Origin of the sequence: Nibrella viscosa (assembly GCF_039541875.1) — a bacterium.
GTDB lineage: Bacteria > Bacteroidota > Bacteroidia > Cytophagales > Spirosomataceae > Nibrella > Nibrella viscosa.
Genome location: NZ_BAABHB010000001.1, coordinates 1 through 115343 on the forward strand (window position 1 = coordinate 1; position 115343 = coordinate 115343).

At 54.9% G+C, this 115343-nt stretch carries 100 protein-coding genes (1 of these 100 running past the window's edge); 59 read left to right on the plus strand and 41 right to left on the minus strand.

Annotated features, from left to right (window positions below; translation table 11 throughout):
• Positions 1-103: 103 nt before the first annotated feature.
• From ABD931_RS00005 to ABD931_RS00035, 7 genes are all read right to left on the minus strand, one after another.
• Positions 104-553, minus strand: a complete 450-nt coding sequence (locus ABD931_RS00005; RefSeq protein ID WP_345262634.1) for a restriction endonuclease subunit S domain-containing protein — start codon at positions 551-553, stop codon at positions 104-106.
• Positions 550-2397, minus strand: coding sequence for a type I restriction-modification system subunit M (locus ABD931_RS00010; protein ID WP_345262636.1), 1848 nt, complete (start codon positions 2395-2397; stop codon positions 550-552). Before ABD931_RS00010 ends, ABD931_RS00005 begins: the two co-directional genes overlap by 4 nt.
• Positions 2398-2720: 323 nt before the next feature.
• Complete coding sequence (locus tag ABD931_RS00015; RefSeq protein ID WP_345262639.1) at positions 2721-3830, minus strand: tyrosine-type recombinase/integrase; 1110 nt, start codon at positions 3828-3830, stop codon at positions 2721-2723.
• A complete protein-coding gene (locus ABD931_RS00020) occupies positions 3823-4176 on the minus strand; it encodes a single-stranded DNA-binding protein (RefSeq protein WP_345262641.1) in 354 nt (117 codons plus the stop codon). Before ABD931_RS00020 ends, ABD931_RS00015 begins: the two co-directional genes overlap by 8 nt.
• Positions 4177-4243: 67 nt before the next feature.
• Entirely contained in the window at positions 4244-4537 is a 294-nt protein-coding gene (locus tag ABD931_RS00025) for a 3-keto-disaccharide hydrolase (RefSeq protein ID WP_345262643.1), read from the minus strand.
• Positions 4538-4837 carry a hypothetical protein gene (locus ABD931_RS00030; protein WP_345262645.1) on the minus strand — a complete coding sequence of 100 codons (300 nt, stop codon included), beginning with the start codon at positions 4835-4837 and terminating at the stop codon, positions 4538-4540.
• Between the two features lie 190 nt (positions 4838-5027).
• The gene (locus ABD931_RS00035; protein ID WP_345262647.1) at positions 5028-5210 is read right to left on the minus strand and encodes a hypothetical protein; all 183 of its coding nucleotides are present in this window, start codon (positions 5208-5210) and stop codon (positions 5028-5030) included.
• A 251-nt stretch (positions 5211-5461) separates the two neighbouring features.
• On the opposite strand from ABD931_RS00035, the gene ABD931_RS00040 reads away from it, so the two are divergent.
• Positions 5462-8470, plus strand: a complete 3009-nt coding sequence (locus tag ABD931_RS00040; protein WP_345262650.1) for a PVC-type heme-binding CxxCH protein — start codon at positions 5462-5464, stop codon at positions 8468-8470.
• A gap of 122 nt (positions 8471-8592) precedes the next feature.
• On the plus strand, positions 8593-8817 hold the full coding sequence (locus ABD931_RS00045) for a hypothetical protein (protein ID WP_345262652.1): 225 nt from the start codon (positions 8593-8595) through the stop codon (positions 8815-8817).
• Positions 8818-9311: 494 nt separating this feature from the next.
• Here the strand turns inward: ABD931_RS00045 and ABD931_RS00050 are convergent, their stop codons facing one another.
• The gene (locus ABD931_RS00050; protein WP_345262654.1) at positions 9312-10253 is read right to left on the minus strand and encodes a LysR family transcriptional regulator; all 942 of its coding nucleotides are present in this window, start codon (positions 10251-10253) and stop codon (positions 9312-9314) included.
• 84 nt (positions 10254-10337) lie between these two features.
• On the opposite strand from ABD931_RS00050, the gene ABD931_RS00055 reads away from it, so the two are divergent.
• The 7 genes from ABD931_RS00055 (at position 10338) to ABD931_RS00085 (ending at position 18117) form a co-directional block, all read left to right on the plus strand.
• Positions 10338-10871 (plus strand): DUF3237 domain-containing protein, encoded by a 534-nt coding sequence (locus tag ABD931_RS00055; protein ID WP_345262656.1) that lies wholly within the window; start codon positions 10338-10340, stop codon positions 10869-10871.
• 19 nt (positions 10872-10890) lie between these two features.
• Positions 10891-11664, plus strand: a complete 774-nt coding sequence (locus tag ABD931_RS00060) for a crotonase/enoyl-CoA hydratase family protein (protein WP_345262658.1) — start codon at positions 10891-10893, stop codon at positions 11662-11664.
• A gap of 99 nt (positions 11665-11763) precedes the next feature.
• Entirely contained in the window at positions 11764-13620 is a 1857-nt protein-coding gene (locus ABD931_RS00065) for a feruloyl-CoA synthase (protein ID WP_345262660.1), read from the plus strand.
• Complete coding sequence (locus tag ABD931_RS00070) at positions 13601-14710, plus strand: 5-methyltetrahydropteroyltriglutamate--homocysteine S-methyltransferase (protein ID WP_345262662.1); 1110 nt, start codon at positions 13601-13603, stop codon at positions 14708-14710. The genes ABD931_RS00065 and ABD931_RS00070 overlap by 20 nt, the downstream gene beginning before the upstream one ends.
• Before the next feature lie 83 nt (positions 14711-14793).
• The gene (locus ABD931_RS00075; protein ID WP_345262664.1) at positions 14794-15915 is read left to right on the plus strand and encodes an alpha/beta hydrolase; all 1122 of its coding nucleotides are present in this window, start codon (positions 14794-14796) and stop codon (positions 15913-15915) included.
• Between the two features lie 6 nt (positions 15916-15921).
• Complete coding sequence (locus ABD931_RS00080) at positions 15922-16788, plus strand: amidohydrolase family protein (RefSeq protein ID WP_345262666.1); 867 nt, start codon at positions 15922-15924, stop codon at positions 16786-16788.
• A gap of 30 nt (positions 16789-16818) precedes the next feature.
• The gene (locus ABD931_RS00085; RefSeq protein ID WP_345262668.1) at positions 16819-18117 is read left to right on the plus strand and encodes an MFS transporter; all 1299 of its coding nucleotides are present in this window, start codon (positions 16819-16821) and stop codon (positions 18115-18117) included.
• Positions 18118-18125: 8 nt separating this feature from the next.
• On the opposite strand, the gene ABD931_RS00090 is transcribed toward ABD931_RS00085, so the two are convergent.
• Complete coding sequence (locus tag ABD931_RS00090) at positions 18126-18506, minus strand: type II toxin-antitoxin system VapC family toxin (protein ID WP_345262670.1); 381 nt, start codon at positions 18504-18506, stop codon at positions 18126-18128.
• Complete coding sequence (locus ABD931_RS00095; RefSeq protein ID WP_345262672.1) at positions 18493-18672, minus strand: hypothetical protein; 180 nt, start codon at positions 18670-18672, stop codon at positions 18493-18495. The genes ABD931_RS00090 and ABD931_RS00095 overlap by 14 nt, the downstream gene beginning before the upstream one ends.
• Before the next feature lie 61 nt (positions 18673-18733).
• Here ABD931_RS00095 and ABD931_RS00100 point away from each other — a divergent pair, with 61 nt between their 5' ends.
• From ABD931_RS00100 to ABD931_RS00115, 4 genes are all read left to right on the plus strand, one after another.
• Entirely contained in the window at positions 18734-20236 is a 1503-nt protein-coding gene (locus ABD931_RS00100) for an acyl-CoA synthetase (protein ID WP_345262674.1), read from the plus strand.
• A 169-nt stretch (positions 20237-20405) separates the two neighbouring features.
• Positions 20406-20801 (plus strand): malonate transporter subunit MadL, encoded by a 396-nt coding sequence (gene madL, locus ABD931_RS00105; RefSeq protein ID WP_345262676.1) that lies wholly within the window; start codon positions 20406-20408, stop codon positions 20799-20801.
• On the plus strand, positions 20776-21540 hold the full coding sequence (madM, locus tag ABD931_RS00110) for a malonate transporter subunit MadM (RefSeq protein WP_345262678.1): 765 nt from the start codon (positions 20776-20778) through the stop codon (positions 21538-21540). The genes madL and madM overlap by 26 nt, the downstream gene beginning before the upstream one ends.
• Before the next feature lie 5 nt (positions 21541-21545).
• A complete protein-coding gene (locus tag ABD931_RS00115; RefSeq protein WP_345262680.1) occupies positions 21546-22499 on the plus strand; it encodes a prolyl oligopeptidase family serine peptidase in 954 nt (317 codons plus the stop codon).
• Between the two features lie 9 nt (positions 22500-22508).
• Here ABD931_RS00115 and ABD931_RS00120 read toward each other — a convergent pair whose 3' ends face one another.
• Entirely contained in the window at positions 22509-22931 is a 423-nt protein-coding gene (locus tag ABD931_RS00120) for a Uma2 family endonuclease (RefSeq protein WP_345262682.1), read from the minus strand.
• Entirely contained in the window at positions 22880-23074 is a 195-nt protein-coding gene (locus ABD931_RS00125) for a hypothetical protein (RefSeq protein ID WP_345262684.1), read from the minus strand. Before ABD931_RS00125 ends, ABD931_RS00120 begins: the two co-directional genes overlap by 52 nt.
• A 199-nt stretch (positions 23075-23273) precedes the next feature.
• Here ABD931_RS00125 and ABD931_RS00130 point away from each other — a divergent pair, with 199 nt between their 5' ends.
• From ABD931_RS00130 to ABD931_RS00140, 3 genes are all read left to right on the plus strand, one after another.
• The gene (locus ABD931_RS00130) at positions 23274-25031 is read left to right on the plus strand and encodes a phospho-sugar mutase (protein WP_345262686.1); all 1758 of its coding nucleotides are present in this window, start codon (positions 23274-23276) and stop codon (positions 25029-25031) included.
• A gap of 202 nt (positions 25032-25233) precedes the next feature.
• Entirely contained in the window at positions 25234-28473 is a 3240-nt protein-coding gene (locus tag ABD931_RS00135; protein WP_345262688.1) for a SusC/RagA family TonB-linked outer membrane protein, read from the plus strand.
• Positions 28474-28517: 44 nt separating this feature from the next.
• Positions 28518-30242 (plus strand): RagB/SusD family nutrient uptake outer membrane protein, encoded by a 1725-nt coding sequence (locus tag ABD931_RS00140; protein ID WP_345262690.1) that lies wholly within the window; start codon positions 28518-28520, stop codon positions 30240-30242.
• A 243-nt stretch (positions 30243-30485) separates the two neighbouring features.
• Here ABD931_RS00140 and ABD931_RS00145 read toward each other — a convergent pair whose 3' ends face one another.
• Positions 30486-31538 carry an oxidoreductase gene (locus ABD931_RS00145; RefSeq protein WP_345262692.1) on the minus strand — a complete coding sequence of 351 codons (1053 nt, stop codon included), beginning with the start codon at positions 31536-31538 and terminating at the stop codon, positions 30486-30488.
• A 49-nt stretch (positions 31539-31587) separates the two neighbouring features.
• On the opposite strand from ABD931_RS00145, the gene ABD931_RS00150 reads away from it, so the two are divergent.
• The 10 genes from ABD931_RS00150 (at position 31588) to ABD931_RS00195 (ending at position 45007) form a co-directional block, all read left to right on the plus strand.
• On the plus strand, positions 31588-32889 hold the full coding sequence (locus tag ABD931_RS00150) for a Gfo/Idh/MocA family protein (protein ID WP_345262694.1): 1302 nt from the start codon (positions 31588-31590) through the stop codon (positions 32887-32889).
• A gap of 54 nt (positions 32890-32943) precedes the next feature.
• A complete protein-coding gene (tsaE, locus tag ABD931_RS00155) occupies positions 32944-33369 on the plus strand; it encodes a tRNA (adenosine(37)-N6)-threonylcarbamoyltransferase complex ATPase subunit type 1 TsaE (RefSeq protein WP_370469293.1) in 426 nt (141 codons plus the stop codon).
• Positions 33366-34577 (plus strand): alanine dehydrogenase, encoded by a 1212-nt coding sequence (locus tag ABD931_RS00160; protein WP_345262698.1) that lies wholly within the window; start codon positions 33366-33368, stop codon positions 34575-34577. The genes tsaE and ABD931_RS00160 overlap by 4 nt, the downstream gene beginning before the upstream one ends.
• Positions 34578-34664: 87 nt before the next feature.
• Positions 34665-35069, plus strand: a complete 405-nt coding sequence (locus ABD931_RS00165) for a hypothetical protein (RefSeq protein ID WP_345262700.1) — start codon at positions 34665-34667, stop codon at positions 35067-35069.
• Positions 35070-35212: 143 nt separating this feature from the next.
• Complete coding sequence (locus tag ABD931_RS00170; RefSeq protein WP_345262702.1) at positions 35213-35824, plus strand: RNA polymerase sigma factor; 612 nt, start codon at positions 35213-35215, stop codon at positions 35822-35824.
• A 105-nt stretch (positions 35825-35929) separates the two neighbouring features.
• Complete coding sequence (locus ABD931_RS00175) at positions 35930-37030, plus strand: FecR family protein (RefSeq protein WP_345262704.1); 1101 nt, start codon at positions 35930-35932, stop codon at positions 37028-37030.
• Between the two features lie 189 nt (positions 37031-37219).
• Complete coding sequence (locus ABD931_RS00180; protein ID WP_345262706.1) at positions 37220-40768, plus strand: TonB-dependent receptor; 3549 nt, start codon at positions 37220-37222, stop codon at positions 40766-40768.
• Positions 40769-40806: 38 nt separating this feature from the next.
• The gene (locus tag ABD931_RS00185) at positions 40807-42447 is read left to right on the plus strand and encodes a RagB/SusD family nutrient uptake outer membrane protein (protein ID WP_370469294.1); all 1641 of its coding nucleotides are present in this window, start codon (positions 40807-40809) and stop codon (positions 42445-42447) included.
• A 31-nt stretch (positions 42448-42478) separates the two neighbouring features.
• Positions 42479-43168 carry a hypothetical protein gene (locus tag ABD931_RS00190; RefSeq protein ID WP_345262710.1) on the plus strand — a complete coding sequence of 230 codons (690 nt, stop codon included), beginning with the start codon at positions 42479-42481 and terminating at the stop codon, positions 43166-43168.
• Positions 43169-43249: 81 nt separating this feature from the next.
• Positions 43250-45007, plus strand: a complete 1758-nt coding sequence (locus ABD931_RS00195) for a hypothetical protein (protein ID WP_345262712.1) — start codon at positions 43250-43252, stop codon at positions 45005-45007.
• Between the two features lie 7 nt (positions 45008-45014).
• On the opposite strand, the gene ABD931_RS00200 is transcribed toward ABD931_RS00195, so the two are convergent.
• The 8 genes from ABD931_RS00200 to ABD931_RS00230 all read right to left on the minus strand — a co-directional run bounded on the left by ABD931_RS00200 (position 45015) and on the right by ABD931_RS00230 (position 54284).
• Entirely contained in the window at positions 45015-46499 is a 1485-nt protein-coding gene (locus tag ABD931_RS00200; protein ID WP_345262714.1) for a sulfatase family protein, read from the minus strand.
• Positions 46500-46522: 23 nt separating this feature from the next.
• Positions 46523-48253: an FAD-dependent oxidoreductase gene (locus ABD931_RS00205; RefSeq protein WP_370469305.1), complete on the minus strand. Its 1731-nt coding sequence runs from the start codon at positions 48251-48253 to the stop codon at positions 46523-46525.
• 44 nt (positions 48254-48297) lie between these two features.
• On the minus strand, positions 48298-49908 hold the full coding sequence (locus ABD931_RS00210; protein WP_345262718.1) for a sulfatase family protein: 1611 nt from the start codon (positions 49906-49908) through the stop codon (positions 48298-48300).
• A gap of 12 nt (positions 49909-49920) precedes the next feature.
• A complete protein-coding gene (locus ABD931_RS00215) occupies positions 49921-50100 on the minus strand; it encodes a hypothetical protein (protein WP_345262720.1) in 180 nt (59 codons plus the stop codon).
• 98 nt (positions 50101-50198) lie between these two features.
• Positions 50199-50324: a RagB/SusD family nutrient uptake outer membrane protein gene (locus ABD931_RS29210; RefSeq protein WP_370469295.1), complete on the minus strand. Its 126-nt coding sequence runs from the start codon at positions 50322-50324 to the stop codon at positions 50199-50201.
• Positions 50325-50504: 180 nt separating this feature from the next.
• Positions 50505-50723, minus strand: coding sequence for a hypothetical protein (locus tag ABD931_RS00220; RefSeq protein WP_345262722.1), 219 nt, complete (start codon positions 50721-50723; stop codon positions 50505-50507).
• 174 nt (positions 50724-50897) lie between these two features.
• Complete coding sequence (locus ABD931_RS00225; protein ID WP_345262724.1) at positions 50898-53144, minus strand: hypothetical protein; 2247 nt, start codon at positions 53142-53144, stop codon at positions 50898-50900.
• Between the two features lie 42 nt (positions 53145-53186).
• Positions 53187-54284 carry a sialidase family protein gene (locus ABD931_RS00230; protein WP_345264444.1) on the minus strand — a complete coding sequence of 366 codons (1098 nt, stop codon included), beginning with the start codon at positions 54282-54284 and terminating at the stop codon, positions 53187-53189.
• Positions 54285-54680: 396 nt separating this feature from the next.
• Between ABD931_RS00230 and ABD931_RS00235 the strand changes: the two genes are divergently transcribed.
• The 10 genes from ABD931_RS00235 to ABD931_RS00280 all read left to right on the plus strand — a co-directional run bounded on the left by ABD931_RS00235 (position 54681) and on the right by ABD931_RS00280 (position 62610).
• Entirely contained in the window at positions 54681-56102 is a 1422-nt protein-coding gene (locus tag ABD931_RS00235; protein WP_345262726.1) for a DegT/DnrJ/EryC1/StrS family aminotransferase, read from the plus strand.
• Complete coding sequence (locus ABD931_RS00240) at positions 56099-57490, plus strand: neutral/alkaline non-lysosomal ceramidase N-terminal domain-containing protein (RefSeq protein WP_345262728.1); 1392 nt, start codon at positions 56099-56101, stop codon at positions 57488-57490. Before ABD931_RS00235 ends, ABD931_RS00240 begins: the two co-directional genes overlap by 4 nt.
• Positions 57491-57502: 12 nt before the next feature.
• Positions 57503-58780, plus strand: coding sequence for a hypothetical protein (locus tag ABD931_RS00245; RefSeq protein WP_345262730.1), 1278 nt, complete (start codon positions 57503-57505; stop codon positions 58778-58780).
• Positions 58781-58805: 25 nt separating this feature from the next.
• Complete coding sequence (locus ABD931_RS00250; protein ID WP_345262732.1) at positions 58806-58940, plus strand: hypothetical protein; 135 nt, start codon at positions 58806-58808, stop codon at positions 58938-58940.
• 40 nt (positions 58941-58980) lie between these two features.
• Entirely contained in the window at positions 58981-59712 is a 732-nt protein-coding gene (locus ABD931_RS00255) for a sugar phosphate isomerase/epimerase family protein (RefSeq protein ID WP_345262734.1), read from the plus strand.
• A gap of 37 nt (positions 59713-59749) precedes the next feature.
• On the plus strand, positions 59750-59944 hold the full coding sequence (locus tag ABD931_RS00260) for a hypothetical protein (protein ID WP_345262736.1): 195 nt from the start codon (positions 59750-59752) through the stop codon (positions 59942-59944).
• A complete protein-coding gene (locus ABD931_RS00265; protein ID WP_345264446.1) occupies positions 59941-60012 on the plus strand; it encodes a hypothetical protein in 72 nt (23 codons plus the stop codon). The genes ABD931_RS00260 and ABD931_RS00265 overlap by 4 nt, the downstream gene beginning before the upstream one ends.
• Before the next feature lie 170 nt (positions 60013-60182).
• The gene (locus ABD931_RS00270) at positions 60183-60437 is read left to right on the plus strand and encodes a DUF6364 family protein (protein ID WP_345262738.1); all 255 of its coding nucleotides are present in this window, start codon (positions 60183-60185) and stop codon (positions 60435-60437) included.
• Positions 60434-60856, plus strand: a complete 423-nt coding sequence (locus ABD931_RS00275) for a type II toxin-antitoxin system VapC family toxin (RefSeq protein ID WP_345262740.1) — start codon at positions 60434-60436, stop codon at positions 60854-60856. The genes ABD931_RS00270 and ABD931_RS00275 overlap by 4 nt, the downstream gene beginning before the upstream one ends.
• A 38-nt stretch (positions 60857-60894) precedes the next feature.
• Positions 60895-62610, plus strand: a complete 1716-nt coding sequence (locus tag ABD931_RS00280) for a hypothetical protein (RefSeq protein ID WP_345262742.1) — start codon at positions 60895-60897, stop codon at positions 62608-62610.
• A gap of 78 nt (positions 62611-62688) precedes the next feature.
• Here ABD931_RS00280 and ABD931_RS00285 read toward each other — a convergent pair whose 3' ends face one another.
• The 5 genes from ABD931_RS00285 to ABD931_RS00305 all read right to left on the minus strand — a co-directional run bounded on the left by ABD931_RS00285 (position 62689) and on the right by ABD931_RS00305 (position 67132).
• Entirely contained in the window at positions 62689-63171 is a 483-nt protein-coding gene (locus ABD931_RS00285) for a YybH family protein (RefSeq protein ID WP_345262744.1), read from the minus strand.
• Between the two features lie 21 nt (positions 63172-63192).
• Positions 63193-63915, minus strand: a complete 723-nt coding sequence (locus ABD931_RS00290) for a YMGG-like glycine zipper-containing protein (protein WP_345262746.1) — start codon at positions 63913-63915, stop codon at positions 63193-63195.
• 264 nt (positions 63916-64179) lie between these two features.
• The gene (locus tag ABD931_RS00295) at positions 64180-65139 is read right to left on the minus strand and encodes a YihY/virulence factor BrkB family protein (protein ID WP_345262748.1); all 960 of its coding nucleotides are present in this window, start codon (positions 65137-65139) and stop codon (positions 64180-64182) included.
• Positions 65140-65276: 137 nt separating this feature from the next.
• On the minus strand, positions 65277-66536 hold the full coding sequence (locus tag ABD931_RS00300) for a hypothetical protein (protein WP_345262750.1): 1260 nt from the start codon (positions 66534-66536) through the stop codon (positions 65277-65279).
• Between the two features lie 14 nt (positions 66537-66550).
• Complete coding sequence (locus tag ABD931_RS00305; RefSeq protein WP_345262752.1) at positions 66551-67132, minus strand: hypothetical protein; 582 nt, start codon at positions 67130-67132, stop codon at positions 66551-66553.
• Positions 67133-67374: 242 nt separating this feature from the next.
• On the opposite strand from ABD931_RS00305, the gene ABD931_RS00310 reads away from it, so the two are divergent.
• The gene (locus tag ABD931_RS00310; RefSeq protein ID WP_345262754.1) at positions 67375-67575 is read left to right on the plus strand and encodes a hypothetical protein; all 201 of its coding nucleotides are present in this window, start codon (positions 67375-67377) and stop codon (positions 67573-67575) included.
• 144 nt (positions 67576-67719) lie between these two features.
• On the opposite strand, the gene ABD931_RS00315 is transcribed toward ABD931_RS00310, so the two are convergent.
• Positions 67720-68073: a helix-turn-helix transcriptional regulator gene (locus ABD931_RS00315; RefSeq protein ID WP_345262756.1), complete on the minus strand. Its 354-nt coding sequence runs from the start codon at positions 68071-68073 to the stop codon at positions 67720-67722.
• A gap of 25 nt (positions 68074-68098) precedes the next feature.
• Here ABD931_RS00315 and ABD931_RS00320 point away from each other — a divergent pair, with 25 nt between their 5' ends.
• Positions 68099-68626 (plus strand): AAA family ATPase, encoded by a 528-nt coding sequence (locus tag ABD931_RS00320; protein ID WP_345262758.1) that lies wholly within the window; start codon positions 68099-68101, stop codon positions 68624-68626.
• A gap of 28 nt (positions 68627-68654) precedes the next feature.
• Here ABD931_RS00320 and ABD931_RS00325 read toward each other — a convergent pair whose 3' ends face one another.
• Entirely contained in the window at positions 68655-69287 is a 633-nt protein-coding gene (locus ABD931_RS00325; RefSeq protein WP_345262760.1) for a DUF3267 domain-containing protein, read from the minus strand.
• 345 nt (positions 69288-69632) lie between these two features.
• Here ABD931_RS00325 and ABD931_RS00330 point away from each other — a divergent pair, with 345 nt between their 5' ends.
• A complete protein-coding gene (locus tag ABD931_RS00330; RefSeq protein WP_345262762.1) occupies positions 69633-73505 on the plus strand; it encodes a T9SS type A sorting domain-containing protein in 3873 nt (1290 codons plus the stop codon).
• 73 nt (positions 73506-73578) lie between these two features.
• On the opposite strand, the gene ABD931_RS00335 is transcribed toward ABD931_RS00330, so the two are convergent.
• The 4 genes from ABD931_RS00335 to ABD931_RS00350 form a co-directional block, all read right to left on the minus strand.
• Positions 73579-74628: a sensor histidine kinase gene (locus ABD931_RS00335; RefSeq protein ID WP_345262764.1), complete on the minus strand. Its 1050-nt coding sequence runs from the start codon at positions 74626-74628 to the stop codon at positions 73579-73581.
• Complete coding sequence (locus tag ABD931_RS00340) at positions 74625-75677, minus strand: sensor histidine kinase (protein WP_345262766.1); 1053 nt, start codon at positions 75675-75677, stop codon at positions 74625-74627. Before ABD931_RS00340 ends, ABD931_RS00335 begins: the two co-directional genes overlap by 4 nt.
• Positions 75678-75883: 206 nt before the next feature.
• A complete protein-coding gene (locus tag ABD931_RS00345) occupies positions 75884-76750 on the minus strand; it encodes a sugar phosphate isomerase/epimerase family protein (RefSeq protein WP_345262769.1) in 867 nt (288 codons plus the stop codon).
• A gap of 56 nt (positions 76751-76806) precedes the next feature.
• Positions 76807-77688 (minus strand): CE1 family esterase, encoded by an 882-nt coding sequence (locus tag ABD931_RS00350; protein ID WP_370469296.1) that lies wholly within the window; start codon positions 77686-77688, stop codon positions 76807-76809.
• Between the two features lie 171 nt (positions 77689-77859).
• On the opposite strand from ABD931_RS00350, the gene ABD931_RS00355 reads away from it, so the two are divergent.
• From ABD931_RS00355 to ABD931_RS00400, 10 genes are all read left to right on the plus strand, one after another.
• Complete coding sequence (locus ABD931_RS00355; RefSeq protein ID WP_345262771.1) at positions 77860-80043, plus strand: alpha-amylase family protein; 2184 nt, start codon at positions 77860-77862, stop codon at positions 80041-80043.
• A gap of 91 nt (positions 80044-80134) precedes the next feature.
• Positions 80135-80938 (plus strand): NIPSNAP family protein, encoded by an 804-nt coding sequence (locus tag ABD931_RS00360; RefSeq protein WP_345262773.1) that lies wholly within the window; start codon positions 80135-80137, stop codon positions 80936-80938.
• Between the two features lie 52 nt (positions 80939-80990).
• Positions 80991-81572: a hypothetical protein gene (locus tag ABD931_RS00365; protein WP_345262775.1), complete on the plus strand. Its 582-nt coding sequence runs from the start codon at positions 80991-80993 to the stop codon at positions 81570-81572.
• A 47-nt stretch (positions 81573-81619) separates the two neighbouring features.
• The gene (locus ABD931_RS00370) at positions 81620-83347 is read left to right on the plus strand and encodes an arylsulfatase (RefSeq protein WP_345262777.1); all 1728 of its coding nucleotides are present in this window, start codon (positions 81620-81622) and stop codon (positions 83345-83347) included.
• Positions 83348-83399: 52 nt separating this feature from the next.
• On the plus strand, positions 83400-84206 hold the full coding sequence (locus ABD931_RS00375; RefSeq protein ID WP_345262779.1) for an SAM-dependent methyltransferase: 807 nt from the start codon (positions 83400-83402) through the stop codon (positions 84204-84206).
• A 143-nt stretch (positions 84207-84349) separates the two neighbouring features.
• The gene (locus ABD931_RS00380; protein WP_345262781.1) at positions 84350-85792 is read left to right on the plus strand and encodes a DUF1593 domain-containing protein; all 1443 of its coding nucleotides are present in this window, start codon (positions 84350-84352) and stop codon (positions 85790-85792) included.
• Positions 85793-85883: 91 nt separating this feature from the next.
• On the plus strand, positions 85884-86741 hold the full coding sequence (locus ABD931_RS00385) for a helix-turn-helix domain-containing protein (protein WP_345262783.1): 858 nt from the start codon (positions 85884-85886) through the stop codon (positions 86739-86741).
• A 110-nt stretch (positions 86742-86851) separates the two neighbouring features.
• Complete coding sequence (locus tag ABD931_RS00390; protein ID WP_345262785.1) at positions 86852-87622, plus strand: alpha/beta fold hydrolase; 771 nt, start codon at positions 86852-86854, stop codon at positions 87620-87622.
• A gap of 349 nt (positions 87623-87971) precedes the next feature.
• Positions 87972-90485, plus strand: coding sequence for a M1 family metallopeptidase (locus tag ABD931_RS00395; protein ID WP_345262787.1), 2514 nt, complete (start codon positions 87972-87974; stop codon positions 90483-90485).
• A gap of 94 nt (positions 90486-90579) precedes the next feature.
• The gene (locus ABD931_RS00400) at positions 90580-91047 is read left to right on the plus strand and encodes a Uma2 family endonuclease (RefSeq protein WP_345262789.1); all 468 of its coding nucleotides are present in this window, start codon (positions 90580-90582) and stop codon (positions 91045-91047) included.
• Here ABD931_RS00400 and ABD931_RS00405 read toward each other — a convergent pair.
• From ABD931_RS00405 to ABD931_RS00420, 4 genes are all read right to left on the minus strand, one after another.
• Complete coding sequence (locus tag ABD931_RS00405; protein ID WP_345262791.1) at positions 91040-91966, minus strand: winged helix-turn-helix domain-containing protein; 927 nt, start codon at positions 91964-91966, stop codon at positions 91040-91042. The genes ABD931_RS00400 and ABD931_RS00405 overlap by 8 nt on opposite strands.
• A gap of 99 nt (positions 91967-92065) precedes the next feature.
• On the minus strand, positions 92066-92524 hold the full coding sequence (locus ABD931_RS00410; protein WP_345262793.1) for a hypothetical protein: 459 nt from the start codon (positions 92522-92524) through the stop codon (positions 92066-92068).
• The gene (locus ABD931_RS00415; RefSeq protein ID WP_345262795.1) at positions 92521-92931 is read right to left on the minus strand and encodes a hypothetical protein; all 411 of its coding nucleotides are present in this window, start codon (positions 92929-92931) and stop codon (positions 92521-92523) included. Before ABD931_RS00415 ends, ABD931_RS00410 begins: the two co-directional genes overlap by 4 nt.
• Before the next feature lie 188 nt (positions 92932-93119).
• Positions 93120-94151, minus strand: a complete 1032-nt coding sequence (locus ABD931_RS00420) for a Gfo/Idh/MocA family protein (RefSeq protein WP_345262797.1) — start codon at positions 94149-94151, stop codon at positions 93120-93122.
• 156 nt (positions 94152-94307) lie between these two features.
• On the opposite strand from ABD931_RS00420, the gene ABD931_RS00425 reads away from it, so the two are divergent.
• From ABD931_RS00425 to ABD931_RS00435, 3 genes are all read left to right on the plus strand, one after another.
• Positions 94308-96791, plus strand: coding sequence for a DUF2339 domain-containing protein (locus ABD931_RS00425; RefSeq protein ID WP_345262799.1), 2484 nt, complete (start codon positions 94308-94310; stop codon positions 96789-96791).
• Between the two features lie 3 nt (positions 96792-96794).
• Positions 96795-98042 carry a hypothetical protein gene (locus ABD931_RS00430; protein ID WP_345262801.1) on the plus strand — a complete coding sequence of 416 codons (1248 nt, stop codon included), beginning with the start codon at positions 96795-96797 and terminating at the stop codon, positions 98040-98042.
• A 70-nt stretch (positions 98043-98112) separates the two neighbouring features.
• The gene (locus tag ABD931_RS00435) at positions 98113-99486 is read left to right on the plus strand and encodes a PrsW family glutamic-type intramembrane protease (RefSeq protein ID WP_345262803.1); all 1374 of its coding nucleotides are present in this window, start codon (positions 98113-98115) and stop codon (positions 99484-99486) included.
• A gap of 12 nt (positions 99487-99498) precedes the next feature.
• Here the strand turns inward: ABD931_RS00435 and fbp are convergent, their stop codons facing one another.
• Together fbp and ABD931_RS00445 are read right to left on the minus strand one after the other, a co-directional pair.
• On the minus strand, positions 99499-100524 hold the full coding sequence (gene fbp, locus ABD931_RS00440) for a class 1 fructose-bisphosphatase (RefSeq protein ID WP_345262805.1): 1026 nt from the start codon (positions 100522-100524) through the stop codon (positions 99499-99501).
• 26 nt (positions 100525-100550) lie between these two features.
• Positions 100551-103886 carry a glycosyl hydrolase gene (locus ABD931_RS00445; protein ID WP_345262807.1) on the minus strand — a complete coding sequence of 1112 codons (3336 nt, stop codon included), beginning with the start codon at positions 103884-103886 and terminating at the stop codon, positions 100551-100553.
• 303 nt (positions 103887-104189) lie between these two features.
• On the opposite strand from ABD931_RS00445, the gene ABD931_RS00450 reads away from it, so the two are divergent.
• Positions 104190-104423, plus strand: coding sequence for a DUF433 domain-containing protein (locus ABD931_RS00450; RefSeq protein ID WP_345262809.1), 234 nt, complete (start codon positions 104190-104192; stop codon positions 104421-104423).
• A 500-nt stretch (positions 104424-104923) separates the two neighbouring features.
• Here the strand turns inward: ABD931_RS00450 and ABD931_RS00455 are convergent, their stop codons facing one another.
• The gene (locus ABD931_RS00455; protein WP_345262811.1) at positions 104924-106213 is read right to left on the minus strand and encodes an alpha/beta hydrolase family protein; all 1290 of its coding nucleotides are present in this window, start codon (positions 106211-106213) and stop codon (positions 104924-104926) included.
• Positions 106214-106423: 210 nt separating this feature from the next.
• Between ABD931_RS00455 and ABD931_RS00460 the strand changes: the two genes are divergently transcribed.
• Both ABD931_RS00460 and ABD931_RS00465 read left to right on the plus strand, forming a co-directional pair.
• Positions 106424-106729 (plus strand): hypothetical protein, encoded by a 306-nt coding sequence (locus ABD931_RS00460; RefSeq protein ID WP_345262813.1) that lies wholly within the window; start codon positions 106424-106426, stop codon positions 106727-106729.
• A 153-nt stretch (positions 106730-106882) separates the two neighbouring features.
• Complete coding sequence (locus ABD931_RS00465; protein WP_345262815.1) at positions 106883-108490, plus strand: sensor histidine kinase; 1608 nt, start codon at positions 106883-106885, stop codon at positions 108488-108490.
• Positions 108491-108499: 9 nt separating this feature from the next.
• Here ABD931_RS00465 and ABD931_RS00470 read toward each other — a convergent pair whose 3' ends face one another.
• Both ABD931_RS00470 and ABD931_RS00475 read right to left on the minus strand, forming a co-directional pair.
• Entirely contained in the window at positions 108500-108889 is a 390-nt protein-coding gene (locus ABD931_RS00470) for a type II toxin-antitoxin system VapC family toxin (RefSeq protein ID WP_345262817.1), read from the minus strand.
• Positions 108868-109170, minus strand: coding sequence for a hypothetical protein (locus ABD931_RS00475; protein ID WP_345262819.1), 303 nt, complete (start codon positions 109168-109170; stop codon positions 108868-108870). Before ABD931_RS00475 ends, ABD931_RS00470 begins: the two co-directional genes overlap by 22 nt.
• 115 nt (positions 109171-109285) lie before the next feature.
• On the opposite strand from ABD931_RS00475, the gene ABD931_RS00480 reads away from it, so the two are divergent.
• The 4 genes from ABD931_RS00480 to ABD931_RS00495 form a co-directional block, all read left to right on the plus strand.
• A complete protein-coding gene (locus tag ABD931_RS00480) occupies positions 109286-111358 on the plus strand; it encodes a sensor histidine kinase (protein WP_345262821.1) in 2073 nt (690 codons plus the stop codon).
• 106 nt (positions 111359-111464) lie between these two features.
• Positions 111465-112904: an AAA family ATPase gene (locus tag ABD931_RS00485; protein ID WP_345262823.1), complete on the plus strand. Its 1440-nt coding sequence runs from the start codon at positions 111465-111467 to the stop codon at positions 112902-112904.
• Positions 112905-112937: 33 nt separating this feature from the next.
• Positions 112938-113990, plus strand: a complete 1053-nt coding sequence (locus tag ABD931_RS00490) for a sensor histidine kinase (RefSeq protein WP_370469297.1) — start codon at positions 112938-112940, stop codon at positions 113988-113990.
• An 81-nt stretch (positions 113991-114071) separates the two neighbouring features.
• Positions 114072-115343, plus strand: partial view of a tetratricopeptide repeat protein gene (locus ABD931_RS00495; protein ID WP_345262825.1) — the 5' portion only. It continues 471 nt past the right edge of the window; 1272 of the gene's 1743 nt are visible here — the first part of the coding sequence; its start codon is at positions 114072-114074; its stop codon lies beyond the right edge, outside the window.

Consider the following 115343-nt stretch of genomic DNA (forward strand, 5'->3'; position numbering starts at 1 on the left):
ATCTGCGGAGTTGCTGGATGAGTGGTCGGTGGCCATTGGTCAAAGCCCTTATTGAGCCTGGTAGCTACTCCATGGCCGCATAGTTACACATGAACAAAGCGCACTACGACACTTTGGAATGCACCCAATGTAAGTACAAAGGATTAATATTTGCATTTGCCCTTATTACTGAAAATCCTGTCGAACAAATTTGCCCGTGTAGTTCTTCGGGAACAACGGCTATGGCTTTCCGTGTCGGGCGGCAAGTCGAAATTATTATATCATATGCTTGTACTAATTTTCTTGCTCTCGATGGGGCTTCGGCTCCCGTTAAATCTTGACTTCTTGCGATTTCACCAGTTTCGATGTCAACGCTCGAAATATCTATATATTGAAAAGTTTCGTCAGGGTTTTTTGTTGGGTCTTTCTTCGCCTTTACAACTTCTGCAACGTCAATAACTTTCTTTAAAGAAGATGGGTCAAAAGACTTTATCAACTCTGACGGCTCATGGAAGTCAAAATCCCATCTTTCTTCTTTTATTAGTGATTTTTGATGAACAATTAAATTTTTCATTTCCAGCCGATTTCTTTGTGAAACAATTCAATAATTTGGTCAACCTCTGTACCTGCTTTTTCCCTTCCTGTAGCGTCATACCCTAAGTTTTCGGCTTCCAATAAAAGTGCTTTACTATCAGGATTTGGTGCTTCTTTTTCGTTGAGTTTTCTAAAAATGCAAAGTGATGTTTTTACCATTGCTCCATAAGCATTAAATGCTTCCTCTGGTAAACTGATAATCGCTTTTATTTCTGCAACTTGCTCAACCCACTTCCTTACAAATTTTGCGTTTTTATTTTTTAGTAGCCCATCAGGTAAAACGATTGCCATTCTTCCACCAGGTTTTAGAAACTGAAACGACCTTTCTAAACCTAAAATTTCTAACGGCAATGACTTTTTCTTTGCTCCTAAATTAAAACGACCTACCATTTCTTTCACTTCGCTACGCATGATGCTACCAAATGGCGGATTTGTAACAATCATACTAAAAACTGCTGGGTCAGAATTACCATCGTCTCTAAGAGCTAATATGTCGGGATAGTTTTCAAAACTTAAAAGTGCGTCAAGGTTTCTAATGTTTGTGTGTCCATCATCATGAAGTAACATATCTGTCATTGCAATTCTTACCATCCTTTCGGATTTTTCAATCCCGTGCAGATGGAAAAACTTAAACTCGTACATGTCTGCTTCCTTGATGCTTTCGCCATAATTTTTTACAACATAATCAAGGCAACTTGTTAGAAAGTGTCCTGACCCACAAAATGGGTCTAAAATCATATCCGAGGGTGATGGTTGTAAAATTCCTGTAGCAATTTTTACAATTGGGTCAGGTGTAAAATACTGCCCCATTCCAGCCCGAATAGCTGAACTTAAAACATTCTGAAATGCAATGCCCTTTACATCGGTTGGTGTATCTACTAAAGAATACTTTTGCAGCTTTTCAACTATTGCGTAAACTGCTGCATCACTAAGTCGGATTTGATTTTTGAATACACCTCTCGACCGTTCGTAGTTTGGAATTCGTTTAGAATAAACTTCCAATTCTGCATTTCTCGCTTCTTCATAAAGAACACGAATATTGGATGCAACTTCTGACGGGTTACTTGCACCATAGATTTGAAATTTAAATTCTGCTTTGTCACCTTGTTTTAGGGTCTTCTTTTCGTCGTAGATTTTTACATAAATGATTTTAGAAAGTTCATCTAAAGCTTCGTCCGCATGAAGACCATCTATGTCACGAATAATGCTATGACTATCAAATAAAAGCCTTTCGTAGTCTTTATTAATTGGCGTTAATCCAGTTTTGGTTTTATCTCCTGTAGCTGGAATTTCCCTTACAAGTTTTACTTGATTGGCTTGAGCGCCACCGAAAGAATAAATATCTGGTATATACTCAAAATCGTTTGGGTCAATTTTTTTCCGTAAACTTCTTACTCTGTCACCGTCAGTAACTAAGCCTATTGTTGCTGTATGGGTCGAGGCAAGATATGTTTCGAGTTGCCGTTCTGCTTCGTTGAATTCATCTTCGGAAATTCCTCTTTTTTTAACCTCTACATAGATAAATGTTCTGCGTGTATCGTTTTTAATTGAAATATCAGCTTCTTTCTCTGTTGAACCCATTTTTACAGGTTCTTCAATAACAATTTTCTCACCGAGCCATTCTTTGGGATACTGATATTCTGTCAACAGTTGTCTTAATGCCCATTGTCTAACAAATTCTTCAATTATATACTCTGCACCATCGTAAGTTCCCTTAGCGTCAAAATATTCTTTTGCTCTTCGCTTGCAGTCAAGTACGTCGCCATGTGTGTTGAATAACCAGTTGTTTGGGTCTATGTGATAAAATGAACCGATTTTAGCCATTAATGGTTGTCTTTTTTTGAGTTGGCAATTTAGTCAAAGTAAGCTGTGCGGCAGCGGAATTTTGGCTCTTTTGCAAGGTTGGCTTCTGTGTATCGGCTTTTGTGCCTTGCAAATGTGCCAAAATGTGCGGTGGGCTGTTGAGGTTTACTGTCCACCTACGAACAGCGAGATGTTGCAAATAGGGTTGCAGGTAACTCGTAAATATGCGAAAGTTTTGTCGTACTTTTTGTATTTATTTGTACTTTATAGGGAATGTATAGTACTTTTAATGTCGTACTTATTTCTTGACTCCCTTTCGCGATAGACGTTTTGCTTGGCGGAAGTTACTCGTTTTTCAGGTTCAACGAGTCAAATGGGCTCTTAATTTTTTCAAGTGTTCGGTTGCTTACATGTGTATAGCGTAAGGTCGTTTTGATGTCGTTGTGGCCGAGTAACTCTTGAATAAGTTTAATGTCTGTACCTGCCTCATGTAAGTGTGTTGCATAACTATGTCTCAGACTGTGGAAAGTTACAGGTTGGTGAATTTTAGCAGCATTTTTGGCTCGGTGGAAAATCTGTTGTAAGCTTCTTGTGCTGTACGGCTCACCGGGATATTGACCCTCAAAAAGCCATTCTTGGGGTTTATATACTAGATAGTAGCGCCGAAGCAGCTCCAAGATGCCTTCCGATAAAGCTACCGTGCGGTCTTTTTTTCCCTTGGCACCTTTGATGTTGATAGCCATGCGGGCTGAGTGAATATCTCTGATTTTCAAATTCACTACTTCGCTTACTCGTAGTCCGGCTGAGTATGCTAAAAACAGCATTGTCTGGTGCTTCAAGTTCTCTAATTTTAAAAAGAGCTTTTCTATCTGACTTATCGCCAAGACATTTGGTAATAGCACCTTTTTCTTCGGCCGGGGTATCTCAATAAACATTTGCTGACGGCTCAACACCTGCTCAAAGTAAAACTTCACCGCATTAATCCGGCTATTCAGCGTATTCTCAGATAGTTTCAAGGTATTGACGCAATACAGAAAGTAGCTGCGCAGTCGGTCGGGATTTAGCGAATCAACCGGAGTCGCTTTCAGAACATACAGGAGCTGCGCAAACTCATTGCGGTAGGTCTGGAGGGTACTGGCGCTGTAGGCTTTGAGTTGCAGCGTTTCGATTAGTCTCAGAAGAGCCGGCTGATTGACCGGGTGTATCTGGGCCAGTACCTCTTTCCCAACTAAAACGGGTTCCAGTCCGAATTTCTGTCGGTAGAACGGATTATCGGTTACGTACCAGGCCTTTTTGGACGAACTCCACCGTGCACCAGCCAGTTTCCGGACCCGTTCGTTTAGTTGCTTGTCTGGCTCGAAACAGATGAAAATAACGGATTTGCCGTGGTGCTGGGCCGATTCGTAGCGAACCTGGGGGTGTCTGGGTTTTGGATTATCGGTCGGTTCACTCATCCTCTGTATTACCGACTTTTTTATCCAGCATAATGATTTGGTCGGCAACGATTTCTGTAACATACCGGGTGCGGCCTTCTTTGTCTTCAAATTGCCGGTTTTTTAATTTACCCTCCACGTAAACCATACTTCCTTTCCGTAGGTACTTATGCGTCAGTTCCGCCAGACTTCGCCATAGCACAATAGAATGCCAGTCTGTAGTATGATGTACGTGTCCGTTTTTGTCTTTGTAAGCTTCTGTAGTGGCCAGCGAAAATTTGGCAACTCCTACATTTCCTTCAAGTTGCTGATAGTCCGGGTCGGCACCGAGATTGCCGATGAGGGTTACTTTATTGAGTCCGCGCATAATACTGTCCTTATTGACGATGGTAAAGTCTGTTGTCCACCGTTTAGACGTTCCTGCGAACACAACGTTACCTGCCAATCTCCATCAACTGAATATTCCGCCACCGTACTTCCAGGGGGCGCTCCACTTTGGTGCCGTGGACCTGTAGGGCAATAAAGCCGCTGGCGTCGACGGTATCGCGGATGCTGGCGGTGGGTACGCCGTTGACGGAGACGCTTAGCATAGGACCGTTGGCTTCGATGCGGTATTTGTTCCAGCCGTATTTGTTGAAGGCTTTCTGGCCGGCGGGTTTTTTGGTCAGGTCGGCCAGCCAGCCGCGCCGGGCTTCGTCGTAGATACCCCCGCTCCAGGCTCGGACCAATTATTGGTTTTCCTTACTTTTTCTATTTATGTCGAGTTGTTCAAGGTCGATAATGTCCTTAGATCTGGCGTTTGTCTTTTTGTCCGAGATCAGATCTTCATAGCTTATAAAAGGAATTTCGGTGTCGTTCAGCGTTACTATTTCCTTTTTATTGAAAGATGATCGGAAGTTCAAGGGAGCTTTCACTTCGGGTAAAAAATCAAGTGTAAACGTTTCAAATTCATATCTGAAAAATGACCTTTTGGGATTAGGTGTTTGCTCTTCTTTAAACTTTGATACGTCCTGCCCTAAATCTTCCAATGCGTCCAGAAGTTTAAAGTAGTTGTCATACGTTGGGTTAAACCAAAAATCCAAATCAGGTTTGGCTGCTCTTTCACCCGCTTCATTTTTGGAAGGCCGATAGTAACCATGCAGCGCAACTGCGGTCCCACCAACAATTATGTACTCTACTGAAAACGTATTAAGCGTTCTGCATACCGTTAAGATGTTATCAGTCAGGCTGCCTTCCCTTATCTGTTTTGGTCTGCTTTTTCCTGGAATGTTCTTTTTGCAGCTCTTTTATGAAAGCTTCAAACTCTGAAAAAGGAGCGTCTTTACTCCGGTCATCAGCACTGCCTGACTGCTCATCTAATTTCAAAGCGTCAAAATTTGTGTATTTTTTCAGTTCTGCCATATGGGTAAAGGCTCGTAATCACCTGCAACACCTTCCTGGAGGAGCAGGAGAACTCTGGGGTAATTTAATCCTTTTCCAGGTTTAACGAGTTGAACAGGCTTATAATTTTTTCGAGTGGCCGGTTACTTGTAGGCGTGTAGGGCAACGTAGTTTATTGCCGGTGTCGTTACGGTACCCCCTTGCTTCCGCTTCTTCCCCTTGCCATTTCACCCGCAAATCAATAGGTTTGTTAGTTGACTTTTCCTGACTCTATGCGATACTTTATCATCTTCCTGATTATCCTGATGTACAGCGGGCCGACCCAATCCCCGCGCCCCCTCTCGGCCGAGCACAAAAAGGCGCTGGCGTCTTTTCAACTGATAGAGGGCTTCCGTATTGAGCTGGTGGCCGCCGAGCCGCTGGTGGCCGATCCGGTGGCGATGGAGGTGGACGAACGCGGCCGGATGTACGTCGTGGAGATGCCGGGATACCCGCTCGACCTGGGCAAAAGCGGCAAAGTAAAACTCCTGAAAGATACCAACGGCGATGGCTACCCGGACAAAAGCGTGGTCTTTGCCGACCAGTTTACCCTACCCACGGGCGTGATGCGCTGGCAGAAAGGCATTATCGTCACCGATGCCCCCGATGTCTGGTACCTGGAAGATACTAACGGCGACGATAAAGCCGATGTCCGCAAAAAACTGCTGACCGGCTTTGCACTGTCCAATCCGCAGCATAACCTCAATACCCCCGTTTTCGGGCTCGACAACTGGATTTACCTGGCGCACGAAGGCGAGGTAACGCCCTTTGTGTACAAGAAAGAGTTCGGCGACAAAGGCTCCGAAATCCGCTTCCCCGACAATCCTAACGCGCCGGTGCTGGCCCGCAACGCCCACGGCCGCAACGTCCGGTTCCGGCCGGATACCTACGAACTGGAAGAACTGGCCGGCAAGACGCAGTACGGCCAGACGTTTGACCCCTGGGGGCATCAACTCGGTACGTCCAATGCCGACCACCTGTTTCATGAGGTGCTGGCCGCCCGCTACATCGCCCGCAACCCGAACCTGCTGGTGCCCGATGCCACCCAGCACATACCCGACCACGGCAATGCCGCCGAGGTGTACCCCATCACCGAAAACCCCAACGACCAGTTGCTCACCGACCGGGGGGTGATTACTTCCTCGTGCGGGGTAACCTGGTATAATGGCGGGGCCTTTGGCGAGCGGTTCAACAACGTAACCTTCGTGGGCGAGCCCTCGCACAATCTGGTTCATGCCGATGTCATCACCGATAAGGGAGCCAGTTTTGTGGCCAGCCGGCTGCTGGAGAAGAAGGAATTTCTGGCGTCGAAAGATAGCTGGTTCCGGCCGGTCAGCTTTTACGTCGGGCCGGAGGGCGCCTTGTACGTCATCGACTACTACCGCCAGAGCATCGAGCATCCGGAGTGGATGTCGGAAGAGATGGTTAAGTCGGGCACGATGTACAACGGCAAAGACAAAGGCCGCATTTACCGCATTGTACCCGAAAAAGGCCTGCCCATGAACTGGCTGGGTAAACTCCGGCTCGACCGGATGTCGGGCGACGACCTGGTCGACCTGCTGCAAAGCCCGAACGGCTGGTACCGGCGCACGGCCCAGCGGCTATTGTACCAGCGGCAGGACAAGGCCGTGGTGAAGCCCCTGAAACGACTAACGGAACTCGCTAAGCGACCTGAAGCCAAAGTCCACGCGCTCTGGCTGCTCGACGGGCTGAAAAGTGTCGATACGGATGTTCTTTTACGCTGCCTGCGGGCTAAAGAGCCGGGCGTGCGGGAAAACGCCATACGGGTGGCGGAGCGACAGCCGTCGCTATTGACCGATAAGAGGCTGACTGATGCGTTGCTGGCGATGCAGGCTGACCCGTCGGCGAAGGTGCGGTTTCAGGCGTTGTGTACGTTGGGCGACCTGACCGTCGCGGGTATGGACGAGGCTCGGGTGGCTATTCTGAAACAGGATATTGACGATAAATGGGCGGCACTGGCGGCACTGACCTCGGCGGCCGGGCAGGAATGGGAACTGTACCAAGTGGCCTTGCGGGAGTTTGGCAACGCACCGTCGCCCGAGAAAAAGGAATTCTTTGCCTACCTCGGCGCGACCATGGCCAATAAAAAAACGGACAGCGAAGTGCCCAAACTGCTGGCGAGCCTGACCGAATCGGGGCCAAATAGTCCGGCCTGGGTGCAGTCGGCGGTGTTGTCGGGCGTAGCGCGGCTGTGGCAGTCGAGGGGCGTGACCGTAGCACTAACCGATGCAAACCGGCAGGCGTTACTGCCCGATTTCAGCCGGTCGACGGCTCCGGACCTGCTCTCAGTCAAAATGGACTTGCTGCGGCTGGTGGGGTTGCCCAAGACGGAAGCGGTACGGGTGCAGGCGGAGAAAGCCGCTACGCTGGCGATCGATGCGGGGCAGCCGGAAGGCGTTCGGTCGGCGGCCGTGCGGTTGCTGGCGCTGTATAACCCACAGGCGTACCAGAACCTGCTGGAGCGGCTGGTGATTGACCCGAATCCCGACGGAATCCGGAAAGCCGCTTTTGAGTCCATCAGCCAGGTGTCCGGGCCGCAGGCGTGTGCCCTGGCTCTGCGCGACTGGACCAAACTTAGCCCGGACGTAAAACAAACGGCGGTTGGGGTTTTCCTGCGCAATGCCGGGCAGATTCATAGCCTGCTCGACGCCATCGACCAGCAGAAAGTCGCCCGCACGGACCTTACCTGGCCGCAGATGGTGCGGCTGATGAACTACTACGATGCCGACATCCGCGCCCACGCCCGAAAAGTGCTGGCGGTGGCCGAAGACCGAAAAGCCGTGGTGCAGCGGTACATGACGGCCCTGAACCAGCAAGGCGATGCCGGGCGGGGTAAGCAGGTGTTTCAGCAGGTGTGCAGCGCCTGCCATCAGATGGGCGGTAAAAACGGGCAGGCCTTCGGGCCGGATCTGGCGTCGCTCCGGAACCGCAATCCGCACAGCATCCTGACCGAGATTCTGCACCCCAACAACTCCATCGCCGACGGCTACGATTACTGCACCGTCACGCTCAGGAACGGCAAACAAACGGCCGGTATCATCGCCAACGAAACCGCCACGGCCGTAACGCTCCGCCTGGCCGGTGGCAGCGAAACGGTCATTGCCCGGTCGGACATCGCCGGCATCGACAAGGCGCAGACGTCCGCCATGCCGGTAGGGCTGGAAGCCAGCATCAGCGTCGCCCAAATGGCCGATTTGCTGGCGTATATCCGGCAGCAGTAGGCGGGACTATGATTTCGGATTGGGGATTTCGGATTGCGGCTGGTGCGATGTAGGGTGATTTTGGCCTATAATCGTTTGGCGGTCATGGCGATTGGATCCTCGATAATTTGTGACTTTGGATTATGACAGTAGAAACCATCATACGCGAACTGGATAAACTGCCGCTAACTGAGAAGATTCTGGTGATTGAACGGACCTTGAAGTCTATAAGGACTGAAAAGCAAAAAAGCTTGAAAACAGCCGTTGACACATTGTATGAGGATTATAAAAATGACAAAGACTTAATCGCATTCACCCAACTGGATAACGAGCCGTTCTATGAGACAAGGGCTTTGATGCATGGCTGATTTGATACATCCGGCAGTCGCGTAGCGACCCAATGTTTGTAGCATTCAACAACCACGCAAGTCCCAGCGTGCCGCAGGTACGCTCCTAAATAGCCCTGTTTGTGGCGTAAATTGATTTTAAAGAATTGAGCGAGCCATTTTGGCTTGCCCTTACAGGGCAGCGAGCAGGGCACGAATAGGCTGGGGCTACAAACCGCTGACCCCTCCGGGGTAAGAAGATGCGCTTAGTACCCCAGAGGGGTCAGCGGTTTGTAGTCATGTCACCTATATCAAACGCACTCCCTGCCCTGTAGGGGCAAGCCTATTTTTGCACGGTTATTTGCTTATAATCAATACGCGACAAGAGAACCAGCCAAAAAACTCGCAACAAAACCTGAAAAAGGTGAAATTTGGCTTATTCCCCTCGCCCCAATCTGAACTGAACATTGAATAGCCACAAACAGTCATAAGCGGCTTTGTGTAAAGGACGATGAATAAGAAATTGACAGTAGTGCTTACTTGTTGTTGGCCTGAAAAGCCCCCGCCAAAGCCTGAATCGTTGGGGAATAGTTGGCCGTTTTGTAGCAGATAGCGGCTTGTATCGCTACTTCGGTGAAGGGTGTACCGTCGGGGTTGATCAGCGCTTTGCAGACCACACCTTTGATGTTTGTCGCATCGTAAAAGGTGGGTACCATCGCCACACCGATACCCAGGCTGACCAGTCCGCTGAGCAGTTCAATAGAGGATACCTCCTGAACAATAGCGGCTTCGCGGCTGAATCCGGCCTGTCGGCAAATGCGTTCGATATCGTCGTAGACGGTGTGGATGGAGCGCTTAATGTCCACCCATTTCTCGTTCTTTAACTGCGCTACCTGGAGAGCGTCTTCCTGCGCCAGCGGGTGGTTTTCCGAAAGCATGACTTTCAGATAGCCGGTTTTCAGCGGAACGGCCCGGAGTTGGTCGTATTTCAGGGGTAGCAGGGTTACGCCCAAATCAATAGCATCGTCGAAAACCGCATCCTGCACCGCCATCGGGGTTGGGAGTTCAATCAGCTTAATCTCCAGGTCAGGGAAGAGCCGGGAGCTGATTTCGACCAGTTCCAGAATCCGTTCCCGAATCATCATCCGGTAAACGCCCATGTTGATAACCCGCTGCTGCAAACCGGTTCGGCGGGCGGTCTCGACGGCTTTTTCGGCGAGTTGCAAAATGCGTTTGGCTTCGACCAGCAGACCCGAACCCGCTTCGGTCAGCTCCACCTTGCGGAGTTGTGTCCGCTTGACCCGCACGAATAGCTCCACGCCGATTTCGGCTTCCAGGATTTGAATCTGCTGACTCAGGGCGGGCTGGGATACAAATAGTTTTTCGGCCGCCCGGCCAAAATGCAATTCCTCCGCAACCCCCACAAAATACCGTAACTGCCGTAGCTCCATCTCAAAACCGGAGAGTGCATTCTCCAATAAGTAAAACTTATTACAATATTATAAAACACGATTAGATTTTGCTAACAGGATTTTAGATTTTTGCCGGATACCCGGTACGCTATGAACCCTACTGTTCTATTCGTCGCTATGCTTATGATCATCAGCCAGCAGGCTCTCGCCCAAAAACCGGATAGGAGAGTAGCACCCCAACTGGAATTTGTCTGCGAACTCCGGGTGAAAATAGCCAATCCGTATGTCGTTGGCGAAACCCCGCACGGTCTGCGCCGGATTATCCCGATTATAGGCGGAACGTTTGAAGGCCCGAAACTGAAAGGTGATATCCTGACCGGCGGTGCCGATTGGCAGATTGTCCGGAAAGACGGTGTGGCCGAGCTGGAAGCGCATTATCAGTTGAAAACGGACGATGGCGTCATCATCTACATCAAGAACACCGGCCTGCGCGTCGCCACGCCCGAAGTAGCCGCCCGTATTGGCCGGGGAGAGCCGGTAAGTCCGAGTGAGTATTACTTCCGGGCGGCACCGAAGTTTGAAGCACCGGCCGGTAAATACGAGTGGATGAATAACGCTATTTTCATTTGTACGGCTCTACGTAACCCCGATAGCGTCATTATCAACGTCTGGAAAGTGCTTTAACCTCTTAATCAAACCCCCTATGGCAGATAAATCGACGTTTCTGGAAGTTGACCAGCAGGAGGAAATTCTGTTCGTGAAAATCAATCGTCCGGAAAAGCGGAATGCCATCAGTGATGAACTGATTATGGCGCTGGAGGCTGTTTTTTCGGCTATTCCGGCGGGTGTCAGATGCGCCGTTCTGCACGGCGAAGGACCGCATTTCAGCGCCGGTCTTGACCTGTCTGAACTGCAGGAGCGGACGGTGGTGGAGGGGCTGCACCATTCGCGCATGTGGCATAGGGCGCTGGACCGCATTCAGTTCGGTACCGTGCCGGTGGTGGCGGTTTTGACAGGTGCCTGTGTGGGCGGAGGACTGGAAATTGCCGCTGCCTGCCATATCCGCGTGGCCGAACAGACCACGTTTTACGCCCTGCCGGAAGGCCAGCGAGGCATCTTCGTGGGCGGAGGGGCCTCGGTGCGGTTACCCAAGCTGATTGGCATGGCGCGGATGTCGGATATGATGTTTACCGGCCGGGTCATACAGGCGGAGGAAGGCGTAGCGATGGGTTTTTCTCAGTATCTGGCGGCAGAAGGGGAGGGCCTGACGCAAGGCCTTGAACTGGCCAAACGAATCGCGCAGAACGCCGAAATGACCAATTACGCCCTGATGCACGTCTTGCCGCGCATTGCCGATTCGGCGCAGTCGGAGGGCTTGTTGCTGGAATCTCTGATGGCGGCCATTGCGCAATCCTCGCCCGAAGCCAAGCAGCGGTTAGCTGATTTTCTGGAAGGGAGGGCGAAGAAAATAGTTTAAACTGTTCAAAGTTCCATGTTCCAGGTTCCAGCGGGGCCGCCCGGCGGTTAACTGCGCCAGCAACTTGAAACCTTAAACCTGAAACCCGAAACGTTACAAATGCCTGCCCCTTTCAAACAAATAGCCTTTGGTCCGACCCGCACCCGGAAGGAAGTGAGCCCCGATGGCTCCATTCACCTGCGCCTGGAGCAGCCGCTGGCACCGTTCCCCAAAAAGCTGACGGAGAAGCTGGTGTACTGGGCCGACCGGCAACCCGATAAGCTCTTTCTGGCCCGGCGCAACAAACAGGGAGACTGGGTAACCCTATCTTACCGCCAGACGCTCGACCGGGTTCGCTCCATTGCCCAATATTTGCTGAATCTGGGGCTGACGGCCAATGAAACCATCGTAATCTTATCCGAAAACAGCCTCGAACACGCCCTGCTGGCCCTGGCTGCCGTGCATATCGGTATTCCGTATTCGCCGATCTCACCGCCTTACTCGCTGGTATCCGCCGATTTGGAGCGGTTGAAACACTGCCTGCAACTGATGACGCCCAAAGTCATTTTTGCGCAGAACGGCCGGGTGTACGCCCGAGCCTCGCAGTTGGCCCAATCGCTGTTCCCATCGGTAACCATTATCACGGCTGAAGAAGGCGACGCCGTCGATTTTTCGGACATAATGGCCGTTGAACCCACCCACACCGTTGACGAGGCTTTTGCCGGCGTGAGGCCGGACGGGGTGGCGAAGGTCCTGTTTACATCCGGCTCAACCGGCTTGCCGAAAGGCGTAATCAATACCCACCAGATGTGGTGCGCCAACCTGCAGCAGATTACGCAGGTGTTTCCGTTTATGGCCGATAAGCCCCCTGTATTCATCGACTGGCTGCCCTGGAACCATACCTTCGGCGGAAATCACAACTTCGGACTGGCGCTTTATCATGGCGGCACCCTATACCTGGACGACGGCAAGCCGACCGCGCAGGGCATCGAAACAACGGTGCAGAACTTACGCGAGATTTCCCCGACGGCCTACTTCAACGTACCAAAGGGCTTCGAAATGCTAATTCCGTACTTTGAGCGGGAGCCGGAACTCCGTCGGACATTTTTCAAAAACCTGAGCATGTTATTCTATGCCGGAGCCAGTCTGGCTCAGCCGGTCTGGAACCGCTGGGAGGAGTTGGCCGTCGAAACCATTGGCGAACGAGTTCCCATTATCACCGGCCTGGGCTGCACGGAGTCAGGTCCTTCGGCGATGTTTGCCAACTGGGGCGGCAGCTTTTCGGGCTTGCTGGGCGTACCGGTAGCGGGTATGCAGGTTAAGCTGGTGCCCAATGGCGACAAGCTGGAAGCCCGGTACAAAGCGCCCAACGTGACACCCGGCTACTGGCGTAACGAGGAAGCGACCCGCAGCGCCTTTGATGAAGAAGGCTATTACAAAACCGGCGATGCCGTGAAATTTCTGGACGAAAACAACCCGGATAAGGGCCTGGTCTTCGACGGCCGCATTGCCGAAGACTTCAAACTCTCGACCGGTACCTGGGTGAATGTGGGGGCGATGAAAGCCAAAGTTATCGCGGCCGGCTCACCCGTGGTGCAGGATGTGGTGATTGCCGGCCTGGACCGTGAATACGTAGGAGCTATCCTGTTCCTCAATCCGGATGCCTGCAGGCAACTGTGCCGCCTGTCGTCAGAGGTTCCGGCGAAAGAGGCTTTTCAGCACCCGACAGTAAAAGCGTATATCGATCAGTTTCTGGTAACGATAAACCAGACCGCCACCGGCAGTGCCACGCGGGTAGAGCGGGCCGTGGTGGCCCTCGACCCGCCCTCTATCGACCTGGGTGAAATTACCGATAAAGGCTCGCTGAACCAGCGGGCCATCCTGCGGCACCGGGCCAGTCTGGTAGACGAACTCTACCAGCCCGAGTCAACCAATCAACCATTGAACCAATTAACCAATGAAAACACCCCCGTTTAGAGCCGATCATGTCGGTAGTTTATTGAGAACCCCCGAAGTCAAAGAAAACCGGCTGAAATGGAAGCGGGGGGAAATTTCGGCTGAGGAGTTACGGGCCATTGAAGACCAGGCCATTGCCGAGACGGTCAAAAAGCTGGAGTCGACCGGAATGCGAGCCATTACCGATGGGGAGTTCCGCCGGGATTATTTCCATCTCGACTTCCTAAAGGAACTGGCGGGTGTAACGGTAACGGGCGGCATTGACGCGAACCCCCACGCCAAAGTTGCCGAGGACGGATTTAAGCCGCCGGTCCTGAGCGTTACCGGCAAGCTGAAACACGTGAAGGATATTCAGGTCGACGATTTCAATTACCTCAAATCGGTGGTGACGCAAACGCCGAAGGTGTCGATACCCTCGCCGACCATGATTCACTTCCGGGGTGGGCGCAAATCCATCGATATTCATTCGTACCCGGATATGGATGAGTTCTTTCATGACCTGGCCGTAGCGTATCGCGAAGAAATCGACCACTTGTACCAGGCCGGGCTGCGTTACCTGCAACTGGACGATACCAACCTGGCGTACCTCTGCGACCCCAAAATGCGGGCGGCCGCCGTGGACCGGGGCGAAGACCCGAACGAGCTGCCCCGAACGTACGCGGCCTTAATCAATTCGGTCATCGATGGCCGTCCGGATGACCTGACCGTGGGTATCCACCTGTGCCGGGGTAACTACCGCAGCACCTGGTTTGCCGAGGGTGGTTACGAGCCCGTGGCCGAAGTGCTGTTCAACACCATCAACGTCGATGGCTATTTTCTGGAGTACGACGATGAGCGGTCGGGTGATTTTGCCCCACTGCGCTTTGTGCCGGAGAACAAAATGGTGGTGCTGGGTATCATTTCCTCGAAAGTGCGGGAACTGGAAGACATGGACGATTTGCGCCGGCGCATCGACGAAGCGGCCCAGTACATGCCGCTGGAAAACATGTGTGTGAGTCCGCAGTGCGGCTTTTCGTCTACCCACCACGGCAACGACCTGACCTACGACGACCAGTGGCGAAAGATTGAACTCGTTGTGAATACGGCTACTAAGGTTTGGGGGACCCCCTAAATGGTCATTGAGTGATTGAGTGAAGGTGCTCCGCTCATTGAACCACTCAATCACTCATTCATTCAATCACTCAATCTTGAATTATGCTAAAATCCCTACTCCTCAGCCTCTGCATAACTGGCAGCGCGTTTGCCCAGGGGCCGGTTGCCCGGATTGATTCCGGGAACATCAACGGAGCCCGTTACCGCATTCTCTTTCCCGAAAACTGGAGAGGAAAGCTGGTAATGTATGCTCATGGGTATGAATTTATGGGGGCTAAACCCCGGCAGAGTCAAAACCCCCAATTTCTGAACAGCATGAAACCCTTCCTGGAGAGAGGCTTTGCCGTGGCTGCTTCGGATTACCGGGACCAGGGGTTTGTGCTGCCGCAGGCGGTAGATGATACCGAAGCGTTGCGGCAGTACTTCTTCAAAAAGTATGGTAAACCAGACTCGACCTTTATGGTCGGGCATTCGATGGGCGGGGGCATTACGCTGGCGATTCTGGAGAATTATGGTGGTAATTATCTGGGCGGGTTGCCGCTGTGTCCATTTTCGAGCCGGCCGTATCTGCAATGCCGCAAGGAGTTTGATATGTACGCGACTTTTAACGGACTGTTTCCGGGTATTGCTACGCCATTGAGTGAGATATTCGACCTGTCGAAACCCTACCAGGCTCAGCCTATGCAGTCAATGGTGCCCAAAGCCATGGCTATCCGAAAGGCAATTGTGGCTAAAGATTCGGCTTTGGCGATGGCCTTTGCCCGGCGATTCGACCTGCAACTGGATGATTTGCCGATGTCGCTGTTCTTTAACGAGAATGTCCTGCGAGACATCGCGCAGAAAGCTAAAGGCAATCCGTTCGACAACATGAACACCGTCTACAGTGGTTTTCCGAATGACCTGGAGGTGAACCGGAAAGCAGAGCGACTGGCGGCTACCGTCGACCCGGCGGTGCTGTTCGGGAAGTACGACCGGACGGGCAATATCAATAAACCCGTCGTGCTGATGCATACGCTTTACGATCAGTTGATCCCGCCGGCGTATGGCGTGACTAATTTCGAAAACATGGTGCATCAGCAGGGAAAAGGCCAGTTCTTTACGGTCAGGTACACCAACGGCCGGGGACATTGCAATTTTACCCCCCAGCAAACGGGGAAGGCGTTTGATGAACTGCGTAGCTGGGTGAAAACAGGCGTGAAGGTCAAAGCTGGTTTTATAGACTAATTGGGTATGATTGACATCGAAAAAATCACCGCCATCGACGTACACACGCATGCCGAAGCATCGTGCCGGCAGCCGCACGACGATTTTCGGCCGGAACTGGACGAGGCTTTTTCCAAATACTTTAAATCCGACCATCGCCCAACCATTCAGGAAACGGCGGATTATTACCGGGAGCGGAATATGGCGTTCGTGATGTTCACCGTCGATTCGGAGTTCAATGTGGGCAAGCGCCGGATTCCGAATGAAGAGGTGGCCGAAGGGGCGCAGAAGAACGCCGATGTGATGATTGCCTTTGCCAGTATCGACCCGCACAAGGGGCGGATGGGTGCCCGCGAAGCCCGTAATCTGATTGAGAATTATGGCGTCAAAGGCTTTAAATTTCACCCGACGGTGCAGGGCTTTTACCCCAACGACCGGATGGCGTATCACCTCTACGAAGTCATTGCCGAATACCGCCTGCCGATGCTGTTCCATTCGGGCCATTCCGGGTTCGGGTCGGGCGTGCGCGGGGGCGGGGGCCTGCGGCTGGAATACTCCAACCCGATTCACCTCGACGATGTGGCCATCGACTTCCCGGACAACCCCATCATCATTGCGCACCCAAGCTGGCCGTGGCAGGATGAAGCGTTGTCAGTTGCGATGCACAAACCAAATATCTATATTGACCTCAGCGGCTGGTCGCCGAAGTATTTTCCGAAGCAGTTGGTTCAGTATGCCAACACCATGCTGAAAGACCGGATGCTTTTCGGGACCGATTTCCCCCTGATTACGCCCGACCGCTGGATTAAGGATTTCGCCGACGCCGGTTTTCGGGAGGAGGTAAAACCCTTGATTCTGAAAGAGAATGCCATTCGGATGCTGGGTCTGAAATAGCCGGTGCCTAGTGCCTAAACCCTTTTATGCATGGAAATCAGTTCGAAACCCCTCATGGACCAGCGGCCGATTACGCAGCTTCAATACGCAACGGTCGTCATTTGCTTCCTGATGAACATGCTCGATGGCATGGACGTGATGGTCATCTCGTATGCCGCGCCCGCCATTGCCAAAGCCTGGAGCGTCAGCCCCGAAGCCCTGGGCATTGTATTCAGTTCCGGCCTGTTCGGTATGACCTTTGGTGCCTTGTTCCTGGCCCCTTATGCCGATTCAATCGGCCGAAAAACCATGATTCTGGTAAGTGCAGCCATCATGGGAGTAAGCATATACCTGACCGCTTATTCAACCTCCGTTATTGCGCTGATTGCCTTTCGGTTCATCAGCGGCCTGGGTATCGGCTGTATGCTGGCGAGTACGGCCGCCCTTGCTGCCGAGTACACGCCGGACAAAACCAGGGATTTCTGGGTGAGTTTTGTGGTGTCGGGCTATCCTGTCGGTGCCGTGGCATCGGGTCTGGTAGCCGCCAAGGTCATTCCGCAGTACGGCTGGCAGTCGATGTTCCAACTGGCGGGAGTGGCTACGCTGCTGGCCTTGCCGCTGGTGTATTTTCTGCTGGCGGAGTCGCTGGAGTTTTACCTCAAATCGCAACCCCGGCGGGCGCTGGAGAAAGCCAACGGCATTCTGGTTCGCATGGGATTCGGCCCATTGGAGGCTCTTCCGGCCAAACCGGCAACGCGGCAGGGTATCCCCCTGAATTCACTGATGGACAGCGAGTATAAACTGCCGACCATTCAGTTGTGGATGGCCTTGTTTCTGGCTTTTGCGACCTTGTATTTCCTGACGAGCTGGATTCCCAAACTGGCTTCCAACGCCGGTCTCTCGGTTGAACTGGCCATCTATGCCGGTACGGTTTTCAACGTAGGGGCTTTCTTCGGTATCATTACACAGGGGTATTTCTCCAGCCGGTACGGGCTCAAAAAGACAATTGGCGTTATCCTGATTCTGACGGGTGTACTGATGGCGGCTTTCCAGCTATTCATCGGCTCATCGGTGCTGCTTTTCGTCTTTGCGCTGCTGGGGTTTGGTATTCAGGGAGGCTTTGTGGGCTTGTATGCGGTGGCCGCCCGCATGTACCCAACCGAGTTCCGCACGACCGGCGTGGGCTACTCCATCGGCATCGGCCGGCTCGGCGGTATTATTGGTCCGGCTATTGGGGGAGTTCTGATTGGGATGGGATTATCCATGGTCGCCAACTTCCTGATTTACGCCATTCCAACGGTCTTTGCCGGAATTATGACGATGTATATTTCGTCGAAGAAAATCAATTGAGACAATCGTTACAGTTCCAGCAGAATGAGGTTTAGGCCGTTAATCTTTACGAAGTCCGAATCGAAAGTCAGCAGGGGTATACCCAGAAATAAGGCTGTTGCGGCAATAATAGCGTCGGGGAGCTTAACGCGATGGCGTTTGCGAATACCAATAGTGAGTTCCTTAATGGCCGGACCTAATTCAATAAGGCGACAATTTTCGTCATGAAGGAAGAATCGAATATACCTCTCGCTTGCTTCATCAAGTTGAGAAAAACTTAACAACTCGATTTCGGTAATTACGAAGATATATAGAGTTTGGCCCGCAATGGCATTTATAATTTTCTCATTCCCATTGAAAAAGTAGATGAGTGAGTTCGTATCGACAAGAATTGAATCAGTCCCACTCATCTCTTACTCGTTTCTGGAAGGTAAGGCCGTCAACGGGAAATTTAATCTTACCCGCATATTTCTTCGGGTCGAAGCCTTTGCCGGTGGGTCGGGGCTGGTTGGCAATGGTTTTCAGCGCTTCATCAATGGCCGAAGCCGGAGCATCTTTTTTAATTCGAATTACCATACCTTGTTGCGGTTTTAACAAATATACGTAAAGCAACTCATTTTTGAGTATAACAATTCAAATGCTTCAACTGATTCAAAACGCCACGCATAACGCCGAATTGACAGCCGTTATTTCGGATGGTCAATCGTACTCCTACCAGCAACTACTAGATGCTTCAGCGGATATGGCGGCTCTCTTATTGGATGCGACTACAGACCTCAACGAGGCCCGCGTAGCCTTTATGGTGACACCCGGATTTGATTACGTGCGGGTGCAGTGGGGTATCTGGCGGGCCGGGGGCGTTGCGGTTCCGCTGGCGCTGTCGTATCCGCTGCCTTCCCTGCGCTACGTTATCGAGGATACCGGGGCGCAGGTTGTAGTCGCCGACAAAACATACGCTGACGTATTAGCACCGCTGGTCGACGAAAAAGGTCTCCGGCTGATTGTGCTGGGTGAAGAGGCCCAACCTTCCAGAACCGCACAACTGCCCGAACGGGATGGGAGTCGCCGGGCCATGATTCTGTACACCAGCGGGACCACCAACCTGCCCAAAGGGGTGGTTACCACCCACGCCAACCTGGAAGCGCAGATTTCGACACTGGTGGATGTCTGGCAATGGTCAGCCAGCGACCATATTCTGTGCGTATTGCCTTTGCACCATGTTCACGGCATTGTCAATGTGGTGTCCTGTGCGCTCTGGGCCGGTGCTACGGTTGAGTTCCTGCCCAACTTCTCGGCCGAAACTGTTTTTAATATATTCCGGCAAGGCCAGGTCAACGTGTTCATGGCGGTGCCGACGATTTACTTTAAACTGATTGCTTACTGGGAAGGGCTACCGGCCGATGAACAGCAGCGCGTATCAGAAACCCTTTCCCGCTTCCGGTTGATGGTATCCGGCTCGGCAGCCTTGCCGGCGTCGGTGATGGAACGCTGGAAAGCCATCAGCGGTCATACCCTGCTGGAGCGCTACGGCATGACGGAAATCGGCATGGGTATCAGCAACCCCTATGAAGGTGAGCGCCGGACGGGGTATATCGGTATGCCCCTGCCGGATGTCAGCGTCCGGCTGGTAGATGAAGCCAATACAGAAGTGTCCGACGGGCAGCCCGGCGAGATACAAATCAAAGGTGCCAACGTCTTTCTGGAATACTGGAACCGACCCGAAGCGACCCAGAAGGCGTTTACCGACGACGGCTGGTTCCGCACCGGCGATATTGCCGTAGTCGAAGACGGGTACTACCGCATACTGGGCCGGGACTCCATCGACATCATCAAATCGGGAGGCTACAAAATCTCCGCCCTCGAAATCGAAGAAGTGCTGCGTACCCACCCCGCCATCAGCGATTGCGCCGTGGTAGGCATTCCCAACGATGAATGGGGTGAACTAATATCCGCCGTGCTCATCCTGAAAAACAAGAGTGATGATTCGGTCACCACTGCCGACATTAACACCTGGCTGCGCGAACGACTGCCCGGCTACAAACTGCCCCGGCAGTACCGCCTGGTCGACGAACTCCCCCGCAACGCCATGGGCAAAGTCACCAAGAATGAGTTGAAAACGCTTTTTACAAATGATGAATGATGAACGATAAATGGTCCCCATCACTACAAACTTCCGGTGTATTCATTCATAACCGCCGGAAAGCTACGTCGTCAGTTGAAGACGGGCAAAAGCCCGGTGGTACGTGGTCCCGTCCTAACTCTTAACTCTTAATTCTTGATTCTTAACTCATCACTCATCACTTTTCCCTATGACCATCTACGGCGTTGCTATCCTGGCGTTTTGCTATGTCATCGGCCAACTAACGGGCGAATTGCTGGGTCACCTGATTGGCATTGAGGCCAATGTAGGTGGCGTCGGTTTTGCCATGCTGCTGCTCATTCTGGTCAATGACTGGTTTACGAAAAAGGGTTATATGGACAAGCTGACCGAAAGCGGTATACAGTTCTGGAGTCAGCTATATATCCCGATTGTGGTAGCCATGTCGGCCATTCAGAACGTAAAATTGGCGGTATCCAGCGGGATTATTGCCATACTGGCCGGTACTATACCCGTCCTGCTCTGCGTAGCGACCATCCCATTACTCACCAAATTAGCCAGGCCCAAATCCGCCGACCCATATGAACATCATCACCCGGTTTCCTGAGAAAAACGGCCTGGTTATCGCCTTTCTGATGGTGGGGCTGATTATGTACGGCTCGGCCATCCTGTCCCGGCGACTCACCAATCGGAAAATACCGGGTTCGGCCATCGCCATTTTCGCGGGTCTGGTGCTGGCGTATGTCGGTGGCCTGTATTCGGGTGGCGAAAAGGGGCTGGCTGACCTGAAACTATTCTCTGGTTTCAGTTTGCTGGGCGGTTCCATGTTTCGCGATTTTGCCATTGTCTCCACGGCTATGGGCGCGAGTTTCGTAGTCATGAAGCAGACCGGCTGGGTAGGAGCCTTATCGCTGTTCATCGGTATCGTACTCTCGTTTATCGGCGGGGTGGCGGTTGCCCTGTTTTGGGGCTATACCGACGCGGTCAGCCTGACCACCATCGGGGCCGGGGCCTGTACCTATATTGTCGGGCCGGTAACGGGTGCGGCCATCGGGGCCAGTTCCGATGTGATGGCGCTGAGCATTGCCGCCGGGCTGGTGAAGGCTATTTTTGTAACAATTGCCACCCCTTTTATGGCTCGGTTTATCGGCCTGGATAATCCCCACACCGCCATGATATTCGGAGGCCTGATTGGAACAACAAGTGGTGTTTCGGCGGGTCTGGCCGCTACCGACCCTAAGCTGGTACCTTATGGAGCACTGACGGCTACGTTTTACACCGGGCTTGGCTGCCTGGTCTGCCCCTCGGTGCTGTATTTGCTGATGCGTTTTCTGTTTAACGGATGACGACTATGAAAAAATCGCTGACCTTTGCTTTCATTTTGTTATCGCTGGTATCAATGGCGCAGAACCGGGATCCCGATGTTGACAAGCTGGCGATCCAGTCCTCCAGATACTGGCTGGACATCGACTATGTAGGCGACGGCATAGTAGGGCATCGTTTGGATATTCACTTGCCGAAAAACGGTGCCGGCCCTTTCCCCATTGTCGTTTGTATCTACGGCAGCGCCTGGCGTTCCAACTCGTCAAAGGGGGCCACATTTTCGACCGGCTTAGGGCAGACCCTGCTGGAGAATGGTTTTGCCGTAGCGAGCATCAACCACCGATCAAGCAGCGACGCCACATTTCCGGCGCAGATTCAGGATGTAAAAGCCGCGGTACGCTTTGTGCGGGCCAACGCTGCCCGGTTCGGACTGGATAATTCGTTCATCGGCATCACGGGCTGGTCGTCGGGCGGTCATTTGTCGGCCTTAACCGGCACGACTAACGGAGTAAAAAAAGAGACTATCAACGGCTTGGAGGTCGACATTGAAGGAAGTCTGGGCAAATTTACGCAGACCGGCAGTCAGGTCGACGCGGTGGTGGACTGGTTCGGGCCGACGGATTTTCTCATTATGGATAGCTGTGGCAGTTCCTTTTCGCACAACGAAGCGAAGTCGCCGGAGTCGTTGCTGATGGGTGGGCCTATTCAGGAGAACAAAGATAAAGTGGCGCTGGCCAATCCAATCAGTTATGTTCGCCGAGGGAATCCGCCGTTTTTGCTTTTTCACGGTAACAAAGACCCGCTGGTGCCCCATTGTCAGAGTGAAAAGCTGTTTGAGAAATTACAGGCAACCAGCGTCAAAAGTGAACTGGTCATTGTGCCGGAAGGAGGGCACGGGCCGGGCGTACTGATTGACGCGTATTACAACAAAGCCATTGCTTTCCTGAAAGCCCAGCGGGATGTCGTTGCCGGTAAGCGCTGAAACAGTGGCTCAGACAAACAATGCCTTCAGGTCGAGTGTCAGGCCGGGCAGTACACCGGAGGTGAGCCGACCTTCTTCCGTAGACGCGGCACTCAGCAGTTGGTATTGGCCTTCCTGTAGCGTAAAGATTTCGATAAAGCTGTCGGCGGGATCGACCAGCCAGTATTCCTGTACACCAAAGCGGGCATACAATTCCTTTTTCGTCACCCGGTCGCGGTACACCGACGAGGGTGAAATTACCTCCATCACCAGCGCCGGAACGCCCATGACACCATCTTGGGTGATGATAGATGCATTTGCCAGCGGCACAAACACCAGGTCGGGCTGCGGAGCTGTGTATTCGTCCAGAAAGACAGCAACAGGGGCGAAAAGGACTCTCCCTAACTGAGCTTGTTTGACAAAAGCTTTGACCTGGTCATATAACTCTGCCAAAATAAGTTGGTGTTGCGGGGAGGGGGCTTTCTTTTCACGAGGTCACCGTCAAGTAGTTCGTACTGGTGGGTATCCGCATCGTCGAACGCCATCTGGTGAAATTCGGCCACGGTCAGTTTGCGGGTCTCAGCGTTGGCATTCATGGCAGCGGCTGGTTTTTACAAGTATAACGATTTACAAGCCGAATGGGTGGGCTTTTATCTATAGGCTACGGGTTTTGCAGCCTGGTTTCAGGACTCAGCGCCTGCATCGGTAAAATTAACGCAACGATATTAGCTAAGGAATTTGACACATACACGTAGAACCGTAAATTGGCAGCCAATTCCAATCTTACCTATTTCTATGACAACAGCCATTGACTCGTCTACGCAGCAGAAAATAGACCGCTGGTTATCGGGCAACTACGATGCCGATACCAAAGCCGCCATTCAGAAAATGATGGATAGCGGCAGTTCAACCGACCTGATCGACTCCTTTTATAAAGACCTTGAATTTGGTACCGGTGGCCTCCGGGGCATTATCGGCGTCGGCTCCAACCGCATGAACCGCTACACCGTCGGGGCAGCTACCCAGGGGCTGGCCAATTACCTGAACGCTGCTTTTCCCAATGAGCAAATTAAAGTAGCCATTGCCCACGACAGTCGCCGGATGAGCCCGGAGTTTGCCCGGATTGTGGCTGACATTTTCTCTGCCAACGGCATTGAGGTCTACCTGTTTAAAGAACTCCGCCCAACGCCCGAACTGTCGTTTGCCATCCGGCACCTGGGCTGTCACAGTGGCGTGGTCGTTACGGCCTCGCATAACCCGCCGGAGTACAACGGCTACAAAGCATACTGGACAGACGGGGGGCAGGTGGTAGCGCCCCACGATAAGAACATCATCGCTGAGGTGAATAAGATCCAGTCTATCGATGATATTAAGTTCGACGGGGTGCCCGAGCGAATCCACATGATCGGCGAGGAGGTCGATGATGTGTATGTGAAACACGTAAAGGCAAACTCGATCAACCCGGATGTGATTGCCCGTCAGAGCGGCATGAAAATCGTATATACGCCTATTCATGGCACGGGCATTACGCTGGTGCCCCGCGTGCTGAAAGAACTTGGCTTTACCAGCGTACATATTGTGGAAGAGCAGTCGGTACCCGACGGTAACTTCCCGACCGTATCATACCCCAACCCCGAAGAGCGCGAAGCCATGCGCCTGGCCCTGGAACTGGCCAAATCAATCGATGCCGACCTGGTGATGGCAACCGACCCGGATGCCGACCGTGTAGGCGCGGGTGCCCGCAACCACCACGGTCAGTTTGAGTTGCTGAACGGCAACCAGATGGCCAGCCTCATTATTTATTACCTCCTGAAAGCCTGGAAAGAAGCCGGTAAACTGACAGGCAAAGAATTCGTGGCCAAAACTATCGTGACCACCGACCTCATCGACAAAATGTGCGAGCAGCAGGGCGTGAAGTGCTACAACACGCTGACCGGCTTTAAGTACATTGCCGAGGTTATCCGCGAACTGGAAGGCAACGAGCAGTTTATCGGCGGGGGCGAAGAAAGCTACGGTTACCTGATTGGCGACTTTGTGCGGGATAAAGACGCCGTTGCTTCCTGCGCCATCATTGCCGAGCTGACGGCCTACGCCAAAGACAATGGCAAGAGCCTGTTCGACCTGCTGATGGAAATGTATATGGAGAGCGGCTTCTACTACGAAGCCCTGGTGTCGCTGACCAAGAAAGGCAAAGCAGGTGCCGAGCAGATTCAGCAGATGATGGCCGACTTCCGCGCCAATCCGCCCAAAGAGATTGCCGGCGTACCCGTGGTGCGGATGGACGACTACAAGCAACTGAAGCGCACTAACGTACAGACTGGAGAGACCACCGACATTGAAGCCGGACGCATGGGTATCGAATCGTCCAACGTGCTTCAGTTCTTCACCGCCGATGGGTCTAAAATATCAGCCCGGCCGTCGGGAACCGAGCCGAAGATCAAATTCTACGTCAGCGTAACGGAGCCGCTGAAGAGCAAGGAAGAATTCGATCGTGTTTATGGACAATTAAAAGAAAAGGTAAACCAGATTGTGGATGCGCTTAACCTGAAATAATAATATTAGAAAAGCGCTAATGAAGCGGCCTGCTTATTTAGCAGGCCGCTTTTTCTGTATTAAAGCAAAATTAAAAATTGATTAAACTAGTAAGATTCTTATATATAGTTTGATTAGCTAAAGTTCTAAAGCTATTTTTGATGTAAAACCTGGAGTAGTCTCCAGGAATTCATCTTTTTTCTTTTTCTCTAATCATTCTACCATGAAACACGCTTACCAAAAGCTGAGGGGGGGTTGTGTGCTCTCTCTACTGGCTTTGTGCTGGCTATTGAGTGTAGGGGCTATGGCTCAGGACCGGCGCATTACCGGTCGCATTACCGACAGCAACGAAAATACGCCCCTACCCGGTGTAAACGTAGTTGTCAAAGGCACCCAGACGGGGGTAGCCACCGATGCCGATGGCCGCTTCACCCTGAATGTTCCCACCGGCCGTGATGTACTCACCATCTCTGCTATCGGCTACCTGACCCAGGAAGTCAACATCGGCAACCGCAACACCCTGACTATCTCGCTTCAGTCCGACACCAGAACCCTCTCCGAGGTGATCGTAACCGGTTACGGTACGCAGCGCAAGAAAGACATTACCGGTGCCGTGACGGTGGTAAAAGGAGCCGAACTTACGGCTATTCCGGCCGCCAGCTTAGCGCAACAGTTGCAGGGGCGTGCCGCCGGGGTAACGGTTGGTAACGACAACTCGCCGGGTGGCGGTACGATGGTGCGTATCCGGGGATTTGGCACAATCAACAACAACTCTCCGCTCTACATCGTCGACGGTGTACCGACAACGGGTAACCTCAACAACATTAACCCCAACGATATTGAGAGCCTGCAGGTGCTGAAAGATGCATCGGCCGCTTCCATCTACGGGGCACGTGCCGCCAACGGTGTGGTCATCATCACCACCAAGAAAGGCCGCCCGGGTGAGCCAAAAATCACCTTCGATATGTATACCGGCGTGCAGCAGCCCGGTAAGTTTCTGCCCCTGTTGAACTCGGAGGAGTTAGGTCAGCTGATCTGGGAGTCGGAGAAGAACGTGGGCCGTACGCCTAATCATGGCCAGTACGGGAACGGTGCAACCCCCCGTATACCTGACTACATCTACCCATCGGGTGCGATGGAGGGTGATCCCCGGATTCAGCGTGATGCCAACGGCAATTTCCTTAATTATACCTACGATCTGAATGATCCGGAGCTGGGCAGAACCAAGTTCATGATTACCAAGGCCAACAAGGAAGGAACCAACTGGCAGGATGTAATCTTCGATCCGGCTTCTATTTCCAACTATCAGTTGGGGGCCAGCGGTGGAACCGATAAAGGTTCTTACGCCATCTCGATGAACTACTTCAACCAGAACGGTATTCTGCGCTATACGGGCTACAAGCGATACTCACTGCGGGCTAATACGGAGTTCAAGGTTAGAAACCGGGTACGTATCGGCGAAAACTTTACCGTTTCGTACGACGACCGCATTGGTATCACCAACAACGACGAATCGAACCCGATTGCGTTTGCTGTACGGAGCCACCCACTGATTCCGGTGTATGACGTGATGGGCAACCTGGCCGGTGCCAAAGGGTTGAACCTGGGTAACGCCCGTAACCCTCTATCCGATCCGTTCCGGGCGAGAGACAATGGTACCAAAGGTGTTCACCTGTTTGGTAATGTCTTTGGGGAAGTGGACCTGCTGAAAGGATTGACCTACCGGTCTAGCTTCGGTGTGGAGTATAACCTGTACAATACCAGTGCCTATACTCCGCGTGACCCAGAGTCGCCGGAAGCGCGGAATGCCAACAACCTGACGGTATCCAACAGCTACGATAACTCCTGGACCTGGTACAATACGCTGACGTATAACAAGGCTGTCGGTGTGCATAACTTCAACTTCCTGGCAGGTACCGAGGCCATTGCTACGTACTCGTTTGGTTTCAACGCCACCCGCAGTAACTACGCCTTTGATGATATCGACTATCGCTACCTGAATGCCGGTAGTCCGCTGGGTCTGCAGAACAGCGGTGGTGGTGCCAACCGGACACGCCTGTTCTCGCTTTTCGGTAAGGTAAACTACTCGTTCAAGGACCTGATCCTGGCCGACTTTACCCTGCGTCGTGACGGTTCTTCCCGTTTTGGTCTGGGTAGCCGCTATGCCACCTTCCCGGCTGCCAGCGTGGGTTTCCGGCTGACTGAGCTGGACGCTATGAAGAACATCAGCTTCCTGTCGGATCTGAAGCTGCGTGCCGGCTGGGGTAAAACAGGTAACCAGAACATTCCGAACATCTACAACGGGTACACCCTGTATGAGTCGCAGCCGACCAATAACCATTACGACATCAACGGGGCCAAGACCTCCATTGTCCCCGGTTTTGACCTGGTGCAGTTTGGGAACCCGAACGGTAAGTGGGAAACCACAACCTCAACCAACATTGGTTTCGATGCCAGCCTGTTGAACAACAAACTGGAAGTGGTATTCGACTGGTACATCCGGAAGACAACCGATATGCTGAACCAGGTTGCCATTCCCCTGACCCAGGGTGTCGCTACGGTGCCGTTTACCAACATTGGTGACATGGAGAACAAAGGTATCGATCTGAGCATCAACTACAATGGCAAAGCACTGGGCGGTGAACTCCGCTACTCAATCGGTGGTAACATCTCCGGCTATCGTAACAAAGTCCTGAAGCTCAACGACGATCCGAACTCCCTGAAATTTGGTTTCGGAACCCGTTTGCCGGCTATGAGTGCTACCAAAGTCGGTTATCCGATCGGATCATTCTATGGCCTGTACCAGGACGGTATTTTTCAGACCGACGAAGCGGCTAAAGCAGCTCCGCAGTTTGGTACGTATAACCGGGCCGGCTCGTTTATCTTCCGGGATACTAACGGCGACGGCGTTGTCAATGCCTCCGACCGTGACTTTATCGGTAACCCGCACCCGAACTTCAGCTACGGTCTGAACATAAACCTGGGCTACAAGAATTTCGATCTGACGATGTTCGGGCAGGGTGTGCAGGGCAACGACATCTTCAACTACATGAAGTACTGGACCGATTTCCAGGTGTTCCAGGGCAACCGCAGCAAGCGAATGCTGTATGATTCATGGCGCCCCGGCAAGACGGATGCCATCCTTCCGCAGCTTCGCTCAACGGATGCAACCAGCCAGCAGGTGTCAACGTACTTCGTAGAAAAAGGTTCTTTCTTCCGGATGAAGAACCTGCAGCTAGGCTACAACATTCCGGCCGGCTTACAGCGTCGCTTAGGTATTGGTCAGACCCAGATTTATGTGCAGGCCCAGAACCTGTTCACAATTACCAAGTACAGTGGTCTTGATCCGGATATTAACCTGCGTCGTTCCGGTAACGACAACCAGGATATTCACCTGGGTGTTGATGAGGGCGCTTATCCGGTGGCCAAAATGTTCCTGGCGGGTCTTCGTCTGAGTCTCTAATTCATTTCCTTTCATTCTGATCTCATTTCTTTGCAATAAAGAGTATGAAAAAAACAGTCATTCTCGCTTCCATGCTAACCGTGGGGTTAGTCACCTCCTGTAGCGAGTCCTTCTTAGACGTAAAACCGCAGGGGGTAGCTTCCCTGGATCAGCTTACCAACAAGACCGGGGTGAACGCCCTGCTGATTGGTGCCTACTCCCTGCTGGATGGTATCGGCTCCGGTACTACCGACTGGCACGCAGCCGTCTCCAACTGGGTATATGGCGGGGTTACGTCCGATGATGCCTACAAAGGTACCGACGCCGGTGACCAGCCGGAGATATCGTTCATGGAGCGCTACGAAGGTCAGGCCAACCTGGCTCACATGACCGGTAAGTGGCGCCACACCTTCGATGCTATCTCGCGGTGCAACGAAGTGCTGCAGGCCGTAGAAAAGGCAAAGGATATGACCGATGCCGAAAAGCGGCAGGTGATTGCTGAAGCTCGTTTCCTGCGGGGGCACTACCACTTTGAAGGCAAAAAGATGTGGAACATGATTCCGTACATCGACGAGAAGATCTATAGCGCCGTTGACGCGAACTCGACCAAGATTCCAAACGATAAGAGCATCTGGCCGAACATTGAAGCGGATTTCAAAGCGGCCGCCGATGTGCTGCCGGAAACGCAGTCGCAGAAAGGACGCGCCACCAAATTTGCTGCTATGGCGTATCAGGCTAAGGCCCTTATGTTTCAAAACAAATTTGCAGAAGCTAAACCGCTGCTGGAAGCCATTGTCAACAGTAACCGGTACCGGCTGGTCGATTTCCACGATAACTTTCGGGCGGCAACCAACAACAATGCCGAATCTGTTTTTGAAGTACAGTTTTCGGTAAATGATGGTACTACCGGTGCCAATGGTAACGCTGGCGAGACCCTCAACTGGCCATACTTTTCCGGGGCACCGGGTGGTGGCTGTTGTGGGTTCTACCAGCCGTCGCTGAACCTGGTGAATGCTTATAAAACCAGCGCCAACGGCCTGCCACTGCTGGATACGTTCAATGACAGCGATCTGAAAAATGACCAGGGCGTGGCGGCCAATGCGGCCTATACACCGGATAATACCACACCGCTCGATCCGCGTCTGGACTGGACCGTTGGCCGCCGGGGTATTCCGTTTCTGGACTGGGGGCCGATGCCGGGTGTAACCTGGGTTCGGGACCAGAACTACGGAGGACCTTATATCGGGATGAAGTGGATGTACTACCGGAGCGAAGAAGGGACCAATACGCACTCGACCAACAAGCGCCGGGTAGCCAACAACTACCGCATGATCCGGCTGTCGCACGTGCTGCTCTGGCTGGCAGAATGTGAAGTAGAGGTGGGAAGTCTGGATAAGGCACGTGACCTGGTGAACATGATCCGGAAGCGGGCCAAAGACAGCAAATACGTAACCAACGCCAATGGCACGCCGGCGGCTAATTATGTAGTTGATGTGTATCCGGCCAGCTCTCCGATGTTTGCCAGTAAAGCAACCGCCCGTCAGGCTGTTCAGTTTGAAACGCGTCTGGAGTTTGCCATGGAAGGTCACCGGTTCTTTGATCTGGTACGCTGGGGCATCGCCGATCAGGTACTGAACAAATACATAGAAGCCGAGTCGAAAAAGCGGACGTATCTGGCCGGTGCCAAATTCACCAAAGGCAAAAACGAATACTTCCCGCTGCCGATCGACGAGATCACCAACAGCTCCAAGAACGGTACCCCCACGCTGAAGCAGAATCCGGGGTACTAAGAGGAGTTTGAAGTTTAAGATTTGAGGTTGTTAAAACTAACAACGGCAAAGCATAGAAAAACACTGAGCCGCGTGTTTACATGCGGCTCAGCCTTTTTTATGACCAATAACTACTTGTATTGAGTGAAGCGGTTGTGGTTTGAAACCTGCTCCGTAGGAGCCAGCGGTTTGTAGCATCTAAAACCACAACCTCTTTACTCAATACACCCACTTTCTCTATCAAGCCTGACAGCTCTACAAACCTCAAACCGCCGGGCGGCCCCGTTCAAACTTCAAACCCCTCCCCGTTCGGCTGCTCTCCAGGGCCAGCTCCATAATCCGGATGGTGGTGTAAGCCTGTTCGGCGGTGACCTCCGGCCCGCTTTCGCCGACGATGGCGCGGTAGAGGTTGTCGTAGAAATGGTGGTAATTGCCCCGCCGGCTGGGTATGGTTTGTTTGCCTTCCGGCGTGGTGAGGGTGCCGTACTGGCTTTCGGGTTCCTGACCCCAGTCGGGGGTATTGGGCAGAATGTTTTTGCGCTGTGTTTCTTCCTGAATGTCCAAACCGTGCTTTACAAATGAGCCTTTGGTACCGTGAATAACGTAGCGCAGGCTATTGTCGGCCGCCAGCATGTTCGATTTCAGAATTACGCGCTTGTTGGGGTAGAAGAGCCGGATGTCGAAGTAATCGTCCAGCACCCCGCCGGGCCGTACCGTACGCACCTCGGCAAAGACCGCGTCGGGCACGCCGAACAGCAGCACCGCCTGATCGATCAGGTGGGGGCCGAGGTTCAGCAAATTGCCGCCCCCTTCGGGATCGAGTTCTTTCCACGAGTTCAGCACATCGGGGCGGTAGCGGTCGAAATGGGCTTCGTATTCGACCACATCGCCCAGCTTATGCTGTTCCAGCAGTTGCTGAATGGTCAGAAAATCGGCATCGTAGCGCCGGTTCTGGTAGGGAATAGCTACCAGCCCTTTGGCTGTTGCCAGATCGAGCAGTTCGCGCGCCTGCTCCGAGGTGTTGGCAAACGGCTTTTCGATCAGCACGTGCTTGTCGGCTTCCAGGGCCGCTTTGGCGTAGGGGTAGTGGGTGTCGTTGGGCGAGCCTACAATGACCAGGTCAATGGCAGGGTCGCTCAGCAGGTCTTCGTGGCTGCGGACAGTCTGGATGGCTGGATCAAACGCCTGCGCATCGTTGCGGTGCCGCTCCACCACTTTGGCCAGTTTGAAATAAGGATTCACGGTAAGAAAAGGCGCGTGAAAATAGCGTCCCGAGAGGCCGAAGCCGATTAAACCAACCTGAATGGTACGTGACATACGGTTTTGTCGTAACTTGTAAAGTCTAAACTATGTGTTTCTGTCATTTATGAAAAAAGAGCATCTGAACCCTGCTTCTACCATTGAGCGCCGGCAATTTTTGAAAACAACGGCCGGCATTGCTTCTTTTTTTATCGTTCCCCGCCACGTGCTGGGCGGTCGTGGCTTTACCGCACCCAGCGATATGGTTTCTCTGGGCTTTATCGGAACCGGCAAACAGAGCGGCTCCCTCCGGCGCAACTTCCTGCAAACGGGCGAAGCTCAGATCCTGGCGGCCTGCGATGTACACCGGACAAAGCTCAACACGTTTGTCGATGCCGTAAAAGCATTCTATACCGAAAAGGGGCAACCGTATGTCAACGGTATACAAACCTACAGCGATTTTCGCGAACTGCTCAGCCGCAACGATATTGATGCCGTGGTGATTGCCGCTCCCGATCACTGGCATAGTGCCCTTGCCATCAAAGCAGCCGCAGCCGGCAAAGATGTTTACTGCGAAAAACCTTTAGCGCTGACCGTTGCCGAAGGTCGGGCGATGGTAGATGCCGTTCGTAAGCACAAGCGGGTGCTGCAAACCGGCAGTATGCAGCGGTCGTGGAGCGAGTTCCGGCAGGCGGTCGAACTGGTCCGCAACGGCTATATTGGTGAGCTGAAGACCATACGGGTAAACGTGGGCGGCCCCCCAAAAGATTGGGATCTGGCTGCCGAGCCTACACCAGAAGGACTGGACTGGAACGCCTGGCTTGGCCCCAACACCATCGAACGGCCGTACAACAACCAACTCGCCCCACCGCTGAGCGCTACTTTCTGGCCTAACTGGCGGATGTACAAAGAATTTGGCGGGGGCGGCATGACCGACTGGGGCGCCCATATGTTCGACATTGCGCAGTGGGGAATGGACATGGATGGGTCCGGTCCTACGGAGATCATTCCGACCAGCGAAGGCGGCAAACCCGGTCTGACCTACCGCTACGCCAACGGAGTGACTATGCTCCACGCACCGGTAGACGGCAAACAGTACTGCCACTTTATTGGCACCGAAGGCGAAGTGAAGGTGGCCCGGGGCGAACTGACTACCACGCCTGCAAGCCTGAAAGATAAGCCGATGGGCGAAAGCGACAAGCGTGTATACTTTAGCGATAACCATTACAAAGACTTCTTCAAAGCCATCCGCACCCGGCAGAAGCCGATTTGCGATGTAGAGGTCGGTCACCGCACGGCATCGGTCTGCAACATCGGCAACATTGCCTACCAGCTAAACCGGCCCCTCCGCTGGAATCCGGAGAAAGAGAAGTTCACCGGCGACGCCGAAGCCAACCGGCTCCTGAGCCGCCCCATGCGGAAGGTGTAACGTACGGACAAATCCAGAAAACGCTATCTTTGCGGCTCAAACAACATCGGGTGCATGGGGTTGATAATGCAAAGTATCGATGATTTAGACGACGTAGCCCGCCGTCTGCTCGACGAGGGAAGAGATTGTACGGTGTGGTTGTTTGAGGGCGAAATGGGAGCGGGCAAAACGACCCTGATAAAGGCCCTTTGCCGGGCGTTGGGGGTAGTGAGTATGGTACAAAGTCCTACCTTCTCCATCGTCAACGAATATACCACGCGTACGGGTGAGTCTATCTATCATTTCGATTGCTACCGGCTGCGCAACGAAGCCGAAGCGCTCGACATCGGTATTGAAGAATATTTTGATTCAGGCAACTTTTGTTTTATCGAGTGGCCGGAGCGGATTGCCTCGCTATGGCCACCCTGCTATTACCGCGTACAAGTAACGGCCGACCCGACCGGCCGGCGAAGCGTCGAACGGGAGAAAATACTGGCATGACCGGATTTGAAGAATTAGCGAAACAGACCGTCCTGTATCCGCAGGAAGCACCACTGGCCGTAAAAACCAGCAAACATGGTTTGGCCATTGGCTTACCCAAAGAGGTATCGTTTCAGGAGAACCGCATTGCGCTCACCCCGGAGGCTGTGGCCATTCTGGTGCGCAATGGGCATAGCGTTCTCTACGAAAAAGGAGCCGGTGAGGGGGCCAAATTTACGGATACCGAATACAGTGAAGCCGGCGCACAAGTGGTCTACTCGCCAAAGGAGGTGTATGAGGCCAATCTGATTCTGAAGGTCGAGCCGCTGATCGACGGTGAATTTGAGCTGATTAAACCCGGTAGCACCTTAATTTCGGCTCTGAACCTGCCGGCCCACGAACGCGATTACTTCGAACGGCTCAATAGTCGCAATATTACCGGCATCGGCTATGAATACATCGAAGATGAAGCCGGTGGCATGCCGGTTATCCGGATGATGAGCGAAATAGCCGGCTGTACCGTGCTGCTTATTGCCGGCGAATTCCTCAGCAGCAGCAGCAACGGCCGGGGTATTATCCTGGGCGGTATTACCGGTGTGCCACCGACCAAAGTGGTGGTCCTCGGCGCGGGTACGGTTGCCGAATACGCCGTTCGGTCGGCATTGGGCATGGGGGCCGATATTAAGGTGTTCGACAAACACCTCTTTAAACTCCAGCGGTTCAAATACGCCATCGGACAGAACCTGTACACCTCCATCATCGACTCCGATACCCTGACGGAGGCCATCGAGCGGGCCGATGTGGTGATCGGGGCGATGCGGGCCGAAGACGGGCTAAGCCCTATAGTGGTAACGGAAGAAATGGTATCCCGCATGAAGCCGAACTCCGTAATCATCGATGTGGCCATCGACCAGGGAGGGAATTTTGAAACGTCCCGGATGACATCGCACAAAGACCCGATTTTCCGCAAGCACGATATCATTCATTACTGCGTGCCCAACATTGCCGCCCGGGTAGCCCACACGGCCAGTATGGCGCTGAGTAACATCTTCCTGCCGTTTCTGCTGCAAACGGGTACGATTGGTGGTATCGAAGAAATGATGTATGCGAACCGTTGGTTCATGAAAGGTGTTTATACCCATAAAGGCACCTTAACCAATGCTTATATCGCCAAGAAGTTCAACATGCGCTATAAAGACCTCGAACTTCTGCTGGCAGCAAGATTTTAAACGTAGTCGATAGTGGTTAGTCGTTAGTCGTTAGTGGCTGACGCCGGAGGCACTAACGACTAATGTCTAACCACTATCGACTAACCCATGATTCACCATAGCAACGAAAATACATTACTCGACGATGCGAACTCGCCGGAGATCAACAAGAAGCTGATGGGCGAGATTTCGGGTGATTTCGTGCTCGTGGCCGACCACCTGAAAGAAGCATCGTACCAGATCCGGAAGCGTGGTTTCTCGGAGTACCCCATCTTCATCCTGGCCCGGAACGAAGTGCCTGTCGGGCAATTGCTGATCGGTAAAAACGAACTGGCTAACCAGTGGCACTACAAAGCCTCGCTGCTGGACGAATTTGTGCAGCTAAACTTCATCGGACCGGAATCGGTCGATCTCTTTAAGGAGAACTATAAAAATCCGGACGAATACTGCTGCCTGTTTGTGATTCAGGGCGACTTTGCCGGGTTTGTCTACGTTCCGTATCCGGAAGATTAACCGGTTGCGTAAGTAAGATTTATTAATGCCGGGCCCTAACCCGGCGTTTTAGTTATGGATCGCACTACCAGCACTTAGCGTATACCGGTATTGTACTTTCCAGTTTTTTTTGCCTTATTTTGAGGGCAAAAAGAGCACCCGGCATGACACGGATACCCCTGGAAAAGCGGCTTGTCAACGTGGATGATCAGCAGTGCTGGGCGGAATACCGCGCCGGGAGCGAAGCCGCGTTTACCGAATTGTCCCGCCGGTATTACCGCAAACTGGTGCATTACGGGCTGAAGTTTACCTCCGACGTTCAGGTGGTTGAAGACGCGCTGCAGGACGTACTCGTGCATTTGTGGCTGCACCGGCAGTCGGTCAGTGAGACGCCTTCCGTGAAATTTTACCTGATGAAGGCCTTCCGCCATCAGTTGTTCAAAAGCCTAAAGCGCCTGCCGACGCTGACATCGGAAGAAGACCGCCTGGGGTCGGAACTGCCGGAGTTTTCTGCCGAGGAGGTGCTGATTCAGCAGGAGGAAACCCAGCAGCAACAGTATAAAGTCAGCCAACTGCTTGCTTCGTTGCCCCCCCGGCAGCGCGAGGTCATGTACCTGCGGTATTACCAGGATTTACGTGTCGACGAAATTGCTCAACTGCTGAGCATCAAACCGCAGTCGGTCAGCAACATTCTCCAGCGCTCGCTGGCGAACCTGCGCGAAAACTGGCACCTCATTATTCTTTCTCTGTTCCTGGCCCTGGCCGGCGTCTGCTGAGGGGTTCTGCATTTTTTTGTCAATATTTTTTACTTACCTGAGTATCCGCAGCCCATTTCGGGATAATAGCTATAAAAGGCCGCTTCCTGGCCTGCCGCATTCTCTATGAACAACAGTACCTACCTTGACCAGTTATTGGAAAATGCCCGCTTTCGGGCGTGGGTGTTGGGCGAGCAGCCCGACGATACCGCCTATTGGCTGGCGTGGATGGATAATGATCTGGCCCGGCAGGAAGCCGTACAGCAGGCGCGTCAGCTCCTGACAGGACTCCAGGGAAAACCCGTAGACCTGTCGGATCAGCACATCAATAGCCGGATACAGCAGGCGCTGACGCAGGCCAAAGAACAGGAGAACGAAGCGGTTGCAACTCGTCCTTTATACCCCCAGTGGCGGTATGGGTGGGTGGCGGCTGCTGTGGTCCTGCTGCTGGCCGGCTTCGGGCTGTTCCGCTACCAGACGCGGGAAGCGGCTGCGGTGTATACCCGGCAGGTTTCGGAAGCCGGCGAGGAAACGCTGGTTGAGGAAGTGGTCAACCGAAGCGCACAACCACGCCATATTCGTTTGCCGGACAACAGTTCCGTGGTGCTGCGGCCAAACAGCCGGTTGCGTTTCCCCAAACACTTTGACGCAGCGAAGCGGGAGGTGTACCTGACCGGCGAAGCCTTCTTTGAAGTCACCCGCCACCCCGAACAGCCGTTCTTTGTGTACGCCAATGAACTGGTGACGAAGGTACTCGGGACCAGTTTTAGCGTCCGGGCGTACGAGAAAGATCCCAATGTGGTGGTGGTGGTTAAAACCGGAAAGGTATCAGTATTTGCCCAGGCCGACCAGGTGTCGCAGGAGCTGCGCAACAACCACGAACTCACCGGCATGGTGCTGGCACCCAACCAGCAGGCGGTTTTTCAGCGGGCAGAGGTCCGGCTGATGCGGAGCATTGTCGATAACCCCAAACCGGTGGCGCAGACTATCGAGAGCCAGACGTTCGAATTTGAGTCTACGCCCATTGCCCAGGTGTTTGCCGCACTCGAAAAAGCCTATGGCGTCGATATCGTGTTCGACGAAGACGCCATGGCCAACTGCAGCATTACGGCTAAACTGGGTGATGAGCCGCTATTTGATAAGTTGAAATGGATCTGTACGATTACTGAAGCCTCGTATGAGGTGACCGACGGTCAGATTATTGTATCCGGAAAGCCCTGTCTGTAACCAACCTGCCAATGTACCGCTATGCTTCGCCCGAACACCTCGTAAGCCCGTAAAAAAGGGTGAACAATGTTCCCGCATCGTTCACCCTGTGTTCAATCCCCTTTTTGTCGCGGCTAAACGAACGTCCTATGCAGGATGATGGGGATTTGTTTTGCCAGTTTTTTCCAAACCAGCTAACCAGTCAAATTTATGAAAAAAAGAATACGCTCGCACCGACGCTGGCGAATGATTATGCGAATCAGTCTTCTGCAAGGTATACTGGGGCTCCTGTTGGTGAGTTTCTCGTTTGCGCACGAGGGGCAGGCGCAGGAACTGCTGAACCGGACCCTGACGCTTCAGGTGAAGAACCAACCTGTGGGAATGGTGCTCAACCAAATCGAGAAAGCCGTTGGTGTAAACTTTATGTACAGTCCGGAACTGATCCGGGCTACCCGCCGGGTGTCGATCCGTACGCAGGATAAGCGGCTGTCGGAGGTGCTGACCGAATTGCTGCAACCCCTTAATATCGCCTACGAGGTGGTGGGGCAGCAGATCCTGCTGAAACGCAGCCCGGCCACCAAAGTCGGGCTGGTACCCGAAGCGGTGAAGCCAGAAACCCTGCTCAGCGAAGCGCCGGCCGACCGGACCATAACGGGACTTGTGACCGACGAAAAAGGGGAAGGGCTGCCGGGGGTGAGCATTCTGGTGAAAAACACCAATCGGGGCACCACCAGCGATACCGACGGGCGCTACCGCATCACCGTGCCGGATGGGCCGGCCACGCTGGTGTTTTCGTACGTCGGCTACCTGACCCTGGAACAGGCCATCGGCAGCCGGAGTCAGCTTAATGTGTCGCTCCGGGTGGATGATAAAACGCTGAGCGAGGTGGTTGTGGTGGCGTTCGGCGAGCAGCGCCGGCGCGACCTGACGGGCTCCATTTCGTCGTTGGGTTCGGCGGATATTCGCGCCAATACGGCCGCCAGTCCGGATGTGGCTTTGCAGGGACGTGCCGCCGGTGTTCAGATTACCCAGGCGGGCGGTACACCCGGTGGCGCGGTACGCATTAACGTGCGCGGGGTGGCTTCCATCAACTCAAACTCCCAGCCGCTGATCGTGATTGACGGGCAACCGGTCAACAGCAGCGCCTTTGGGGCCGGTGGCGTGGCCATGAACCCGCTGTCGGAGATCAACCCCGACGATATTGAGTCCATTGAAGTCTTGAAAGATGCGTCGGCCTCCATTCTGTTTGGTTCCCGGGCCGCCAACGGGGTTATCCTGATCACGACCAAAAAAGGGGCAAAGGGCAAGCCAAAATTTGACTTAAGCTACCAGCAAGGCGTAAATACCCCGACCAACCGGGTCGAGATGATCGACAACGGAGCGGATCATTTCAACATCCTGAAACGGGCCGCCCGCAACAACCTACAGGCCGGCCTGAACCCGGCCTCGTCCAACCTGGCAAACCTCTTGCCGACCGGTATCCTGCGCGGCTCCCTGCCGCCCGCCTTCGACAACCGGCTGATCGACTCAACCACGCTGTACAATACCAGCACCAACTGGCTCGACCAGGTGCTGCGGCAGGGTAAATTCCAGCAGGCAACGCTGGGTATCGGGGCCGGTACCAACAAACTGTCGGTGTATGCCAGCGGCTCCTACCGCAACGAAGACGGTATCGTGATCGGGCAGGGCCTGCGCCGGCTGACCGGGCGGATCAATGTGGAGTATAGCCCGATTAAAATGTTGCGGGTGGGGGCCAATGTGGCGCTCAACCGCATCGACAACGAGGCCATTCCGCTGGGGAATTCGTACCAGTACGGGCTTACCTCGGCCCTGCCTGCCTATCCGGTGCAGTTGCCGGACGGCTCGTATTTCAACGGAATTGCCAACGGAACCAATAACACCCAGAGCATCGGCACGAATCCGGTCTTTTACCGCGAGCACTATTCCAACGTAGCCACGACGTATCGCAACATTAACACCTTTTTTGTCCAGCTGGAGCCCATCCGGGGCCTGACACTCCGCACCGAGGTAGGCACCGATCGCCAGCGGACCATCAACGACATTCTGCTCAATGCTACCCTGTACCCGAGAGGCATCCAGGGCGCAGAGCGGAACGGTGAAGGCCGCGCCGAAAACCGCAATGTGCTGAACCGCAACCAGAACTGGAACAACACCAGCAGCTACACCCGGCAGCTCGGCAGAGACCACCGCCTGACGGTATTGCTGGGGAATAACCTCCAGAACCGCATCTCCGATAACGAGACCTACATTACCGAGCGTGTACCAGACGGGGCCAAAACAGGGCTGGATACCACCCGCACGGTCATCTTTAACGATGAAATCTCGTTCCGGTTTGTCTCGTTCTTCGGGCGGGTCAACTACGCCTACAAGGACCGGTATCTGTTCGAGGCCAGCTTGCGGTCGGACGGCTCGTCGCGCTTCGGCCCCGAAAACCGCTGGGCTACGTTTCCCGGTATGTCGGTGGGCTGGGTCATCAGCGAGGAGGAGTTTCTGCGCAACAGTTCGTTTATCAACTTCCTGAAACTGCGGGGTAGTTACGGTCTTACGGGAAATGCCGAGATCGGCAACTTTGCCTGGCAGAAAACCTTTACGTATGTCGGCTACAATGCCGCCATCTACGGTGGTATTCAGGGTGGGCAGTTTACCAACCCCGGCAACTCGGCCCTGACCTGGGAATCGACAAAGCAGTTTGATTTGGGGCTGGAGTTTACGCTGCTCAACAAGCGCATCAGCGGTACGCTGGATTACTACAACAAAGACTCCGACGGCCTACTGCTCAACTATGCGCTGGGAGCCCTGTTCGGTACCATCAATAACTCCATGACCATCAACCTGGGCTCGGTGCGCAACCGGGGGGCAGAACTGAGCCTGACCACCCGCAATGTGGCAAAATCGCATTTCCGTTGGACAACCGATTTCAACATCAGCCACAACCGGAATACCGTGCTGAGTACCTATTCGGCCCCGTTCCTGAACTATCCGTTCCAGGTGGTGGCCGGCCCCAGCATTGCTACACCCGGATACCCGTTGGGCAATTACTACATGGCCCAGTTTGCCGGCTTTGATCCCGTAACGGGCAATGAGCTGTTCTATGAGCGTGACCGCGTGGTGTTTGGGAACACCGGCCAAACCGTAAAAACGGGAGCGCTGTGGGATGGAACCATCAACAACCAGTCGGGCAACAACCAGTTTATCCTCGAAAACCGAACGCCGTATCCGGTCTTCTTTGGTGGCCTGACCAACAGTTTCCAGTTCAGGCATGTGGACATCAGCTTCCTGTTCTACTACCAGTACGGCAACTGGATTTATGACCAGGGTGAGCGGAATCAGAGCTATCCGTCCACCGGTCAGGTCCTGCGGGCCAACAGCGCCGGCATCGGCAGCCTGCGCAACGAACTGAACCGGACCGAAGGCGCGTACCGGCTGCAGTGGAACGCCAACGCCCGCACCATCGAATCATCCCGCTTTCTGCACGACGGCTCGTTTATCCGCCTGAAAAACGTGCAGGTCGGCTACTCGCTGCCGTCGGCGCTGGCCAAGAAGGCATTCCTGCGAACGGCCCGGATTACGCTGACGGGCCAGAACCTGCTCACCTTCACCAAATTCAGAGGCTGGGACCCGGAAGTATTTCGCAACGGCGGGGCCGACGGCGCTACGGCGACTCTGTCGCCCGGTGTGACGAATAACGACCTGCCGCAGGTGCGGACTATTCTGGTGGGTGTCAACTTTGGCTTTTAAGACTATTCCCGACAAGCAAGACTTTTAACAAGATGCGATTGACTCAAATACTCAGTCTGTGCGGGGTGGCTGCCGTGGCAATCAGCGGCCTTTCCTGCAAAAATTATTTAGACGAGGTATCGTCCAAAACCCTGATCCAGGCCGAGAACGTGCGCACCGTGCAGGAACTGGACATCCTGATGACCGGCGCTTACTCGGGCATTGCAAGGGAAGTGGCCTTCGGCGGCAACGCCCCGCTCATTGGTGACCTCTTTGCCGACCTGGTGGCCGTCAACAACATCAACTACCGCAACAGCCCCAGCCGGTCGTCGCTGGTGTATACCTGGACGCAGCGGGAACTCGACTACGGCCTCAACGGGGAGTTTTTACAGTGGTCGACGTTCGGGCTGAACAATGCCAACAACGTGCTGGAGATTCTGCGCAGCGGGCAGGTGCAGACGCCGGGTGAAACTGATCCGAGGCTGGATATTAACCAGCAGCGGGGCCGGATTGAAGGCGATGCCCGGTTTGTGCGGGCATTGTGCATTTTTGAACAGACCCGGCTGCTGGGCTACCCCTGGGGGCATACGCCCGACAACTCGCATCCCGGCCCGGTGGGCAGCTACCGGTCCGTTGCCAGCTTCGGCGATCTGGCCTACCCGCGCCTGAGCGTAAAGGCCGCCTACGACAGTGTGCTGAACGACCTGCGCATGGCGGAGCGCCTGCTGCCGGAACGCTACGACCCGGCCCTGCATCTGCCCGATATGCAGCCTCGGGCTAATAAGTACGCGGCTCTGGCGCTGATGGCGCGGGTGTACTGGCAGCAGGATAATGTAGACAGTTGCCTGGCGGTGTGCAACCGGCTGCTGGGTTCGGGTAATAACAACCGCTTCCCGCTGGTGGCCGGTAATCTGATGCCGGCGCAGCTTTTTCAGCGCACCGGCATTACGCCGACTACCAACTCGGCCAACCGGGATGAGGTAATCTTTGAACTGGTAAACGTGGTTGGGCGTAACTCCCGCACCACCAACGGGGCCCCGCTGCGGACCCATTTTACGCTGCAAAGTCCGTATACGGCCGCGCAACTGGCCAATGTCAACAATCTGACCTCCGGCCCTAACCTGCGGATGAGCCAGCGCTTTAAGACCCTCGCCAACTTTGACCGGACGCGGGACCTGCGGTACCGGACGCTGATTGATACCAGTCAGGCCACCACGGCTGCAGCCGCCTGGAACAGCCCGAACCGGCTTTGGTTTAGCCGGAAATGGGGTTCGCTGGGAACCACCAACCTCGGTCCGGTGCAGGGGGTAAACTCCAACGTGGTGATGTACCGTTCGGCCGAATTCCTGCTGATGCGGGCCGAAATGAACCAGCGTAAAGGCAACACCCCCCTGGCGCTGAACGACCTGAATGCCATTCGCACACGGGCGGGGCTCCCAGCGCTTGCCACGGCTCCGGCCAACCTGCTGGAGGAAATCCGGACGGAGTTTATCCGGGAAACCTTTAGCGAAGGAACGCGCATCCACGACCTGCGCCGGCTGCGGCAGCCGGTGAATCCGGGCGATCGGTCCACATCCCCCTCCGGCGTAGACTGCGCGTCCGCCAATTGCAGCGAATTGCCCTGGAACAGCCGCCTGCTGGTATTCCTGGTGCCGCAGTCGCTGATTGACCGTAACCCGCTGATGGTGCAAAACGATTAAATCTGTCAAACGCCGAAAACCATTATCTGACATGAAACCAACAAGCCTGGGTTCTGCGATATACAGTCTGTTATTGTTTGCCCTGACGTTCTGGGCGTGCGAGAATCCCCCTTTCCCAACCGTCACCAGCGACACCGCCCTCCGCGACCGGCTGAAGGGCATCTGGGTGCCGGTATCGCTCACGATGAAGTACCAGGTAGGCGCTACGCCCAATCCGCGTGATACCCTGGTGACGGTAACGCCCAACACCGCGCCTTTGCTGGTAGCCGGTCGGGCCAATCCGATTATGCCGTTTACCGATACGCTCTATCTGGCAGCCGCCACCGCCCGGTCGGATACGTTCTGGCTGGCCAACCGGGGCATTCGGCAGCAGGGTAATTTCTCGGCGGCTAAGGTGAATGATGCCGGTCAGGAAGCTATTCTGCTCCGGTTTGGTCGCCCGACCTACACCCGTGGGCAGGTCACCCGCTGGAATTATGATTTTGTCTTTCACGGAACGGTAGCGCCCAATGCGGCCAACGCCCCGGTCTACACCCCGGCATCGTACCCCAACTACGCGCCGACGATTGTGTCGCTGACCGATCAGCAGATGGTGCTTATGTTTAGCACCACGGGGACCATTAACGTGCCCGTGGTGCCGCTGACAGCCGCCAACCGGGATGTGAATGCCGCCTGGGCCGGACGCCCGATTGTCTTTACCGCCACCTATGCCAAACGGTAAGTCAACACAATCAAATTCTTTTCGGGTTGGCGGAAGTTCATTAATGCAGACTTCTTCGCCTGAATACGGCTACCGTACGGTATGAGGATACTACTTACGTTGCTTGTTCTCTGGCTGGGTATCAGCGTTGCCCCGGCGCAGGAGTTTGGTTCCTGGGACAAGCCGATACCGGATTTTGCGTCGTGGTGGGCACCCGTTCGGCCATTTACCCCCGTTACCCCTGGTGAGCACCCGCGGCTTCTCTTCCGGAAGCAGGACCTTCCGGCCCTGCGTCGGAAAGCGGAGACGCCCGAAGGCCGGGCGATGCTGAAACGGCTGCGGTACCTGCTCGATGGCGGCAACGGCGATGGCATGCCTAAAGCGTTCAACCCTGCGCCGGAAGCCTATGCCGCCGGGGGCGGGAAGAGCATCGTGGTCGACACGGCCGGGGTGTTTACGGTCGGCCATGTGGCCGGTTACGGGCTGCTGTACCAACTCACCGGCGATAAAACCTACGCGGAGCTGGGCCGCCGGTGCTTTGAACTGGCCCTACAGGGGCAGCGCGACCGCGACGACCGCTACAGTTACGTGAAGCCGGGAGGAGCCCTGCGGGCCGGGCCGGTACTGGGCTGGCTGGCGGTGGGTTACGACCTGTGTTACGACGGCTGGGACAACGCCACCGTCGAGCGGCTGGGGAAAGCGCTGGTTCACTACCAGGCGGGAATTACGCAGAAATACGGCAATAAAGAAGTTGACCTCGACGCCCTCGTAAGCGGGACCATGCCTCCCAAAAGCAACCATTACGGCATGCAGGTGGGTGGGGCCGCGCTGGTTTTGCTGGCGTTGCACCAGGAGCCGTGGGCAGACCGGGAGCGGATCGACCGGCTGCTGGAAATCAGCGGCCGGAGCATGGTGCATACCGTTACGCAGGGTTTCGGCGATGGGGGGTATTTTGCCGAAGGTGACGGAACGGGCTCCATGGCCTCGCATATCGTGTACCTCACGGCCCTACAGGCCTGGCGAAACACGATGGGTATGGACTTTGTCAATACCGGACGACCGAACGTATCTATGACCGCGCTGAAGTGGTTGTATCTGACCGTTATGCGGGATGGCAAACCCGAAGTCTGGCCCATCCGGGGTGGGTACCCCCACAACGTCTGGAGTCGGACGCTGTCGGGGGCCGGCTATGTCAGCGCTGCTTTCGGTATTCTGCCGCAGGCGCAGCAGGCTGCCTTCAAATGGTTTTACAACCACTTCTTGCTAGAACCGGACACCCGGGCCGGCACACCGTATGAGCCAAGTGTTTACCCGCAGTTAACGGTGAGTGCCTTCGTTAACTGGCCGCCGGACCTGCCCGAACGCAACCCCGCCGAGGTACTGCCGCTGTGCTACCGCGACAGCGTCTATGGCTTTTATGCCTGGCGCAACCGCTGGCGGGACGAGAACGACATCGTTGTTACCGCCCTCACTAAATCCGCGAAAGGTTACATGGGGGCCAAAGCCGATACGGCCCTGCATATCCTGGCGTATGGGAGGCAACTTACGTGGGGCCGAATCAGCAGCGAAGCGCAGGACTGGACGCGCTCACCGAAGGGCGAAACCAGCGTTTTGCGCTTCGCCGACGGCACGGCTATTGGAGTCGATTTATCCGGGAAAAGTGGGGCTGACCTGATGCTGGTCAGTTCCGGGGATGCAGAGGGGAAGAAGGTCCGGGTGGGCCGGCATACGCTGACATTTCGCTTTTTAACCCAGACACCACTGCCCAAAATCCGGGTGAAAAACCAGCAGGTATGGGTGAGGAAACAGCGGTTATCAATCGCCGGTGACGGGCGAATTTCCTTCAGGTCAATTCATTGACCGGGGCCTATTCATGCACCCACTTCACCCGCCAGGGGTCGTTGGTCATTTCCTGGAAGTTTTTCAAAGACGCCAGCAGCGTATCGTAAACGGCTTTGTACGCTTTGTTTCGGGCCAGATTGGTACGCTCCTGCGGGTCTTTTTCAAGGTCATACAGCTCATACGTCGGTCGGTGAATGTAGGCGTCTTTGGTGCGCGGCCCATACTGCGTTTTGCCCGACTTCAGAAAACCCTGCCAGGTGGCCGAACTCCATAAATCAGCCGCGAACGGAAAGGGCAGTTCGTGCGCCACATTCCAGATGAGTTTATAGCGTTTGGTTACCACCGACCGCATGGGGTAGTACATGGTCACCTCGTGAAAAGTGTGCGACAGAAATACCGTATCGCTTTTGAACGGCACCGGGTTCGGTCCGCCAATGGCGTCGAAATACCCTTTCCAGGATTTGCCGTGGTAGAAGCTGGTCGGCCCACGCTCGCCGAATTCGCCACCACCCTGCGGCCGGCTGGATTTGGCCATGGTGGGCGGATTCAGCCCGGCATAGTCCAGCAGGGTCGGGGTGACATCCACCCACGAAACCAGTTCGTCGCAGACCTGATTTTTACGATTGGAGAAGGGATTGCGGACGATGAGCGGTAGGCGGACGCCGGGCTCGTAATGGGTGGTCTTGGCACCGGGTACGGGCATGCCGTTGTCGGACAGGTAAATCACAATGGTGTTGTCCCACAGCCCCTGCTGCTTCAGCAGGTCAAACAGCTTTCCGATGCCCTGATCCATCCGCGAGACCGACTGGTAGTACTGCGCGAGCTCGGCTTTCGTTTCGGGCGCGTCGGGCAGAAAGTATGGCACCCGCAGGGAGTCCATGCCGTAGAGGGTTTCGGTCACGCCTTCATGGCCGTTGGGCCGGTTGCCGTGCGGATTGGCGCTGTAGGGTAGGTTTTTATTGCTGCCGGCCCGGTGCGGGTCGGTGGTGCAGAAGTACAGAAAAAAGGGTTTGTTGCGGTTGGCTTCCAGAAAACTGGCGCACTGACCGGCCATCTTTACCGGGTTGGAGCCGTCGTCGCTCAGGGCCTCGTCGAACGTATAGGCGCTCTCCGGCGCTACGTGGTATTTGCCGATGCGGGCGGTGGTGTACCCGGCTCCGTGGAGCAGAGCGGGTAGCGTTTTCAGCTCCTCATGTGAACGGAAATGGTGCGTAGCATGGGCCAGCCCATATTGCCCATTGTTGTGATTATGCCGCCCGGACAATAGCGTCGACCGACTGGGGCTGCACGATGAGGTGGTGGCATAGGCGCGGGTGAACCGGACCCCCTCCTTGGCCAGATAGTCTATATTAGGTGTTTTGGCCTGGGTGCGTCCGTCCAGGGTGGTATAGCAGCCGATGGCACTCAGGTCGTGGTCGTCGCCAACGATCAGGACAAAATTGGGCCGTGTTGGTGGCGTTTGGGCCAGCACGGCGCTGGTGATCAGAATAAGGAAAAAGGGTAGCTTCATAGTATTTCAGGCCGTAAAAGCTATTAGATGTTTTTCTTTTTAAGCTCACCAACGGCATAATCGGCGGCCCGGGCGGTCAGGGCCATAAACGTCAGCGAGGGGTTCTGGCAGGCCGTCGACGCAAAGCAGGCACCGTCGGTGACGAACACGTTCTTTGCCGCCCAAAGCTGATTGTGGGCGTTAAGCATCGACGTTTTCGGGTCGCGGCCCATGCGTACCCCGCCCATTTCGTGAATGGCCAAGCCGGGTGCCGAATTGTTGTCGTAGGTAGTAACGTTTTTCAGGCCGGCGGCTTCCAGCATCTCGGCGGCATCGTTTTCCATGTCCTTCCGCATGCGCTTTTCGTTTTCGCGGAATTTGACGTCGAATACCACCGTCGGCAGTCCCCATTTATCGGTTTGGGTCTGGTCGAGGGTAATCCGGTTATCCTCGTAGGGCAGGCACTCGCCGAAGGCCACCAGCCCCATGCTCCACGGTCCCGGCTGCGACGCCTGCTCCTTCAGCTCTTCGCCAAAGTTGGACGCAACCCCGGCCGTCTCCGCAACCAGCCGCTGCCAGCCCGACCGCGACGCGCCCCCCTGGTAGCCAAAACCGCGCAGATACTCGCGTTTGTCGGTGCCGATGTTTCGGTAGCGGGGGATGTAAATGCCGTTGGCCCGCCGGCCGTAGTAGTATTGGTCGTCAAAGCCTGGTCCTTCGGCCCGGCCGCTGGCGCCAATCTGGAAGTGGTGGTCCATGACGTATTTGCCCAGCGTGCCGCTGTCGTTGCCGAAACCGTTGGGAAAGCGGTCGGAGATGGAGTTGAGCAGGATGACGTTGGTACTCACCGTCGAGGCATTCAGGAAGATCAGGCGGGCGTAAAACTCGATGGGCTGTTTGGTGAGCGCATCGATCACCCGCACGCCGGTAGCCCGCTGCCGGTCTTTATCATACAGCAATTCGGACACAATCGAGTGGGTGCGGACCGTGAGCCGGTTGGTCTGGCGGGCAGCGGGCAGTGTCGCCGACAAGCTGCTGAAATAAGAACCGTACGGACAGCCACGGGCGCACATATTCCGGTACTGGCACGGTGCCCGGCCCACAGCCGTATGCACCGGATTCGCCTGCGACAGGTTTGCCGTGCGGCCGATGGTCATCACCCGGTTCATTTTCTGCTTCAACTGCCGCGTACTGTGCGACTCCACACAGTTCATCTGCATCGGCGGCAGAAAATCACTGTCGGGCAACTGCGGCAGCCCTTCCCTGCTTCCCGATATACCGGCAAACTTCTCGACGTAGCTGTACCACAGTGCCAGATCGGCGTAGCGGATGGGCCAGTCTGTGCCGAAACCGTCGCGGGCGTTGGCTTCAAAATCCATCTCACTCCAGCGGTAGCTTTGCCGGCCCCACATGATGGATTTTCCGCCCAGAATGTCGGGCCGTCGCCAGTCGAACGGCTGGATTTCCCGGTAGGGCGCGTTGCGATCATCGAACCAGAAGTGGGCCGTCTGCTCATTGTAGGTATGGATGCGGTACTGCGGTGGCATTTTGTCGGTGAGCAGTGGGGTCCGGTCCCGGTAGGTGAACTCCCAGGGCGCTTTCAGGGCCGTGTCGTAGCCGGTGACGTGTTCGAGCGGTCGCCCCCGTTCGAGCAGCAGCACGCGCAAGCCTTTCTGGGTTAGCTCTTTAGCGGCCCATCCGCCACTTATGCCGGAGCCAACCACAATGGCGTCGTAGTGAGTAGCATCCGATTCTTTTTTCAGGTACAAGTTCATGGTTTCGTTCATTGACGTTCAGGTCAGGGTATCGTAAGGGAGCGTTAGAGCGCTTTTTTTGCATAGCGGGTAGGGTGGGGGAAGCCCCGTTTCTCCAGGTCGGATACCTCATCGCGGGGTTCGCAGAACCAGGCCAGTGTCTGTTCAATGGTCAGGTTAGCCGGTAGCCGGGCCGCGTCGGGATGGCTGTCTGTAAATACCGCAATCAACTGTTCCTGCATGGCCCGGAGCCGCTTCTGATGGGCCGGCTCACCGGCCAGGTTATGCAGTTCGTCGGGGTCGTGTCGGAGGTTGTAGAGCCGATGGAGGTAACCGGTCGGCCGGCTGGTGCCAATCTCGTAGCCTAAGCCGAGGTCGTACTGGTTGGTCGAAAATATGTATTTCCAGGGTCCACCGTTGCGGTCGTCGGTGCGTAGCATGGCCATGTTATCGACCAGGTATTCCGAAAACACTTGCTGGCGGTGGCTCTTCTTCGGGTTCTTCAGCAGCGGCACCAGGCTCTTGCCCCGCGTGGTCAGGGCCGGTGCTCCGGCGACCTCGACAAACGTGGGCACCAAATCGACCAGCTCAACGAGCTCGGTGCTGACGGTCTCGGGCCGGGTCAGGCCGGGTGCGCGGACCAGCAGCGGACTGCGCACGGCCGGTTCCCACAGGGTATGCTTCTCGAACCGATTGTGGTCGTTGAGCAGGTAGCCGTGGTCTGAGATGTAAACCACCAGGGTATTGTCACGCAGGCCGCTGTCGTCAATGGCCCGCAAAATCTGGCCTACGTTTTTGTCGAGGTACTCCACACAGGTGTAGTAGCCGGCCACAATCTCCCGCTTTTGGGTATCGGTCAGGTTCCGGAAAATGGCGGGCGTCCAGGGTAAATCCTCTGGTCCGAACCGTCCCAACGGCATTTGTTCCGGCCGGTAGTGGTTCGCAAACTCAACCGGAAAGTTCATGGGGGCGTGGGGCGCGTGAAAGCCGACAAACAGCAAAAAAGGGTTAGCCCGTTGCGCCTGAATAAAGGTAATGGCCTCGTTGGTCAGGTAGGTATCGAGTGTATCGGCATCGTACAGTGGTTCGGGACGTACGCCCGGATTCACCCATTGGTCCACCGAAAAGCCTTTGGTTTTGGTCATGTCGCGCACCGGAACATCAGTCGGAACGGGGCGCGGGCCCCCTTTACTTATGAGCCACTTGTTGTACTCGGCGGTGTCTTTGCGCAGATCGAAACCGTGGTTCAGGTTGTTGTTGGTGTGCATCTTGCCGATGGCGGCCGTGCGGTATCCGTGGGTTTTCAGGTGCTCAGCAATGGTGTAATTCTTCTCGTCGGATAGAGGTGTGAACAACAGATTGACGCCGGTCTGGTGCGGGTAGTTGCCCGTCAGGAATGATTGCCGGGACGCGCTGCATACCGGCGACTGGCAGAAGACGTTGGTAAACCGCATGCCTTCCCGCGCCAGTTGGTCCAGGTGGGGCGTTTTGATAGAAGGGTTCCCCGCATCGGCGGACCGGTAGCTGCCTATCACCCGCATGGAGTGGTCGTCGCCGATGAGCAGCACAATGTGTTTGTACCGTCCGGCGGCAGCTTTGCCGCTGAGCAGGGGCCAGCCGATTGCCGTAGCCGCCAGGGTAGTAAGGGTGTGGATCAGAAAATCGCGTCGCTGCATCGGTCGCTCGGGTTAGCGTTTCTGCGAGTATTCCGGGATGGGTGTCTTGCCCAGCACGTCGCGGTAATTAACCAGTTGAACACCCCGTTTCCGGATGGCCCATTTTGCCTGGACAATAGCCATCAAAAGCAACAGGACTGGCAGCAGAAAAGCCACCCGGTTGAGGCCGGTGCAGGAACGATGTACAGCCATACGTTTATGTAAGAAGCGGCTGTAGGGCAACCACTTCCGGTTTAGGAGGAATACTATGCTAAAAGCAGCCTGGTGGTCTATTATAACGATGTTCTTGTTCAGTACCCCGGATTTTGGTTCATCGCCGGGTTGTTGTCGGTTTCGGCCAGCGGAATCGGGAACAACAGATGCCTGGTTACCAATGAACCGGGCCGCCCCGAACAGCAGCGAATTGTTGGGCTCATAAGGCCCCCACCAGCCTGAGGTTGCTCCAACCCCACCCGGCTCAAAAGTCGTCGGGCAAAAACACGTTATCTGTATCAGGGGGCTGGCTGGCCTGAAACTCGTACAGCGATTCGGCATTGTTTTCGCGGTCGGCGGCAAAATTATCGGCAAAATTGGCCACCAGTGTGCAGTTCTTGATTTTACTTGAATGCCGCCAGGGCCGCCATAAAATCGGCCAGGGGTTTGTTGATGGTCCCGCGAAACACCAGACTCTTGCCCAGCATCCCGTAGGCGGCATTGCTCGTGGCGCGTCCGGCGTTGCGGTACACGCCCTCGGCTACCGTGTTGGTTTTGTCCAGGGCGGTGTTGGCCCGGTAAATGATCCGGTAGAGGCTTACGTAGTAGTTGCCCAGCTTCAACGAGGCAAACGTCTCGAACGCGTTGGGACCGGTAGTGGTGATGTCGTCGCCGGGCAGAAGGTGCAGGGTAAAAATCCCTTCGAAAGCTACGAGGAATTTGGGCGTTTCGGATTAGCCAGCAGGAACCTTGCGGGCTTTGATTTGACAGCCCGCAAGGTTCCAAACCGGTTGCTTTTACTTCCGGCTGATCGGCGCACCACCAACCGGAGCGCTGATCACACCCAGGTAGCGACCCATCCAGTAGGGCAGCAGCCAGATGTCGCCGGCGCTGTGTTCCGACAAACCGTTTGCCCCTCGACTATCGAGGTTGAACATATTGGCGTTGTGCCGCTGGATGGGTCGTTCGTCGGGCGGTAGCACCTCTTTAATGGTTTGCCGGCGGAAGTTAGGGGCCATGGGCTCAATGTCCTGGCGGTGGCTGTTGGCAATGCTCCAGTCGATGAGGTCAAGCGGGTGTTCCTGCAAATACCAGATGGCCTCTTTGAGGTCAAAATCCTTGACGCCGGTCAGGGCGGTGAAGATGTTCCAGGCACCTTCTTTTTCGGGGCGCTCGGCTTGCCAGTGGTCCAGGATGGCTTTTTTGTACTTGGCTTTGAGCGTATCGTTGAAGGCGTAGCGGTAAAGGCCCCAGTAGCCGACAAAGTACATCTCATCATCGGAATGGTTCCAGCTATCCGAGAGGGTTTTGGCAAGGTCATCGGTGCTGCCTGCGGCTACCCCAATCTGCTTCATCGGACGCATCAGGTTCTCCAGATAGCCGTGCTGCTGCATCAACTCAAAGGCTTTCTTCCGGTAAATTTCTTTTTTGGTGAAGTGGTAAGCCGTTTGCAACATACCGATAATGTTGGACGAGTTGAGCTTCCGGTCTCCTATCGAAGGGTCAAATCCATTGACGTATTTGGGGTTCCACTTACCCCATTGGGTGGGTTTGCCGTTGTAGTCGATCAGGTACAGGTCGTTTTTGACAATATGCCCCATCAGCGTATCGATCAGGTTGATGGCGCGGGTCTTGAGGTCTTTGTCGGGGATGAGTTCGGCCATGGCCCCGAAGGCGAAGATATGGCCGATGGCTTCGTCGCTGCTGGTGGTCGCTTTCCAGTCCCATTCGGGGTGAGGAGCGTGCTGCCAGCGGTCCGGGTCGGCCAACTGGCTGATAAAGCCCCGCCGTTCGAACGAGCGCGACGGGAAGCCCGGAATGGGATTGATGGTGTACAGCCGCTCCATGGCGTCGAGCGATTCCCGGCAGTTTTGCAGGGCTTCTTCGTCTTTGGTAACGGCGTACCGAAAAATCTCTCCGGCCAGATACATAGAGGTCCATAGACCATCGTTGTCGGAATCTTCCAGGTAACCAGAGGCCACATTACCTTTTCCCAGGCCGCTGAGGGAGGCATTGAAGCCGTTGCGGATGTGCCGGCTGCGTACCTGCTTATCAAAAAACATCGCTTTGTCGTGCAGGGTCATCTGCCTAAAGCAGATCTCGCCCAGCCCGGCATTGGTCAGCACCAGCACGGCCTTGTTTTTCCCTTTGGCAATGTGTGTAACCTGATTACCGGGTAGCCAGCGTTCGCCATAGTAGTAATCGTACTTACCATCCGGACGCAGCGCAAAGGCTCCCTGCGAGGTACCGAACCAGAGCCGGCCGTTGATGTCGGCAACGGCGGTAATGTCTGTAGCCGGCAGTTTCCGGCGAATGTCGCCGATGGGCTTTTGGGTAGTGGCATCCAGTTCGATATAGCCGTTGCGGGTGCCGATGATGACTTTTTGGCCCCCGCTGCTGAGGTCAAACGCGGTGAAGTCCTTGCCGGTAAATATGGGGGTCAGTTTGTTGGTGGTCGGTGAAAACGTTGCCAGTGACTGCCGGCCCAGTATCCAGAACTGATTAGTTTCCTTCTGAAAGTGAAGGCCAATTACCTCATCATTGGGCAGGCTGCCGCTCCAAAGCGTTTTGGCGTCTTTCAGCAGGTGCAGCGCCCGGCCATCGGAAATCAGAAATGTAAAGTCGCGCCCGCCGGCGAAGAGTCTGGCGTTGGGCAAGGTGTGCTCCGAATACAGTTTGCCGGCCCAGGCGTTGCTCAGTATGGCTTTGTTGTCCAGCAGTACATATTGCTGGTCGTACGTGCCGATGGCGTTAATCTTCTTGCCCTGTATCGTGCGGTAGGTCCGGTCGGGTTGTAACGTGCCAGGGTACAGAAACTGACCGCCGTAGGGGTGGAGTACACCTTCGGATGAAAACACTTTGATGCTTCCATTGCGGTCGCAGTACACCCCGGAGAGGGTAATGGTGGGTTTGTCGATGTAGTGTTTGACGCTGTAATCCTGCCAGAAGGGCTTGTCCTGATGCCCCGATTGAGCATTGGTGGGATGTCCGGTAATTAGGGCAGGAAGTATTCCTGAAAATAGCAAACTGCTGAGGGTACGCATAGGGGTAAAGCGGTATAATAAAATGGTCTTCGTGGTTACGCCTTAAAGGGAAATTCGAGTTGGATCAACAACTACATATTTAATCGACTTCCGGTTGTTCTCCGGATGGTAAGAGTACGTCATGTGCAGCAGGCCGTCGGGCGTCTGGATCAGCGACGGGTACGAATAGCCGCCTTTTCCAGGCGGGTGATCTTCCAGCCGGATTTTTCGCTTCCAGGTTTTGCCTTCGTCGTCGGACAGATACAGGCTGAGCCGGTGGCGACCATCATCAATATCATTGCCCAGAAACGCCCATTTGCCGTCGGTCAGCACCAGCATCTCGACACTGGCCGTATTGGGTATGTCGGTTTTGGTAGCCGCTGTCCAGCTCTCGCCTTTGTCTTTGGACTCACTTACCTGCACCCGGCCAGGATTGTCTCCGCTGTCGCGCAGGTAAGCAACCAGCGTACCGTTCCGCTTCCGGGCCAGGGCCGGTTGAATAGGCCCCCGGCCGACCAGCGGCAGGCTGGGTCGCCAGGTAGTGCCATCGTTGTCGGAAATTGCCATCAGGCCCATATTGTAGCCGTCGGAGTACAGCGGGAGTATGATCCGGCCGTTTTCCTGGAGCATGGGTTTAATCCGGGTCATCCAGCCGATGCTGCGTTTGCGCGGGTCTTTGCTGGCTTCGATAATCATGCTGTCGTACGACTGGGCGTATTCCGCCCAACCCGCTGTTGGATGGGGTAATTGTTTAAAGCGGGCGGCTACTTCGGTGGCAAAGCGATCGTCGGGTTTGAGCAGAATGTTGTCCTGCCAGTCCCAGACGGGCGCTCCGCTCTTCAGATAATCGGTGGCCGTTCTGAACCGCAGGAGGGATTGCTCCCACCGGTTAGCCTGTACGGCAATCCAGACCAGAAACAGCTTACCCTGGCTGTTCAGAAACAGAACCGGATTGCAGTCGGGCAGGTTGGGGGTGTCGGCCATCAGGAAGGGTTCGCTCCAGCTTTTTTCGCCCTTCTTCAGTCGAGCCCCCATGATGCGTACATCATCGGCGGTGCGCTCCCCGCTGCCCTGAAACCAGGCTGCCAGAAAATCGCCGTTGGGCAGGCTGACCAGGCTGCTGGCGTGTACATGCTGCGCCTGAATCGGAAAAATCAGCATTTCCCGAACAATGGCAGAGTTTGGAGAGGTCTGGGCAAACCCAATGCCTACTGCGCCAAGCTGCACGAGCAGGCAGAGGTAGTAACAAAGCAGGGTAGGTTTCAGGAGGTCGTGCATACGTGGTTTGTTGTTTAGCGGATCATGCCCAGGTATCGGCCCATCCAGTTGACGGTTAGTTGCCGTTGTTACCCGATAGGCGTGCTTTTTGAATAATACTGCTATTTTTTGAGGAAAAATCGGGAGATAACGGCTAAATTAGGGTTATTTACCGAAAAAAAGCGGACGGACCTGACCCATATTCATCAGTGATTCTCGAACGCCTGGTCTGACAGAGAATTCTGGGCGAAGCGAAACAGGCCGTGTTGTAAGAGCGCAATAGCCAAATCCTAACCCCTCATGTCGAAACGAAGCTATTCCCGGCGGGAGTTTATCCGCCGTAATTCCCTCACCGGCCTGGGCGTTACCCTGACGCCCTCGCTGCTGGCCGATGGCCTGACCCGAATACCGCAGCAACCACTAGATCCCATACCGGCTCCGGCCATCTTCGCGGCTGCCGACACCCCTGCTATCCTGGGCGGCAAACCCATACGGACCAACGAGTGGCCCAACTGGCCCATGTGGCATGCCGAAACCGACGAGAAGCGGGTGCTGGAGGTTCTGCGCAGCGGCATCTGGTCGAGGGCGGGGGTAACCACCGAATTTGAAGCCAAATGGGCGGAGACCGTCGGGGCTAAACGCTGCCTGGCGGTAGTGAACGGAACCAACGCCCTGATAGCCGCCCTGGTGCAACTGGACATCGGCGGGGGCGACGAGGTGCTGATACCACCCTATACGTTTATTGCCACCGTCGCGGCCGTGCTGGCCACCGGGGCCATGCCTGTCTTCGTGGATGTAGACCCGGAAACCTTTCAGATCGACCCGGCCCGCATTGAAGGGAAGATTACCCCGCGCACCCGCGCTATCATGCCTGTTCATATTCTGGGCTTGCCGGCCGATATGACCCGGATCATGCCTATTGCCAGAAAACATAACCTGCTGGTGGTAGAGGATGCGTGTCAGGCCTGGCTGGCGGAGATCGACCATAAGAAAGTAGGCACGTTTGGTAATGCCGGCTGCTTCAGCTTCCAGAACTCCAAGAACATACCGATGGGCGAGGGTGGGGCCATCGTCAGCGACGATGAGGCTTTTATGGACCGCTGCTATTCGTACCATAACTTTGGCAATCCCTACGGCAGCGTGGTTGGCGAGGTCGGTGCCGGCACCCTCATGATGGGTACGAAGCTGCGACTGGCCGAATACCAGGCTGCTATCGGATTAGCCCAGCTACCACGGTTGCAGGAGCAGACGGTTCTCCGGAATAAAAATGCCGAATACCTGAAAGCGCAGATCGGCCAGATCCCCGGCATTGTTCCGTATAAGCTTTACCCTGGAGTAACACAGGCGGCTTTTCACCTGTTTCCGTTCCGCTATCAGAAAGAAGCGTTTAAAGGGCTGCCCCGTGCCGATTTCCTGAAAGCACTCAACGCCGAAGGCATACCCTGCGCCAGCGGATACGCCCCCCTGAACAAAATGCCGTACCTGGCCCATGCGTTTCAGACCAAGAATTTCCGGCGGATGTATGCCCGGGATCAACTCGACATCAACAAATACAACGCCCGGAACGAGTGCCCGCAGAACGACCGCCTGTGCAACGAAGAGGCCGTCTGGTTTACGCAAAATATGCTGCTGGGCAGTCAGGCAGACATGAACGAAATTGCGGGTGCCATTGACAAAATTTACCGGAACGCCGACAAAATTAAAAGCCTGGCTACCAAATGAAATCTATAGGCAGGCTACTTCTTTTGGTAGTTGGGCTTCTGAGCAGTTCGCTATCCGGCTACCCGGTTTGGGCAGATACGGCCGCCGGCTGGAAAGCGGGGGTGGCCCGCGTGGTGATTACCCCAAAGCAGCCCATGTGGCTGGCCGGGTATGCTGCCCGCACGCATCCGTCGGAAGGCAAGCTGCATGATCTGTGGGCGAAAGCGCTGGTGCTGGAAGACGCCGACGGCAAACGGGCGGTTTTGGTTACGACCGACCTGGTAGGTATTCCGCTGGCCGTTTCCAACGCCATCCGGGATCAGTTGCAGGTGGCGTATGGCCTGAGCCGGGCGCAGATTCTGCTTAACAGCTCGCACACCCATTCCGGGCCGGTGCTGCAGCAGGCATTGTCGGATATATACCCCCTGGATCAGGAGCAACTGACGCGCATTAAAACCTATACCGAAACGTTTCAGCGGGAGGTTGTGGCGCTGGTCGGGCGGGCGTTGCGGGCTATGGAGCCGGCAGCGGTGTACGCGCAAAACGGGGTGACGCGTTTTCAGGTCAATCGCCGGAACAATGCCGAGGGAACCCTGGCCCGGCTGACCGAACTGAAAGGGCCCAATGATTACGCTGTTCCCGTTTTGAAGGTGGTGAACGGCAACGGCGCCTTGAAAGCTATTGCGTTCGGCTATGCCTGCCACCCCACCGTGCTCGACCTGTACCAGTGGTCCGGCGATTATCCGGGCTTTGCCCAACTGGAGCTGGAGAAAGCGCATCCCGGCGTTACGGCCCTGTTTTTTCAGGGTGCGGGGGCCGACCAGAATCCGCTGCCCCGCCGGACGATACCCCTGGCGCATCAGTACGGCCGGGAACTGGCTGCGGCCGTAGAACGGGTGCTGGCAGAAGATATGCGGCAACTCGCTCCCCGGCTCCGTATGGCTTACCGGGAAATAGACCTGCCGCTGACTGCGCCACCGGCGCGGGAGGAACTCGTCAGGCTGACGCAGGAAGCGCCGTACGACTATATGAAGCGATGGGCCGGCCGGATGCTGCAACAGCTCGACAACGGCCAGCCATTTCCGACAGCTTACCCGTACCCGCTACAGGTCTGGCAACTCGGCGAGCAAACGGTCATGAGCCTGGGTGGCGAACTGGTGGTGCATTACGCCAATGAGCTAAAGCGGCTGTTTGGCCCCGATTTGTTTGTGCTTGGGTATTCCAACAACGTGATGGCCTATATTCCATCGGCAACCATTCTGCAGGAGGGCGGCTACGAGGGAGCCACTTCGCAGATGGTGTATGGGATGCCCGGCCCCTGGGGGCCCGCCGTCGAAAACCTGATCCTGGGCGAGATGGTAAAACTGGCCGGACAGGTCGGCATTGCTCAACAAAAGGCCGAAAAGTAACCCGATTTCTGTATGCCTGCCTTAACTGCTTACCCGCATTACTCCGGCTTTACGTTTGCCCACGATACCTACAACGCCATCACCTGCGCCGGCGACGGGAAAATCTATTACGTTTTGTCCTCCAACCGGTACGACGTAGCCGGGCAAATGCATGTCTATGATCCGGCAACCAACCAGTCTCAGTTTCTGGCCGACCTGAGCGCCATCTGCGGGGAAGCCGGTCAGCAAAGCATTGCGCAGGGGAAGAGCCACGTCCGCTTTTACGAGCGGGCCGGCAGGCTTTATTTTGCCACCCACGTCGGCTTTTATGAACTCATCGATGGCATGGAGCGCCTGCCGGAGCGCCCACCCGAGGGGTACGGCTTGTACCCTGGCGGGCATTTTCTCTCGTATGATCTGGCGACCGGTGCCTTTGCTGACCTGGCCGTGGCCCCCGATGGCGAAGGCATCCTGTCGATGACCATCGACCGGGAGCGGGGTTACCTCTACGGCATCACCTGGCCAACAGGTTACTTTCTCCAGTATGCCATTGACGATAAGATCCTGAAGAAGCTGGGGCCGGTTTCGGCCAGGGGGGAAGCCGGTACCCCCGGTGCCGATTATCGCACACTTTGCCGGTCGTTGTTTGTAGACCCGGCCGACGGGGCTGTTTATATGTCAACGGCCGATGGGGATATACTGACCTTTCGGCCGGCGGCTGCTGCTATCCGGAAGCTGGACGGTGTTGACCTGCGGCTCGATTACTTCGGGCGCTACGACCCTGCCCATCCCGGTAGTATGGGGTACAACTGGCGAAAGATTTTCTGGTACGCGCCGGAAGGCGTTGCGTATGGTGTACACGGCAATTCCGGCTACCTGTTCCGGTTCGATCCCCGCCGGCCAACGCTGGAACTCGTTGAGCGGATTACCTCCGAGCCATCCCGGCGAAGCGGTATGTTCGACCAGTTCAGCTACGGCTATCTGGGTTTTCAGCCGGGGCCGGATGGGGAAACCATTTACTACCTGACGGGCGGCCCGGTTTACGCGGAGGGCCGACGGGTGAAAGGAGAGGAGCAGATTGCCCGCGGAGCCGCTAAAGGCCTGGAGAATCTGCACCTGGTTACCTACCACCTTCCCAGCCGGAAATACACCGACCATGGCCCTGTCTTCTACCCGGACGGCAGTCGCCCTACCTACGTCAACTCGCTGGCTGTTGGTCCCGACGGTACGGTATACACCCTGGCGCGGTTCATGCACAACGGCCGGGAAATTCAGGACCTGGTGAGAATTCCGGTCGCGTATCCTTTTTAAGTCAATTGCCTAAATCCACCTTGTTATGAACCCTGAAACCAGCCGGCTGGATTTCCTCCGGGCAACCAGTCTGAGCCTGGCCGGTCTGAGTGGGCTGCAGTCGACCGCCAACCAACCTCTTTGCCGGCCCAGCCACCAACAACAAACCAAAACAGGTTGAACTGGTTATTGCTACTATTACCATTGATGGCTTTGGGGATATGAACTTTGAGCCTTTCTTTGCGCTGGCTCCCAGACTGCCCTTCAAAAACGTAGAGTTCAACTGCTGGTACGCCCGAAATCTGACCCCAGCCGGTATCCGTAGCATCAAAGAGCGCTGCCGGCAACATACCCTGACGCCGGTTTGCATCCAGGGCAGTTCATTTGGGGCGGCAGGGAACATCATCAAAGATGTAACGCATAAGCTCTGGAATATGGAAGCCGCCCGGCAGTTGGGCTGTAAGCGTGTGAAGTTCACCGGTGCCGGGCGCGGCTTGCAAGGAGGGCTGGATGCCGTAATCACCGTACTTAAGGAGCTGGCACCGGCCGCCGAAGAAATGGATATGCTGATTCTGGTAGAAAATCACGCCGACTATAACCTGGAAACCATGGAGGATTACGACCGGATTTTCAGCGCCATCGCTTCGCCGAACGTTGGTATGTGCATGGATAATGCGCATTTCGACGGAGCTAATGTAGACCTGATGCAGGTGGTCGACCGGTTTCACTCCCGCATCCTGCACATTGACCTGAAAGATACCGAGCGAAAGGACATTCATAAGGTAGTCCGGTACGGGCAGGGCGTGACTGACAATGCCAGGGTAGTGGAGCAGATGCTGGCTCATGGCTACAAAGGGTACCTGCTGATTGAAATGGCTCCGCCACAAAATAAGGAAACGCTGGAGGAAGACCTCAAGCGGGCGTATCAGTTGTTCCGGCAGTATGAACGGTAGGCACTCCTGCCTTCGCACTATCACTATTACACTCCGTATGATCAGGTCTCTACGCACTCCTTTTATGGGGTTGGCGGCTGCGGCTTTGCTGCTGCTTTACCTTCCTCTTTCGTTCCGCTTCACACCTGACCCGGATGCCAGGCCGCAGGTTCTGGATAGGCGGCTTGAACTCTCTCTGTTTGCCGAAAATCCCGATATTGTCACCCCATCGGTATTGCCGTCGACAGCCTGAACCGCATCTTCGTGCTGGACTCCCACACCCATCTCCGGCCGAAGGATTACCAGGGACCCGATTTGTGACCTTCGCCAAAAAAGACATTCTGGATTACGGCATGACCAAGACGATGGTCTGGAGAAACAATTGACCGTCAGCGACCTCCGCGACCTGCTGGCCTTTTTGCAGGCAAAGAAATAAGCGTTTTAACTGTACGTGTATTTTTTATATATTCGTACGTACAACACTAGCAGCTATGGACTCAAAATTGACGTTAAGGTTGGATGAACAGGTCATTCAAAAGGCTAAACAATATGCTGCTGCCCGAAAGACAAGTCTCTCCGGCTTAGTAGAAAATTATCTGAAGTCTTTAACAAGCAGGGAATTATCGGATGCAGAGGAGGTAGTAATATCCCCTTTCGTGAAAAGTATGACCGCCGGAACACCTATACCGGCAGATATTGATGCCAAGACAGAATACAACGCTTATCTGAGGGAAAAATATTCGTGAGTGATACGCTTTTTCTGGATACCAATATCGTACTTGACCTGCTGGGTCAGCGGTATCCTTACTATGATGCCATCGCCAAAATTGCTTCACTAGCTGATGGAGGAGAGGTACAGTTAACGGCTTCTGCGCTCTCCTTTGCCACGGTACACTATTTATTGGCAAAGATTGACGGTAACAGTATCGCCAAAGAGAAATTGCGGAAGTTTACGATCATCTGCAAAATAATTGCCGTAGATGAAGCTATCGTGAAGAAAGGCCTGAGTGCTGCCTTTACAGATTTTGAAGATTCTCTACAATATTATTGTGCTATTCAGGCCAAGGCCGCCATGGTAATTACGAGAAATGGTAAGGATTTTAAAGAGTCTGTTCTGCCGGTTCTGACGGCGGAGGAATATCTCGTCAGTATTGGTAAGAAGTAACGCGTAGCCAATTTTACAGTTCCTAAACCTACCCCATCATGCACCGAAGAACCGTTGTCCGGATAGGCGCCACCTCGCTGGGCTTGTTGCCACTGCTCCCGGCGACTGCTTTTGGTAATTCCCCGTCCGTACCTGCTGCGGCCAAACCGACCTGGCTGCTCGACCTCATTAAACGTAACGACCAGCACCTGAGTCAGGCCCGAGCCTACCGCATTACAGACCCCGGCAGCCCGGCGTTTGGGGGATTTATCGACGGCGATGATATTCCCAATCCGCATTCTACCGCCGGTTTTGTACGTCAGGCGGCCTGCTCCATGGCTTGTCCGGAATCCGGCTTTTACCGGTCCAGGGAGCTACTCGCCGAAGTAGGGCCGGCGGTTCAGTATCTGCTGAAGATCCAGCATACCGACGGCACCATTGACCTGCTATCGACCAATTTCCATTCAACGCCCGATACCGGTTTTCTGGTGAAACGGCTGGTGCCGGCCTACACGCTGCTGGAACGGTCGGGAACACCCGGCCGGGAGCCGGTGCTGGCTGCGCTGAAAACGTTTCTGCTGCGGGCGGGTGAGGCCTTGTCCGTCGGGGGTATCCACACGCCTAACCATCGCTGGGTAGTGTGCGCGGCCCTGGCCAAACTCCAGGAGCGCTGGCCCAACCCCCGCTATGTCGCCCGGGTTGACGAGTGGCTGGCCGAACACATTGATATGGATGCCGACGGGCAGTACAACGAGCGAAGCACCCTGATATATTCCCCGCTGACCAACCGCCTGCTGATTACCATCGCCAAGGGGCTGAACAAACCGGAACTGCTGGACTACGTTCGGCGGAACCTGGCCATGACGCTATATTATGTTCACCCAAACGGGGAGGTGGTGACCGAGGCCTCCGGGCGGCAGGATAAGGCATTGGTGGGCACCCTGGAGGGCTACTATTATCCGTACCGATACATGGCCCTGCGCGATACCAATGGACAGATGGCGGCCATGTGCCGGCTGATCGAGCAGACGGCCCTGCCTAAACTGGTGGGGTACCTGGACTACCTGCTCGAAGAGCCTGCCCTGTGGAACGAGCTGCCCGCGGCCGGTCCGTTGCCCACCCATTACGGGAAGGAGTTTGGCCGGTCGGGGCTGGTGCGGATACGGAGGGGTGACTGGGACAGCACCATTCTGTCGGCCAATCCGGTCTGGCTCACCTTCTCCAGAGGCAATGCCGTGTTGCAGGGGTTGCGGGTGGCCGCTTCATTTTTTGGCAAAGGGCAGTTCCAGACGGAAAAGATTATCCGGGAAGGAAACCGTTGGGTGCTGACTCAGTCGCTGGAGGGACCTTATTTTCAGCCGTTTTCCAAAGCTGATATAGCCGAAGACGGCGATTGGGAAAAGATGCCCCGCGAGAAGCGCCGGCAAAGCGAAGTGCAGCGGCTCGACTCAAACGTTACAATCACCGAAGCCGACGGTGGACTTACCATACAGATCGATATGAGCGGTACCGATGGCGTTCCGGTCGCGCTGGAACTGATTTTCCGGTCGGGCGGCACGCTGGCGGGCGTTTCATCCCACCCCATGCGGGACAAAGCGTTTTTGTTCAACGAAGCGTCTGGTACGTATACCCTTCAGGGCGATACCATCACGTTTGGACCAGGTCGGGCGGAGCACAAAAACGTACAGTTGCGCGGGGCCTTACCGGCAATGGATGCGCCGACGGTTTACCTTACCGGCTTTACTCCCTTTCGGCACACCCTCCGGCTCTCCTGAGCGGGCAAAAAAAAACTCGCCCGTTCCGCCACAGGGCGATAACGAGCGAGGGTCAGGGTTATATTGGTCTATCGGCTGTTAAAAGTTAGCCGCCGTTGCGCCTGGGTTTTTAACCCGCACCGGATGGTCTTCCAGTTGGGCGTAGCTTAGCTTCCAGGTGTTGTCATCGGCTTTTTTCCAGATCAGGACAAAGTTGCCTTCACCGACACCGCGGGGCTGATCCCGGGTTTCCGGCATAACATCCACCGAAAACGTGCCGGCCTCGTAGGCGAGCTCACTGTCGGTGGCCGAGGTAACTACGCTCGTTTTGAGGTTGTTGATCGTCGGCATAGTTTCCTGCACCCATTTTTGGGAAACCTCCGATTTGCCGGTATAGTGAACCTCCCCTTGCAGGAAGTGTACATCGTCGGCCAGAAAAGCGTTTACTTTGCCGGCATCTTTACTGTTCCAGGCGCTGATGAATTGCTGATTCAGCTCCTGAATATTGGCGGTATCATTACCTGGTTTGGCGCAGGCGCTCAACAGGCCGGCTACCACTATCGCTTGAATGAATGCTTTCATAAATCAGATTGGTTAAAATACTTACCAGCTTTTCCGACGAACCTCCAGCGTGCTGTACGGCTTCGAGGGATCGCCGAGGTAGGGGTTGGGCAGGTAGCCCATGCCAATGATGTAATCAGCCTGACTTTCGGGGGCGTACACACCGACTCCCTGATTGGCGGCTAACCCAGCCGCAGCGGCTGCGGGGGCCGTAGCGGCAATGCCACTGGTTCTCCGCGTGGATGCCGGCGCAGTACGCGTAGCAGTGCGGGTAGCTGTCGACGTTTGGTTGGCCGACCGGTACTCACGGTTCTGAGCTTTCTCCCAGTTGGCAGCGGCTACGCGCTCAGCTTCTTTCGCCTTTTTCTTTTTATCGATGCTCTTACCGATTGCGTATCCGGCGGCTCCGCCGGCGATTCCTCCGACTACACCACCCAATGTCCGGTTCTTCTTGTAGAGTATGGCTCCTGCAGCGGCCCCTGTACCGGCACCGATGGCCACACCGGTAGCCTGCGGATTCATTTTCTTTTTGGGCTGCTTGCCCACGGCATATCCGGTGGCTCCGCCCACCACACCGCCTACTACACCGCCCAGAACGCGGTTGTCTTTATTCATAAGGGCTCCGGCTGCGGCTCCAACGCCTGCGCCGATCATGGTCCCTTTGGCCTGACGGCTCAGATGAGCCGGAGTCTGGGCCTGCACTGAGCTCCCTAAAACCAGAGAGGCCAGTAAAAATAATGCTACTTTATGCCCTGTCTTTTTCATGGTTTTACCTGATTAATTAAACCTCACGATCAACTTTCCTGCCAGAACCCGCCGGCATCTGCACTACACGGTTACGCGGGTTCGGCTTTTTCATTGTTTACCGTGTTTGCGGGTTAGATGCCTGTTGGTCCTGTAGGTTTAATGGATGGTAAGTTTTTATGCGAATCTTTTATTAAGTGTGGCTTTTCACTGAAAATTTGTGGAGACAATACCTCATCAGGCCACTGGTTGGATGGCGGTTCGTTAAAAAGGTATACCGGGCGCTTACTGGCCGGAATTGGTATTCTGGGGAGGCAATACACTGACGTCCCGCTCTATTTCCCGGACCTCAACGTATACAGCGTAGTCGGCGGGTTTAATGCGCAGACCGTGGTGGTTGGCATAGGCACGGGTAAATTCGGCACCCAGGTACAGCAGCACGGCTGAATAGTAAATCCACACCAGGATAACCACGATGGAACCGGCCGCGCCGAAGGCAGAGGCCGTGCCGGTGGTTTCAATGTACAGCGCAATCAGGTAGCGGCCCACCATAAACAGCAGCGCCGTAAAGAAGGCACCCCACTGCACATCTTTCCAGGAAATTTTTACGTCCGGCAGATACTTGAAGATGATAGCAAACAGGAGCATGGTCACTCCGAAGCTGAGAACAACGTTGAGGAGTTGAACAAACAGGATCGTGATTTCCGGAAAATACTGGCTAAGCAGATTGCTCAAGGCCGCAATAAGCCCATTCAGAATCAGTGACACCAGCAGTAAAAAGCCCAGACTGATAATCAGCGAAAAAGAACGCAGCCGGTCTTTGAGCAGTTTCAGCCATCCGCGCTGGGGTTTGGGCTTTACCCGCCAGATCAGGTTGATGGAATCCTGAATCTCGATGAAGACGGAGGTAGCCCCCGCCAGCAGTGCGATACCGCCTGTAACGGCTGCGGTGGTGGTTTGCCCCGACAGTTTCACGTTCCTGATCATTTCCTGGAGCTGCAGGGCAGCCTCATCGCCCATAAATTCGTTGATCTGGTAAAAGATCTGCCCCTCAATAGCCTGGTCGCCGTAGAGCAGGCTGACCATGGAGATAACCAGTACCAGCAATGGAGAAAGAGAGAAAACGGTGTAATACGCCAGCGCAGCGCTGAGTTTCATAACCCGGTCACTGGAAAAGCCGGAAAAGGTGGCCAGCAGAATTGCCCACAGGTTTTTAAACGCATCAGTCAGGGAGCCTTTGTTCATGGACATGCAGTGTTCTGGTCAGCAGATAAACAGGGGTAGTGAAGGTAACACCGAGGGGTTGGTCTGCCTTGCCCCGAGCCTGTTTTCTAATAATAACTGCTTTTTAGCCTTTCCGGACTGAATGTTCTACCGTAGGTTTATCGGTCAGACGCAAGGGTGGTGGTCCATTGCGTGCTTCCGTCGGGGTTGGCACGTAGTAAAACCACGCTGTTGTAGAGTACCTGACCGGCCAGCGCAAAGGAGTTATCCGGCAGGCGCACCACCTCAACCTGGCTGCCCGTAAGCGTTGGGACATTCACGGTACGGCGGCTTTGTTCGGCACCGGCCAGGTCGGTAGTAAGCAGATGGAGACCCGTTGGAATTGCCGTATACACCAGTAGATAGGCGGTAGACGTTGAAATAAGCTGGTAAGGGGTGATCCAGGATTGCCCTTCCGGCAGCGGATGGGCCCTGACCCATTGTATATCGCCGGATTCGCTCATTTTATAAAGGTAGGCACTCCGGAGAGATGGATTCAGCACGCCCAGCAGCACGTAGCCGCCATCAGCGGCCGGACTGATAATCCGGGCGGCAAACAGCGCATACCGCCGGGACCAGACCTGGTTACCAGACGCATCGGTTTTCAGCAAAAACGACTGATCTATGTTTTCCTGGTTGTTCCGGCCAAACCACGACAGCACAAAGCCCCCCTCGGGCGTAGCCGCTACACCGACAGGGTTGTTCAGGAACAGCTCGGTCGGGTAGGTACGGCTCCACTGAAGTAACCCCCGCTCATTGAACCGTATCAGAATCACCGCCGTACCGCTCCCGCTGGTTGTTGATAGGCGACCAGTAACAACAAAGCCATCATCGGCCATAGACAGGAGCTGGTACGGCTGAAACAATCCGGAACCAACGGCTAAGCCGGCAGCTTCGTTCACCTGCCTGTCAACGATTTCTCCCTCGCTGTTAAGCCGGATTACGATCTGAGCAGGCTTCATCGAGGGTTGAGCCCCCCCCAAATTAATCAGATCGGTTGCCACAAACACCAGGTAGCCGCCATCGCGCAGCGGGTGAATCAGGGGGCGGTTCGTGATCCGGTTCGCCAGGGTATAGGCCAGTTTTGTCCATAGCACCTGCCCTTGCATACTTGTCCTGACCACCACCACCTCATACCGCTCCAGGTAGGGCGAGGGAAAGGCGGATGAGCCTGGACTTTTGTTTGAGGCTTGGCGAAGCAGTACTGTAGCCAGTCCCCCGTCGGCTGTCCGGCAGAGGTTTCCCATAGCCTGGTAAGTTTTATAGGGGACATCCTGCTCCTGAACCGGTATTTCCCGTTCATCCAGTTTGATTTCTACGCAGGATAAGCAGCCGGGAAGAAAGCTGGCCAGGGTGAGGATGATCAGTATCTGTTTCATGGCTCGACAGTTATTTAGAACCGTTTTCCGACCGAAAAACCGGGTAGCATCATCAGGTATGTAGTCTTCTTCAGCACTAAATCGCCGGTGGCCGATTGACTGGTGTTGGTTTCTGCATGACTGCTGCCGGCCATGTATAACCGGAAGAGCCAATCGTTCCGGCTGGTATGGTATCGAATCCCCACGGCCGGTGCAGGCATGTACCCATTCAGTTTCCAGATAAAAAACTGGGTATTATAGTAAAAGCCGGTATAGCCGGCCTCGGCCTGCCACCGGCCACGGCCGTAAAGAAGCAGGAGGGCATGATGGGTCGAAAAACTGCCTGGACAACTGGTGAACAGGCAAATACCCGGCACATAACCCAGCCCTGCACTTAGCTCTATCGCCCCCGAGTAGTTTCGGCTCCTGGGCGCAAACCGGATAAATTGCAGGTGGTAGCTGGCTCCGATAAACGGAGTATTGCCGGCCAGATCAAACGAAACGGCCTGCCGGTACCCTTTAGGCTCCGGGGTAACCGATGGTAGCTGCCCCCGGCCGGTGATGGGGAGCAGGGCCGCAGTAACGAGCAATAACAAAGCACAGAGACGCTGAGGCATACCGTTTGGGTTAATGGTTGTACCTAATGGCCGATCTAACCTGCCGACAGGCAGCAGTGTACCGGAACAAAGTCGTGATTTTTGAAAAAAAAGTAACAGTTTAGGGCAAGTATATTTTATTGTAGACTCCGCTTTTTATTTTTGTATAGCTAATCTATATAGTAGCCAACAAAAGATGATGGGTAGTTTATAGAAAAGGCGTTCATTACCGGTAACCGTAACTGAAAACCTGTACTTATTGTATGTTTAAAGTCTTACTATCGCAGGAGGTATACTTGCTTCTGATGCTCATCTCCAAACCTATTTGGTTTTATTTCTCCGGCAAATACACGGCTACGTTTTTCTCCGAGTACACAATGCTCCGGGTCTTTGGCGAACGCATGGATTCTATTACGGCGCTGCTGTGGGCCATCATGTGGGCCTGCTTCTTTGTCGCCTGCTGATGAAGGCCAGAACCTGCGGACTGCCGGAACGCCTGCTATCGACAGTATAGAGAAAGCAGGCGTTCCGGTAATTACCCTGGAAGCTGCGAACAATCAAAGAACCTGGCCGGCTTCTGAAAGCAGTAGCTTGTTTAAAAATGCTTATCAGATCGTAGCCGCGAGTTCTTCGATTTCGACTTCTACGGGGATATTCAGTTTCCGGCGCAGGCGGCTGCGGTGCTGACGGATGGGGAGGATACTTACCCCCAGCCTATGGGCCCTTTCTCTGTTGGAGTAGTTTAGCTTGCAGAGGGCCATAAACCGGCTCTCGGCCAGACTCAGTTTGGGCCGTTTGTTGCGGAGCCGGGTCTGGTCGTTGGTAGCACGCAGGGTAACCACATGGTAGCGGCTGCTACCCTGGATGTCGGCAATAAAGTTGCTGTCGATGTTACCATCATTGCCATTAATATCCCCGCTGAGGATACTACTGTCCGGCAGGCGGTTGGTGATACCGGCCACGCAGCCGCCGTAGACCTTTCAACCCATGAACCACCCAACCATTCACCTTCCTGCATCCGCGCTGATCCTGCTCATCGGTGTGAGCGGAGCGGGGAAGTCGACTTTTGCCCGGCGGCACTTTCTGCCGACGGAGGTCATTTCGTCGGATCACTGCCGGGCGCTGATCTGCGATAACGAAAATGACCAGACCGTCACCGCCGATGCCTTTGAGCTGCTACACGTCCTGGCGGCTAAACGGCTGAAGCGCCGGCGGCTCACCGTCATCGACGCTACCAACGTACAGGCCGGCGCCCGGCAGTCGCTGATGGACCTGGCCCGGCAGTTCGATTGCCCGTTGGTGGCCATTGTGCTGGATATGCCCGAGCAGGTGCTCAACGACCGCCGGAAAACGCGCACCGACCGCTCCTTTGCCGACCCCGTGCTGCACCGGCAGCGCAGAGACCTCTGGCTATGGACCCGTTATCTGGAATACGAAGGTTTCAGCAAGGTGTACCGGCTGAAATCGCCGGAGGAAGTGGATCAGATCAGGATTATCCGCCAACCGGAACAATAGGGGAAAGGATCAGGTAGGTATGTGCCGGTTACACTTTGGCGTAAAAGTAACTCATGCGGTTGAGGGCATCGTCGTAGCTGCGGATGGAGCGGTGGCGATGCTCGTACAGAAAGCTGAGCAGGGCACAATCGCCGGAACAAGCCCCTGTGTGTATCAGCAAAAAGCCCAGGCAGCTAAATTGCAGGCCGGGCGAACCAACAACCAGCCCCAGAACGGCAAGGGTAGTCAGCACCAGAAACGGGGTCAGAATTACCCAGCAGAAAGGCTTCGGGCGAATAACAAAACCGTCGGCAATGGTCAGAAACATCAGCTTACGCCATTCCACCGCGTAGCGAATTCGTTGGGCGCCGGCAATCCGGTACGCCAGGGCATGTAGCAGTTCATGCACCGGAATCAGCAGGAAAGTCAGCCCGATGCCTACGAAAAAAGCCAGGATATGGCTGCTAAGCTCTGCTTTCTGATGAGCCAGACTTACCCCAACCCACGCACCGACCGCCCCCAGAATCAGCACATTCAGCCCTGTGTAGGTAATCGTTACCAGATTCCACCGTCGCAAATAGGCCTGAAAAAACGGCAGCGACTGCTCAAAAGAGACCGATTCCAGAAGCTGATACCCCTGTTCGGGCAGGGTATCCGGGTTGGGGACAGCGGTTTCGGCCATACGACGGTTTTTCAGAAATATAGCAAGGTTTTTAGGATACTCCGAAACGTATATAGCTGTAAATCTGATCCTGATCCGTACCGCCTTATCGCCTGATGGGAGTTGGTTGCGGCTCCCCAACGGTGTGAAACGAAGTTGTAGTGGTACCATTTTACTAAAATGGTACTCCAGGTTTTTGGCATTTATCGGCTGTTTTATTGACTATTGCCCACTTTTTGTGATTAATTGCCCACTTGATTAATATTTTGTAAAGTGGGGCGACTACCCCCATTGGCGGCTTGTACTTTTACAGCAGAAAATTGACTGTTTTAAGTTCACCACCTTTTGTCAAACCCATTTTTACCTATGAGCAAAAAAGTATACATCGTTCTCCTGCTGTTGGTTTCCTGGTTGTTGCCGCTGCTGTCTTATGCGCAGCAGGTTATGTTGCAGGGCTGGTACTGGGACTACCCCAAAACCGGTCAGGGCTACAACTGGTCGGACACCCTGCGGCTAAAAGCTACGGCTTTGAGTCAATCCGGCTTTACGCATGTCTGGTACCCGCCATTTGCCGGCAACGGCAACAAGAGTGGCGGGTATGATCCCAAAGACTTGTTTGTTGGCCCGGCGCAGACCTCCCTGGGCACACTGGGGGAAATCAAAACGATGGTATCTTCCTTTACGGCGGTGGGCATTACGCCCGTGGCCGACATGGTCTACAATCACCGCGATGCCGGGGCACCGGAAAGCAACCCGGCCGTGAAAGATTATATCACCAAGTTTTCGGGAGAGCAGTCGGGCGAATGTGGTTTTAAACGACCGTTTCCGTCGGACCGCTACCGAATGGTGATCCCACTGGGTGGCCTATTGCCGAACGGTGTACCGCTGGGCAAAGGAAAATACTACATCAAGATCCGGTCCCGAAACAATATATTCGATAATTACCGGTATGTCTTTCACGCCACTACCGGCAAGTTGGGCGGCTCACGCTGGAACCCGAATAAATCGGAAGAGGTAGACCTGACCGCCGGGTTTAGTAACCCCAGAGCGGTTGAACTGGGTCGTAATTACCTGAACCGGCTCTGGCAGTTTGCGGCCAACGATGAATTTGAGGTTACCGTAACCGACAGTGATTTTAACGCGGCCGGCGACCAACTGATCCTGGAGGCTATTAACCTGAATGGGAACTACTCCAACCACCTGCCGATACAGATTTATTACTTACCGCAGGGGAGTGGTACGTCGTATAACATCGCCAATATCAACGACCCGTTCAATGAGTGGTATAAACTGGATTTTCAGACCTATACCAACTTCAATAATATGCCCAGCGGACGTGGGGCCCTCGACTGGAAAGGATTCCGTCCGCACTTCACCAGTAGCAGTCGCGCCGGCTGGTCGCAAACGACCTGTCTGGGTCCGGAGTGGAGTATGCAGAGCCTGGACTACTTTTACGATTACGACCACAACATCCCGGCGACTCGTGACCTGCTGATCGACTGGACCAAATGGACGTACGATGAACTGGGCTCGAAGGGGCTGCGTATGGATGCCATCAAACACTTTGAACCGTCGTTTGTGTCCACGATGCTGAACCAGATGGTCGCAAGCAACCGTACGCCCAATATGGTTGTTGGGGAGTGGTATGGCGAAAATCCTGATGAACTGAAGAATTGGGTTGATGCCGTCAGCAACGGACTGGATCAGCAGACCCGGCAGGCTGTGCCGGTTAAGGTGTTCGACTTCTCGCTGCGCCGGGCGCTCAAAGATGCCCTCGACAACGGAGCCAATGCCCGGCAGGTATTTTTCAGCAGCCTGCGCGATGCCAGGGGCATGAGCGGTTTCAATGTGGTAACATTCCTGAACAACCACGATTTCCGGAGTTCCAATACCTCGTTCGGCGATGCGCTGGTGCATAATAACCCAATTCTGGGATACGCTTACCTGCTCACCAACAACCAGTTGGGCGTACCGGCCGTATTCTACCCTGATTACTACGGCTACCCGGCCCGCAACAGCAAATTTGGTACGGATACCTACGGCTTCGACTACCATCCGGTAGGGCTCAAGCCGATGAAAAAAGAGATCGATCAGTTGATGAAAGTCCTTCAGACATACATCATTAATTCGCCGGGTGTCGATTACCTGAACCACTACGGTGGCACGGCCAATGGCCCCCAGGCACCGACCAATTACCTCGAAGGCGATTATAACCGTTGTCTGCTGTACCAGCTTAGAGCGCCCGGCCAGACCGGTAAAGAAGTTATTGTGGCTATCAACTTCGGTAACACCCGGCTGCGTGTCGATCACCTGATTGCTGTCCGCAATGGTATCGCGCCGGGAACGCGGTTGCTGGATGTGCTGGGAAACTCAGCTTACCCCTATGCTGTTGTCGATAACCAGAACCGCATTTATGTCGAACTGCCGCCCAGGAGCTATTCGGTCTGGGTGCAGGATATAGCTCCGCTCTCGGCTACGCTGGCCATTGCACCCAATAGCGGCACCATCTGCCCCGGCCAGTCGGCTACGCTGACCACCACGGCCACCGGTGGTACGGCTCCGTATACCTACGTCTTCTCGGCGGGTGCCACCCCCACCCAGAGCAGTTCGGTCGCCACGGCCACCACCAGCGGACCGTATTCGGTTACCGTTACCGATGCGCTGGGCCTGACGGCCGTAGCCAGTGTAACGCTGGCGGTACAGGCGCCAACGACCATTACGCAGGAACCGGCTTCGGGCAGTGCGGTATGCGTCGGTACACCTGTCAGCGTAAGCGTAGCCGTTACGGGGCCGGGTACACTGGGCTACCAGTGGTACAAAAGCAGCACCCATGCACCGGTAGCCGGTCAGACGACCGCCACGTTCAGTTTATCGTCGGCACAGCCATCCGACGCCGGTGGGTACTACGGCGTAGTCACGAGTGCCTGCACCAGCCTGACTTCCACCGTGTTCAACCTGACGGTGAACAACCCGCCCGTTGCTACACTGTTGGCCGGCAATAATGGCAAACTTACCTGTGCGCAGCCCAGCCTGTTACTGACGGCAGGCGGTGGTGAGCGGTACCTGTTTACCGGGCCGGATCTGAACCAGCAAGGCGTTGCCAATACCACCACTGTAACCAGACCGGGGGGGTACTCCGTTACCGTAACGGATGGCAATGGGTGTGTGGCTACGGCGCAGACGACTGTAGAAGCGATTGACTTGCCGGCACCGGTAATCCAGGCCGTGACGGGGCCGCTGTCGCCCCAGCTGATCGGCACCTCTGTATCGCTGACCGCCACCATTACGGGTGATCTTGCAGGGGCTACCTGGCAATGGCAGTGGGGAAATGGTACTACCTCGGGCGGTATGGTCACCAATAACACACTGGTGACTGCCTACACGTATTCGGCTCAGGGCGTTTATTCTCCCACGCTGGTCATCAGCGGTGCCTGTAACCAGACTGTGATCGCTACCCACCAGTATGTCGTACTGTATAACCCGGATGGTGGTTTTGTCACAGGGGGCGGCTGGATCAACTCACCGAAGGGGGCCTTTAAGGCAAATCCGGAGCTGTTCGGCAAAGCTACCTTTGGCTTCGTGGCTAAATACAGGAAAGGCTCGACCGTGCCCGACGGCAACACGGAATTCCAGTTTAAAGCCGGTGACCTGAACTTCAAGAGTACGGCCTACGACGATATGCGGCTGGTCATTGCCGGCGCACGGGCCAACTACAAAGGCATGGGTACGATCAACGGCACCGGCTCATTCCGGTTCCTGGTTTCGGCCATCGACGGACAGGTAAACGGTGGTGGCGGAGTCGATAAGTTTCGGATAAAGATCTGGAACAGCGCCACCGATCAGGTGGTCTATGACAATAATCTGGCTCCGGGTAGCTTGGGCGACGATGCCGAACCGGAGACGGCCATCGGCGGGGGCTCCATTGTTATTCATTCGGATAAAGGCAAGCGCGAAGCGGCCGAGCCGGCTTTACCGGCTAATGCGATGGTGCTGCGCAACTACCCGAATCCGATAACCGACAGAACGACCATTGAGTTTATGCTGCCGCAGGGGGGCGACTATTCGCTGGAAATTCAGGATCTGAAAGGCTCGCTGGTGCGCCGGCTACAGGCCGGCCGGGCCGAAGCAGGGCAGTCCTACCAGGTGCTCTGGGATGCGGGCAACCTACCTGGTGGGCTGTATTTAACCCGGCTCATGACGCAGCAAGGTGTAAAAGTAATAAAGATGCTGGTCCGGTAGATTGGGTAAAGCGTTAGGGTAAAAAAACAAAGCGGCTCCGTAGTCTGGAGCCGCTTTGTTGTATGTGCCATTCTTACTGATGCAGCCGGCTGGCGGCCAGCAGGGGGAGGACGACACAGAAGTAGTCGTCGGTTTCGCTGACCTGCACCTCACCCTGACCCAGCAGTTTATATTTAGACGTGATATTGCTTAAACCCACACGGTTGGAAGAGACCGGCACCCGCTTTCGCTGCAGATTGTTCTGCACCATCAATTCACCCGCCGGCGTGGTGCGCAATTCGATCACCAGCGGCTGCTCCGGCAGAATCACGTTGTGCTTCACGGCATTTTCCAGCAGCAATTGCAGGGTCAGCGGAGGAATGAGGTAGTCGTAATAAATGGCGTTTACCTTATCCACAAGCTGAATGGCCTGCCCGTGCCGGATGCCCAGCAGGTAAAAATACGAATGGGCAAAGTCGAGTTCGGTCTTGAGGGTGGTCAGGTGCTGCTCGTTGGCGCGGAGCAGGTAGCGGTACACGCTGCTCATTTCGTCGAGATACGCCGACGCCTGCCGGGGCGACTCTTCGACCAGTTGCGACAGCGTATTGAGCGAGTTAAACAGGAAATGGGGGTTTATCTGCTGTTTCAGGCTCTCAAACTGACTTTCCAGGTTGGCTTTCTTGAACTGCTCGGTCTGGGTGAGCGTGCGCTGCCATTGCTCAAACAGGTTAATAGACTCATAAATGGCCGTGACCAGCAGCACCGTAACGAACCCGAACAGCAGGGCCCAGCGCAGATCGGCCGGCTGTGGCTGGTAGCCGTTCAGCCGTAAAAAGCCGTACAGATAATACAACAGCAGCGTTATGGAACTGGTATGTACAGAAATAATACCGACCGCCAGGGATACCCGGATAAGCATGTGCCTGAAGGTTGGATACAACTCATGCAGCCTCCGGGAAATTATGTTGTTCAGGAGCCAGTGTCCGTAGTAAAGCAGAAACGAGAGTAGTGTCGTTACCGTAAACGTTTGCGCGTTCTCCCAATACATTTTGCCGAACAGCAGCCAGTTCAGTACCAGCACAAAGGGCGGCAGCACCGTCCACCGAATCAGAATGTCCTGCTGCGTATACCTCAAACGTTTCACGGCGTAGTTAGTGGGAGGGTGCGGACGTTGCCGGCCATGACCAGCGGCAGGCGGACACTAAACCGGTGGCCGTCGTCTTCAATGACCGGATCGGGCAGGTCGAGCAGGCGGTAACGCGTCACAATGGTTGCCAGGCCGGTCCGGTTAGACAGGGCCCTGGTTATTTTCCGGCAGATGGTGTTGCTCACCACCAGTTCGCCGGTGGGGGTCGACGTAACCCGGATCGTGAGCGGAGAGTCGGGGAGAAGTACGTTGTGCTTCAGGGCATTTTCGATCAGGGACTGGAGCGTTAGCGGGGGCAGTTGAGCGTCCAGCAGAGCCTCATCAACCGAATGAGTTAGCCTGATGCTCTCGCCGTACCGGATTTTGAGCAGGTGAAAAAACGAATTGAGGAAGCAGAGTTCCTGGCGTAATGGAATCAGTTCGCGCACGCTCGTTTGCAGCAGGTAGCGGTACACGGTACTCATTTCGTCGATGAATGCCGATGCCTGCTCCGGGTTCTCCTCAATGAGCATGGAGAGTGAGTTGAGCGAATTAAACAGAAAGTGGGGGTTTACCTGGGCCTTCAGTGTATCGTACTGATGTTGCAGGCTTGTCTTTTTGGCTTTCTCGGCCTCAATCAGGGCGGCTTTCAGCTTGGTCAGGTAGTAGATGATTTCGTACAGAATCCCAACGATCAGAATGACAATGTAACCGCCGAGGAGTTGCTGAACATACACATCAGGGGTAATGGGCACACCGGCAATGCCCAGCAGGCCAAACAGCGAAACAACGGCGATCTGCGCTGCGGTGATAATGGCAAAATACCCTGCAAACGTCAGCAGGATACGCCGGCGGGTCTGCCCAATCTGTGGGAACTTCGCCCGTACCCATTTGAGCCAGCGGGTAAAGGCCTCCCACAAGAGAAAAATATAGAAAACGCCCCAGAAACTGGTGCGGAGGTAAATCCACCAATCGTATTGATATTGTTCCAGATATAGCAGATTAGTCAGCAGTTCCACGGCGGGAATGCCAATCAACCGAAGCCATTTATCGTTTAGTTTTTCCAAGGAATATTCAGTGACTCAAAATAGTCCCTAAAAATACAGATTTCTACAGTTTAGGCAGTTTAGAGGGTTTGAATACTTAGCCAGTTGTTTGTAATCGGTCAACACTGGGCTTGTTCTGAGGCTGAGGCTCGTCCGCCGGCCCGCCGTAGCGGTTTGTAACGCGAGACGAGCGGGGGGCGAGCCTTAACGAGCTTAAATGTCCAGGATTACTCCCGCAGATTCTGCAGATAGGCAATGCTCTGCCGCACCTGCAGGTCTTCCTTGTTGCTTTCGTCTTCGATGAAGTAGTGCCTGATGCCGGCTTTCTTCGCTTCTTTCAGAATGGTGGGCATGTCCAACTGGCCGTCGCCCAGTACCACGTCATTTTCAGGGGGGGTGCCGCCGGTCAGATCGCCTTTCACGCCTTTCTTAAGGTCTTTCAGGTGCATCAGTTTCCAGCGCTTGCCGTACTTCTTCAGGAGCTGAACAGGGTCGGCTCCGCCATGCTGCGCCCACAGAATGTCCATTTCAAACGAGACATAGCGTGGGTCTGTGTTCTGCACCATATAGTCGAACAAAGTACCGTTCTGGTAGGGCTGAAATTCAAAACCATGGTTATGGTAGCAAAACGTTAACCCGTTATCGGCCAGGATCTTTCCTACTCGATTAAAGTCCTCTACTGCTTTTTTTGCGTTTTCGAGCGTGAAATTGCCTTTCTGATGCGGTATCCAGGCGACCATCACGTACGATGCGCCCAGTGCTTTGGCATTTTTGACTACCGCTTCGGGATCTTTCACAATCTGCTCGTAGCCGGCACCGGTGGCGACGAGCTTGATGCCGCGCTGATCAAGCATTTTCCTGAACTCCTCGGGTGCAATGCCCTTTGGGGCTCCGCCTTCGTATTCGGTGAAACCCAGGGCTTTGATGGTGTCCAGCGTAGCTTCCACATTCTTGGGAAACCAGTTGCGGTAGGTATACGACTCGATACCCAGCGGAAAGGTGTATACAGCTTTGCCTTTCTTCTGGGCGAAACCGTCGTGCAGGGTAAGAAGGGTAAGGCTGAGGGCACCCAGCCAGTAAGCAGGTTTATTCATGATATTATTGCAGGTTAGGGATACTAAACGCAAAAGAGAAAATTGCCGGAAATTTACTACTGAAGCTGCCGTTTGAAAAACCGCAGCGCTTCCAGGTGTACATCCAGGTCGTTGGGGTAGTCGTGTTTGCCGCCGATGACTTTGAGCAGCACAATTTCGGGTTTGCCTTTCTGTTTGTACGTGTAGCGTTCGATGGTTTTGCCGTCGTTGGGGTCGGTGTCGGGTACACTCTCCTTATGAGGCTGTCCCTGGTAACCGGCTAAACCGGTCCAATAAGCCAGCGTGCGATCGGTGGAGCGTACCTCGCCCATATTCATGTTGCCTCCCAGAATAACCGGCCCGCCGTTATAGGGGTTGGTGCGGTCCTCGGTGCCGTTGATGATCATCACCGGCACGGGTTTACCGGCGGGCGTACAATCCAGATTGGTGGTGTCGGGCAGGTTGGCAATGATGGCGGTAATGGCCCGGAAGCGGTCGGGCATGGTCAGCGCCAGTTTATACGCCATATGGCCACCGCCGGAGGTTCCTACCGCAAATACCTGCTTCGGATTGACCTGATACCGCTTTTGGAAGTAGGCGATCATGCCGTCGAAAAAGGCCTGCTCGTTGATATTCTCCACATTGGCCTGGGCGGGAGAGAGCTTCCGGCACTCGTTCCAGTAGCGTTTATAGCCGTCCGGATACACCACCAGCGTGTTTTCCGTCCGTGCCTGCTGGTCCATCCGGGCGGCTGCCTGCATCATGCCTTTCCCGTTGCCGCCAGAGCCGTGCATCACAAACACCAGGCTGGGGCGTTGCAGGTTCTGAGGAGGTGTATTGAAGTGAAAGGAGCGATAGTGTCCTTCAACCAGTATCGAATCGCTGATGACCTGGGCGTGTAGTACATTGGTCATCCCGGCAAGCAGGAGAAATCCGGTAAGCTTTGTGGTAAGTCCCATCGTTTGGGTAAAGGTTGGCGGGGCAATATCCCGCTGATCCGCGAAAATGACAAATCCGTTGGGGATAATCTATGAAATAGAAACAAAACGCCTACTTTTAGTCTGGCTCATTCGCGTGAAGCCAATCCTTACCCCTAACTCTTTCCCTGAGCCCACAGCTCATACCCTTTTATGGAACGACGAGCGTTCATCAAAACCAGCAGCCTCCTGAGTAGCACCCTGGCCCTGACAGGCTCAGCCAGCCTGGCCGGCATACCCCATGCAACCAGCCACCAATCAATCAATGAACCCATCTGGCTCGACGGTCCCATGCGGTGGGTGCAACTGGCCTTTGTCGAACGAGACCCCGGCCATTACGATCCGGATTTCTGGCTCAGTTATTTCAAGCGCATTCATGCCCAGGGGGCTTTGCTGAGTGCCGGCGGTATCGTGGCCTTTTACCCCACCCAGATACCGTTGCACCACCGCAGCGACTTTATGGGCAGTTCCGATACACTGGGCTACCTGGTGGAGGGTTGCCGCAAACAGGGCATGAAAATCATGCTCCGCACCGACCCCCATGCCGTCCGGCAGGACATGTACGATGCCCACCCCGACTGGATTGCCGTTACCGCCGACGGCCAGAAACGCCGGCACTGGGCCAACCCGGAGCTGTGGGTCACCTGCGCGCTGGGGCCGTATAACTTCGAGTTCATGCCGCAGGTGAACCAGGAGATCATGCAGCGGTTTCAGCCGGAGGGCATCTTCTCCAACCGCTGGCACGGGCACGGCATCTGCTACTGCGAACATTGTCAGACTAATTTCAAAGCTTATTCTGGACTGGCACTTCCTCAGAAAGCCGATAAGCTGGACCTGACCTATCGCAAATGGGCGGATTGGAACACGAAACGCCTGCGGGAAGTATGGGCACTCTGGGATGCGGGTATTCGCAAAGAGCGGCCCACCTCCCGCTTTATTCCCAACGGCTTCCCCGACAAGATTGTCACCGGCCGGGAAGCGGACTTGTTTTTTGCCGATCAGCAGGCCCGGCGCGGCCTCATTCCGCCCTGGGCCAACGGCAAGGGTGCCAAGGAACTCCGGTCGACGCTGGGCCTGAAACCCCTGATCGGCATTTTCAGCGTGGGCGTAGAGGAGGAGTTCCGCTGGAAAGATTCGGTGCAGAGCGATGCCGAAATCCGGATCTGGGTGGCCGAAGGTACCGCCAACGGTATGCGGCCGTGCTTTGTCAAGTTTGGCGGTGATATTTACGATAAGCGGTGGATGGAGTCCGTGGCTAACCTGTACGAGGGCTACTACAGGAACGAAAAATACCTGCGAAATACGGCCTCGCTGGCCCGCGTGGGGCTGGTGTATTCGGAGCAGACCGACCGCAACTATGGGGGCAAGCCCTGGCAGCAGCGCAGCGGAGATCACCTCGACGGTATGTACCACGCGCTGGTCGAAAACCGCATTCCCTTCGATATGGTCAACGACCGGCTGCTGACGCCTGACGACCTTAGACGCTTCAAACTCCTGATTCTGCCCAACATTGCCGCCCTGTCGGATACTCAGTGCCGGCAACTCCAGGCTTTTGTCGAGAACGGCGGCAGTGTGGTGGCCACCTTTGAAACCTCGCTGTACGATGAAGAAGGCAGGCCACGCCCGGATTTCGGCTTAGCCGGCCTGTTTGGTGTCTCGTACGACCGGCAGGTTGAAGGCCCCATGCGGAACAGCTATCTGCAACTCCGCCATGATGCCGCAAACAACCAGACGCATCAGATTCTGAAAGGGCTGGACGATACGCCCCGCATCATCAACGCCATTTACAAAGTAAACGTAAAGCCAACGGCCACCTTCCCCAGCCCTGTTACGCTGATTCCGACCTACCCCGATCTGCCGATGGAGGATGTTTACCCCCGCGTACCGCAGACCGATACGCGGGAGCTGTACCTGCGGCAGGTGGGCAAGGGGCGCGTGGCCTACCTGCCCGGCGATCTGGACCGCTCGTTCTGGCAACTGCTCAGCCACGACCATAGCCGGCTGCTGGGCAATGTCATCCATTGGGCGCTGGATGAGGAGCCGGTTGTGACGGTAACGGGGCCGGGCGTGATTGACATCAACGTCTGGCGGCAGGCGAATTCCATGACCGTTCACCTGGTCAACCTCACCAATCCGATGATGATGAAAGGGCCGTTCCGGGAACTGATACCGGTGGATGCACAGGTGTCGGTTCAGGTACCCGCCAGCGTAAAAATCACCAGGGTGAAGCTGCTCATGAGCGGCCGGCAACCTAAATTTATGCAGAAAGCAGGCCGGCTGGTGCTTGATGTGCCCCGTATTCTCGACCATGAGATTGTGGCGCTGGATCTGGCCTGACGGCAACTGATTTTTATCTGTTTTTCCGAATGCTTTGATGAGTTTAGGAAAGCCCTTTCCTTTACAGGGTAAACGCCACAAATTTTGTTAAATGAAAAGACGTACATTTGTAAAAAGTTCGCTGCTTACTACCACTGGGGCCGGTTTTGTCAATTCGCTCACGCAGGCTGCCGCCGTTGATCCATCCCAGCAAAATCCAAAGCCGGAGTTTTATGAGCTTCGGACCTATACCCTGAAAAACGGCCGGCAACGGAAAGTCCTGGATACGTACTTTCAGCAGGCGGCCATTCCCGCGCTCAACCGCATGGGCAGCCGGGCGGTTGGGGTATTCACGGAGTACCTGCCCCAGGAGGTTTCCAAACTGTTTGTATTGATACCCTTCCAGTCGGCAGACGATTACCTGGCGATGGCGGATAAACTGGCCAACGATTCGGCCTACCAGCAGGCGGCTTCCGAGTACCTCAATGCCCAGGCTACCACCCCCGCCTACGAGCGCATTGAAAGTTCGCTGCTGAAGGCCTTTACGGGTATGCCCCGAATGGACGTGCCCGAGAAGAAGCCGCGTATCTTTGAACTGCGTCGCTACGAAAGCCCAAGCGAAGCAACCGGTAAAAAGAAGATCGAAATGTTTAACGAGGCCGGCGAAATCGCTATTTTTAAGCGAGTAGGGTTGACCCCGGTCTTTTTCGCAGAAACCCTGATTGGTCCCCACCGCCCGAACCTGACCTACATGCTCACCTTCGATAACATGGAGGAGCACGATCAGAACTGGAAGATATTCGGGGGCGATCCGGAATGGAAAAAGATCAGCGCCCTGCCCGAGTACGCCAACGACCGGATTCTGTCAAATATCCACCGGACCTTCCTGGTACCTACGGCATTTTCGCAGATCTGACAAACGGGTACGGGAGTAGCGTAACACGCTTTAAGGCAACTTTCTATAAGTCATGAAATACCTGATCCTGCTGCTGACGCTGCTCCCGTTTTACGCGCCTGCCCAATCGACACTGACCGGGCTGGGAGACTTTACCCTCGGCCTGACCACGCCCGATTCGCTCCGGCAATTCTCTTTCCAGGAGCATGAACTCGTGGTGCTGAAAGGCACCATTGCCTTTCCGTGTCCGCACATCCGTGTCTTCACTGCCGATTCGCTGTCTGTGGCAGGCCTGCCCGTTACCAACCTGTCGCTGGTTTTTTACGACGATCAGTTGTTCCGGATCACCTGCGATTATACCGAGTCTCTGCAGCAGGTTTTTGAAGCGCAGTACGGACCCGGCATCAACCGGCCGGCAAGCAGCCTGCTATTATGCCAGGATGGAAACCGCCGGCGGATGCAGGTCAACAGCCGGCACTGGCAGAACGAGAATACGATGGCGCTGGTGACGCAGGCCGGCGGCTACAATGCCCAGTGCCTGCGGGAGCAGCGGGTCAGGCTGACCATCGCCAGCCGACCGATGGTGACGCTCACCTCCGAATGTGATCTGGACGAACTCGATCCTTATTTTGACACCAGTTGGCGCATTCGCTAAATCAGCCACCGCTTCATACCCCAGCGAGGCTATAACCTGATTATTTCATGACAAAGCGCCTATTGGTCCTGTCGTTCCCGTTAGTCATCCTGGTCGCTGTCCATTATCTGGGGAGTGCCGGAACAATATCATCAGAGGTATCATCACCGCCGGCCGCCCCTCGCCCCAATATCCTGCTGATCATGGCCGATGATTTGGGTTTTTCGGATATTGGCTGCTATGGGGGCGAAATTCATACGCCGAATCTGGACTACCTGGCCAGTAACGGTATTCGCTACACGCAGTTTTACAATACCTCCCGCTGCTGCCCCACCCGCGCATCCCTGCTCACCGGCCTCTATAACCACCAGGCCGGTATTGGTAAGATGACCGACGCAGAGGACCAGCCCGGCTACCGCGGCCACCTGACCAAAAACACCGTAACCCTGGCCGAAGTGCTCAAAACGGCCGGTTACCAGACCGCCATGACCGGAAAGTGGCATGTGTCCAAGACCCTGGTGCAGAAAAATCCGCAGGATCAACTCGACTGGCTGAACCACAAAAAAGACTTTGGTGATTTTTCGCCCGTGGATCAGTACCCCACCAGCCGGGGTTTTGACCGGTACTTCGGCAATATCTGGGGCGTAGTCGACTTTTTCGATCCGTTCAGCCTGGTCAGCGGAACCCAACCGGTGAAGCAGGTACCTAAAGATTATTATCATACCGATGCCATCCATGATACGGCGGTGGCGTATATCAAATCGTTCGCCAGAACAAAGGCACCCTTTTTCCTCTACGTAGCCGAAACGGCCCCGCACTGGCCCCTGCACGCCCTGCCCGAGGATATTGCCACCTACAAGGATACGTACAAGGTTGGCTGGGATGCCATCCGCCAGGCCCGGTACGCAAAAATGGTTAAACTTGGCCTGATTGATCCCACGAAAACCAGTCTGTCGGAACGCTGGGCCAATGAACTAAGCTGGGAAGCCAACCCCGATAAGGCCTGGGATGCGCAGGCGATGGCCGTTCATGCCGCTATGGTCGACCGGATGGATCAGGGCATCGGCCGGATGATTCAGGCGTTGCGCGAAACCGGGCAACTGGACAATACACTGATCCTCTTTTTGTCGGATAACGGAGCCAGCCCCGAAAACTGTGCCGCCTACGGCCCCGGTTTCGACCGGCCCAACCAAATCCGCGATGGCCGGGATGTTGTATACGACCTGAAAAAGCAGGTGATGCCAGGCCCACAGACCACCTTTGCCTCTATTGGGCCACGCTGGGCCAACGTAGCCAATACGCCTTACGCGTACAATAAGGCCGAATCCTACGAGGGCGGTATTCACACGCCGATGCTGGCATTCTGGCCCAAAGGGATTCAGGCGAAAAAGGGAAGCTTCAGCGTACAGGTCGGTCACGTGATGGATTTCATGCGCACGTTTGTCGAACTAGCAGGGGCTACGTACCCAAATACCCACAAAGGCCAGGCAATCACCCCCACAACGGGTGTCAGTCTGGTGCCGACTTTTGCAGGCCAGGCATTGGCCGGCCGTCAGAACGTGTTCAACGAACATTTTGGGGCACGCTATGCCCGCTCCGGTAACTGGAAACTAGTGTCGACGAGTCGCGACACGACCTGGCGTCTCTACAACCTTGCCACAGACGGCTCGGAAACGCAGGACTTGGCGGCCCGGTATCCCGACAAAGTACGTGAACTGACGAGCCGCTGGCGCACCTGGGCCCATACCCATCAGGTGTTTCCCAGGCCGGGTCAGAAGCCGATTGCAACTCATTAACGCTCATGGCAGGGATTCTTCAGACTACGTGTACCCCAAACGCCTAACAAGTATGGATAATCAGTTCATGGTTTCTCAATTCCCCCGCTCCTCGGCCTACCATCCCGAGTGGATTACCGCCGGTGTCAGCGGTGGGGCTAATCCACTCTGGATGACCGAATGGCTGACCCAGGCAATGGACCTGCGGCCGGGTATGCGGGTGCTCGACCTGGGCTGCGGGCGGGCTGTTTCCTCTGTTTTTCTCCACCGCGAATTTGGCGTGCAGGTCTGGGCCTGTGACCTATGGTTCAGCGTCACCGAAAACTTTCAGCGCATCCGGGATGCCGGCTGTGAGCAGTATGTGTTCCCGCTGCACGCCGAAGCCCACTCGCTGCCCTTTGCGGCCGGTTACTTCGACGCCATTGTGAGCATCGACTCCTTTCCGTACTACGGCACCGATGATCTGTACCTGAACTACCTGGCCCGGCTGCTGAAGCCCGGCGGGCAGATCGGTATTGCCGGGGCCGGCCTGATGCAGGAGTTTAACGGCGTGGTGCCCGAGCATTTGCGCCATTGGTGGACGCCGGATCTGTGGGGCTTACACGCGGCCGATTGGTGGCGGCAACACTGGAGCCGCACCGGCATTGTTGCCGTTGATCTGGCCGATTCCATGCCGGAGGGTTATCAGTTATGGCTGGCCTGGCACCGCGCTATTGCCCCCGATAATCACGTAGAGATTGAGGCTTTGGAGAACGACCGGGGCCGCTACCTGGGGTACGTTCGCGTAGTCGGGCACCGGACAGAACTGGAGTTGGAAGAGCCACTTGTATCCCTGCCGGCGCAATACAGCCCAAAGGCGTTGTTGCGTGATGGCGGATGAAATGCCTTACTCAGCTCGTCCGCGACTGTGTCGCGAGACGGGCGAGGTTCGCATTTGTAATGCGAGTAAATAGGTGTCACATACCACTGTTCGCTATTACAGGAGACGATTTACCCAACCCTTACCGCGCAACAAAACAGCCTATGAAATTCCTGTTCCTGGTACTGGCACTTCTGGGGTACGCCAGCGCCGATGCCCAAACCAGGGGAAAGCAAAATACCAACTACCGGATTGTGATCATGACAGATATGACGCATGATGACGGTAATTCGCTGATCCGGTATCTGTATTACGCCAGTGATTTTGATCTGGAAGCGTTGATCGTGACGCCCCAACTGCCGGATTTTAATCATAATGCTGAACAGCCCTGGCAGAAGGCACAAACCATTCTGAACGGCTACCGGACGATTCTGCCGAATTTGCTGAAACATTCGCCCAATTTCCCGACCTATGAGGCCCTGCAACAGGTGACCCGAAAAGGGCGGGGCGCTTTACCCATAATCTGGCTGACCAACGAAAAGAAGTTTGCCGGTAAGATTGCCGGCCGCTATGTAGAGAGCGCCTGGGGTGACATTCGGTTTGACGACTGGATCGGGGAGGGCAATACGCCCAACGGAGAGCCTAAAGATTCGGAGGGCAGTGAGTTTTTGCAGCAGGTTTTCAGCAAAGACGATGATCGTCCGATTTTTGTGCAGATGTGGGGTGGTCCCATCACCTTCGTGCAGGCGCTGTACCGGTACCGGGAGCGGCAGGGCGAGGAGAAGTACCGCCGGCTGCTGCGAAAGCTCCACGTGTTTGGCATTACGCTACAGGACATAACGTTTGACTACCTGATTGATCTCGACGCCGTAAAGGCGCTGAAATGCACCAATATGGGTACGGTTACCTCTACCTTCTCGGGGAAACGGTCGGAGCCGGGCCGGCTGCTGTTCGACGGCGGTCATTTCTGGCGGTATATCACCGTAATGAAACCCGAGGAGGTGAACCGCAATGATGCTATGGCTGCAACCTACGATCATGGGGGCGAGGGCGATACCCCGGCCTTTCTGTACCTGCTCAGCGGATTTCTGGGCCTGAACGATCCGCTCGACCCAACCCAGGGTAGTTGGGGTACCCGGTTTGTGCCGATGGGAGGGACTTTCCCTCAGGGGTACTACAGCACCTGTGGCGTAGAACGCAGCGAACTGGAACGCTGGATTCCGGATGCAAAAAACAGTTTTCTGGCCCGGATGCAATGGTCTACCCACGGCCCGGCCGAAGTGAATCATGCGCCCACCCCGGCGTTTGGCAAAGACCGGTCTAATGCGGTGGTGTATAAACGCGTGGTTCCGGGTAAAACCTTAACGCTGGATGCCTCGGCCTCGACCGATCGCGACGGCGATAAGCTGTCGTACCGCTGGTATCCTTATCCGGAAGCCGGCTCCTATACCAAGCCAATCAAGTTGGAGACGTCCGATTCGCCGGTGCTGACCTGGACGGTACCGGAGGATATTGGCGACAACGCTATTCATCTGATTCTGGAAGTGCGGGACAACGGTTCTCCCTCGCTCGTTGCCTATCGGCGTGTAGTGGTACGGAAAAAATAGTCGTTTCGCATTACCTACAAGGATGAGCGTGTCATCCAGACAGGTGTTCGCAAAAATCGTAACTTTATGAAAACCGAACCGAGGTCTTGCCATGATCTTACGTGATGTTCTGCCGAGTCCGGCCCTGCGGGAGTTTGTCCGATGCTACCGGATTGTCCATCTCGAATTTACTAAGGCAGACACCATTCCCATTAAAGCCTATCCGCCGAAACCCGAACAGTGCCTGCACTTTTTTTTGCGGGATTTTTACGCTACCCAGGGAGCAGGTGAAGCGATAAAGCAACAGCCCGACATACTGCTGGCGGGGCAGCGGACTGCGCTGGTGAGCCAATTGACCGGACCGGATTTCATCGATGTACAGATCGTGTTTCAACCAACGGCGGTTTACCGGCTCACCGGCATACCAGCCTACGAATTAACCGACCAGCATCTGGATGCTACATTCCTGTTTCCTAAGCGAATCCAGCAAACCCTGGCGCAGCTTCAGGCCGCAGGCACTTATACCGAAGCACTCACCATCGTGGAAAACTTTGCCCTGGAATTAGCCCGTCAGGTTCGTAAAGACAAACAGCGTCTGGATGCTGTTTGCCGGCACATGATTCAGGAGGGGGGTAGGCGTTCGATGGATGAGTATGCGGATGAAGCCTGTTTTTCTCCGAAGCAGTTTACCCGGAAGTTCTTTGAACGTACGGGGGTGAATCCTAAAACATACGCCCGCATCATTCGCTTCAACCGGGCGTTCAATTTAAAGAACCAATATCCCCAAACGGATTGGCTTAGTATCGCTATTGACTGCGGGTATTGCGATTACCAACACCTGGTCAAAGATTATAAGGAGTTTACCGGCCTAGTGCCCAATGAGCTTCATCGGTTAGAGAGCCAATCTCCGGAGCGCATCCTGGGGCTGACCGACACGCTGTATCGGGAACGGGTTGAAGGTATTGTGTAAGTTGAAATGTCCTTTTTTTACCAGTCGCCAGCCCGGCTCTCTGCTACTTTTGTTCGCACAATCTGGTTTATGGCAATCCGAAAATTGCTTTACTTCTAATCATGTTAGTGATGAACACCCCGACTTCTTCTTCAGATAAGACGTATATTCTGGTTCATGGTGCCTGGTACGGTGGTGGCTGGTGCTGGCATAAAGTAGTGCCTCTGTTAGAAAGCAGGGGATATGCAGTTATACCTGTTGATTTACCGGGATATGGGCAGGATACCACACCGGCCGCCAGTGTAACGCTGGATGATTATGTGACAACGGTTCTGGATGTTGCCGGTTCTGTAAAGGGAAAGGTGGTGCTGGTAGGCCATTCATTGGGAGGGGCCGTGATTTCGCAGGCCAGTGAGTTTTTGGGACCAGAGAAAGCAGAAAAACTCGTATACGTGGATGCCTTTTTGTTGAGGAATGGAGAGTCAATTCTGGCCCAGGTTCAACAACTGGCTGAAGCCAGCAAAGCAGCGCCGGAACCTGCTGCGGAACAACTGGCAGCTGATTACCTGATTTTCTCTGATGACCAGAAGACCTGCCTGGTCGATCCGGCGAGGATGCAGGAGGTATTTTGCCACGATGCTCCGGCAGAGGATGTGGCCTTAGCCAAAGCCAATCTGCGTTGGCAACCCGTAGCCGGGCTGGCTACCCCGATCAGCGTAACAGATGAGCGGTATGGGGTTATTCCTAAAGTGTACATTCGTTGTACCAAATCCAGAGACCTGGACCGGCGAAGTATTGTGCAGCATGTGCCTTGCCAACAGGTATTTGAACTACCCAGTAGCCATTCTCCTTTCTTCTCTATGCCGGACAGGTTAGCGGCTATTTTAGAAGAGGTGTATTGAACCCTGCTCGCTGCTCGTCACGCTCGTCCGCGTTTGTAACGCGAGATGGGTAAGGTTAACGTCTGTGACGCGATAATTAACTCGCATTACAAATGCGCACCTCGCCCGTCTCGCTTTACAAACGCGAACGAGCGTGAACGAGCGTGACGAGCAGCGAGCGTCAAAAATGGCAAGGTGCAATAATGAATATCGGTGAAAACAGACCTGATTCGCTAACTTTGGAGGATATTGCCACGGGCAACGCTCCAACTATATGGTCTGTTTCTATACTATTCCAAAAGCAGGTAACTCCCTTTTTCGGTGGCTGCCGCTTCTTTTTTTAGTTCTCACCTCTGCCTGTACCCAAAAAATGACGCCGGTTAAAGGACCCGCCGTAGAGTCCGGCGTGTCGCAGGAACTGGCGAAGTACCGGAAACAGACCCTGAGTCGGCTCGGCTATTCGCTGCAGTTTGGGATTCCTGCCGGAAAAGAGCAACCGATTCCCGCTTCGGAAACTATTACGTTTCACTGGCAGGCGGGCAAGGCTCCGGTACAGATCGACTTTAAAGAGCAACGGGACCACCTGCATAGCGTATCGGTCAACGGCCGTGAGATTCCGGTTGTTTTTGAAAGTGAGCATATCCTGATTGCCCCGGCCTATCTGAAACCGGGTGCAAACCAGGTCAGCATTCGCTTTACGGCGGGCGATCTGTCGCTGAACCGCAACGAGGAGTACCTGTACACCCTGCTGGTGCCCGACCGCGCCCGTACCCTCTTCCCCTGCTTCGACCAGCCCGACCTGAAAGCGTCCTTCACGCTCACCCTCGCTGTGCCTGAAAACTGGCAGGCCATGAGCAACGGGGCCGTGCAGGATTCCAGCCGGCAGGGCAACCAGACCCGTATCCGCTTTGCGCCGTCCGATACTATCAGCACCTACCTGTTCTCGTTTGTGGCCGGCAAGTTCGAGCGGGTCACAAAGACGCTGAACGGCCGGACTATGCACTTCCTCCACCGGGAAACCGATCCGGAGAAGATTCGCCTGAGTATGGAGCCCATCTTCCAGATCCATGCCGATGCGCTAACGTTTCTCGAAGCATATACCCAAATCCCTTACCCATTCCGGAAGTTTGATTTTGTGGCTATTCCGGATTTTCAATACGGCGGCATGGAGCATGTGGGGGCGATCCAGTATAAGGCAGCGAACCTGTTTCTGGACGGTGGTGCCACGCGGGATCAGAAAATCAGTCGGGTCACGCTGCTCGCCCACGAAACGGCACATATGTGGTTTGGCGATCTGGTGACCATGCGGTGGTTCAACGATGTGTGGACCAAAGAAGTGTTTGCCAATTTTATTGCCGATAAGATTTCACAGGTGAGCCTGGCGGATTCCAACTACGACCTGGAGTTCCTGATTGCGCACTTCCCGGCCGCGTACGACGTCGACCGCACCGAAGGCGCTAACCCCATCGGGCAGCCGCTGGCTAATCTGCAGGAGGCCGGCACGCTGTACGGGGGCATTATCTATCACAAGGCTCCCATTATGATGCGGCAGTTGGAGCGGCTGATGGGCAAAGACGCGCTCCGCAACGGCCTGCGCGAGTACCTGAAGAAATACGCCTACGGCAACGCGTCCTGGGCCGACCTGATCGCCATTCTGGACACCTACACCCCCGCCGATCTGAACGACTGGAACCATGTCTGGGTCAACGAAACCGGTCGGCCCCGCTTCGACTACCGGCTGGAGATGAGCAACAACAAAATCTCGCAGTTCGTTATTTCGCAGAAAGGCGAAGAGGGTTCCGCCCGTATCTGGCCGCAATTGTTTGAAGTGGCGCTGGTGTACCCCGACCGGGTCGAGGAGCTTACGGTGAATATGCGTCGGTCGCAGGTAACGCTTAGCGAGGCCGTGGGTAAAGAGAAGCCCCTGTTTGTGCTGTTCAACTCCTCCGGGCAGGGCTACGGCCTGTTTCCGGTTGATCCGGCGATGGTGCCGCATGTAGCCAGTCTGAAAAATCCCGTGATGCGGGCGGCTGCGTACATTACACTTTATGAGAACATGCTCAGCGGGCAACTCATTACGCCGGATAAACTGCTTGCCACCTATCAGGCTCTGCTCCCCCACGAACCGGAAGAACTGAACCTGCGGCTGCTGACCAGCCAGCTTTCCAATCTTTTCTGGCGTTATAGCCGTCCGGAAAACCGGCCATCGCTGGCGCTGCAACTGGAGAAGGCTTTCTGGCAGGCGATGGAAAACGAACCGGCTCCCAACAAAAAGAAATTGTTGTTTCAGGGCTACCAGAGCATCGCCTTCAGCCGCGAAGCCCAGGACCGGCTATTCACCATCTGGCAGGAGCAGAAAGCACCGGCGGGCGTTCGGCTGACCGAAGACGATTATACCGCCCTGGCGCTTACCCTGGCCGTCCGTGACTATCCCGTAACGGGGCTGCTGCTGCAACAGGCCGACCGCATCAACAATCCGGACCGCAAAAAACGACTGCTGTTTATGATTCCCGCGCTATCGTCCGATATGCAGGTGCGCGATGCCTTCTTCGCTTCCCTGAAAGACGAAAAGAATCGGGAGCGCGAAGCCTGGGTAACGGCGGCTTTGGGGTATCTGCACCATCCGTTGCGGGCCACCACCTCGGTCCGGTACCTGCGCGAAAGCCTCGACCTGCTGGAAGAAATCCAGCGCACCGGCGACATCTTCTTTCCGGAATCCTGGCTACGGTCGACGCTGAGTGCCTACCAATCACCGGAGGTGGCTACGCTGGTGCGTACCTTTCTGAAGGAGCGGCCTGGTTTTAATCCCCGCCTGAGGGCTAAACTGCTGCAAGCGGCTGATAGTCCATTCCGGGCTGCCCGGTTGTTGTACAAAGCGGAGTAGCGGCAGGATAGGTTGTCCCTGGCCGTTTTCAAGGATTATCGTTATCTTTATATCCACTGCCGGAAACTTCATTCGGTAGAAAGATCATTACGCTATGGAAACGCCTTATCATGATTTAATTGAGGAGTATCAATCGGAAGACATAATGTCGGTAAACCATTCCCGGATTATCCACCGTATGAGTGTGGCGCTTAACCGCTATGAAGATCAATTTGATATTCTCCCTGAACTTGAATTAGAGCTTTCTACCGGCAAGTGTAAGCCGGATGTGTCGGTCTTTCCAAAAATGCCGGTCGATTGGCTGAATGATATTGTTTATTATAATCAGCCCCCCATTATTGCTATTGAAATATTATCTCCCAGACAGGCGCTCAACGAACTTACTGATAAAGCATATAAGCAGTGCTTTCCGGCTGGCGTACAAACGGTGTGGTTAATCATTCCGGTGCTGCAGGTGATCCATATCCTGTTGCCGGACGGCTCAAAACGGATTTTTAGCGAGGGTTTATTAATCGACCCAGTTACAAGTATCGAGCTTAATCTGGCTTATATCTTCAAATAAGGTCTTCGGGATTTGTCCGGATTTCCAGCCGATAGCCTACACCATGCACGGCGGCAAGCCGGACAGATGAATCGGCCTGCAGGAGCTTGCGCAGGCGGGAGACAAAAACATCGACGCTGCGGCCGACAATGATGCCCTCGTCTTCCCAAACGGATTTAAGAATATACTCCCGCTCCAGCACCTGGTTAGGATGGCAGACAAACAGGTGCAGCAACTTAGCCTCGCGGTACGTCAACTCGTGCCGGATGGCACCGGAAAGCAGCGTTTGGTTCGCTGGGTCGAAGCTGGAACTGCCAAATCGCAGGAGCTGGGGTTCTGCGGCAGCTACTACCGGAGCAACGGCGACCTCGCCGGTGGGTACCGCTTTTCGCCAGACGGTATAAGCCACGCCGGCCAGAAGACTGCCGACCGCCAGTGCCCACCAGATCGACGTCTGGGGTGGAGCGGCTTCGGGAGCGGCAAAGGTTACATTAAGGGTATAACAGCCGAGTTGCTGGTCACGGCCTCCGCAGGGTACAGGGTCTTTTCCGCTGAGGTCGCGCACTGTATAGCCCAACTGTAGTTCGCCGTTGGCACAATCCAAGACCGCAACGTTGTAGGGGATATTGATTTCATGCAGGGCAAAGGACTCCTGGAGCAGGGCCGGTAAGGTCTCGTAGGTAAAGGCTCGTTCCAGCCGAACGGCAAAGGTATGGTCGTCTGCCTGCTGAACGGGCGGAATGCGGGTGGTAGAGTCCCCGGCATTACGTAGGAGGTGGTGTGCGGTACGCCGGAGGGCCAGATTGGCTTTTTCGGCAAAGCGGTAATTGTCGGTGGTGGTGGGTGTTAGTTGAATAAACAGCGGCAATAGAAAGCAGACCGGCAGAACGCCGATGATTCCGAGTAGTGGGCGGTACAGTAGGCTGGCGGCTTTTTTCATGATGAGGTTGGGAGAAGAAGGGAAGGTTTCACGCAAAGACGCCAAGGCGCAAAACGGTTCAGGGATCTTATGCACCTTAGCCCCTTTGCGTGAAACCTATCAACAACCCTGGCCCGGCGGCACCAGCCACAGCCAGATTATATTGACCCTCACAATGCGCTTTGCCGCTTTATAGGCGGGGCTGACCGGCTCAATAACCAGATTATCGCCGGGTATGGCCCGAACAAGCGCCCGGTAAATATCCAATTCGTAAAACACCTCATTGCTGTCAATATTGTCGATGCTTACACTTGTTCCACCGCGTTGGCGATAGATACGGAATGGGATACAAGCCGGTTCGGCAGATTCCGGATAGTTGGCTACCAACCGGAGCATACCCCGGCTGCGTACCGAAAAGAGGGCATACTCCAATGGCCTGTTGTTCAGCAGCAGCGATGTGGAGGCCGGCAGGCTGAGGTTATCGTCGCCCGGCCGGCTGTGTTTCGCCCAGGCCACATGGGCAATGCTGGTTGGCCAAACCCACGCAAAGGTAGCGATCAGGAACAGGGCTGTTTTCATTGCACCAGTATTTCGTTGTGGGGTAAGGCGTAGCGGTCGTCGAGCGTTAACAGAACAATATAGTCACCTTTCCGGCATTTTGCCAAAACCTGCTGAATATCAACCTGCCGAAGGCTTTCTTTTGAATAAAGCAGTAAAGTTTTGGTGTCCTTGTCGCGGATGGCCACCTGGAACGACAGTTGCTCCACCTTTTTGCTCTCGGTAGGGGATAAATCGACCGTATGCAGCGTCAACGGCCCGGTGGCAGTGGCCGATACAACGCACTTACCGGTTGGGGTGTATGCATTAACCACCATTTTGTTGCCCAGAAAGGCCGCCGAACAGTGCGTAAAGGTGCCCTGCCCGCAGCACAGGCCAGATAGCAGGCAACTACCCAGGAAAAGGACAAATAGACTGGCAATTTTCATTTTCTTCGTTTGTTTGGTACAACGAAGCGAATGTAGAATGCAGGCCGGCAAGTGCCGGTAAAGGCTTGTAAAACCTTGTAAAGGAATTGTAAAACCTTTGTTTTGGGCAGCAGCGCCCGGTATAGCCCGTTTGCAAACCCGGTACCAACTCACCGGACTGGTTTTGGAGCCCCGCCCGGGAGGAGCGGTTACGAGGCAGCCGTATTGGCCGACTGGTAGATGCGGTCGACAATGTCCATCAGGGTAGCTCCCTGCCCGGCAGTACAGACATTGGATGGCTTGCCCTGGCAGGCGTCCAGAAAGGCTAGGGTGTTCTTTAGCTGGATGTCTTCCGGTGCCAGATAGGGAAAGTGAATATCGGCCAGTTCGCCGGCCACCTCGGTATGGAGCGTAAACGGGAACAGGCTGACCCCACCCCGGCTGCCGAAGATTTCCAGATTCCGGTCTTTATCGGCCTGGTTATTCAGGGCAAAAGAAGCCGACAGCATAATGGACACGTTGCCGGAGAACGACAGGTATGCCATACAGGCATCTTCTACCTCAAACGTGCCGGGGTCCCAGGCACCCATCAGCCCTTTGCCGCCGGTTTTGCCGATCAAATCATAGGTATTGCCCAGCACCTGAATCGGCGGAGTATAATCGAAGGCGCAAAGCGCCAGGTCGAGTACGTGAACCCCCAGGTCCATCAGCGCCCCACCGCCCTGCATGGCCCTGTTGGTGAAATAGCCCCAGCCCGGTATGCCTCGCCGGCGCAGAAACCAGGCCCTGATGTGGTAAATATCGCCCAGCCGCCCTTCCTCTTTACAGCGCATCAGGAGCGCCCACTCCGGCGTTTGCCGCAGTTGCAGATTATAAGCCAGCGTCAAACCAGCCTGCGCAGCCCGCTCTGCCATCTCGCGGGCTTCGGCGGCCGTCAGGGCCGGGGGCTTTTCGCAAAAAACATGACAGCCCTGGGCTAGTGCCTGCATGGTGTATGCATAATGCAGACTGTTGGGAGTACAGATCACCACTACATTGGGCGAACACTGCCGGTACATGTCGGCCGCATCAGCAAAGGCGTGCGGAATATGGTGTTTGTCGGCCAGGGCGCGGGCTTTGGTAAGGTCGCGGCTGCAAACGGCAACAATTTCTGCCAGACCGGCAAGTTGCTGCATGGCCGGAATATGGTTTTTGTCGGCAATACTGCCCCCACCGATAACGGCGACCCGAAAAAGAGACATAAGCGTGCTGGATGAATCAGTCGGTAAATCAATGCAAGCTAATCGGTATTTTGTACGATTCAACCGGACGATTACGCACCTCATTGAAAAGTTGGTGCTATCTTTCTGATAATTAATCATCTTTGCCCGTCCTGAATACCTAACTCTGTCTGTGGTATGGAAGTCTTTCTGCTGGTTATTCTGCTGGTGCTGGTGCTGGTTGTCAACAACCGGTTTTCCGACCTGAAACAGCTTCTTCAAAAACAAACCGATGAACTCAGCCGGCTCCGCGAAGATTTTATAACCTTCCGCAGCCTGTCTGCTCCACCTGCCGTTCCGCCGGCAGCGGTGGAGCCGGTAGCCCCGGTGGTGGTTGAGCCTGGCGTACCGCCCCTGATTGGTACTGAGCCGGAGCCGGTCTCCGCACCCGTTGAGGCCATTGCTGACGCACCCGGACCGCCCGTAGCGGCAGGGCCGGCAGTGGTGCCTCCGGTGTCGGCTGAACCTGTGCTGCCGGCGGCCCCGCTTCCAGCCCCACCGCAGCCTTCGTTTGTTCAGCGTTTTCTGAGCGACAACCCGGACCTGGAGAAGTTCATCGGCGAAAACCTGATGAACAAGATCGGTATCGCCATTCTGGTGCTGGGTATTGGGTACTTTGTCAAGTTCGCCATCGACCAGCAGTGGATCAGCGAAGCCGGCCGGGTGTTTATCGGCATCCTGGCGGGGGGTATCCTGATCGGGCTGGCGCATCGGTTGCGGCAAACCTTCGCTGCATTCAGTTCGGTGCTGGTCGGGGGCGGGTTATCGGTGCTGTATTTTACCATTGCCATTGCGTTTCATGAGTACGGACTTTTCAGCCAGACCGTGGCTTTCGGACTTATGGTAGTCATTACAGCGTTTTCGGTGCTGCTGTCGGTGGCCTATAACCGGGTCGAACTGGCCGTGGTATCGCTGGTTGGTGGGTTTGCTACGCCGTTTATGGTCAGTACCGGTGCCGGCGACTACCGGGTGCTGCTGACTTACATACTGATCCTGGACCTGGGCATGCTGGTGCTGTCGTACAGCCGCAAATGGAACCTGGTGCATATTGTTGCCTATGCCTTTACCCTGCTCTTATACGGCGGCTGGCTGGGTAGCGCCGTTATTGGCGAACCAAACGCACCGTATGCGGCTGCGCTGGCGTACGGTACGGTCTTTTACAGCCTGTTTATGGCAATGAACATCATTTATAACCTGCGGACAAAAGCCCGGTTTTCGGCCCTGGAGATTTTTCTGCTGCTTAGCAATACCTTCTCGTACTACACCGCCGGTATGCTTATGCTGGCAAGCATCAGCCGGGGATTCTACCAGGGGATGTTTACGGTGGCCCTGGCAGTGGTCAATTTTGGGCTGGCGTATAGCCTATACCGTCGGGAGGCCGTCGACCGTAACCTGATCTACCTGCTTATCGGGCTGGTAATTACGTTTGTGAGCCTGGCCGTGCCGGTGCAGCTGGAGGGTAACTTCATTACTATGTTCTGGGCGCTGGAAGCCGTGCTGCTGCTGTGGTTTGCGCAGAAGTCGGGCTTACGGCCGGCGGCTTCCGCATCGGTGCTGGTGTTGGGTCTGATGATCATCAGCCTGAGTATGGACTGGTCGGCGCTGTACGGCGCGGCTTCAACTCCTCCGCTGCCGATCCTGCTCAACAAAGCTTTTGTAACCAGCGTCATTGCCGTTGCCGGCTTAGTGCTTACGCGCCGGCTGCTGACAAGTCAGGCTGCGCCCATCTCATTCTGGGTTGGGCAACTGGAGGTCGATACCTACCGCCGGGTCGTAAACTACCTTACCGGCGGAGCCGTGTACCTGGCGGGTTCGCTGGAGCTGAACTATCAGGTGATCACCGCCGTCGGCTTCGGGCCTAACCGCACCCTTGTTATGGGCAGCTACAACCTGCTCTTTATCCTCGGCCTGCTGGGCCTGGCTCAGCGCAATGGGCAGCGGACTAATCTGTTGCGGGCGGCCGGGCTGGGGGTAGTTGGCATCCTGGCGTACCTGGTGACGTTTAATCCGGCCGTTATGACGTTGCTGAACAATTATTTCCTCTATACCGAACCCAGTTTTCTGGGCTTCCCGGTGCATTATCTGAGTCTGGCCGCCACGGTCGGCATTCCGGCGTGGCTGATCCGGAACCGGTCACGGCTGGAACCGCTGCCGGCCCGGCTGTTGCAACTCTGGCCCTGGGTGGTGGGGTTTGTGCTGCTGATTATCGCCAGTTCGGAGCTATTTGCCCATGTCATTGTGCTCAACTTCTCGGGCGCCGAAAAGGCTGGGTTTGCTGCAGACCCGCAGCGGCAACTGGATGCCATCAGCCGGTTTGACAGCCTGCTGACGCAAACCAACAAGGTGGGACTGCCCATTCTATGGGGCCTCTGCGCGTTTCTGTTTATGTGGGTGGGCCTGAACCGGAAGATCCGGCCGCTCCGGATTCTGTCGCTCAGCCTGTTTGCCCTAACCCTGCTGAAACTGTTTCTGTACGATTTGCGGGGCATTTCGGAGGGAGGGCGCATTGCCGCCTTTCTGTCGCTGGGCGTACTGCTGCTGACCATCTCCTTTATGTACCAGAAAATCCGGAAGCTGATTCTGGCCGATGATTCCAATGCTTCCCTGGTTCAATCCGACTAAACCATGCACCGATACGGTTGGGTATTACTGAGTTTATTCCTGGCCGGCGGGTTGGTAAGCCGGGCGCAAACGTTCCGGCAGCGGGCTGAGATAAGCGCCGTTACCACGCCCGGCTACTACCGGATTTTGCTGCCTCCGGCCGTGGTGGGTGCCCTGAACGAGGCCCTGACGGATGTCCGGCTCTACGACAGCAGGCAACGGGAGGTGCCGTATCTGCTCAGTCGTCAGCTGCCCCGGCAGCAAACGCAGCTCAGGCCGCTGCCGGCGGTCAGCCAGACCGTTACGCCCCGCAGCACAACCACATGGGTGGTGCGGAATGCCGCTAAAAGCCGGATTACCGCCCTGGGCGTAACCATCCGGAATACCAATGTCACCAAACAGGCCCGGCTGAGCGGCAGCAATGATACGCGGTTGTGGTATGCTATTGAGGCTGATTATCGGCTGGAGCCTACCCGCAGTGACACCACAACCTCGGCCGTGAAGGTTCTCGATTTTCCGCTGAGTGACTACGAATACTACCGGCTGGAGATCAATGATTCGCTGACTGCCCCGCTAAACATCCTGAGCGTAGGGATTTTTTCCAGTAATCAGGAGGCCGGCACCTACCGCGAAATCCGGGGGCTTACGTTTGTTCAGCACGACAGCAGTGCGCTTCGCAAAACGTTTCTCCACATTACGCTGCCCGATACGGCCCGGCTCGATAAGCTAAGGCTGCTGGTGCAGTCGCCAGGCCCGTACCGGCGCAGCGCTGAGGTGATGGTAGGCCGGCAGCGCCGGGGGAGGAGGGGACCGGTTACGCCTGTTTTTGAGACCATCCGGACGTTTGAGCTCAGCGCTGCGGGTGACCAGACGGTGTATCTGTCCGGTCTGCGAGCCAGGAAGGTGTATGTGGTTGTGGACAATCAGGACAGCCCTCCGCTCACGATCAGGGGTGTGCAGGCGTACCAGGCCGACGTGTACCTGATTGCCCGGCTGGACGCCGGAACGCCTTATCACCTCCGCTTCGGCAATCCATCCGTCCGGCCACCGGTCTACGACCTGGTTTATTTCAGGGACAGCCTGCCGGCCCGGTTGCCAATAGTGACGGTAACGGGTGTCCGGTCGGAAAAGCCCACCGGCACGCCCGATACAGCCTCTTTCTTCAGGCAACCCTGGATACTCTGGCCGGCCCTTAGTCTGGTGCTGCTGCTGCTGGGACTTCTGTCGTACCGGATGCTAACTGAAATGAACGGAAGTCGGGAAAATGCCTGATTTGCTGCGGATTGGACTTGCATAACTGCCGACTTTTCCTGAAATTTCTACAAACCTCGCTAAACCCGTTATGAATCCGTCTGCCTCCCTGTCCGACCTGTATTCGTTTCAGTGCTACGCCGGTCCCGATGCCGGAAAAACCATTGTGCTGACACCCAATCTGCGCCTGCTGCTGGGCACCGGCAGTCAGAGCAGCTACATGCTTACCGACCCGAACGTTTCCGATCAGCACCTGATGGTGTTCTTTGATGGTGCCCGAATCCGTTTTGAAGCCATCGGCAACCAGCCTATTGGGCTCAATGGGACGTCGGTCATGGCCGGAGAACTGAGTACCGAAAGCGGAGACCTCCAGATTGGCTCTTCCCGCTGGCGGCTGCAACGACCCATGCCGGCCGGCAGCCGGTTTTCCCCTGGTGTCGGCAGCGCACCCGAACACTCATTCACCAATCAGTTCCGGCGCATATCCAATATCGCCGGTGTTGATTCGCTGGATAACGATTTTAACCTGAAAGCCATCTTCTCCCGAATCGGCGAAAAGCGAACCGACGCAGACATTGAACGAGCCTTTACCGTTGGTACCTACGACACCACACCTCCGCTCGCATCCATAGCCGCCAACTGGCCGCAGCCGTGGCTCTTCGGGCGCATTGCCGTTATTTCTCTGCTGGTCTTCTGGGGGTTATACGTTGGTGTGGCGCAGTTCGGCAACATCATTGTGGTGCCGGGCCTGTTGTTTGTCGGTGCGTTTGCCGTACCCTTTGCCTGCCTGATTTTTTTCTGGGAAATGAATGCTCCTCAGAATGTATCGCTGTACCAGACTGTAAAGCTCCTTTTTACCGGTGGGATTCTGTCCATCCTGATTTCCCTGTTGTTTTTCAGCAATACCGAGTTCCTGTCGAGCTGGCTGGGAGCCTCCAGCGCCGGTATTGTGGAAGAATCCGGCAAACTGCTGACGGTACTGGCCCTGATGCGGCATAAACGACAATACCCCTGGATCCTGAACGGACTGCTGTTTGGGGCGGCCGTCGGCACGGGCTTTGCCGCTTTTGAATCGGCCGGCTACGCCTTTGTGGCGCTGCTGGCCGACGGTTCGGTCAGTGATGCCCTGGGCAGTATTGTGCTGCGGGGTATTCTGGCTCCGTTTGGTCACGTGATCTGGACGGCCATTACGGCGGCCGCCGTCTGGCGCCTGAAAGGCTTCGGCGAGTTTAAATGGGAGCTATTGCAGGAAAAGTCGTTTATCCGGTTGCTGATTGTGGTCATGACAATGCACATGCTCTGGAACGCTGACTTCAGTCTGCCCCTTGTTCCGACGCTGTTCGGCATTCAGGTGAAGCACCTGCTGCTGGGGCTGATCGGCTGGATCATCGTGCTCAGTCTGATTCAGGAAGGGCTGAAACAAATCAAGACGGCCCAGACAGAAAGGATGAGCCGGCCTTACTAAGCAGCAGGTGGGCTAGTCGCGCTGGGCCGACATGCCCTGCCGAACGAAGACTGTAAGTTGTTTAACCATCTGGGGTGCCCCAAGGTAGAGGGGGGTACGCTGGTGCAGGCTGTGGGGCTGGATGTTCAGGATTGATTCGGTTTCGTTGACCGCCAGGCAGCCGGCCCGTTCGGCAATGAACGCCAGCGGGTAGCACTCGTACAGCAAGCGCAGTTTCCCATCCGGATTGCTTTTGGTGGGCGGGTACAGATAAATGCCGCCTTTCAGCAGATTGCGGTGAAAATCGGCTACCAGCGAGCCGATGTACCGGGCCGTTAGCTGTTGCCGGCGGCAGTTGTGAAGGTAAGCCTGTACCGGTTCGGCAAAGAGGTCTATATTTCCTTCGTTGCAGGAATAAATCTGACCATCGGCCGGGCTTTTGATATCCGGGTGCGACAGAATGAACTCGCCGAGCGAGACATCGTAGGTGAAGCCGTTGACGCTATGGCCGGTGGTGTACACCAGAATCGTGGAGGAGCCGTACAGGATGTAGCCGGCGGCCACCTGCTCGTGGCCGCCCTGCATAAAATCTTCAAGGGTGGGCTGCGTACCAGTGGGCGTTACCCGACGGTAAATGGAAAAGATGGTGCCGATGGATACGTTGACATCGATATTGGAGGAGCCGTCGAGCGGGTCGATGGCCACCACGTATTTGCCGCCGTTGTTGCCGGTCAGAATAATGCCTTCTTCTTCCTCCGAGATAATGGCGCAGACTTCACCGCCGTTGGTCAGAGCCCGCCGGAACCGGATATCGGCAATGACATCCAGTTTCTGCTGCTTTTCGCCCTGTACGTTCTCTATGCCCATACCGCCGGTCAGGTCGATGAGCCCTGCCCGGTTTACTTCCCGGTGGATGATTTTACCGGCCAGCGCAATATCGCGCAATAACTGCGAGAGTTCGCCGGTTGCGTAGGCAAACTGGTACTGGCGGTTCATAATATACCGGTCGAGCGTGGTGCCGACGGGTAGCGCGAGGGCGGGAGTGGGGTTGGTGGGCATGGGTTGACGCTTTTGTTGACTACCGGTTATTTTTTGAGCAGCACACTCACCTCACTCAGCAAGCCCGACGGCAGCAGGGGGGAGCCGGCCTGGTAAAACGGCATGGTGGTGAACGTAGTCTTCTGTTTTTCATTGGGTTGGGCATCGCCAATCAGCCGGTTCACCCAAAGGTTTGTTACGCGCACTTCCAGGGTATTGTTTCCGGTTTTTACGGCATCGGTAATATCCAGCCGGAACGGTTTTTTCCAGGCGATGCCCACGTTTTTACCGTTCACCCGCACATCGGCCAGGTTTTTCACTTCGCCTAAATCCAGTTCGTAGTGGCCGCCTTTGACCACCGCCGGCAGGGTAAAGGTGGTGTTGTATGAAGCGGTGCCGGAGAAGTACCTGATGTCCGGGTCGGCGTTCTCGCTCCAGGACGTCAGCTTGTTGAACGTGAGGCTGCGGGCGGCTTCGCTCGTCGTGCCGAAGTTCACCGTCCACGGCGAAGAAATGGTTGCTACGGGCGTTACCGTGACCGCCGGTTTGGTGTAGGCGGTGGTGGTAGCTTTGTCGCGGAAGACGATGAAATACGCATCCCAGGATTCGAAGTGGAGGGGCACTATGGTCCGGCCGTCTTTGATCTGGTACGATACTTTCTCGATAGCCCCGGTCTGCGGGTTCCACAGTTCAGGTACTTTTCCCGTTACCCGGAAACTCGCTTCGGCATCATTGGGGTTTTCGCTCCGGCTGTTGAGCCAGTAGATATCTTCGTTGCCCGTCTGCCGATGCACGTAGAGTATTTCCGCTTTGTTGTTGCGGATAATCACGTCTTCCGGCACGTTCAGCGATTTCAGTACCTCTGCGGCCGGCCGGCCGGATACCTTCGGATTGCTCCAGATTTCGTTGACGATGGCTGTAAACTCGGCGGGGTTATCGCTCAGGCTCGGCGACTTTTCCGGTTTGGTACCGGTCACGTTGGTGCCGGCTTTCACCAGATCCCGGATTTTCTTCAGCACCGGCAGTGTCATCAGCTTCGCGGTTTCGTCCAGCACCAGCACGCTGTACGACATGCCGCTCGGCGTTACCAGCTTGCCGTTTTTCGCCTGAATCACATTTATCAGCGCCGACGCGTTCACAAAATCATACTCGTAGCCGGGAATACTGGGGAGTTTGCTGGCGAAGGCGCTGGTAATGTTGGTATTCTCCCCGTAGTAATACAGCACATCCGCTACGAACCGGCCCTGCTGCAACAGGTGGGAACTGCGGCCCAGATACTCCATCCAGGGTTTGGCCTGCTCCGCCCAGGTCTCCTGACGGGTGAAGTACTGGCCGAAGGGCCCGAGTGAAAAGCCGGGTTTCTTATCGTCCAGTGGCTGGTGCACCGAGGTATGAATCACAAAGCGGTTCAGGCCCGACGCCAGCTCCATATCAGCGGTGCGCTTCAGCTTTTCGGGGTACCAGCTAAAGGCGTTGCCGGTGGACGTCATCGACTCGGCCGCTACCAGATTCTGCCCGTAGATATGCGCTACCGAGGCCGACTCTCGAATATCAGCCTTGCTGCGTACTTCTTCATCGGCACCACCGGCCAGACTGCCGGGCGTCCACATGGCCGACATCGGAATATCGGCATGGCGCTTTACATCCATGCCGTCGGCCAGGTAAATGCGTTTGTTTTCGTGCGATTCGGTATAGCGTTTCATGCCGCGCTGGTGCAGAGCGTCGCCGATGACATCGTAGTGGTTCCCGGCAATGAGTTCGCCGATGGTTTTGCGGAAGTCCCACAGGAACTTCTCGCTGGCTTCGGTACTCCGCACCACCCGGCCGGTCAGCACCGGAATCCAGGGTTTGAGGTCATAGCCGCGCCGTCTGGCAAACTCCTCGGGCAGGGCTTTGGTCCAGGTCATGTGACCCGCTTCGTAGCTGTCCAGCACCATGAATCCCAGGCCATCTGGCCCTAGTTGCCTGCCGGTGGCATCCTTGTACATGTCGAGGTACGTATTGATATATCGTTTTACGGCGTCCTTATCGAGTTTATCCACTTCCAGGCCGGTTGCTTCGGGCGAGGCCGGGTGGTTCTGGCGGCCCGTTAGCGAATAGCCCAGTCGCACCACCACCCAATTGCCGGCCGGTGGGGTCCAGGTCAATGAGCCATCGGCGTTCATTTTTGCCGTCAGGTCAACCACATCTTCCGTGGGGATAGCATCGGCGTTGGCAACCGCCGGTAGTTCGCCGGTTTCTTTCCAGGGGTCAAAGCCGGCCTTGCCTTCGAAGAGGTTGATGCGGTCAGTATTGTGCAGGACCAGTTCAGCCACGTTGACGCCTTCCGGTTTGGGCGTTTCGGGCCGCCCACCCGCCATGGCGGCATACATATTGGGCTGGGGCTGTAACGTTTTAAAGGTAAAGCGGAAGTATCTGGCCGTCGTCGGTGGGATGCTCATGGTATTCTGGGGCACAATACTCCCCGGGACGGCTACCACCTGCCGGAAATTCACGCCATCGTCGCTGACCTTCAAGGCCCGGTTTTCCGGACCGCCATTGAATTGTTCCAGCGGGGTGTGGTTCGCGCCTACGATGGAAAACGCCTTGAACGTCTGTGGCGTATCAAATTCGTACTGAATCCACATGTCCTCGCCCACGGCCTGGGGCGGCAGGTAGCTGACATTAGTCAGGTTACCGTCTGTTAGTTCAGCCAGCGTGAACGAACCGCCACTGGACGTCACCTTCGGCTTAAACTCGGATAAGGATTTTTCCCGGTCCGGCAGGCGGTAGGCAATGACCAGCGCATCCTGGTAGTAGGTCGGCAGATTGCCGGTTGGGCCACCCAGCATAGACGTCGGCGACAGCGGTACGTGCTGGAAGTTCCCCGTTGTATTCGGCGGCTGGGGCAGTTTGCCGGTGAAAGGCCGGGCCGCGTTAGGCTGACCACCGGAAACGCGGGTTTCGGTCCAGACGTATTTCTTCATGCCATCCTGCGGTTGCACCCAGGGGCTACCCGTTACGCTCCAGCCGGGTGAGCCGGCAATGGCCATTTCGAGTTGTAGTTTCTGGGCTAAGTCCGTGGTGAATTTGAAAGCATCTTTCCATTCCGGCGTCATAAACACCAGTTTCTTTGGCACCACCAGCGGAGTAAAGAGGCTGGCGTCGAAGTTCTGAAAGCCGCCGATGCCCACGCGGTTCATCCATTCAAGGTCTTTCTGAATACCTTCTTTGGTGATATTGCCGTTCATCCAGTGCCACCACACCCGTGGCTTGGCCGCGTTGGGCGGAGTCTGGAAACCAGCCTTAAGCGCCGGGTTGGGTTGAGCCTGCCCCTGCCGACTCACCAGAAATGAGGCTATCAGCAGACCGGTAATGATGGAGGATATACGTGGGTTTTTCATCGGTAGAATCAGATTCGGGCTTTCCGATATTCTGCAAAAGGCAGCGAAATACATTGACCTATTCTACAAATATATTGCATGAAACGGGGCTACACCTTATCTGTATTGAGATATTGTTTGCATTTTTTGAGATAGCGCGGTTGCGGTTTCCACTCCTCTGCTTGTCCTCGACTGTGTCGCGGGCGAGCCCCGGCGAGCGGAGTGAACATACGCACCGATTATGCGAAGGTCCCTGATTTGCGGTACAGCTAACAAGGATCGCTGAATAGAGTTTTGTATTTTTGGTCAAACAACTCATTGTCTATGAAATCCAGTATCATCGTTTCTGACCCCGAAATTCTAGGGGGCACTCCTGTTTTTCGGGGGACACGGGTGCCCATCCGGGCTTTGTTCGACTATCTCCAGTTCAGTACCATCGATGAATTTCTGGTGGGTTATCCGCACATCAGCCGGGAGATGGTTAACGAGGTATTAGCGGTTATTGCCAAACGGGTATCGGCCGTTCCCCACCGGAAGAGACGTGAAACTACTGCTTGACGAACAGATTGATGTCCGGCTCAAAACGGCACTTAGTGGGCTGGATGTCTATACCCCAGTGGATCTAGGATGGCAGGGGTTAAAAAACGGTGTTTTGGGCAGGAAGCTAACTGAATACGAATTTGCCTTTTTCGTAACTGCCGATAAAAATCTGCCGTTTTAGCAAAATCTGGACAAGATTTCATTCACAATCATTCTATTGGATACACCAACACTACTCTGGGAACATCAATCCCTGTTTGTTCCTAAAATCGTAGCGTTTGTGGATAAATTTAGGCCCGATCCGGTTTTGAAAATTGTCCATATGAGTTTGGATGGCTTCCGAAAAGGCAGAAAATTAGCTCAGCTTCAGCGCGTCTTCCGTCCAGAACAAATTCGGTTTGTTTAGTCCATAAATGCCCCTCTGCTCGTCCTCGACTGTGTCGAGCGACGGGCGAAGTTCGCCCGCCACGTGATACAATCGCGGGCGAGCCCCGGCAGCGAGTGATTCAGCTTATCAACTACTGTGGTTTGGCGTGCCGCATTTCCAGCCCTACGGCGCGGGGTTTGAAACCCGGCCACACGCCGTCGGTCACCTTTTCGGGCACATTCAGGTATTTCTGGTTATCCTGCCCTTTCAGGTGCCAGCCCAGAAAGGCGGTTATAAAGTGCTGGTTGATGTTGTTGATCCGTCGTTCGTTCCAGCCCGGCTCGGCATAGTGCATGTACTCGTTCAGGGGCAGGCCCGGCTTCAGCACGGCGGCCGCCGGAGCGTTGGGGGCCACATTGTGCCGGGCGTTGACATACGTGAGCAGATACCGGTCGGCGTTGGTAGCACCCTCATAAATCGCCCGAATGCCTTTCTCATACCCGGACACATCATCTTTATCACCGGCAATAAACAAGGTCGGCAGACGAAGGCCCTTTAGTCCTTCGGCATCCCACACCCCGCGCTCCATACCCCAGGGGGCAAAGGCGATAATGGCTTTGATGCGGGCGTCGACCGGAGCCGTTAACGCCGGAGAGCCGGCTGCCCTAACGCTAATGGCATCGCTGCCGCCGGCTAGTTGTTTGAACATACCGACCGCCTGCGGGCTGTAGCCGGCCCCACCGACGTTCAGCACACCATACCCACCCATTGAATAGCCGATCAGAGCCGTATTGTTCGGATTAAACAGACCGGCGAGAAACGAGCGGCTGTCTTTAGCGCTCAGCCGGGCTATTTCGTTCAGCACAAACAGATCGTCGAGCGGCCGGTTAAGCAGCGTACTGCTGAAGTTGCCCACATCCCGGTACGTCGACTCGGTATGGTCTATGGACACCACCACGTAGCCTTTGGAGGCCAGGTTTTCGGTCAGGTAGGTCATCAGGTACCGCGAGCCGGGATACCCATGTGAGACGATGACCAGCGGAAACGGTCCACCCTGCGCATTGGGTTCGGCATCGCGCAAGGCCCGGCCCGGAAAGGTATAGGGTATAATAGGTCGCTGCGGGTTGTTGGTCAGGCCCATCACCTGTTCGTATTGCGTCAGTTCCGTCTGTCCCTGCGGTATGCGGGCCGGATACCAGACCTCCACGGTCAGCGGGCGGTCGTAGGTAGGCAGGTTGCCGTCTTTGGCCCTGAGGATGTCCAGTTGGCCGGGGTTGGTCAGTTTCAGGGTGCGAACGCCCACACTATAGGCACCACGCGGGGCCAGTTCGGGCGCGTCGGGCAGCGGGTCGCCCACAATAAACGTATCAGGTTGCGCCTGGGCGATCAGGGCCACCACGAAAAGCAAACAGACAAGCAGCGAAAGCCGGCGGTAGTGCATGTAATCAGGAGGTTTTAACCAAAATCGGGGCTAATCTACGAAGAAGTGGTTTAGTTGGTTACAGCTAGTTGGGCTTGTGGAGTGACCGGGGAAGGAGGTGCCCGTATTTTTGGTGAGAATCACCACCTTAGGTCTGGCAAGTATTCATACATATAGTTATATTAGCGAGAACTACTTAATTACCGCCGTAAAGCCCCCTTCCTCGTCACTATGCTGCGGATAGCCGCCTTTTTCTGCCTGTTGTGTACTCTTGCTCATGCCCAGCCGGTGGTGCTACGTGACCCCGACAAAGCTTATCCCGTTACGGAAAACAGTGCCGCCCTGCTGGTGGAACCCGGCCAGACAATCACCATCGACTCCCTGCTTTGCCACCCGGAAAAATACAACTTCGTGCCTGTCAGGCAAAGACCGATCCGGCCCAACGGAAAACGGGACTACTGGCTCAAGCTGGAGTTGACGAATCCCTCTTCTGAAAATTACCTCCTTCATTGCTATTTTTTTGCCGATTCCCAATAGGTTTACGAAACAGACAGTTCGCGCGTATTGGGTCATCTGAAAATCTCCTTCTATGGCACCTCGGCTACCGACCTGTTTCAACGCAGTCGGGGCATATGGCCCTTAAATCTCAGGCAGGGCCAGACGCATACGCTTTACGTCTATGCTGAAAATATGACGTTGCCCTCCCTGTTTGTCAGCGTTACCGCTTCGTCAAGGCTCACCAGGGAGGTTCATTATCAGGATTTGGTGTATGGGCTGTTTCACGGCATGTTGCTCATCATTGCCTTGTACAGCTTAATTCTGGGTATTCGGCTAAGCGACCGGGATAATCTGCTCTATGCGATCTGGTTAGTGCTGGTCGCCGTATTACAGGCTACCAACTGGAGCCTCCTGGCTGAATTGCCGGTCAGCCTTTTCGATGTGTTAAAACAGAACTGGGGTGTTACAAGCGGAATCTTTTGTATAGTCCACATTCTGTTTACGCTGTCTTTCCTGCAGACGAAGACCTGGGCCAATGGGTTACACCGGTTGGGCATAGGTTTACTTGTCCTTTTTTCGGTTTGCTGCATCCTTTTACTTCTTTTCCTGAATGAAGGCAACCGGGTGGCAATGAATGTGGTAACGACCAATTTGTTTACTAGTTCGGATGGGCTTTTTGGGTTAACAGCGGGTTTAACCGTTTTCTTTCGCGGGTTTAAACCGGCTATATTTTACTCATTGGGGACACTTGTCCTGTCGATGTCCTTATGGCTTTTCCTGCTAAGTCTCTACGGAGGAATCACCTTTACCTTCTGGACGCTGAATTGTGTTTTGGTTGGTTCTGCCGTGGAGGTTTTCTTTTTTCTGTTAGGCCTGACCTATAAAATCAATTTGCTCAAGCAACGGCAGGAAGAAGCGGTTCGGCAGCAATTGCAGCTTTCTGTAGAAAACCAGCAACTCATTGAGACCCAGAACCGGGTGCTGGAAGAAAAGGTCGAGCAACGCACCGCTGAACTTAAAGCCTCCCAGGCTCAACTCATCCAGAAAGAAAAACTCGCCAGCTTAGGTGAGCTAACCGCCGGCATTGCCCACGAGATTCAGAACCCGCTGAACTTCGTCAATAACCTTTCGGAGGTGAGTCAGGAGTTGGTGGAGGAGCTAGAGGAGGAAAGAAGGAAGGAGAAACGGGATGAAGATCTGGAGACAGAGCTCATCAGTGATCTGAAAGAAACCCTGCACAAGGTGACCCACCACGGCAAGCGGGCCGACAGCATTGTCAAAGGCATGCTCCAGCACTCCCGCGCCAGCACCGGTGAAAAGCAACCCACCGACCTCAACCAACTGGCCGATGAGTACCTCAGACTGGCCTACCAGAACTTACGCGCCAAAGACCAGAGCTTTACCGCCGACCTGCGGCTCAAGCTGGACCCGGCGTTGGGGCAAGTCAATATAGCCCCTCAGGACATGGGTCGGGTGCTGCTCAACCTCTACAACAATGCTTTTTATGCGGTTCAGGAAAAGGCAAAAGGCCAGGAAGGGTATCAGCCGCAAGTCACCGTCAGCACCCAGGCGAACGGCGGGAAAGTAGAGTTGCGGGTAGCCGACAACGGCACGGGTATTCCTCAGGCCATTCTGGACAAAATTTATCAGCCGTTTTTCACGACTAAGCCCACCGGCGAGGGTACGGGTTTGGGTCTCAGCCTGAGTTACGACATAATCACCAAAGGGCACGGAGGGACGATGGAGGTGGAGAGCCGCGAAGGTGAGGGTGCCGAGTTTGTGGTGAGCTTGCCTGCCTAATAAGGTAGGCTACAATGTTGCCGGGTTAATGTATTTCAACCCCGACACTCGCTTGTAATCCTTGTCGTTGTCAGCAACCAGGGTCAGGTTATATACCATAGCCGTTGCAGCAATAACAGCGTCGGGCAGTCGTATCCGAATCCCACGACGAATTTTGATCGTACGTTCGATGACTGCCTCCGTCAGCGGAAACTCGTAACCCGCCGAGATGATGTCGCTGATCTGCTGAGTTTGGAGAGTCGTTTCGGGTTGAAAACTCAACAATTCAATACGGACAATAACCGAATAGTTGATCTCCGTATCAAAAATGGTTTGCATAAAAGCCAGGCCATTGGCCGAAAACTCTTTCAGAAACGATTTCCCAATGGCGCTGGTATCTAGAAGGTATCTCGCTGCCATGAATCCCGCAGGTTTTCCAACTGACTATTAACCCGCTGTTTCTGCTCCTCGCTCAGATCACTCCAGCTACCCACCAAATGGCCCAGGTTAGCTTTTTTACGGGGAGTTGGTTCGCTCTGTTCGCCAATGGTGGCACGGGGTGCAGGAAGGTTGTCGGTAACCACCGGCTCATCGGTGTCGATCACCACGTTTACTTCCACCTCCCGGTTGTTCAGGCTATCAGGCATAACGACTTGTAAAAGGCCCTCTCTAACCACGGCGTGTGTCCGGATAATTTGCATGGCTGGTACGATTTATCTCAAAGATACAACGAATGACTACATCAGCGGGTTCGTTTTCTGAAAACCTGATTTTTTGTTACTTTCAGGCACACTCGTGTTTACCCGCCTGATCACCATGCTTTTACGTACTACCCTGCTGGGTCTGTTATTCGCCTGCTGCCTGCTACCTACTCACGCCCAGCCCCTGGTCCTGAACGACCCTAACCAGAGTTACTCCCTTTTTGGCCGATTCACCGCCCTGGAAGTCCGACCTGGGCAGGTAACCATTGATTCGCTGCTGCAACATCCCCAGGCTTACCGCTTTACGCCCGTCGCCCGGCAAGGCCTAACCGTTGGGCATTCCTACTGGCTGCGGCTGGAGCTGACCAACCAAACTCCTCAACTGTTCGCCCTGCGTATCTTCCTATTAAGTTTCAACCGCATGATCCTCTACGAAACCGAAGGTGGGCGTATCCTCAACCAGCGGGATTTAGCGCTGTTAGTTACGGACACGACCGACTATTTTCAGCACAGCAAACGCATGTGGCCCCTGCATCTGGCTCAAGGCCAGACGCATACGATTTACCTGTACGTTGAAGGCATATGGGCCGCCACCTTGCCGGTCTATGCACAGGCTAACCTGTTGCTGCTGAAGGAAAGCCATTACGATGATCTGTTCTACGGATTCTACTACGGCTTTGTGCTGATTGTGATCGTGTACAGCCTGCTTCTGTTTGTGCGCTTGGGCGACCGTGATAATTTTCTGTATGCCATATGGGTGTTCCTGGCAGGTTTGGGAGTTAGTTTTGGATCTGGTCAGGGAGTCGAGTTATCAAGCCATCTCCATAACCTTCAATTCACGTTTACGCTTGTCTCCTCTACTCTTCTTGCCCTGGCACATATCTTGTTTCAATTATCCTTCCTGCCGCTTCGTCAGGTAGCCGTGGGCTGGTATCGAGCCGGTTTCTGGTTTGCAGGATTCTGTGCTTTGCTCCTACCTGCCTATCCGCTTTTGATCGTTCTGGGTCTGCGGGAAATTAGTAACTCCGTCTTTACTTCTTTGCTTTCCTTAGCGTATCAACTATTTGGCCTCTCTGTTGGCATAGTAGCCTACCGGCGCGGTTTTAGGCCGGCCATATATATGGTAGTCGGCACCATAGTACTCTTCACTTCCCTGACGGTATATCTAATGCTGCTGGCTGATAAACTTCCTTTCAATTTCTGGACGCTGAACAGTTTAGCTATCGGCTCCGGCCTTGAAATTTTGATCTTCACCCTGGCGATGGGTGATAAGGTCAACCTGCTTAAAAGGCATCAGGAGGAAGCCAATCAGGAGCAACTACGCTTGACCAAAGAGAATCAGCAACTGATTGAAAACCAAAACCGCGTACTCGAAGAAAAAGTCGAACAACGCACCGCCGAACTCCGCGCTTCCCAGGCCCAACTCATTCAAAAAGAAAAACTCGCCAGCCTGGGTGAGCTGACTGCCGGCATCGCCCACGAGATTCAAAACCCGCTGAACTTCGTCACCAACTTCGCCGAAGTGTCGGTGGAGATGATCGACGAACTCAAAGAAAAAATCAGCACCGGGCGGTCCTCGGATGTGCTGCCCCTGGCCGATTACCTCAGCGAGAATCTGCAAACCATCACAGAGCAGGGACAACGGGCTGCGGCTATCATCCGGAGTATGCTCGAGCATGCCGGCACTCCCGCCGGCGAAAAGCAACCCACCGACATGAATGCGCTGGCGGATGCGTATTTGCAGCTGGCCTACTACGGCATCCGGGCCAAAGACCAGGGGTTTACTGCCGATCTGCGGTTGAATTTAGACCCGGCTCTTCAGCCCATCACCGTAACGCCACAAGACATGGGCCGGGTGCTGCTCAACCTCTACAACAACGCCTTCTATGCCACTCAGGAGAAGGCCCGGCGGCAGCAGGATTCTGCTTACCAGCCCCAGATTGAAGTTACTACTCAGGTGGTGAATGGCAAGGTATCCTTGCGGGTAGCCGACAACGGCACGGGTATCCCGGCGGAGATTCTTAGCAAGATCTATCAGCCGTTCTTCACCACCAAGCCCACCGGCGAGGGCACGGGTTTAGGCCTTAGCCTGAGCTATGACATCATCACCAAAGGGCATGGGGGCACAATGGAGGTCGAGAGCCAGGAAGGTGAAGGCGCCGAGTTTGTAATAGCGCTGCCTTGCTAATTTGAAGCTATTGGTAAATCAAGTGGTTTTTATGGAGTTGAACTAAATAATTAGAGAAATGATTACCTTTTTTATAGATTTCTCTAATTATTAGACGCCCTTTCTTATGAATCGTATTGTTGGCCGAACCGTCGAAAAAGAAAAACTAGATAAACTGCTGCTGTCGAACCAGGCTGAGTTTTTGGCTTTGTATGGTCGGCGACGGGTCGGCAAAACGTTTCTGATCCGGCAGTATCTCCAAAAACACCTTGTTTTTGATATTTCCGGCACCAGAGAGGGGGCAAAAGACCGGCAGATTCTTAACTTTTTTAACGAGTACCTGAACCGCACCAACCGGCAACGCGAAACACAAGTGCCTGCCAACTGGCATGATGCGTTTGCCTATCTGGCGGCTTACCTTAAAGAGTTACCCCGTACGGGCAAAAAGCAGGTCGTTTTTTTGGACGAAATGCCCTGGCTCGATACGCCCAAGTCCGAATTTGTCTCGGCCCTGGAGTTTTTCTGGAATCAGCACGCTTCCCGACTGGATAATATCCTGCTGATTGCCTGCGGGTCGGCTTCTTCCTGGATTCTGAAAAACCTGATTCGGGCTCGTGGCGGCTTATATAACCGGGTTACCCAGCGCATTAAGCTATCGCCTTTCAATCTGTACGAAACCCAGGCTTTTTTACAAAGTATAGGGGTAAAATTGCCTCAGTACCAGATCCTTGAGTTGTATATGGCAATGGGCGGTATCCCGTTCTACCTGAAAGAGATCGAAAAGGGCAAGAGTGCCACCCAACTCATCAATGCCATTTGCTTTACGCCCCAAGGCTTGCTATACGGCGAGTATGCCCAGCTTTATCACTCGCTGTTTCGCAAAGCCGACTACCACATCCGAATCGTAGAAACCCTGGCAGCCCATCCGCAAGGCATGAGCCGCACCGACATCGCCAACCAGACGAACATCAACGAAGGGCAGCTTAGCAAAACCCTCGAAGAACTGACCGAGTGCGATTTTATCAGCCTCTATCAGCCCTTTCAGAACAAACGGAAGGATGCCGTCTATAAGTTGACGGACCTGTACTCGCTGTTTTACCTGAAATTTATTCAGCCCAACAAAGGCGGTGGTGATAAAATCTGGGAGCAACTCGCTCAGCAAAGTACCTACACGGCGTGGAGCGGCTACGCGTTTGAAAACATCTGCATGGCCCACCTGAATCAAATCAAGGCGGCTTTGGGCATCAGTGGGGTCTATACCCAACACAGCGCCTGGAAGTTCCGGGGCGACGATACCCTGCCCGGCGCGCAAATTGACCTGATTATCGACCGGGCCGACCAGATTGTACACCTCTGCGAAGCTAAATTTACCAGAGACAATTATGCGATTACCAACGATTATGCAGCCCGGCTCCGGCTGAAAAAGAGCATTTTCAAACAGGCAACGCAGACCAAAAAAGCCCTGTTTACTACCCTGCTGACCACGTATCCGGCTCTTCAGAACAAATATTACCTCGAAGAAATCGACAGTGAAATCACGATGGATAAGCTGTTTGAGAAGCCTTAAGCAACGATTAGTTCACTAAGCCCTTCGTAACCCATGAAATCACTACGCATAATCCTGTTATTTAGCCTGCTTAGCCTGACGGCACCTGCTCAATCTTTGGTGTTGAGCAATTCCAACCAGGCTTTTGACAACCTCGACGAACATCTGACGGCTCTGGAAGTAAGACCAGGGCAGCAGCTTACCATCGACTCGCTGCTGCAATACCCGGAGCGCTACCGCTTCGCACCCTATAACCGGGTCTTAGAAGAAAAAGTCGAGCAACGCACCGCCAAACTACAGGAGTCACTTACTACGCTCCGGGCCACCCAGGCCCAACTTATCCAGAAAGAAAAACTCGCCAGCTTAGGTGAGCTAACCGCCGGCATTGCCCATGAGATACAGAACCCGCTGAACTTTGTTAATAACCTTTCGGAGGTTAGTCAGGAGTTGGTGGAGGAATTAGAGGAGGAAAGGACGAAGGAGCAAAGGGATGAAGAGTTGGAGACCGAGCTCATCATCGATCTCAAAGACAGTCTCCAAAAAATCACCCACCATGGCAGGCGGGCCGACAGCATTGTCAAAGGCATGCTGCAACACTCCCGCGCCAGCACCGGTGAAAAACAACCCACCGATCTCAACCAACTCGCCGACGAGTACCTGCGACTGGCTTACCAGAACCTGCGGGCCAAAGACCAGACCTTCACCGCCGACCTACGGCTCAAGCTGGACCCTGCCTTGGGGCAGGTTAACGTAGCTCCTCAGGACATGGGTCGGGTGCTGTTGAACCTCTACAACAACGCCTTCTATGCCGTGCAGGAGAAAGCCAAGAGTCTGCAAGACCCTGCCTACCAGCCTCAGATTGAGGTCCGCACCCAGGCGGTGAATGGCAAGGTATCCTTGCGGGTAGCCGACAACGGCACGGGGATACCCCCGGAGATTCTTAGCAAGATCTATCAGCCCTTTTTCACCACCAAGCCCACCGGCGAGGTCACGGGTCTGGGCCTAAGCCTGAGTTACGACATCATCACCAAAGGGCATGGGGGAACGATGGAGGTCGAGAGCCGGGAAGGTGAGGGATCCGAGTTTGTCATTCAATTGCCTTATTAGTGTGTAAATGTAAATTCTGACATTTCTGATTAAATCACTATAATCTTTTCTGCTGCTAAACCTATGTATCGTCGCTGGTGTATGCTTGCACTGCTTCTGGTAAACGTGCAATTCCTGTTTGCGCAGATTAATCGGGCTTCTTTCCGACAGTTGTCGGATGACGAACAGTTTACGTTCGTTGATACCTATATCACTGAACACTGGCATGATTTCCTGGACCCGAAGAAGAAACCGGCTGCGGTAGCCGATTATAAAATTATGCTGGCGGAGGCCAACGGCCCCCGAACGATTTGCCTGCTGAAGCTCTTCTGGCATCGCAATCAGGTTATCAACTCGGACGCGAAAAGCGAAACGAAGCTGGCCGACATTCAGTCGGTGATCAGGCTGGCGCACGACAATGAGCTACGCGTCGAAGAAGCCATCTGCCAGGTTGTATGGTGCATAGGGGTGTTGAGGCATGGCGGAAAGATAGAAGACCGTACTCGTCGCATTCTCGTCTATGACGCAGCTTTACAAGCTATTACTACCCTGGAAAAACAGCCGCTGTCTGTGTTGCACAACTACCACGGACCCGCCTTCGATATTGACCATCACCTGTGGTGGATGAGTATCTATTTTTTCAGCATTGAAGAATACGAACTGGCCCGGCAAATTGCCCTTTTTGGCGAACAGGTGCTCCATCCAACCTTAACGACCCGCAAAGTTTTCCCTTACGGCTACAATTTCTACAAATGGCAGTTTTTAAACGATCTGGGGTCTTGTCATCTGCGTTTAGGCAAACTACGGGAAGCGGATCACTGGTACCGTAAAGCCTACCTGTTTGCCCGGTCGATTGGTTCGCAGATTCAGTCGGCGGTGAGCTACGGCAACCTGGGTGTGGTGTTGAGTAAGCAGGGAAAGCCGGCCGCAGCCATCCCCCATCTGGAACGGGCGGTTCAGGTGGCCCGGCTTGAAAACGACCGCCAGTCTGAATTTAACGCCCTGGTTCCGCTTTCGGAGGTGTACCTGCACCTTACGCAATACGACAAAGCGTATCGGGCTATTCAGCGGTCGATGGCGCTGTATGACTCGGTGCATGCCTTTGTGAATCAAACCGACAGCCTGAATATAATTCCTCTGTTTGCCGGGCTGGGGGAGGTGTACCAGCACCGGGGTAACCTCAATAAAGCCTTGTTCTACACGCAATTGGCAAACCGGCTGACAGAAAAAAAACAGGCCAATGACGACTACCGAATCTTCCGGCAAAAGCAGGAACGATACGAAACAGAGGCCTACCAAACCCGGTTGAATCAGATTGATGCCGATCGTGACCGGGCCGTCTGGCTGGAGTATACAGCTATAGGATTACTCGTG

What these genes read in the sequence shown, in the direction of transcription:
- ABD931_RS00005 (WP_345262634.1), bottom strand. Translation starts at nt 553, where the DNA reads ATGAAAAATTTAATTGTTCATCAAAAATCACTAATAAAAGAAGAAAGA.
- ABD931_RS00010 (WP_345262636.1), bottom strand. Translation starts at nt 2,397, where the DNA reads ATGGCTAAAATCGGTTCATTTTATCACATAGACCCAAACAACTGGTTA.
- ABD931_RS00015 (WP_345262639.1), bottom strand. Translation starts at nt 3,830, where the DNA reads ATGAGTGAACCGACCGATAATCCAAAACCCAGACACCCCCAGGTTCGC.
- ABD931_RS00020 (WP_345262641.1), bottom strand. Translation starts at nt 4,176, where the DNA reads ATGCGCGGACTCAATAAAGTAACCCTCATCGGCAATCTCGGTGCCGAC.
- ABD931_RS00035 (WP_345262647.1), bottom strand. Translation starts at nt 5,210, where the DNA reads ATGGCAGAACTGAAAAAATACACAAATTTTGACGCTTTGAAATTAGAT.
- ABD931_RS00040 (WP_345262650.1), top strand. Translation starts at nt 5,462, where the DNA reads ATGCGATACTTTATCATCTTCCTGATTATCCTGATGTACAGCGGGCCG.
- ABD931_RS00045 (WP_345262652.1), top strand. Translation starts at nt 8,593, where the DNA reads ATGACAGTAGAAACCATCATACGCGAACTGGATAAACTGCCGCTAACT.
- ABD931_RS00055 (WP_345262656.1), top strand. Translation starts at nt 10,338, where the DNA reads ATGAACCCTACTGTTCTATTCGTCGCTATGCTTATGATCATCAGCCAG.
- ABD931_RS00060 (WP_345262658.1), top strand. Translation starts at nt 10,891, where the DNA reads ATGGCAGATAAATCGACGTTTCTGGAAGTTGACCAGCAGGAGGAAATT.
- ABD931_RS00065 (WP_345262660.1), top strand. Translation starts at nt 11,764, where the DNA reads ATGCCTGCCCCTTTCAAACAAATAGCCTTTGGTCCGACCCGCACCCGG.
- ABD931_RS00070 (WP_345262662.1), top strand. Translation starts at nt 13,601, where the DNA reads ATGAAAACACCCCCGTTTAGAGCCGATCATGTCGGTAGTTTATTGAGA.
- ABD931_RS00075 (WP_345262664.1), top strand. Translation starts at nt 14,794, where the DNA reads ATGCTAAAATCCCTACTCCTCAGCCTCTGCATAACTGGCAGCGCGTTT.
- ABD931_RS00080 (WP_345262666.1), top strand. Translation starts at nt 15,922, where the DNA reads ATGATTGACATCGAAAAAATCACCGCCATCGACGTACACACGCATGCC.
- ABD931_RS00085 (WP_345262668.1), top strand. Translation starts at nt 16,819, where the DNA reads ATGGAAATCAGTTCGAAACCCCTCATGGACCAGCGGCCGATTACGCAG.
- ABD931_RS00090 (WP_345262670.1), bottom strand. Translation starts at nt 18,506, where the DNA reads ATGAGTGGGACTGATTCAATTCTTGTCGATACGAACTCACTCATCTAC.
- ABD931_RS00095 (WP_345262672.1), bottom strand. Translation starts at nt 18,672, where the DNA reads ATGGTAATTCGAATTAAAAAAGATGCTCCGGCTTCGGCCATTGATGAA.
- ABD931_RS00100 (WP_345262674.1), top strand. Translation starts at nt 18,734, where the DNA reads ATGCTTCAACTGATTCAAAACGCCACGCATAACGCCGAATTGACAGCC.
- madL (WP_345262676.1), top strand. Translation starts at nt 20,406, where the DNA reads ATGACCATCTACGGCGTTGCTATCCTGGCGTTTTGCTATGTCATCGGC.
- madM (WP_345262678.1), top strand. Translation starts at nt 20,776, where the DNA reads ATGAACATCATCACCCGGTTTCCTGAGAAAAACGGCCTGGTTATCGCC.
- ABD931_RS00115 (WP_345262680.1), top strand. Translation starts at nt 21,546, where the DNA reads ATGAAAAAATCGCTGACCTTTGCTTTCATTTTGTTATCGCTGGTATCA.
- ABD931_RS00125 (WP_345262684.1), bottom strand. Translation starts at nt 23,074, where the DNA reads ATGAATGCCAACGCTGAGACCCGCAAACTGACCGTGGCCGAATTTCAC.
- ABD931_RS00130 (WP_345262686.1), top strand. Translation starts at nt 23,274, where the DNA reads ATGACAACAGCCATTGACTCGTCTACGCAGCAGAAAATAGACCGCTGG.
- ABD931_RS00135 (WP_345262688.1), top strand. Translation starts at nt 25,234, where the DNA reads ATGAAACACGCTTACCAAAAGCTGAGGGGGGGTTGTGTGCTCTCTCTA.
- ABD931_RS00140 (WP_345262690.1), top strand. Translation starts at nt 28,518, where the DNA reads ATGAAAAAAACAGTCATTCTCGCTTCCATGCTAACCGTGGGGTTAGTC.
- ABD931_RS00145 (WP_345262692.1), bottom strand. Translation starts at nt 31,538, where the DNA reads ATGTCACGTACCATTCAGGTTGGTTTAATCGGCTTCGGCCTCTCGGGA.
- ABD931_RS00150 (WP_345262694.1), top strand. Translation starts at nt 31,588, where the DNA reads ATGAAAAAAGAGCATCTGAACCCTGCTTCTACCATTGAGCGCCGGCAA.
- tsaE (WP_370469293.1), top strand. Translation starts at nt 32,944, where the DNA reads ATGGGGTTGATAATGCAAAGTATCGATGATTTAGACGACGTAGCCCGC.
- ABD931_RS00160 (WP_345262698.1), top strand. Translation starts at nt 33,366, where the DNA reads ATGACCGGATTTGAAGAATTAGCGAAACAGACCGTCCTGTATCCGCAG.
- ABD931_RS00165 (WP_345262700.1), top strand. Translation starts at nt 34,665, where the DNA reads ATGATTCACCATAGCAACGAAAATACATTACTCGACGATGCGAACTCG.
- ABD931_RS00170 (WP_345262702.1), top strand. Translation starts at nt 35,213, where the DNA reads ATGACACGGATACCCCTGGAAAAGCGGCTTGTCAACGTGGATGATCAG.
- ABD931_RS00175 (WP_345262704.1), top strand. Translation starts at nt 35,930, where the DNA reads ATGAACAACAGTACCTACCTTGACCAGTTATTGGAAAATGCCCGCTTT.
- ABD931_RS00180 (WP_345262706.1), top strand. Translation starts at nt 37,220, where the DNA reads ATGAAAAAAAGAATACGCTCGCACCGACGCTGGCGAATGATTATGCGA.
- ABD931_RS00190 (WP_345262710.1), top strand. Translation starts at nt 42,479, where the DNA reads ATGAAACCAACAAGCCTGGGTTCTGCGATATACAGTCTGTTATTGTTT.
- ABD931_RS00195 (WP_345262712.1), top strand. Translation starts at nt 43,250, where the DNA reads ATGAGGATACTACTTACGTTGCTTGTTCTCTGGCTGGGTATCAGCGTT.
- ABD931_RS00200 (WP_345262714.1), bottom strand. Translation starts at nt 46,499, where the DNA reads ATGAAGCTACCCTTTTTCCTTATTCTGATCACCAGCGCCGTGCTGGCC.
- ABD931_RS00205 (WP_370469305.1), bottom strand. Translation starts at nt 48,253, where the DNA reads ATGAACTTGTACCTGAAAAAAGAATCGGATGCTACTCACTACGACGCC.
- ABD931_RS00210 (WP_345262718.1), bottom strand. Translation starts at nt 49,908, where the DNA reads ATGCAGCGACGCGATTTTCTGATCCACACCCTTACTACCCTGGCGGCT.
- ABD931_RS00215 (WP_345262720.1), bottom strand. Translation starts at nt 50,100, where the DNA reads ATGGCTGTACATCGTTCCTGCACCGGCCTCAACCGGGTGGCTTTTCTG.
- ABD931_RS29210 (WP_370469295.1), bottom strand. Translation starts at nt 50,324, where the DNA reads ATGAGCCCAACAATTCGCTGCTGTTCGGGGCGGCCCGGTTCATTGGTA.
- ABD931_RS00225 (WP_345262724.1), bottom strand. Translation starts at nt 53,144, where the DNA reads ATGCGTACCCTCAGCAGTTTGCTATTTTCAGGAATACTTCCTGCCCTA.
- ABD931_RS00230 (WP_345264444.1), bottom strand. Translation starts at nt 54,284, where the DNA reads ATGCTGATTTTTCCGATTCAGGCGCAGCATGTACACGCCAGCAGCCTG.
- ABD931_RS00235 (WP_345262726.1), top strand. Translation starts at nt 54,681, where the DNA reads ATGTCGAAACGAAGCTATTCCCGGCGGGAGTTTATCCGCCGTAATTCC.
- ABD931_RS00240 (WP_345262728.1), top strand. Translation starts at nt 56,099, where the DNA reads ATGAAATCTATAGGCAGGCTACTTCTTTTGGTAGTTGGGCTTCTGAGC.
- ABD931_RS00245 (WP_345262730.1), top strand. Translation starts at nt 57,503, where the DNA reads ATGCCTGCCTTAACTGCTTACCCGCATTACTCCGGCTTTACGTTTGCC.
- ABD931_RS00250 (WP_345262732.1), top strand. Translation starts at nt 58,806, where the DNA reads ATGAACCCTGAAACCAGCCGGCTGGATTTCCTCCGGGCAACCAGTCTG.
- ABD931_RS00255 (WP_345262734.1), top strand. Translation starts at nt 58,981, where the DNA reads ATGAACTTTGAGCCTTTCTTTGCGCTGGCTCCCAGACTGCCCTTCAAA.
- ABD931_RS00260 (WP_345262736.1), top strand. Translation starts at nt 59,750, where the DNA reads ATGATCAGGTCTCTACGCACTCCTTTTATGGGGTTGGCGGCTGCGGCT.
- ABD931_RS00270 (WP_345262738.1), top strand. Translation starts at nt 60,183, where the DNA reads ATGGACTCAAAATTGACGTTAAGGTTGGATGAACAGGTCATTCAAAAG.
- ABD931_RS00280 (WP_345262742.1), top strand. Translation starts at nt 60,895, where the DNA reads ATGCACCGAAGAACCGTTGTCCGGATAGGCGCCACCTCGCTGGGCTTG.
- ABD931_RS00285 (WP_345262744.1), bottom strand. Translation starts at nt 63,171, where the DNA reads ATGAAAGCATTCATTCAAGCGATAGTGGTAGCCGGCCTGTTGAGCGCC.
- ABD931_RS00290 (WP_345262746.1), bottom strand. Translation starts at nt 63,915, where the DNA reads ATGAAAAAGACAGGGCATAAAGTAGCATTATTTTTACTGGCCTCTCTG.
- ABD931_RS00295 (WP_345262748.1), bottom strand. Translation starts at nt 65,139, where the DNA reads ATGAACAAAGGCTCCCTGACTGATGCGTTTAAAAACCTGTGGGCAATT.
- ABD931_RS00300 (WP_345262750.1), bottom strand. Translation starts at nt 66,536, where the DNA reads ATGAAACAGATACTGATCATCCTCACCCTGGCCAGCTTTCTTCCCGGC.
- ABD931_RS00305 (WP_345262752.1), bottom strand. Translation starts at nt 67,132, where the DNA reads ATGCCTCAGCGTCTCTGTGCTTTGTTATTGCTCGTTACTGCGGCCCTG.
- ABD931_RS00310 (WP_345262754.1), top strand. Translation starts at nt 67,375, where the DNA reads ATGTTTAAAGTCTTACTATCGCAGGAGGTATACTTGCTTCTGATGCTC.
- ABD931_RS00320 (WP_345262758.1), top strand. Translation starts at nt 68,099, where the DNA reads ATGAACCACCCAACCATTCACCTTCCTGCATCCGCGCTGATCCTGCTC.
- ABD931_RS00325 (WP_345262760.1), bottom strand. Translation starts at nt 69,287, where the DNA reads ATGGCCGAAACCGCTGTCCCCAACCCGGATACCCTGCCCGAACAGGGG.
- ABD931_RS00330 (WP_345262762.1), top strand. Translation starts at nt 69,633, where the DNA reads ATGAGCAAAAAAGTATACATCGTTCTCCTGCTGTTGGTTTCCTGGTTG.
- ABD931_RS00345 (WP_345262769.1), bottom strand. Translation starts at nt 76,750, where the DNA reads ATGAATAAACCTGCTTACTGGCTGGGTGCCCTCAGCCTTACCCTTCTT.
- ABD931_RS00350 (WP_370469296.1), bottom strand. Translation starts at nt 77,688, where the DNA reads ATGGGACTTACCACAAAGCTTACCGGATTTCTCCTGCTTGCCGGGATG.
- ABD931_RS00355 (WP_345262771.1), top strand. Translation starts at nt 77,860, where the DNA reads ATGGAACGACGAGCGTTCATCAAAACCAGCAGCCTCCTGAGTAGCACC.
- ABD931_RS00360 (WP_345262773.1), top strand. Translation starts at nt 80,135, where the DNA reads ATGAAAAGACGTACATTTGTAAAAAGTTCGCTGCTTACTACCACTGGG.
- ABD931_RS00365 (WP_345262775.1), top strand. Translation starts at nt 80,991, where the DNA reads ATGAAATACCTGATCCTGCTGCTGACGCTGCTCCCGTTTTACGCGCCT.
- ABD931_RS00370 (WP_345262777.1), top strand. Translation starts at nt 81,620, where the DNA reads ATGACAAAGCGCCTATTGGTCCTGTCGTTCCCGTTAGTCATCCTGGTC.
- ABD931_RS00375 (WP_345262779.1), top strand. Translation starts at nt 83,400, where the DNA reads ATGGATAATCAGTTCATGGTTTCTCAATTCCCCCGCTCCTCGGCCTAC.
- ABD931_RS00380 (WP_345262781.1), top strand. Translation starts at nt 84,350, where the DNA reads ATGAAATTCCTGTTCCTGGTACTGGCACTTCTGGGGTACGCCAGCGCC.
- ABD931_RS00385 (WP_345262783.1), top strand. Translation starts at nt 85,884, where the DNA reads ATGATCTTACGTGATGTTCTGCCGAGTCCGGCCCTGCGGGAGTTTGTC.
- ABD931_RS00390 (WP_345262785.1), top strand. Translation starts at nt 86,852, where the DNA reads ATGAACACCCCGACTTCTTCTTCAGATAAGACGTATATTCTGGTTCAT.
- ABD931_RS00395 (WP_345262787.1), top strand. Translation starts at nt 87,972, where the DNA reads ATGACGCCGGTTAAAGGACCCGCCGTAGAGTCCGGCGTGTCGCAGGAA.
- ABD931_RS00400 (WP_345262789.1), top strand. Translation starts at nt 90,580, where the DNA reads ATGGAAACGCCTTATCATGATTTAATTGAGGAGTATCAATCGGAAGAC.
- ABD931_RS00405 (WP_345262791.1), bottom strand. Translation starts at nt 91,966, where the DNA reads ATGAAAAAAGCCGCCAGCCTACTGTACCGCCCACTACTCGGAATCATC.
- ABD931_RS00410 (WP_345262793.1), bottom strand. Translation starts at nt 92,524, where the DNA reads ATGAAAACAGCCCTGTTCCTGATCGCTACCTTTGCGTGGGTTTGGCCA.
- ABD931_RS00415 (WP_345262795.1), bottom strand. Translation starts at nt 92,931, where the DNA reads ATGAAAATTGCCAGTCTATTTGTCCTTTTCCTGGGTAGTTGCCTGCTA.
- ABD931_RS00420 (WP_345262797.1), bottom strand. Translation starts at nt 94,151, where the DNA reads ATGTCTCTTTTTCGGGTCGCCGTTATCGGTGGGGGCAGTATTGCCGAC.
- ABD931_RS00425 (WP_345262799.1), top strand. Translation starts at nt 94,308, where the DNA reads ATGGAAGTCTTTCTGCTGGTTATTCTGCTGGTGCTGGTGCTGGTTGTC.
- ABD931_RS00430 (WP_345262801.1), top strand. Translation starts at nt 96,795, where the DNA reads ATGCACCGATACGGTTGGGTATTACTGAGTTTATTCCTGGCCGGCGGG.
- ABD931_RS00435 (WP_345262803.1), top strand. Translation starts at nt 98,113, where the DNA reads ATGAATCCGTCTGCCTCCCTGTCCGACCTGTATTCGTTTCAGTGCTAC.
- fbp (WP_345262805.1), bottom strand. Translation starts at nt 100,524, where the DNA reads ATGCCCACCAACCCCACTCCCGCCCTCGCGCTACCCGTCGGCACCACG.
- ABD931_RS00445 (WP_345262807.1), bottom strand. Translation starts at nt 103,886, where the DNA reads ATGAAAAACCCACGTATATCCTCCATCATTACCGGTCTGCTGATAGCC.
- ABD931_RS00450 (WP_345262809.1), top strand. Translation starts at nt 104,190, where the DNA reads ATGAAATCCAGTATCATCGTTTCTGACCCCGAAATTCTAGGGGGCACT.
- ABD931_RS00455 (WP_345262811.1), bottom strand. Translation starts at nt 106,213, where the DNA reads ATGCACTACCGCCGGCTTTCGCTGCTTGTCTGTTTGCTTTTCGTGGTG.
- ABD931_RS00460 (WP_345262813.1), top strand. Translation starts at nt 106,424, where the DNA reads ATGCTGCGGATAGCCGCCTTTTTCTGCCTGTTGTGTACTCTTGCTCAT.
- ABD931_RS00465 (WP_345262815.1), top strand. Translation starts at nt 106,883, where the DNA reads ATGACGTTGCCCTCCCTGTTTGTCAGCGTTACCGCTTCGTCAAGGCTC.
- ABD931_RS00470 (WP_345262817.1), bottom strand. Translation starts at nt 108,889, where the DNA reads ATGGCAGCGAGATACCTTCTAGATACCAGCGCCATTGGGAAATCGTTT.
- ABD931_RS00475 (WP_345262819.1), bottom strand. Translation starts at nt 109,170, where the DNA reads ATGCAAATTATCCGGACACACGCCGTGGTTAGAGAGGGCCTTTTACAA.
- ABD931_RS00480 (WP_345262821.1), top strand. Translation starts at nt 109,286, where the DNA reads ATGCTTTTACGTACTACCCTGCTGGGTCTGTTATTCGCCTGCTGCCTG.
- ABD931_RS00485 (WP_345262823.1), top strand. Translation starts at nt 111,465, where the DNA reads ATGAATCGTATTGTTGGCCGAACCGTCGAAAAAGAAAAACTAGATAAA.
- ABD931_RS00490 (WP_370469297.1), top strand. Translation starts at nt 112,938, where the DNA reads ATGAAATCACTACGCATAATCCTGTTATTTAGCCTGCTTAGCCTGACG.